General features: G+C 44.8%; 79 protein-coding genes, 2 tRNA genes, 2 rRNA genes, 3 pseudogenes and 2 riboswitches (1 of these 88 running past the window's edge). Of the genes and pseudogenes, 68 read left to right on the forward strand and 18 right to left on the reverse strand.

What is annotated here, in order from left to right; genetic code table 11:
- From LJF29_RS11820 to tsaD, 9 genes are all read left to right on the forward strand, one after another.
- Nucleotides 1–109, forward strand: a 23S ribosomal RNA gene (locus LJF29_RS11820); the annotation flags it as partial.
- Nucleotides 110–162: 53 nt separating this feature from the next.
- Nucleotides 163–278: ribosomal RNA gene (gene rrf / locus LJF29_RS11825) — 5S ribosomal RNA — on the forward strand.
- Between the two features lie 22 nt (nucleotides 279–300).
- Nucleotides 301–377: transfer RNA gene (locus LJF29_RS11830), tRNA-Met, on the forward strand.
- A 55-nt stretch (nucleotides 378–432) separates the two neighbouring features.
- Nucleotides 433–509, forward strand: a tRNA-Asp gene (locus LJF29_RS11835).
- Nucleotides 510–689: 180 nt separating this feature from the next.
- Complete coding sequence (gene thiL, locus LJF29_RS11840; RefSeq protein ID WP_168747075.1) at nucleotides 690–1,667, forward strand: thiamine-phosphate kinase; 978 nt, start codon at nucleotides 690–692, stop codon at nucleotides 1,665–1,667.
- Nucleotides 1,668–1,681: 14 nt separating this feature from the next.
- Nucleotides 1,682–2,158, forward strand: coding sequence for a tRNA (adenosine(37)-N6)-threonylcarbamoyltransferase complex ATPase subunit type 1 TsaE (tsaE, locus tag LJF29_RS11845; RefSeq protein ID WP_010333203.1), 477 nt, complete (start codon nucleotides 1,682–1,684; stop codon nucleotides 2,156–2,158).
- A complete protein-coding gene (gene tsaB, locus LJF29_RS11850) occupies nucleotides 2,139–2,828 on the forward strand; it encodes a tRNA (adenosine(37)-N6)-threonylcarbamoyltransferase complex dimerization subunit type 1 TsaB (RefSeq protein ID WP_229148704.1) in 690 nt (229 codons plus the stop codon). The genes tsaE and tsaB overlap by 20 nt, the downstream gene beginning before the upstream one ends.
- Before the next feature lie 9 nt (nucleotides 2,829–2,837).
- A complete protein-coding gene (rimI, locus tag LJF29_RS11855; RefSeq protein ID WP_010333205.1) occupies nucleotides 2,838–3,293 on the forward strand; it encodes a ribosomal protein S18-alanine N-acetyltransferase in 456 nt (151 codons plus the stop codon).
- Nucleotides 3,286–4,326, forward strand: a complete 1,041-nt coding sequence (gene tsaD, locus LJF29_RS11860) for a tRNA (adenosine(37)-N6)-threonylcarbamoyltransferase complex transferase subunit TsaD (protein ID WP_229148705.1) — start codon at nucleotides 3,286–3,288, stop codon at nucleotides 4,324–4,326. The genes rimI and tsaD overlap by 8 nt, the downstream gene beginning before the upstream one ends.
- 226 nt (nucleotides 4,327–4,552) lie before the next feature.
- Here the strand turns inward: tsaD and abc-f are convergent, their stop codons facing one another.
- Nucleotides 4,553–6,481, reverse strand: a complete 1,929-nt coding sequence (abc-f, locus tag LJF29_RS11865) for a ribosomal protection-like ABC-F family protein (protein ID WP_229148706.1) — start codon at nucleotides 6,479–6,481, stop codon at nucleotides 4,553–4,555.
- Nucleotides 6,482–6,607: 126 nt separating this feature from the next.
- On the opposite strand from abc-f, the gene moaC reads away from it, so the two are divergent.
- The 4 genes from moaC to tatC are packed head-to-tail and all read left to right on the forward strand — an operon-like array spanning nucleotide 6,608 to nucleotide 8,727.
- On the forward strand, nucleotides 6,608–7,120 hold the full coding sequence (moaC, locus tag LJF29_RS11870) for a cyclic pyranopterin monophosphate synthase MoaC (protein ID WP_010333208.1): 513 nt from the start codon (nucleotides 6,608–6,610) through the stop codon (nucleotides 7,118–7,120).
- Nucleotides 7,117–7,764 carry a redox-sensing transcriptional repressor Rex gene (locus tag LJF29_RS11875; protein WP_010333209.1) on the forward strand — a complete coding sequence of 216 codons (648 nt, stop codon included), beginning with the start codon at nucleotides 7,117–7,119 and terminating at the stop codon, nucleotides 7,762–7,764. Before moaC ends, LJF29_RS11875 begins: the two co-directional genes overlap by 4 nt.
- 21 nt (nucleotides 7,765–7,785) lie before the next feature.
- Nucleotides 7,786–7,959, forward strand: a complete 174-nt coding sequence (tatAY, locus tag LJF29_RS11880) for a sec-independent protein translocase protein TatAY (protein ID WP_010333210.1) — start codon at nucleotides 7,786–7,788, stop codon at nucleotides 7,957–7,959.
- 6 nt (nucleotides 7,960–7,965) lie between these two features.
- Nucleotides 7,966–8,727, forward strand: a complete 762-nt coding sequence (gene tatC, locus LJF29_RS11885) for a twin-arginine translocase subunit TatC (RefSeq protein WP_229148707.1) — start codon at nucleotides 7,966–7,968, stop codon at nucleotides 8,725–8,727.
- Between the two features lie 45 nt (nucleotides 8,728–8,772).
- On the opposite strand, the gene LJF29_RS11890 is transcribed toward tatC, so the two are convergent.
- Nucleotides 8,773–8,964 carry a YdiK family protein gene (locus tag LJF29_RS11890; protein ID WP_010333212.1) on the reverse strand — a complete coding sequence of 64 codons (192 nt, stop codon included), beginning with the start codon at nucleotides 8,962–8,964 and terminating at the stop codon, nucleotides 8,773–8,775.
- A complete protein-coding gene (locus tag LJF29_RS11895) occupies nucleotides 8,961–9,695 on the reverse strand; it encodes a CPBP family intramembrane glutamic endopeptidase (RefSeq protein WP_010333213.1) in 735 nt (244 codons plus the stop codon). The genes LJF29_RS11890 and LJF29_RS11895 overlap by 4 nt, the downstream gene beginning before the upstream one ends.
- 237 nt (nucleotides 9,696–9,932) lie before the next feature.
- Here LJF29_RS11895 and groES point away from each other — a divergent pair, with 237 nt between their 5' ends.
- A complete protein-coding gene (gene groES / locus LJF29_RS11900; protein WP_003155970.1) occupies nucleotides 9,933–10,217 on the forward strand; it encodes a co-chaperone GroES in 285 nt (94 codons plus the stop codon).
- 46 nt (nucleotides 10,218–10,263) lie between these two features.
- Nucleotides 10,264–11,898 (forward strand): chaperonin GroEL, encoded by a 1,635-nt coding sequence (gene groL / locus LJF29_RS11905; protein WP_010333214.1) that lies wholly within the window; start codon nucleotides 10,264–10,266, stop codon nucleotides 11,896–11,898.
- Nucleotides 11,899–11,945: 47 nt separating this feature from the next.
- Here groL and LJF29_RS11910 read toward each other — a convergent pair whose 3' ends face one another.
- Nucleotides 11,946–12,590: a hypothetical protein gene (locus LJF29_RS11910; RefSeq protein ID WP_229148708.1), complete on the reverse strand. Its 645-nt coding sequence runs from the start codon at nucleotides 12,588–12,590 to the stop codon at nucleotides 11,946–11,948.
- Between LJF29_RS11910 and LJF29_RS11915 the strand changes: the two are divergent.
- Together LJF29_RS11915 and LJF29_RS11920 are read left to right on the forward strand one after the other, a co-directional pair.
- Nucleotides 12,558–12,842: pseudogene (locus tag LJF29_RS11915) on the forward strand (abhydrolase domain-containing 18); the annotation flags it as partial. The gene LJF29_RS11910 and the pseudogene LJF29_RS11915 sit on opposite strands and share 33 nt — an antisense overlap.
- Before the next feature lie 144 nt (nucleotides 12,843–12,986).
- Complete coding sequence (locus LJF29_RS11920) at nucleotides 12,987–13,676, forward strand: alpha/beta hydrolase (protein ID WP_267496046.1); 690 nt, start codon at nucleotides 12,987–12,989, stop codon at nucleotides 13,674–13,676.
- 94 nt (nucleotides 13,677–13,770) lie between these two features.
- Here the strand turns inward: LJF29_RS11920 and LJF29_RS11925 are convergent, their stop codons facing one another.
- Nucleotides 13,771–16,272, reverse strand: a complete 2,502-nt coding sequence (locus LJF29_RS11925) for a tetratricopeptide repeat protein (RefSeq protein WP_229148709.1) — start codon at nucleotides 16,270–16,272, stop codon at nucleotides 13,771–13,773.
- Between the two features lie 233 nt (nucleotides 16,273–16,505).
- Between LJF29_RS11925 and gutB the strand changes: the two genes are divergently transcribed.
- From gutB to LJF29_RS11940, 3 genes are all read left to right on the forward strand, one after another.
- Nucleotides 16,506–17,567, forward strand: coding sequence for a sorbitol dehydrogenase (gene gutB, locus LJF29_RS11930; protein WP_229148711.1), 1,062 nt, complete (start codon nucleotides 16,506–16,508; stop codon nucleotides 17,565–17,567).
- A gap of 83 nt (nucleotides 17,568–17,650) precedes the next feature.
- Complete coding sequence (locus tag LJF29_RS11935; RefSeq protein WP_229148712.1) at nucleotides 17,651–19,042, forward strand: glycoside-pentoside-hexuronide (GPH):cation symporter; 1,392 nt, start codon at nucleotides 17,651–17,653, stop codon at nucleotides 19,040–19,042.
- Nucleotides 19,043–19,144: 102 nt separating this feature from the next.
- Entirely contained in the window at nucleotides 19,145–20,107 is a 963-nt protein-coding gene (locus tag LJF29_RS11940) for a carbohydrate kinase family protein (protein WP_229148713.1), read from the forward strand.
- 59 nt (nucleotides 20,108–20,166) lie between these two features.
- Here LJF29_RS11940 and LJF29_RS11945 read toward each other — a convergent pair whose 3' ends face one another.
- Nucleotides 20,167–21,162: a potassium channel family protein gene (locus LJF29_RS11945; protein WP_229148714.1), complete on the reverse strand. Its 996-nt coding sequence runs from the start codon at nucleotides 21,160–21,162 to the stop codon at nucleotides 20,167–20,169.
- Nucleotides 21,163–21,777: 615 nt separating this feature from the next.
- Between LJF29_RS11945 and LJF29_RS11950 the strand changes: the two genes are divergently transcribed.
- Entirely contained in the window at nucleotides 21,778–23,199 is a 1,422-nt protein-coding gene (locus LJF29_RS11950) for a sugar porter family MFS transporter (RefSeq protein ID WP_229148715.1), read from the forward strand.
- A 48-nt stretch (nucleotides 23,200–23,247) separates the two neighbouring features.
- Here the strand turns inward: LJF29_RS11950 and bdhA are convergent, their stop codons facing one another.
- A complete protein-coding gene (gene bdhA, locus LJF29_RS11955; protein ID WP_229148716.1) occupies nucleotides 23,248–24,288 on the reverse strand; it encodes a (R,R)-butanediol dehydrogenase in 1,041 nt (346 codons plus the stop codon).
- 441 nt (nucleotides 24,289–24,729) lie between these two features.
- Here bdhA and walM point away from each other — a divergent pair, with 441 nt between their 5' ends.
- Both walM and LJF29_RS11965 read left to right on the forward strand, forming a co-directional pair.
- Nucleotides 24,730–25,101: a septal ring lytic transglycosylase RlpA family protein gene (gene walM / locus LJF29_RS11960; RefSeq protein WP_229148717.1), complete on the forward strand. Its 372-nt coding sequence runs from the start codon at nucleotides 24,730–24,732 to the stop codon at nucleotides 25,099–25,101.
- Nucleotides 25,102–25,166: 65 nt separating this feature from the next.
- Complete coding sequence (locus tag LJF29_RS11965) at nucleotides 25,167–26,213, forward strand: hypothetical protein (RefSeq protein ID WP_229148718.1); 1,047 nt, start codon at nucleotides 25,167–25,169, stop codon at nucleotides 26,211–26,213.
- 32 nt (nucleotides 26,214–26,245) lie between these two features.
- Here LJF29_RS11965 and LJF29_RS11970 read toward each other — a convergent pair.
- The 6 genes and pseudogenes from LJF29_RS11970 to gabP all read right to left on the reverse strand — a co-directional run bounded on the left by LJF29_RS11970 (nucleotide 26,246) and on the right by gabP (nucleotide 31,825).
- A pseudogene (locus LJF29_RS11970) lies at nucleotides 26,246–26,390 on the reverse strand (hypothetical protein).
- 187 nt (nucleotides 26,391–26,577) lie between these two features.
- On the reverse strand, nucleotides 26,578–26,787 hold the full coding sequence (locus LJF29_RS11975) for a cold-shock protein (RefSeq protein WP_010333227.1): 210 nt from the start codon (nucleotides 26,785–26,787) through the stop codon (nucleotides 26,578–26,580).
- A gap of 81 nt (nucleotides 26,788–26,868) precedes the next feature.
- Nucleotides 26,869–27,684, reverse strand: a complete 816-nt coding sequence (locus LJF29_RS11980) for an alpha/beta fold hydrolase (protein ID WP_229148719.1) — start codon at nucleotides 27,682–27,684, stop codon at nucleotides 26,869–26,871.
- Nucleotides 27,685–27,697: 13 nt separating this feature from the next.
- Nucleotides 27,698–28,684, reverse strand: coding sequence for a DUF4003 family protein (locus tag LJF29_RS11985; RefSeq protein ID WP_229148720.1), 987 nt, complete (start codon nucleotides 28,682–28,684; stop codon nucleotides 27,698–27,700).
- Between the two features lie 103 nt (nucleotides 28,685–28,787).
- Complete coding sequence (gene cotA, locus LJF29_RS11990; RefSeq protein WP_229148721.1) at nucleotides 28,788–30,329, reverse strand: outer spore coat copper-dependent laccase CotA; 1,542 nt, start codon at nucleotides 30,327–30,329, stop codon at nucleotides 28,788–28,790.
- A gap of 86 nt (nucleotides 30,330–30,415) precedes the next feature.
- Nucleotides 30,416–31,825: a GABA permease gene (gabP, locus tag LJF29_RS11995; protein WP_010333231.1), complete on the reverse strand. Its 1,410-nt coding sequence runs from the start codon at nucleotides 31,823–31,825 to the stop codon at nucleotides 30,416–30,418.
- A 413-nt stretch (nucleotides 31,826–32,238) separates the two neighbouring features.
- Between gabP and mneS the strand changes: the two genes are divergently transcribed.
- From mneS to purD, 22 genes are all read left to right on the forward strand, one after another.
- The gene (mneS, locus tag LJF29_RS12000; RefSeq protein ID WP_010333232.1) at nucleotides 32,239–33,111 is read left to right on the forward strand and encodes a manganese transporter MneS; all 873 of its coding nucleotides are present in this window, start codon (nucleotides 32,239–32,241) and stop codon (nucleotides 33,109–33,111) included.
- 156 nt (nucleotides 33,112–33,267) lie between these two features.
- On the forward strand, nucleotides 33,268–34,233 hold the full coding sequence (locus LJF29_RS12005) for an AAA family ATPase (protein ID WP_010333233.1): 966 nt from the start codon (nucleotides 33,268–33,270) through the stop codon (nucleotides 34,231–34,233).
- Nucleotides 34,230–35,426 carry a DUF58 domain-containing protein gene (locus LJF29_RS12010; RefSeq protein WP_229148722.1) on the forward strand — a complete coding sequence of 399 codons (1,197 nt, stop codon included), beginning with the start codon at nucleotides 34,230–34,232 and terminating at the stop codon, nucleotides 35,424–35,426. The genes LJF29_RS12005 and LJF29_RS12010 overlap by 4 nt, the downstream gene beginning before the upstream one ends.
- Nucleotides 35,427–35,446: 20 nt before the next feature.
- Nucleotides 35,447–37,654 (forward strand): DUF4129 domain-containing transglutaminase family protein, encoded by a 2,208-nt coding sequence (locus tag LJF29_RS12015; protein WP_229148723.1) that lies wholly within the window; start codon nucleotides 35,447–35,449, stop codon nucleotides 37,652–37,654.
- A gap of 162 nt (nucleotides 37,655–37,816) precedes the next feature.
- Entirely contained in the window at nucleotides 37,817–39,358 is a 1,542-nt protein-coding gene (gene guaA, locus LJF29_RS12020; protein WP_010333236.1) for a glutamine-hydrolyzing GMP synthase, read from the forward strand.
- 143 nt (nucleotides 39,359–39,501) lie between these two features.
- A riboswitch (purine riboswitch) is annotated at nucleotides 39,502–39,603 on the forward strand.
- Between the two features lie 135 nt (nucleotides 39,604–39,738).
- On the forward strand, nucleotides 39,739–41,061 hold the full coding sequence (gene pbuG / locus LJF29_RS12025) for a hypoxanthine/guanine permease PbuG (protein WP_010333237.1): 1,323 nt from the start codon (nucleotides 39,739–39,741) through the stop codon (nucleotides 41,059–41,061).
- A 215-nt stretch (nucleotides 41,062–41,276) separates the two neighbouring features.
- Entirely contained in the window at nucleotides 41,277–42,071 is a 795-nt protein-coding gene (locus tag LJF29_RS12030) for a hypothetical protein (RefSeq protein WP_229148724.1), read from the forward strand.
- Between the two features lie 128 nt (nucleotides 42,072–42,199).
- Nucleotides 42,200–42,367: a Fur-regulated basic protein FbpA gene (locus LJF29_RS12035; RefSeq protein WP_229148725.1), complete on the forward strand. Its 168-nt coding sequence runs from the start codon at nucleotides 42,200–42,202 to the stop codon at nucleotides 42,365–42,367.
- Nucleotides 42,368–42,581: 214 nt separating this feature from the next.
- Nucleotides 42,582–43,136, forward strand: coding sequence for a DUF2179 domain-containing protein (locus LJF29_RS12040; protein ID WP_010333240.1), 555 nt, complete (start codon nucleotides 42,582–42,584; stop codon nucleotides 43,134–43,136).
- Complete coding sequence (locus tag LJF29_RS12045) at nucleotides 43,136–43,333, forward strand: NETI motif-containing protein (protein WP_010333241.1); 198 nt, start codon at nucleotides 43,136–43,138, stop codon at nucleotides 43,331–43,333. The genes LJF29_RS12040 and LJF29_RS12045 overlap by 1 nt, the downstream gene beginning before the upstream one ends.
- 79 nt (nucleotides 43,334–43,412) lie before the next feature.
- A riboswitch (purine riboswitch) is annotated at nucleotides 43,413–43,514 on the forward strand.
- A gap of 140 nt (nucleotides 43,515–43,654) precedes the next feature.
- The gene (purE, locus tag LJF29_RS12050) at nucleotides 43,655–44,143 is read left to right on the forward strand and encodes a 5-(carboxyamino)imidazole ribonucleotide mutase (protein ID WP_229148726.1); all 489 of its coding nucleotides are present in this window, start codon (nucleotides 43,655–43,657) and stop codon (nucleotides 44,141–44,143) included.
- The gene (gene purK / locus LJF29_RS12055; RefSeq protein WP_229148727.1) at nucleotides 44,136–45,278 is read left to right on the forward strand and encodes a 5-(carboxyamino)imidazole ribonucleotide synthase; all 1,143 of its coding nucleotides are present in this window, start codon (nucleotides 44,136–44,138) and stop codon (nucleotides 45,276–45,278) included. The genes purE and purK overlap by 8 nt, the downstream gene beginning before the upstream one ends.
- Entirely contained in the window at nucleotides 45,275–46,570 is a 1,296-nt protein-coding gene (gene purB, locus LJF29_RS12060) for an adenylosuccinate lyase (RefSeq protein WP_010333244.1), read from the forward strand. The genes purK and purB overlap by 4 nt, the downstream gene beginning before the upstream one ends.
- Before the next feature lie 74 nt (nucleotides 46,571–46,644).
- Entirely contained in the window at nucleotides 46,645–47,370 is a 726-nt protein-coding gene (gene purC, locus LJF29_RS12065) for a phosphoribosylaminoimidazolesuccinocarboxamide synthase (RefSeq protein ID WP_229148729.1), read from the forward strand.
- Nucleotides 47,363–47,617 carry a phosphoribosylformylglycinamidine synthase subunit PurS gene (gene purS, locus LJF29_RS12070; protein ID WP_010333246.1) on the forward strand — a complete coding sequence of 85 codons (255 nt, stop codon included), beginning with the start codon at nucleotides 47,363–47,365 and terminating at the stop codon, nucleotides 47,615–47,617. The genes purC and purS overlap by 8 nt, the downstream gene beginning before the upstream one ends.
- Nucleotides 47,614–48,297: a phosphoribosylformylglycinamidine synthase subunit PurQ gene (gene purQ, locus LJF29_RS12075; RefSeq protein ID WP_168747096.1), complete on the forward strand. Its 684-nt coding sequence runs from the start codon at nucleotides 47,614–47,616 to the stop codon at nucleotides 48,295–48,297. Before purS ends, purQ begins: the two co-directional genes overlap by 4 nt.
- Entirely contained in the window at nucleotides 48,281–50,509 is a 2,229-nt protein-coding gene (purL, locus tag LJF29_RS12080; RefSeq protein WP_229148731.1) for a phosphoribosylformylglycinamidine synthase subunit PurL, read from the forward strand. The genes purQ and purL overlap by 17 nt, the downstream gene beginning before the upstream one ends.
- Entirely contained in the window at nucleotides 50,485–51,915 is a 1,431-nt protein-coding gene (gene purF / locus LJF29_RS12085; protein ID WP_010333249.1) for an amidophosphoribosyltransferase, read from the forward strand. Before purL ends, purF begins: the two co-directional genes overlap by 25 nt.
- A 100-nt stretch (nucleotides 51,916–52,015) precedes the next feature.
- Nucleotides 52,016–53,056 (forward strand): phosphoribosylformylglycinamidine cyclo-ligase, encoded by a 1,041-nt coding sequence (gene purM / locus LJF29_RS12090; protein ID WP_229148732.1) that lies wholly within the window; start codon nucleotides 52,016–52,018, stop codon nucleotides 53,054–53,056.
- Nucleotides 53,053–53,640 (forward strand): phosphoribosylglycinamide formyltransferase, encoded by a 588-nt coding sequence (gene purN / locus LJF29_RS12095; RefSeq protein ID WP_010333252.1) that lies wholly within the window; start codon nucleotides 53,053–53,055, stop codon nucleotides 53,638–53,640. The genes purM and purN overlap by 4 nt, the downstream gene beginning before the upstream one ends.
- On the forward strand, nucleotides 53,637–55,175 hold the full coding sequence (purH, locus tag LJF29_RS12100) for a bifunctional phosphoribosylaminoimidazolecarboxamide formyltransferase/IMP cyclohydrolase (protein ID WP_229148733.1): 1,539 nt from the start codon (nucleotides 53,637–53,639) through the stop codon (nucleotides 55,173–55,175). Before purN ends, purH begins: the two co-directional genes overlap by 4 nt.
- 14 nt (nucleotides 55,176–55,189) lie before the next feature.
- Nucleotides 55,190–56,458 (forward strand): phosphoribosylamine--glycine ligase, encoded by a 1,269-nt coding sequence (purD, locus tag LJF29_RS12105; protein WP_229148734.1) that lies wholly within the window; start codon nucleotides 55,190–55,192, stop codon nucleotides 56,456–56,458.
- A 39-nt stretch (nucleotides 56,459–56,497) separates the two neighbouring features.
- Here purD and LJF29_RS12110 read toward each other — a convergent pair whose 3' ends face one another.
- Nucleotides 56,498–56,920 (reverse strand): Lrp/AsnC family transcriptional regulator, encoded by a 423-nt coding sequence (locus LJF29_RS12110; RefSeq protein WP_229148736.1) that lies wholly within the window; start codon nucleotides 56,918–56,920, stop codon nucleotides 56,498–56,500.
- A gap of 143 nt (nucleotides 56,921–57,063) precedes the next feature.
- Between LJF29_RS12110 and LJF29_RS12115 the strand changes: the two genes are divergently transcribed.
- On the forward strand, nucleotides 57,064–58,338 hold the full coding sequence (locus tag LJF29_RS12115) for an APC family permease (protein ID WP_229149015.1): 1,275 nt from the start codon (nucleotides 57,064–57,066) through the stop codon (nucleotides 58,336–58,338).
- Between the two features lie 13 nt (nucleotides 58,339–58,351).
- On the opposite strand, the gene LJF29_RS12120 is transcribed toward LJF29_RS12115, so the two are convergent.
- Entirely contained in the window at nucleotides 58,352–58,585 is a 234-nt protein-coding gene (locus LJF29_RS12120; protein ID WP_029441181.1) for a YgaP family membrane protein, read from the reverse strand.
- Nucleotides 58,586–58,712: 127 nt separating this feature from the next.
- Between LJF29_RS12120 and LJF29_RS12125 the strand changes: the two genes are divergently transcribed.
- From LJF29_RS12125 to LJF29_RS12135, 3 genes are read left to right on the forward strand one after another with little or no spacing between them, the layout of a single operon-like run.
- Nucleotides 58,713–60,455, forward strand: a complete 1,743-nt coding sequence (locus tag LJF29_RS12125) for an adenine deaminase (protein ID WP_229148737.1) — start codon at nucleotides 58,713–58,715, stop codon at nucleotides 60,453–60,455.
- A gap of 26 nt (nucleotides 60,456–60,481) precedes the next feature.
- A complete protein-coding gene (locus tag LJF29_RS12130) occupies nucleotides 60,482–61,477 on the forward strand; it encodes a DUF3048 domain-containing protein (protein ID WP_229148738.1) in 996 nt (331 codons plus the stop codon).
- A gap of 2 nt (nucleotides 61,478–61,479) precedes the next feature.
- Nucleotides 61,480–61,794, forward strand: a complete 315-nt coding sequence (locus LJF29_RS12135; RefSeq protein WP_229148740.1) for a YerC/YecD family TrpR-related protein — start codon at nucleotides 61,480–61,482, stop codon at nucleotides 61,792–61,794.
- Nucleotides 61,795–61,829: 35 nt separating this feature from the next.
- Here LJF29_RS12135 and LJF29_RS12140 read toward each other — a convergent pair.
- Nucleotides 61,830–63,407 (reverse strand): annotated as a pseudogene (locus LJF29_RS12140) (FMN-binding glutamate synthase family protein).
- A gap of 237 nt (nucleotides 63,408–63,644) precedes the next feature.
- Between LJF29_RS12140 and LJF29_RS12145 the strand changes: the two are divergent.
- The 19 genes from LJF29_RS12145 (at nucleotide 63,645) to LJF29_RS12235 (ending at nucleotide 113,587) form a co-directional block, all read left to right on the forward strand.
- A complete protein-coding gene (locus LJF29_RS12145) occupies nucleotides 63,645–64,331 on the forward strand; it encodes a heptaprenylglyceryl phosphate synthase (RefSeq protein WP_010333260.1) in 687 nt (228 codons plus the stop codon).
- 59 nt (nucleotides 64,332–64,390) lie between these two features.
- The gene (pcrA, locus tag LJF29_RS12150) at nucleotides 64,391–66,610 is read left to right on the forward strand and encodes a DNA helicase PcrA (protein ID WP_127695792.1); all 2,220 of its coding nucleotides are present in this window, start codon (nucleotides 64,391–64,393) and stop codon (nucleotides 66,608–66,610) included.
- 23 nt (nucleotides 66,611–66,633) lie between these two features.
- Nucleotides 66,634–68,640, forward strand: a complete 2,007-nt coding sequence (gene ligA / locus LJF29_RS12155; RefSeq protein WP_229148741.1) for an NAD-dependent DNA ligase LigA — start codon at nucleotides 66,634–66,636, stop codon at nucleotides 68,638–68,640.
- Between the two features lie 15 nt (nucleotides 68,641–68,655).
- Nucleotides 68,656–69,846 (forward strand): CamS family sex pheromone protein, encoded by a 1,191-nt coding sequence (locus tag LJF29_RS12160; RefSeq protein WP_229148743.1) that lies wholly within the window; start codon nucleotides 68,656–68,658, stop codon nucleotides 69,844–69,846.
- Nucleotides 69,847–69,971: 125 nt separating this feature from the next.
- Complete coding sequence (locus LJF29_RS12165; RefSeq protein ID WP_229148745.1) at nucleotides 69,972–71,165, forward strand: MFS transporter; 1,194 nt, start codon at nucleotides 69,972–69,974, stop codon at nucleotides 71,163–71,165.
- An 84-nt stretch (nucleotides 71,166–71,249) separates the two neighbouring features.
- A complete protein-coding gene (locus LJF29_RS12170) occupies nucleotides 71,250–75,740 on the forward strand; it encodes a non-ribosomal peptide synthetase (protein WP_229148747.1) in 4,491 nt (1,496 codons plus the stop codon).
- Entirely contained in the window at nucleotides 75,737–77,242 is a 1,506-nt protein-coding gene (locus LJF29_RS12175; protein WP_229148748.1) for a serine hydrolase domain-containing protein, read from the forward strand. Before LJF29_RS12170 ends, LJF29_RS12175 begins: the two co-directional genes overlap by 4 nt.
- Nucleotides 77,232–78,215 carry a C39 family peptidase gene (locus LJF29_RS12180; protein WP_229148750.1) on the forward strand — a complete coding sequence of 328 codons (984 nt, stop codon included), beginning with the start codon at nucleotides 77,232–77,234 and terminating at the stop codon, nucleotides 78,213–78,215. Before LJF29_RS12175 ends, LJF29_RS12180 begins: the two co-directional genes overlap by 11 nt.
- On the forward strand, nucleotides 78,212–78,913 hold the full coding sequence (locus tag LJF29_RS12185; protein WP_229148751.1) for a thioesterase II family protein: 702 nt from the start codon (nucleotides 78,212–78,214) through the stop codon (nucleotides 78,911–78,913). The genes LJF29_RS12180 and LJF29_RS12185 overlap by 4 nt, the downstream gene beginning before the upstream one ends.
- A gap of 1 nt (nucleotide 78,914) precedes the next feature.
- On the forward strand, nucleotides 78,915–79,769 hold the full coding sequence (locus LJF29_RS12190; RefSeq protein ID WP_229148753.1) for a 3-hydroxyacyl-CoA dehydrogenase family protein: 855 nt from the start codon (nucleotides 78,915–78,917) through the stop codon (nucleotides 79,767–79,769).
- 14 nt (nucleotides 79,770–79,783) lie between these two features.
- A complete protein-coding gene (locus tag LJF29_RS12195; protein WP_229148754.1) occupies nucleotides 79,784–80,845 on the forward strand; it encodes an HAD-IIIC family phosphatase in 1,062 nt (353 codons plus the stop codon).
- Nucleotides 80,846–80,870: 25 nt separating this feature from the next.
- A complete protein-coding gene (locus LJF29_RS12200) occupies nucleotides 80,871–81,140 on the forward strand; it encodes an acyl carrier protein (protein WP_229148756.1) in 270 nt (89 codons plus the stop codon).
- A complete protein-coding gene (locus tag LJF29_RS12205) occupies nucleotides 81,127–82,269 on the forward strand; it encodes an acyl-CoA dehydrogenase family protein (protein WP_229148757.1) in 1,143 nt (380 codons plus the stop codon). The genes LJF29_RS12200 and LJF29_RS12205 overlap by 14 nt, the downstream gene beginning before the upstream one ends.
- Nucleotides 82,270–82,288: 19 nt before the next feature.
- Complete coding sequence (locus LJF29_RS12210) at nucleotides 82,289–91,387, forward strand: non-ribosomal peptide synthetase/type I polyketide synthase (RefSeq protein WP_229148759.1); 9,099 nt, start codon at nucleotides 82,289–82,291, stop codon at nucleotides 91,385–91,387.
- A 20-nt stretch (nucleotides 91,388–91,407) separates the two neighbouring features.
- Nucleotides 91,408–94,080, forward strand: a complete 2,673-nt coding sequence (locus LJF29_RS12215; protein WP_229148760.1) for a non-ribosomal peptide synthetase — start codon at nucleotides 91,408–91,410, stop codon at nucleotides 94,078–94,080.
- Nucleotides 94,073–98,596 carry a type I polyketide synthase gene (locus tag LJF29_RS12220; protein ID WP_229148762.1) on the forward strand — a complete coding sequence of 1,508 codons (4,524 nt, stop codon included), beginning with the start codon at nucleotides 94,073–94,075 and terminating at the stop codon, nucleotides 98,594–98,596. The genes LJF29_RS12215 and LJF29_RS12220 overlap by 8 nt, the downstream gene beginning before the upstream one ends.
- Nucleotides 98,597–98,613: 17 nt before the next feature.
- A complete protein-coding gene (locus tag LJF29_RS12225; RefSeq protein ID WP_229148766.1) occupies nucleotides 98,614–106,173 on the forward strand; it encodes a type I polyketide synthase in 7,560 nt (2,519 codons plus the stop codon).
- A complete protein-coding gene (locus LJF29_RS12230) occupies nucleotides 106,174–112,593 on the forward strand; it encodes a type I polyketide synthase (protein ID WP_229148768.1) in 6,420 nt (2,139 codons plus the stop codon).
- Nucleotides 112,586–113,587 (forward strand): phosphotransferase enzyme family protein, encoded by a 1,002-nt coding sequence (locus tag LJF29_RS12235; RefSeq protein ID WP_229148769.1) that lies wholly within the window; start codon nucleotides 112,586–112,588, stop codon nucleotides 113,585–113,587. The genes LJF29_RS12230 and LJF29_RS12235 overlap by 8 nt, the downstream gene beginning before the upstream one ends.
- 68 nt (nucleotides 113,588–113,655) lie before the next feature.
- Here LJF29_RS12235 and LJF29_RS12240 read toward each other — a convergent pair whose 3' ends face one another.
- Both LJF29_RS12240 and LJF29_RS12245 read right to left on the reverse strand, forming a co-directional pair.
- Entirely contained in the window at nucleotides 113,656–115,035 is a 1,380-nt protein-coding gene (locus LJF29_RS12240) for an alkaline phosphatase (RefSeq protein WP_088116669.1), read from the reverse strand.
- A gap of 111 nt (nucleotides 115,036–115,146) precedes the next feature.
- Nucleotides 115,147–115,343: the end of an MgtC/SapB family protein gene (locus tag LJF29_RS12245; protein ID WP_229148773.1), read on the reverse strand. Its footprint extends 502 nt past the window's final position; 197 of the gene's 699 nt are visible here — the last part of the coding sequence; its start codon lies beyond the right edge, outside the window; the stop codon is at nucleotides 115,147–115,149.

The following is a 115,343-nucleotide window of genomic DNA, read 5'->3' on the forward strand; positions in this document are numbered from 1 at the left end:
TTCCGCAAGGAAGTAAGATCCCTGAAAGATGATCAGGTTGATAGGTCTGAGGTGGAAGTGTGGCGACACATGGAGCTGACAGATACTAATCGATCGAGGACTTAACCTAATTTCTAATGATGTCACACCTGTTATCTAGTTTTGAGAGAACACTCTCAATTGTTTGGTGGCGATAGCGAAGAGGTCACACCCGTTCCCATGCCGAACACGGAAGTTAAGCTCTTCAGCGCCGATGGTAGTCGGGGGTTTCCCCCTGTGAGAGTAGGACGCCGCCAAGCTGTTTTATCTTAATTATATCATCGCGGGGTGGAGCAGTTCGGTAGCTCGTCGGGCTCATAACCCGAAGGTCGCAGGTTCAAATCCTGCCCCCGCAACCAAAAAAATCTATCCTTTTAAATAAGGAGTGCCCAAAGGGTGCAACCAAATTAAAATGGTCCGGTAGTTCAGTTGGTTAGAATGCCTGCCTGTCACGCAGGAGGTCGCGGGTTCGAGTCCCGTCCGGACCGCCATTTATTGTAAACGAAACGATCATGTTTTCGTTTTTTTTGTGTTTTCTTTTATTGCGTCTTTTGCTTGGTATGATAACCAAGCTTTCTTTATATCAGCAACATCTTGGATATTTCAGCATAATCCGATACACTAGATACAGTACATATAAAACATGGTCAGACCAAAAGGAGGTTTGGTTAATGGATGAGTTTGATTTAATTAATAGTATTACTCCTCGGACCATTCACCATTCTTCCGTTGATGTAGGAATTGGAGACGATGCCGCTCTTTACACAGCGAAAAACGGTGTGCAGGAAATTGTATGTGTCGATACAATGGTAGAGGACGTGCATTTTAAATTGAGCTATTCTTCGCCGGAGGACATTGGGTATAAGGCGTTAGCCATAAATATAAGTGATATTGCCGCTATGGGAGGTATTCCTAAGTTTTATTTAGTGTCACTTGCAGTGCCTTTAAAATGGACGGAATCAGAAATCAAAGCAATGTATGAAGGAATGAATGAACTGGCGAAACTATATTGTATGGATCTGATTGGCGGTGATACAGTTTCTACTTCCGATAAACTAGTCGTCACAGTGACTGTGATTGGGGAAGTTGAAAAGGGACGTGCCTGTTTGCGCAGTTTGGCAAAGCCGAATGATATTGTCTTTGTCACTGGTGAAATCGGTTCTTCTGCCGCTGGACTTTCATTGCTGCTAAAAGAGTCTTCCCATCCGGAAACATCATTTGAAACAAATTACTTTATCAATAGGCATAAGCGGCCTCAGCCAAGAGTGAGTGTTGGCAGACTATGCTCGAACGCTCAGCGTGTGGCTCTTAATGATATTAGTGACGGATTGGCAAGTGAACTGCATGAAATTGCAGAATCCAGCTCCGTTTCAATAGAAATTGACGAGAGCCTACTTCCAGTTCATCCAGACTTGCCTAAGCTGAATTCCAAATGGAAGGAATGGGCTTTGTTTGGCGGAGAGGATTTTGAACTGACTGGGACGATCTCAAAGGAAGACTGGGATGTGTTAGAGCAGGAGTGCTGCAGACTTCAACTGCCAATTAAAAAGATTGGATGTGTCCGGGAAAAGACAGAATCCAATGTCATATTAAAGACAGAAGAAGAAACAATGACTTTAGAGAAAAAAGGATATAATCATTTTAAATAAGACGGGTGACTCGTGTGAAGCAATTAAAATGGAGAACTGAAAATCCTGAAGAAACAAAAGCGATTGCGAAGCTGACTGCATCGTTTTCAAAGCCTGGGGACGTCCTGACATTAGAGGGCGATTTAGGAGCTGGAAAAACAACCTTTACAAAAGGTTTTGCTGAAGGGCTCGGAATTACACGTGTTGTAAACAGTCCGACGTTTACAATCATAAAAGAATATAACGATGGTTCACTTCCTCTTTATCATATGGATGTATACAGAATGGAAGACGAGAGTGAAGACTTGGGACTTGATGAATATTTTCACGGACAAGGTGTCTGCTTAGTGGAGTGGGCACATTTAATTGAAGAGCAGCTTCCGCAGGAGCGACTGCAAATTGTCATTAAAAGAGCTGGTGATGATGAAAGAGAGATCACCTTTACAGCGGTGGGGAATCGGTATGAAATGCTTTGTGAGGAGATAAGTAGACATGACAATATTAGCGATTGATACATCGAATTATACTTTAGGCATAGCGCTGCTTCGGGACAACACTGTCATAGCAGAATACATCACTTATTTAAAAAAGAATCATTCTGTAAGGGCGATGCCTGCTGTTCATTCTTTGCTGAATGATTGTGATCTAACCCCGCAGGATCTTTCTAAAATTGTTGTTGCAAAAGGTCCAGGCTCGTACACAGGGGTGAGAATCGGTGTAACAATTGCCAAAACACTTGCATGGTCTTTAAACATTCCGATTTCTGCTGTATCAAGTCTTGAAGCGCTGGCGGCAAATGGACGTCACTTTGATGGTCTAATCAGCCCTATATTTGATGCGAGACGCGGACAGGTGTATACAGGTCTTTATGAATATAAAAGCGGGCTTTTAGAGCAGGCTGTTCAGGATCAAAACGTGATGCTGACAGAGTGGCTGGAGATGCTAAAAGAGAAGGATTGCCCTGTTTTGTTTTTAGGTCATGATACATCCATACACAAGGAGACGATACTGGATGTATTAGGAACAAAAGGAGTCATAGGGCCTGCGGCTCAGCATAATCCCCGCCCTTCAGAATTGGCTTACGCAGGTGCGGATAGGGAAGCTGTTGATATTCACGGGCTTGTGCCGGATTATTTACGGCTTGCAGAAGCAGAAGCGAAATGGATTGAAAGTCAAAAGTAGGGTGATAGGATGAAAACAAAAGCAGCAGTCAGAAAAATGCAGCTTAATGATGTTGATCACGTATACGATATTGAAACATCCTCCTTTACGTCTCCCTGGACGAAGGATTCGTTTTATCATGAATTGCTTGAAAATCCATATGCCCACTATCTCGTGATTGAAAAGGACGATTGTATCGCGGGTTATTGCGGAATTTGGATTGTGATGGATGACGCCCAAATCACAAATATAGCGATTAAACCAGAGTATAGGGGCCAGTCTTTAGGAGAAGCACTTTTTCGTTCAGCTCTCGAGCTTTGTAAAGAAAAAGAGGCGAGGCGGCTTTCGCTTGAAGTGAGGGTTTCCAATCACCCTGCTCAAAGCTTATATAAAAAGTTCGGGATGCAGCCCGGTGGAATAAGGAAGAACTATTATACTGATAACGGGGAAGATGCGTTAATTATGTGGGTGACGATAAATGAATGAGGAAAAAGATTTTTATATATTAGGAATCGAAACGAGCTGCGATGAAACGGCAGCAGCGATTGTAAAAAACGGAACAGAAATCGTCTCGAACGTTGTGGCCTCTCAAATTGAAAGCCATAAACGATTCGGTGGGGTTGTGCCGGAAATTGCATCAAGACATCATGTGGAGCAAATCACTTTAGTGATCGAAGAGGCTTTCCGTAAAGCAGACATGACATATCGTGATATAGATGCGATTGCAGTTACTGAAGGCCCTGGATTGGTGGGAGCACTGCTAATCGGGGTAAACGCCGCTAAAGCATTGAGCTTTGCGCATCATATTCCGTTAGTTGGAGTCCATCATATAGCGGGCCATATATACGCAAACCGCCTGGTAGAAGAGATCGTTTTTCCAGCGCTTGCATTGGTCGTTTCCGGCGGCCATACGGAATTGGTTTATATGAAAGAACACGGTTCATTTGAAGTGATCGGGGAAACACTCGATGACGCAGCAGGGGAAGCTTATGACAAAGTGGCAAGAACGATGGGGCTCCCGTATCCAGGCGGACCGCAGATTGACAAGCTTGCGGAATCAGGGAATGACACTATTCCTCTGCCTCGCGCATGGCTTGAAGAAGGTTCTTATCATTTCAGCTTCAGCGGGCTGAAATCCGCTGTGATCAATACGCTTCATAACGCGGCTCAAAAAGGACAGGTCATTGCGCCGGAAGATCTTTCTGCCAGTTTTCAGAATAGCGTCATTGATGTCTTAGTGACAAAAACGGCACGCGCTGCAAAAGAATATGGTGTCAAACAGGTTCTTTTAGCCGGCGGAGTTGCTGCAAATAGAGGGCTCAGAGCGGCGTTACAGAAGGAATTCTCCCAGCATGAGGGGACAGCGCTCATCATTCCTCCGCTATCCTTATGTACAGATAATGCTGCAATGATTGCTGCGGCCGGTACTATTGCTTTTGAAAAAGGGATTCGCGGATCATATGATATGAATGGCCAGCCTGGTCTTGAACTGACTTCTTATCAAGGTCTCACGACATAATGACGTGAGGCTTTTTTATTGTTATTAACAGATGATTCTCAATTTATCCACATATCTGTGAGTCATTATGGAGATATAAATGGATAAAGGGGTTGAGAGGCTGTTAATAAAGTGGATAAATTCAGAATATTTTGTGGATATTGTGTATAAATCGCTTTCTTCGTTTGCTTATAAGGCTATTTTCTGTGGATAAAAAGCACCTCTAAAAAAGAGGTGCTTGACTTTTTTAATCTTCTTCTGTGGATAGTTCTTCCCATTCTGATAATAGGTTTTCCAATTCTTGATTGAGTTTCTCGTTGTCAGCGTGAATGGCTTGTACCTTTTCGTGGTCCTGATATACTTCCGGATCACAAAGTAATTCATCATTGTGACTGATTTTTTCTTCTATGGTTTGAACTGTCGTTTCAATTTCTTCTATGCGTCTGAGTCGTTGTCGTTCTTTCTTTTTCCATTCTTTTTCTTCCTCATAAGAACGTTTAGAGTCGGATTTCATTGCAGCCGTGGCTTTTTCAGTTTCCTCTTGCTGTTTCATTTTCTCCAATTCCAGCTGCTGTGTTTTTTTCTCTGTATAATAATCGTAATCTCCGAGATATTCTTCAATATGGTTTGGAGAAAGCTCATATACCCTTGTTGCGATTCTGTTAATAAAATATCTGTCATGTGAGACAAATAACAATGTACCCGGATAATCGATCAAGGCGTTCTCGAGAACTTCTTTGCTGTCTAAATCAAGATGGTTGGTCGGCTCATCAAGAATGAGAAAGTTAGCTTTTTGCAGCATCAGCTTGGCCAGGGCCACTCTTGCTTTTTCGCCCCCGCTTAGGGAATGGACGGGTTTAAGCACATCATCCCCGGAGAATAAGAAATTTCCGAGGCACGTTCTGATTTCTTTCTCTTGAAGCTCCGGATACTCGTCCCACAGCTCATCAATGACGCGTTTAGAGGAGGTCAGCTCAGCTTGTTCCTGGTCATAGTAACCGATACTGACATTTGAGCCGTACGCTATTGTTCCCTGATCCGGCTTCAGTGTGTTTATTAATGTTTTCAGCAAGGTTGATTTTCCGATTCCGTTGGGACCTACAAGAGCGGCGCTTTCTCCTCTTGTCAGCCTAAACGAAACATCTGTCAGAAGCGGCGGCTGGTTTTCATAGCTGATGGTCAAATCCTGAACCCGCAGGACCTCGTTCCCGCTCTGTTTTGTAATATCAAAATGAAAATTTGCTGATTTTTCGTCGCCGAGCGGTTTTGACATGACGTCCATCCGTTCAAGCTGTTTCCGCCGGCTTTGTGCTCTTTTTGTCGTTGAGGCTCTCGCCAGATTTCGGTCTACAAAGTCCTGCAGCTTAGCGATTTCATCCTGCTGTTTTTCATACAGCTTAAGATCCTTTTCATATTGGGCAGCTTTCTGATCGAGATAAGCGCTGTAGTTGCCGTGATACTTTTTGCTTTCTGATCTAGATACCTCGTACACCTGATTCACCACTTTATCCAAAAAGTAGCGGTCGTGAGAAACAATCAGAATGGCGCCTGAATAGCCTTGCAAATAATGTTCAAGCCAGGTCAGCGTATTAATGTCCAGATGGTTGGTCGGCTCATCTAGAATGAGAAGGTCAGGCTGTGTTAACAAAAGCTTACCCAAGGCCAGTCTTGTTTTCTGACCACCGCTCAGGCTTTGCACCTGCGTTGAATCGTCAAAATGACTGAAGCCGAGACCGTGCAGCACAGATCTGACATCTGCTTCATATTGATAGCCGCCTTTATCTTTAAATTCCTGCTGAAGGCGGTCGTAGGTTTTCATGATGCTTTCCAGTTCACCTGGGTCAGCTGCCGCCATTTTTTCTTCTATGTTGCGCATTTCTTTTTCCATTGTTTTTAAGTGATCAAAAACAGTCAGCAGCTCTTCTTTTATGGTAAGCTTAGAATCCAAGCCGGTATGCTGGGCTAAGTAGCCCATTGTGATATCTTTCGGCTTGATAACTTCACCCTTTTCATATGAAAGGTGACCTGCGATAATTTTAAGGAGTGTAGATTTCCCCGCGCCGTTTCTTCCGACAATTGCGACGCGATCACGGTTTCTGACTTCCAGCTTTATATTGTTTAAAATAGTATCAGCACCAAATGATTTGGAAAGCTGATTAATTTGTAAGATCATCATATTATTTCACCTCTGCTATAATAAGTTAAGTGTAGCTTATGAACCAGAACTCAGCAAACAATACATTGACCGGATAAGACATAGAGAAGAAAATAGTGTATGATCTGTTTAAGGAGAGTTTTTACTATGAATGGATTTTCTCATTTTAATGAACAGGGCAGAGCCCAGATGGTGGATATCAGCGAAAAATCTTCGACTGTCCGTACTGCGGCGGCTGTATCAAGCGTACACATGAAGAGTGAAGTGTACGAGAAAATAAAAAGCCATGATATCGGCAAAGGAGATGTACTTGCTGTCGCTCAGGTGGCGGGCATTATGGCTGCAAAGCAAACATCAAATATCATTCCGATGTGCCATCCGCTATCCTTGAGCGGGGTCGATATTTCGTTTGACTGGAAAATAAAAGAAACAGAAGTTATACTTCATATAAAAGCACAGGTCAAAACGAAAGGGAGTACAGGTGTGGAAATGGAAGCGCTAACTTCTGCATCGGTGTGTGCCCTTACTGTTTACGATATGTGCAAGGCGCTTGATAAGGGGATGGTCATCGGCCCTACCTGCTTGCTGGAAAAGACAGGCGGGAAAAACGGTGACTTTAAAAGAGAACTATCCGAGTATAATTTGGAGGACCAAAAATGAATAAGGATCAATCAAAAATTCCGCAGGCGACGGCAAAACGGCTGCCGCTTTATTATCGCTTTTTAAAGAATCTGCATGCGTCAGGAAAACAGCGTGTATCATCCGCTGAACTCAGTGATGCCGTAAAGGTTGATTCTGCCACGATTCGCAGGGATTTTTCCTATTTTGGAGCTCTTGGCAAAAAAGGATACGGATATAATGTTGATTATTTGCTGTCATTTTTCCGAAAAACACTTGATCAGGATGAAATGACAGACGTTATCTTGATTGGTGTCGGGAACTTAGGAACAGCATTTCTTCACTATAATTTCACAAAAAATAATAACACGAAAATTTCTATGGCTTTTGATATAAATGAGAGTAAAATAGGAACTGAGGTAGGCGGTGTGCCCGTCTTTAACCTAGATGATCTTGAAAAACATGTAAAAGGCGAATCAGTTGCCATTCTGACAGTGCCCGCAGTTGCGGCCCAATCGATTACCGACAGATTGGTTGCGTTAGGGATTAAGGGTATTCTTAATTTTACGCCGGCCCGTTTGAATGTGCCGGAACACATTCGAATTCATCATATAGATTTAGCTGTAGAGCTTCAGTCACTTGTTTATTTCTTGAAGCATTATTCTGTTTTAGAGGAAATCGAGTAACCGGAAAGGAGGAGCCCAAATATGCCGATCGGTCCTGGAAGCCTTGCTGTTATCGCAATCGTTGCTCTGATTATCTTTGGTCCCAAAAAGCTGCCTGAGTTGGGAAAAGCGGCTGGAGACACACTTCGTGAATTCAAAAACGCTACTAAAGGATTAGCGAGTGATGATGAGGAAAAAAAGAAAGAGAATCAGTAAGTTAGGATGACACAAATGAAAGTGAATCAAATGTCGCTGCTGGAGCATATTGCGGAGCTTCGAAAACGATTGCTGGTTGTGGCGCTGGCGTTTGTCGTTTTCTTTATCGCGGGATTTTTTTTAGCAAAGCCGATTATAGTGTATCTGCAAGAAACGGATGAAGCGAAGGAGCTCACGCTCAATGCGTTTAATCTGACAGACCCGCTTTATGTGTTTATGCAGTTTGCGTTTATCATCGGGATTGTCCTGACTTCGCCGGTTATTCTTTACCAGCTTTGGGCTTTTGTGAGCCCGGGTCTCTATGAAAGGGAACGCAAAGTAACGCTCAGCTACATTCCGATCTCTATTTTGCTGTTTTTAGCGGGTTTATCTTTTTCCTATTATATTTTATTTCCTTTTGTTGTCGATTTTATGAAACGGATCTCTCAGGATTTGAATGTCACTCAGGTAATTGGAATTAATGAATATTTTCATTTTCTTCTGCAGCTGACGATTCCGTTTGGACTGTTGTTTCAAATGCCGGTCATCCTTATGTTTTTGACAAGGCTTGGAATTGTGACACCGATGTTTTTAACGAAAATCAGAAAGTATGCGTACTTTACGCTGCTTGTGATTGCTGCTCTGATTACACCACCTGAGCTTTTGTCTCATATGATGGTGACTGTTCCGCTCTTGATTTTGTATGAAATCAGTATTTTAATATCGAAGGCTGCCTATCGGAAAGCGCAGAAAAGCAGTGCTGCCGATCAGCAGGACGTTTCTTCTTAGCCATCATAAAAAATCCATTTCTCATAGAAGAGAAATGGATTTTCTTTATTTCTGGTTTTTCTTTGTTTTAAATGAAAAGGCGAACATCTTAAAAGAAATGCTGATGTTGTATGCAGCAAACACCATCAGCAGGATGGAGTAAAATGACCACATGCTGCCTGGTGAGCTTGCGGCGAGATAAGTAAAGATGCACCCTACGGCAAAGTAGATCATTCCCCACACTATCGGGTTTCTCATGAAAGTAATCCTCCAATAATCAATTGCATTTGTGTGCTTTGCTGTTCAAGGTATTTCTGAACAGGCTCAAGCTGCATAATGACGACGAATGTATTCATCATTACATGGGCGAAAATCGGCACCCAAATCCGTTTGGTTCTCGCATATAGAAATGCAAAGGTAAAGCCCATTGCTGTATACAGCAGAAGGTGCGTCAAATCGGCATGAACAATTCCGAAAATAATGGAGCTGATCAGTCCGGCAATAAAGAAATTCGTTTTTTCGTACAGCGCGCCGAAAATGATTTTTCTGAAGATGATTTCTTCTAATATTGGCCCGATGATAGAAGAAACGATAATCATAAGCGGGACTGCCTGAATCACATCCAGGATGGCTTTTGTATTTTCTGATTCTCTTCCGATGCCAAATACATAATATTCAATAGAACCGGCTATTCCTTGAGAGAAAAGGGCTATGAAAAAACCGGCTATCGCCCAAAGGATCGATAGTCCGACAGAGTCTTTCTTTTCGTTTCGCAACGTAGTTTTAGGCACAGTTCGGAGAATGAGCAATACAACAATCAGACAGGCAATAAAACTGATGACGGACCATAATCCCTGCGCGTGCAGCAGATTTTCTTTTGTGGGCTGTCCTCCCGCATAACCGAATTTAAATAACAAGGGAATCCCGATTACTGCTGAAAACTGCATGATGATATATGTCAAAATAATAAACCAATACTGTTTTCTCAAATGGTATGTACTCCTTTGTTAAGTGGGTTTCTTTTGTCTACAGCTATTGTAACATAATTGAACGGGGGTGAAAAAACCAAGGGATATCAGAGCTGAAAAGAATGATGTAAGCGTGAAAAATTTTTTATCTTATCACTTGAAATTGGAAGTCAGATTCTTTATTATAAGAGTTGTGTTAGCACTCTTTAGTGCTGAGTGCTAAAATTACATATTCATACTATTGAGGAGGTTATTACATTGTTAAAGCCATTAGGTGATCGCGTTGTCATTGAACTCGTAGAATCTGAAGAAAAAACTGCCAGCGGAATTGTGTTACCGGATTCTGCAAAAGAAAAGCCGCAAGAAGGCAAAATCGTGGCAGCTGGTTCAGGTCGCGTGTTAGAAAGCGGAGAGCGCGTTGCTTTAGAAGTAAAAGAGGGCGACCGCATTATCTTCTCAAAATACGCAGGTACTGAAGTGAAATACGAAGGTACTGAATACTTAATCTTACGTGAAAGCGACATTTTAGCTGTTATCGGCTAATTCTTAAATAAACAACTACTTAAAAATTCGAGGAGGTTTCGTACACATGGCAAAAGATATTAAGTTTAGTGAAGAAGCTCGCCGCGCAATGCTTCGCGGTGTTGATGCACTTGCTGATGCTGTAAAAGTAACTTTAGGACCAAAAGGACGCAACGTGGTTCTAGAGAAAAAATTCGGTTCTCCGTTAATCACAAATGACGGTGTAACAATCGCTAAAGAAATCGAACTTGAAGACGCGTTTGAAAACATGGGTGCTAAGCTTGTAGCTGAAGTAGCCAGCAAAACAAACGACGTTGCCGGTGACGGTACAACAACTGCGACAGTTCTTGCGCAAGCAATGATCCGCGAAGGCCTTAAAAACGTAACAGCAGGCGCTAACCCTGTAGGCGTGCGCAAAGGTATGGAACAAGCTGTAAACGTTGCGATCGAGAACCTGAAAGAAATTTCTAAGCCAATCGAAGGCAAAGAATCTATCGCTCAGGTTGCTGCGATCTCTGCTGCTGATGAGGAAGTCGGAAGCCTTATCGCTGAAGCAATGGAGCGCGTAGGCAACGACGGCGTTATCACAATCGAAGAGTCTAAAGGCTTCACAACTGAGCTTGAAGTTGTTGAAGGTATGCAATTCGACCGCGGATATGCGTCTCCTTACATGGTAACTGATTCTGATAAGATGGAAGCGGTTCTTGACAATCCTTACATCTTAATCACAGACAAAAAGATCACAAACATTCAAGAAATCCTTCCTGTGCTTGAGCAGGTTGTTCAGCAAGGCAAACCATTGCTTCTAATCGCTGAGGATGTTGAAGGTGAAGCTCTTGCAACACTTGTTGTGAACAAACTTCGCGGCACATTCAACGCAGTGGCTGTTAAAGCTCCTGGCTTTGGTGACCGCCGTAAAGCAATGCTTGAAGACATCGCTGTCCTTACTGGCGGAGAAGTCATCACAGAAGATCTTGGCCTTGACCTGAAATCTACTGAAATCGGACAATTGGGACGCGCTTCTAAAGTTGTGGTTACAAAAGAAAACACAACAATCGTTGAAGGCGCTGGCGAAACAGATAAAATTTCTGCACGCGTCACTCAAATCCGCGCACAAGTGGAAGAAACAACTTCTGAGTTCGACAGAGAAAAATTACAAGAGCGTCTTGCTAAACTTGCTGGCGGCGTAGCTGTCATCAAAGTCGGCGCTGCGACTGAAACTGAGCTGAAAGAGCGTAAACTTCGCATCGAAGACGCCCTGAACTCAACTCGCGCAGCTGTTGAAGAAGGCATCGTATCCGGTGGTGGTACAGCGCTTGTCAACGTATATAACAAAGTCGCTGCAGTTGAAGCTGAAGGCGATGCGCAAACAGGTATCAACATCGTGCTTCGCGCGCTTGAAGAGCCAATTCGTCAAATCGCGCACAATGCAGGTCTTGAAGGATCTGTCATCGTTGAGCGCCTGAAAAACGAAGAAATCGGCGTAGGCTTCAACGCTGCAACTGGCGAATGGGTAAACATGATCGAAAAAGGGATCGTTGACCCAACGAAAGTAACACGCTCTGCACTGCAAAACGCAGCTTCTGTAGCAGCAATGCTCTTAACAACTGAAGCTGTTGTCGCTGACAAACCGGAAGAAAATGCCGGCGGCGCAGGAATGCCTGACATGGGCGGCATGGGCGGTATGGGTGGAATGATGTAACACCGACAAAAAACCCTTGATTTACAAGGGTTTGTCGGTAACGGACGTCATTTTTGATGCCCTTTTGATGCAATTTTTAGATTTTCGAGGCTTCTCATGAGTTCACCGAACTTGTGAGAGGCTTCTTTTTTCTGTTTTTTGTGGTTTGATTTTTTCAGCACTGTTTTATATCGATTTTCAATAGTTTTGATAAACGCTAGATAACACCGGTATGGACTATTCAATCGATCAAAATACAAAATTTTATCATACAATCCGTGCTTTATTTGCATCTTGACTTTATTTTGGTTTACTTTGTGCTTTTTAAGGACTCGCAGGACGGACCTCGTCTTCGACTGCTGAAAACCAGAAGTGAGTTGAATTCCATCTTCTCGAAAAATAACACGAGGCATTTTCTTGGGATGTAGCCAGAAACCAACCTTTGGTACCTTTCTCTCTATTGCAGACAGGAGACAATATTGGTATACTCTCATATGACAAAAAAAGACCCAGTTATCTAGATAAATAGTGCCACCAACACTCTTAAACGGTTTCCCCGGGAAAGCACTGTCAAAGAGAAATCCTATTAAAATGTCTATTTTTGCTGCTTTTTTTGCTACTAAAAGACGATGTTTTCCTTGCAATAAGGAACTCGTCTTTTTTGTTAAGTATAAAGAGAAACTGTCGATGGAGATAGATCCTTTCACCAACATCTTGATAAAATCCGTTCCGACTCTATGGAGATAAACAATCCAATTATTAACTCTAATATTCGTTTTTTGATTATCAAGGAGGACTTAATCGTGCATTTCTCAGAAATGATAGATCGCTTGGCATTATATGATTTACACAGAAAAAGAAGCAAAGATAAACATTTTTCTGTTGCTTTTACAGCCAATATAAATGATAGAGAAGAATTTTACAGTGCTAATATAGCTGATGTTTCAATTGATTTGAATGAATCAGGAAAAAATTATAAGATTGGAACCTTTAGCTATGAATCTTTAATTCAATCTGGGAATCCTGTTAATGATACTTTAAAAGGGGAGGTTTTTTTAAATGAAAATGATATAGATCAACCCAATGTTATCTTTGCACATGGCTGGCGCATGGATTCGTACAATAGAATCAAAAACATATTTCATAAACGTATAATGAACGATTTAGGCTGGAACATGTATTATTATTCTCTTCCATACCATTTTGAAAGAGAACCGGAAAATTCATTGTATAGTGGCGAATTGATGATTAGTGCAAATATTGATCGTACAATTGAGTCGTCAAGACAGGCCGTTGTAGATTTACGAGCGTTAATTCACTGGATAAAAGCAAATAAAAAAGGGCCTGTTATCATAATGGGAGTAAGCTTAGGGGGATGGGTTACGAATCTAATTGCTACCCTAGAATCCCAAATTGATGTAGTGGTATCAATCTTTTATGCCAATCGCCTTTCTTATTCAATATGGAACACGATCCCAGGTAAATTCATAAGAGAAGAATTAGAACAAAATGGTGTGACCTATGAAGATTTAGTGAAATATTGGAATATCACAGTTCCTAGTCAAGCCTTACCGAAAGTTAATAAAGATAACATTCTGCTGATTTCTGCTAAACATGATCAGTATATTGACTTAAAAGATGCAGATTCTTTATGGGCAAGTTGGGGGAAACCGAAAAGATATGTCTATAATTGTGGTCATTCCGGCATTGTTCTTTGCCGCAAAAAGCTGGCAAATGATACGCTTTCCTTTATACGAGAAAGAATACACACGGGAAAATCTGGTTCAGTACATTTGTAGACATTAATAAGAAACAAAAGGCCAACTGCGACTTCAGTTGGCCTTCTCTATTTATAATAAAGAAACTGAGTGAGATTCCTGACAGAACTACGTACTAGTCGTTTTCTTTAATCACCATTGCCAGTTGTTCCACCTCACCCCGAATCCCAATCGCAGGCTCCCACGAATCAATCAAACGAATCGCTTTCTGATTAGCTTCCATCGCTTTCGTTTTCTCTCCTTTACGGTTCAACAGCTGCGCCATCCCGTAAAAATAATAGATCAACTCAACCTGATTCGCGTTATGTTTATCATAAAGCATCTGCTCAAAAGCTTCTTCCGCTTTCTCAAACTGACCACACTTCACGTAAGCCACACCCAAATTGAAATAGGCTTCTACCGTTTTTTCGCCCCCATACATGGAGCTGATTTGATTTGCCGCTTCGTATAATTGAATGGCTTCTTCATTATGACCTTTCACAAAGCTCAGATCTCCGCGAACCAATAGAACTCTGTGCTGAATCGCAGGGGAAATCGGTTTATCTTTGATTTCGGTTAAAATCGCTTCCGCTTTTTCATGACTTCCGCCTTTTAAAAACAGCCTCGATTGCAGTGCGAGTCCCCATACCTTTAGATCGTGAACGTCTTGCTCTTCAGTTTCTGATTGTTCCAGCGTTTTCAGGCCGGCTTCAATTTGCTGAAGAGCCCCGTCTAAATCGTTGACTTCCATCAGTGCCCAGCCCGCTGTGTCGATTCTGAAGAAGGCTTCTCGTGTGTTTTGGCCTAATTGATGGGCGGCATCAGCGGCTTTACGTCCGTATTCGATTCGCAGGGGCAGGTTGATTCTGCTTAGAAAATGGCTGATGCGGGTGATGAGTTCGATTAGAATTTCTTTTTGATCGGTTTCGCTTGACCATTTGATCACCTTTAAGATGTTTGGCCATTCTTTTTTGATTTGGTTCAAATCACGTCCCAAGAGATAGCTCCAATAGATAGAGTTTGGCTGTTCCCGTTTTAAGTGGGTTTCTGCATAATGAATATAATAGTGCGCCCAGCGGCTGCGGGCTTCTGTTTCATATTCGTGATGTTCGGATAAGTGCTGTTCTCCGTAAGCGACAACGGTTTGGTGCGCTAAGTACTGTGTACTTCCTTTACTTCGTTCGGGCTGAATCAGAGCAAAAGACCGCATTTGTTCAACTGCGTAATGAAAACGGCGAGCGTCTAATCCGGCCGCTGCCGCCAGGCTTTTTTCATCTGGCGGCTTGCTGAAAAAGCATAGCACCTGCCATAGCTTCCATGTATCTTCATTGCATCTGTGCCATGTGCGCCCAAATAGAAAATCAAACAGATCTAATAGTGAGTAGCCTGCTTTTCCGAGCTCATGAATCAGCTGCTGAGCGGGCATGTCATCGTCTGACATATAGGCGATGCTGAGTGCCATGGCTTTCGGGTTTCGGGCTGTTGCTGAAATGAACCCGCTCTTCAGTTCTGGGGATAGTTCCAGCAGCTGCGCTAGCTTTTCTCGTTTAGTTGGATCGTTGCACATTTGCAGGCAGCGGTTCACTTCTTGATGAAAATATTCCAGGGCATCTGTTTGTTCAAGTCCGCTCAGCTGGATGGTTACCATTTCACCGAAGCCTTGCCGATAGGTTTGCTTCAAGTTTTCACGTGCTGTGAGGAGAACTTTCACGCCTTGAGGCAGGCTGGTGATAAATTCGTGAATGTCTCTTTCGGCAGTGTCTATGCTGTCCACGATCAGCAGGACCGGTTTTTCTCTAGTATAATTAGCAAGTGCATTGCGGACGACAAATCGTTTTTCGTTTATGGATTTATTGATTTGTTCCGTTCGACCGAGCTGATAGGCAATCGTATTTAAAAAATCACTAAAGCTTAATCCCTTCCAATCAGCACTGAGCCAGATGATGCTGTTGAATGCCGGCCAATCTGAGGAATCACCGCCGATACAGGAATAGGCTGCCTCAAGAGCAGTTGTCGTTTTCCCCATGCCTGCCCATCCGGTAATCAAACAGACGGGTGATGGGGAAAGCATCCATTGCCGTATCGCCTCGATGTCAAATCTTCGTCCTATAAAGTGACCCGACCAGCGTGACGGTAAGTTGTGTGTCAAAGGGATCTGTTCTGTAAGCGCATTCGTTTTATGGTCGAGAACATCAGGAAATAAACGCTTGACTGTTTTTTCAATATCTTGATCAAGCGGTGCTCCGAATGAATTGTCCTGCCGTACTATTTTCGCTTTTTTAAGACATGAGGCCGCCCATACAGGCAGTGCAGGTTTGATTACCGGTATAGTGGTGGTCTCAAGCAGGTCGGTAAACCACTGTATATTCATATCGGTTTTTTCAAGAATGATCCAGATCATTCCGAACAGTTTTCCGTCTTCAATTCTTCCGGGAACATAGTTCACACCCATCTGTCCGATCCAGCTTTTAATCGTGTTTGGGGAAACTCCCAGCTGGTGTGAAATGTTGTCTAAATAAGACTGTCCTGTTTTTTCGTTCTTATTTCTTCTGACTTTATAATCTGGATGAAGTTTTAATGACTTTACGCCAGGTGCCAGCAATTCTGCAAATTGTTTTCGATCTTCCAGTTCAGCCATAAAACCTGCACCTCCTATTAGTACTATTTTATCAATCCTGCTTGTTTTGTATATGAAAAATCAAAAAGTACAGTGCGGCTGTCCTTTTATACAGCATGAAAAGCTGTTGAACATGTTGAAAAGCAGATAAAATGAAAACAGTGACAGAAAATGAAAAAATGTATGCACTTACATTTCTTGATGAAGCGGCCATATGCCGTTAATAGTGTTCATAAAGAAAGGAATTTGCCGTAATGACTCACACAGTACCTAAAACCATGAAAGCAGCTATTATGCACAACACAAGAGAGATCAAAATTGAAACATTGCCTGTACCTGACATCAGCCAGGATGAAGTGTTGATTAAGGTGATGGCTGTCGGGATTTGCGGATCGGATTTGCATTACTATACAAACGGCAGAATAGGCAATTATGTAGTGGAAAAGCCATTTATCCTCGGACATGAGTGCGCGGGAGAAATCGCGGCTGTCGGCTCGTCAGTTGATCAATTCAAAGTCGGTGACCGCGTCGCTGTTGAACCTGGTGTTACGTGCGGACGCTGTGAGGCGTGCAAGGAAGGACGTTATAACCTTTGTCCGGATGTACAGTTTTTGGCCACACCGCCGGTAGACGGCGCGTTTGTACAATATATCAAAATCAGACAGGACTTTGTTTTCTCTATTCCAGATTCACTTTCTTATGAGGATGCTGCCTTGATTGAACCGTTTTCTGTCGGTATCCATGCAGCGGCGAGAACGAAGCTTCAGCCCGGATCAACGATTGCGATTATGGGGATGGGCCCTGTTGGGTTAATGGCTGTTGCGGCAGCTAAAGCATTTGGGGCAAGCACAATTATCGTGACCGACTTAGAGCCGCTGCGGTTAGAAGCTGCGAAAAAAATGGGAGCGACTCATATTATTAATATCCGTGAACAGGACGCGCTTGAAGAGATTAAAACGATAACGAATGATAGAGGCGTTGATGTTGCTTGGGAAACAGCGGGGAATCCAGCAGCATTGCAATCCGCACTGGCTTCTGTGCGCCGGGGCGGGAAACTGGCGATTGTTGGTTTGCCTTCGGAGAACGAGATCCCGCTTAATGTGCCGTTTATTGCGGACAATGAGATTGATATTTACGGGATCTTCCGTTATGCCAACACGTATCCGAAGGGAATCGAATTTCTCGCTTCAGGCATTGTCGACACGAAGCATCTTGTAACGGACCAATATTCGCTGGAGCAGACACAAGAGGCGATGGAGCGGGCACTGCAATTTAAGAATGAATGTTTAAAAGTGATGGTTTATCCGAATAGCTGAGTGAACAGGGAGAATCTCGTATTCTCCCTCTTATTTACTGGATTTGTAATCAATAATGAAAACGGATTCTTGGGGTGGGAAAGATGATCGAAACAGAAAAAGCAACGGTAATGAAGGCGAAACATCAAACAAAATCCAGTGCCGGTTTGTCCTGGCTTGAACGAATCGGATACGGCTTTGGTGATATGTCGTATAATATTGTGTTTCAATTTGTAAACGCATACCTGCTGTTTTATTATACGGACATCGGCGGCATACAGCCTGCGGTCATCGCCACATTATTTCTTGTTGTGCGGGTGCTGGATGCTATTTTTGACCCGATTATGGGGGTTATCTTAGATAAAACAAACACAAGGTGGGGAAAGGCAAGGCCTTATCTGCTGTGGGTTGCATTTCCTTTCGCATTATTTACTGTCCTGTGTTTCACCACGCCTCACTTTGGAGCAACGGGAAACATCGTCTATGCGTATATTACCTATATTCTGCTCGGCATGTCCTTTAGTATGCAAACGATTCCGGTGAACAGCTTAACGGGAAGGATGACGAATTCTGTAAAAGAAAGAACGGTATTAACAACGACTCGTATGATCTTGGTTTATGTCGGAATCCTTCTATCCATCTCCTGCGCAACACCGCTTGCAGCAGCTTTGGGAGGAGAGAACCAGGCATTTGGGTTTCAGATGACAGCTCTCGTCTATGCCATTGTTAGCATCGCTTTGAACCTTTTTAGTTTCTTTACTGTGCGTGAGCGGATTGCGCCTAAGAAAACAAAGAAACAGGGAATGAAAAAGAGGTTATCTGTTTTGTTTCAAAACAAACCTTTGCTGATTCTAACGTCATCATTTTTAGCATTTGCAATCGGGTTTAATATTAAAATCAGTACAATGGTGTACTACTTTACGTATAACGTGAATCATAAGGAACTGGTGTTCTTTGGAACCGTTTTATTTTTTGGCGCAGCCCTCATCAGTAACTTGTTTATTCCATACTTTTCTGAGAAGTGGGGCAGGAAAAATGTGATGATCATATCGGCCGCTTTGTCACTGATTTCGTATGCAGGTCTGCATTTTACGGCGTATTCTTCGGTGACGCTCATTTTCATCTGGCTATTTGCTTCAGGGTTCTTTACAACCCCTTTAAATACGCTTGCTTGGGGAATGGTTGCCGATTGTGTTGATTATGCGGAATGGAAGACAGGAGTTCGTGCCGACGGAGTGGTGATTTCCAGCATGAGTTTTATCAATAAGTTAGGTGTTGCACTGGCCGGTTCGTTTTCTGCGATCTATTTAGGAATCGCAGGATATGTGGCGAATACTGATCAAACCGTAACGTCACTGAATGCGATTAAACATATGAATGCTTTAATACCGGGACTGTTTATTTTACTCTCTATCATCATCATAGCCTTTTATCCTTTAACTGAAAAAAGATATAAACAGATCATCACCGAGCTGAGAAGAACTCCAGGTAAGTGAATATATTTAATATTTCCAATATTCGATGTAAAAGGTTGTATTTATGACTGAAAGTAATATACTGAGACTGTAATCTAGAATATGTAAAAAGAGTGTGATAACATGCGAAGTCAGTCTGTTGTTTGTATTGGGGAATTATTGATCGATTTCTTTTGTACCGATGTTGATGTTGATTTAATGGAAGGGCGCCATTTCTTAAAAAGTGCCGGGGGCGCCCCGGCAAATGTGTCAGCCGCTATTGCCAAGCTGGGAGGGAACGCTGCTTTCGCAGGAAAAGTAGGGAAGGATCCCTTTGGGTATTTTCTGAAGCAAACGTTAGATGCTGTTCATGTTGATACCTCTATGCTGGTGATGGATGAGAAAGCACCTACAACGCTTGCTTTTGTTTCATTAAAGAATAACGGAGAGCGTGATTTTGTTTTCAATAGGGGCGCGGATGCTCTGTTTACGATCGAAGATGTCGATCAGGATAAAATGAATCAAGCAAAAATCCTTCATTTTGGCTCAGCGACGGCATTGTTATCTGATCCGTTTTGTACAGCCTATTTACGGCTTATGTCCATTGCGAAGGATAAAGGGCAATTTCTTTCATTTGATCCTAACTATCGAGGGGATTTATGGAAGGGAAGAGTCTCTGAGTTTGTTAGTGCTGCAAAAAGAGCCATTGCTTTAAGTGATTTTGTTAAGGTGAGTGACGAGGAGCTGGAGATCATCACCGGTGCGAAGGATCATGAAGAGGGCGTCAATATCCTCCATGGCATCGGGGCCAAGATGGTTGCTGTGACTCTTGGGAAAAACGGAACACTGCTGTCTAATGGCAAGAAACATGAAATCATTCCGAGTATTCCTGTCACTTCGATTGATTCTACAGGAGCGGGAGACGCTTTTGTCGGTGCAGCCTTATTCAAATTAGCTGGTACAGATAAGATTCAATCGGTAGAAACTGATTTTAAGAAGCTGCGTGATATCGTATCTTTTGCCAATAAGGTGGGAGCGCTTGTCTGCACCAAAATTGGAGCGATAGATGCGCTGCCCAGCGTGAGAGAAATTGAAGTTTCTCTATAAACATCGAGGATGTTTCTTGAAAGTCTTTGGACTTTTGAGGAGGCATCCTCTTTTTTACTTTACTTTTGGACAGGCCACTTACGCGCACCCGCTTGAACAATGCCCAAAAGCAATTGCCGCCGTTCTTTTATAGATTTAATCGCTGTTCGAAAGGTTTGTTCTGATAGGGTTGGTATGCCGCATTCCCTTAGCTTCATAAGGTTGGGCTCCGGCGGTTCTTGTTCAGCCGGATGGATATATGCTGTATGAACGGTGTCTAAGTAGTTTTTAACACTTGAGCGCGCTTCTTTTATGTGCAGCTGATTCGGAAGATACTGCTTTGGAATGCCATATGTCAAAATGGTTAACGCTTCATCCAGTACAGTGACTGCAATCACGGACGATTCCTCACGCTGTGTGCTATGGTAAAAATGAAGAATGGGGAAGGCGTTATGCTGAGCGGTCAGCTTTCCCAGCTCTGAAGAAAATGTAGCGAGAAGCAGATCCATGTCGTGAAAATGTCTCCCGTTCCACGCAGTTTGGACAATCTCTGTTCCGTTATGCCCAAGACTCAGTACACTCTGGGCGAATGAGCGCTTTTGATTAACTGCGCTCAAGACAGAAATTAAATACGTGACAGAAAAAGTAATTGTAAGCAGACCTTCAGCTGTAGCACCGACTGTCACAAGCTTCCAAAGGGCTCCGTTCGGTGTAAGGTCGCCATTTCCTAATGTAAACATCACATATCCAGAAAAATAAGCTCGATCTGACCAGGAGGCTGGTTCTTTACTTTGAGTAACAACAAGAGAATGAGGGTCACTTGAGAAGATAAACGTCCAGCCGCTCCAAAATAAACCGATCCACACCAATAATGTCATGCATAACAGCAGGGGCCCTGCCGTACTGAGAACCTTTGCGTGATCTCCGCTGATCTTACGGAAGCCTTTCCACAGCCATGCAGATAAACATCTTGTGATCGGACCGGCTCCGCTCTCGAGCCATAATGTTGTCCATATAAAATCAATCATCCCCGCTGCCAACAATAAAATTCCTGCAATGATATAAATCTCATTCAATTTTATTGCCTCCTCCTATTCAATTAGAGCCAGCCATTTAGCCATCTTTATGTTTCTTTTCTATTTCCTTTTGTCTTGAATATGAAACAATCATTTGAATGTGTGAGCAGTGAATCATGCAGAGAAGATTTATATAGGAGAAGTTAACCAACACTTACTCATAATGAGGATGACAGAAATGTCGCATAACATACATAATGATTCCACATTCTCGGCAAGAAAAAAGTTCAATTTTCCTATGAAGTGGTCATTTTACCGACTTGAAGTGAAAAAAAATTCAGAAAATGATATTGACTGAAAGCGTTTTTATAATTATGATATTAGCAGAAGTAATAAATATATAACTACAATATTACTATAACAACACTAAAAAGTGACTATAAGATGACAACTCGTTAAGTCAGACACCAAAAATATACCCACTGTTGTTTAGTAATAATGAAATCGTTTCCAAAATAATTGACTTCAACGCATGCTGAAAAGAAGGGAAGGTTATATAGCCAGTGATAAGAGACATTTTGAACTTTTTTCTCGGCATTTGAGAAAGGTTGCAGCCCTAGAATACGTTTTTAAAATACGCAGTGATCGATTTTGAAAAAGACTGGGGGAAACGGTATGAATACAAAAGGCAGTCAAATGTCATTTTTACGCACAATTATTTTAGTTTCGACTTTCGGCGGGCTTCTCTTCGGTTATGATACCGGAGTATTAAATGGGGCTTTACCATATATGGGTGAGCCTGATCAGCTTAATCTCAATGCTATCACAGAGGGGCTCGTAACCAGTTCTCTTCTTTTTGGAGCTGCACTTGGAGCTGTGCTTGGCGGAAGGATGTCTGATTTTAACGGACGCCGCAAAAATATTCTTTTCCTTGCCATTATATTTTTTATCTCAACGATTGGATGTACACTGGCTCCAAACGTAACAATCATGATCATTTCCCGTTTTGTGCTTGGGATAGCCGTCGGGGGCGCATCAGTCACGGTGCCTGCTTATTTAGCTGAAATGTCACCTATGGAAAGCAGGGGACGGATGGTGACCCAGAATGAATTAATGATTGTATCCGGGCAGCTGTTGGCCTTTGTTTTTAATGCCATCCTCGGGACGACAATGGGGGACAGCTCCAATGTATGGAGATTTATGCTCGTGATAGCGTCTCTTCCGGCCGTATTCCTGTTCTTTGGAATGATCAGAATGCCTGAGAGTCCTCGCTGGCTTGTTTCAAAAGGAAGGAATGAAGATGCTTTAGGGGTTTTGAAGAAAATCAGAGACGAAAAACGCGCTGCATCTGAGCTGGCTGAAATTGAATCCGCTTTTAAAAAAGAGGATAAGCTTGAGAAAGCTACGTTTAAAGATCTCGCAGTGCCGTGGGTGCGCCGGATTGTATTCATAGGAATCGGAATTGCGATTGTACAGCAAATTACGGGTGTAAACTCCATCATGTATTACGGCACTGAAATTTTAAGAGATTCCGGGTTCCAAACGGAAGCAGCGCTGATCGGAAATATTGCCAATGGTGTGATCTCCGTTCTGGCTACGTTCGTCGGAATTTGGCTGCTCGGAAAAGTCGGTCGCCGGCCAATGCTGATTACAGGGCTGATCGGAACGACATCGGCATTGCTGCTGATCGGAATATTTTCACTTGTGCTGGAAGGATCGCCTGCACTTCCATATGTGGTTCTGTCGTTAACGGTTTCGTTCCTGGCATTTCAGCAGGGTGCGATTTCACCAGTGACGTGGCTGATGCTTTCAGAAATTTTCCCTCTGCGCCTTCGCGGCCTAGGAATGGGTGTTACGGTATTCTGCTTGTGGATGGTCAATTTCGCAGTCAGTCTGACATTCCCTATTTTGATGGCAGGCATTGGGTTATCAACAACGTTCTTCATCTTCGTTGCGCTGGGAATTTGCTCGATTCTGTTTGTGAACAAGTTTTTACCGGAAACAAAAGGTCTATCGCTTGAGCAGCTTGAGGAAAGCTTCCGTGCTCACGATCGCAGTGAGACTAAAGAAGAGGCCGGTGCTGAAGTGATTGGCTAAGAGGAATAAAAGAATCCGCACTTGAATGCGGATTCTTTATTAGTATGTTTAGTTTGGTCTGACAAGGATTTTCACTTGGTTTTTCTCTTTGATCAGAGATCCGAAGCCCTCTTCGATTAGATCGTCTAACACGATTTTTTTCGTAACGAGTTTATCGGCTGAGAAATAGCCTTCTTTCATTAATGACAATACAGCTGGGAATACGTCACGGTACCCGATGATTCCTTTCACTGTGCGTTCCTTGATTACGATATCATTCGGATGAATTTCAGCGCCTTTTTCCCAGATGCTGACGATCACTGTCTCACCGGCAATTGTTGTAGATTGGATAGCTTGGCGTAAAACGACTGGAACCCCGGTTACTTCAAAGGCTACGTCAACGCCGCCACCTGTAAGGTCTGTGATATGGGCCACTACATCGTCTGTTTTGGAAGGATCCACGATAATGGCGCCAAGCTCCTCAGCTTTTTGCTGGCGCTCAGGTGAGAGCTCAACAGCGTAAATTTCAGTAGCACCGGCAGCTTTCAGCGCTTCAATGACAAGTAGTCCAATCGGGCCGCAGCCGAATACAGCCGCTTTGTCACCGGCTTTGATTTTGCTTGAGCGGACAGCGTATAAAGCGACCGCAGAAGGTTCAACGAGTGCGCCTTGTTCATATGATAATTCCTCAGGAAGTTTGAATAACAGCTCTTCATCTACAGAGACGTATTCGGAGAATCCGCCGCCTCCTCCGGCTAAGCCGAGGAATCCCATTTGTTCATCAAGGTTGTACGCGCCCTGATGTCCGTGTGTTGCAAAAATCGGTTCCACAACGACTCGGTCTCCGATTTTATAGTTTTCAACACCTTCCCCGACTTCAACAACTTCCCCGGAGAATTCATGCCCCATTGTGACAGGTGCTGTTTCTTTTGTTAAAGGATGGGGTTTGTCCACCGGGATAAAAATCGGGCCTCCTAAATACTCGTGTAAATCACTGCCGCAGATGCCGCACCATTTGACTTTGATCTTGACTTTTCCCGGTTCCACTTTTGGCTCTTCAATATTTTCAATACGGATATCCTTTTGGTTATGCCATCTAGCTGCCTTCATGGATTACCACTCCTATATCTTTTGATATGAGTAATTCCGCACCGATCAATATGAACTGTTCACAAAATCGCCATTTTTAAAAACCAAAAAAAGATAAAACTTATATATAATATAGACTACGTTTTTTTGAAAAAAGAAACTTTGAAGAAAAAAGAGTCTCGCACACTCTTTTTTCTTTATAATGAGAGAGTAAGAATCGTTTACATAACTATGAATTTGGCTTGAACAATACGGTAATGGTTCGTTCATATTGAATGCGTCAACTACTCTATCAACAATTATAACGCTAACACTGCAATTATAATAGGATAATCTTCCATGGTTTATTTTAGTAGAGGACATTTTTTTGACTTTGTAACATTACTGTAAGGATATTGAAATAAAAAATCCCCGGTTGATCGTGTATAATTTTTCCTAGATGTTAACAAACAGGGGGACGAAATGTTGAAGAAAGTCATTTTAGCCGCTTTTATCTTAGTAGGAAGTACTTTGGGAGCTTTCAGTTTTTCGGCAGATGCCAATGCGAAACATGTGAACGGAAATATTACTTGGTATAACGGAGTTGGGAAAAAAGGCTCTTCAGGTAAAAAACTTGGACATTGGGACTGTGCGACAAAGATCGGATTTGACGTACCTAGAAATGGGACAAAAATCAGAGCTTATGCAAAAGCGAAACCTAAAAAGGTCATTACGGTTTATAAAAATGATGTTGGCAGAATGCCTAATGCAGTGCTGGATGTAAGCCCTAAAGCGTTTAAAGCGCTGGGATACCCATTAAGCAAAGGAAAAGTATCGGGGCATTACAGCTATTAATACATAGTTTAAATCTGTAAAGCAAGAAGTCGCATTCTTGCTTTTTCTATTGGTGGAGATAAGAGATGAAAAAAGGAATCGTTTTATTGGCTATCGTCGTTGTTTTGGCGGCAGCTGCGGGTTTTATGTTTTATTCTTTTAAAGATAAAGGCAGTGAGAGTGCGGCCGATGTTTCCGTGAGCACGGAGAACAATGAGAAGCTTCTGGTTTCGATTACCGATACCGATCTTCTGACGAAGTATTATGAAAATGATAAGGTGATCCATGAGGAGAAGCTGACCAGCTATCCGGCGTTTGCCTTGGATCAAGAGCAGCAGGCGCTCTATTATACAAGCAATAACGATCAAAATGAGATGAGGCTTTTTAAGCTTGATCTTAAGTCTGATAAGAAAACTATGCTTTATAAAGGTCCGGAAAGCGCGGACAGCTTGTTTTTATCAAAGGATCGCTCAAAAATTTATTTCCGTTTAGGAAAAGCGGACGAAAGCAATTTTCGTATCGCATCCTTTGATTTGAAAACGAAGAAGTACAAAAATCTGTATCCTGCCGCTAATGACCAGGATGACAGCGTCAGCAGCTTCTTTTATAACCAAAAAACAGATTCATTTGCATTGCTTCATTATTCTGTAGAAGAAGACTACAAAAAAACGGATGAAGCCAATGAGAAGGGAATCGATCCTGAGCCGACAAAGATTCGTTTTTCGACCGGTCATGAAAGCGGCCTTCATGAGCTTAAGAGCCTGGAGCAATTTATCAGTGATATTGCTGTTTCTGATGATGATAAACGAATTTTGTTTACGTCATATACACAAAAAGGCACGGAGCAAACAGCTTCTATTCAAATGCTGAATGCAGACACGAAAACCTATGAAAAAATCATTTCAAATCAGAAAACGTATAAGCTGTTAATTGACGCGCAGCCGCAGTTCTCCAAGGACGGAAAGAAAATTTATTTCCTTGCCGAAGCCAAAGGGGCTAAAAAGCTGAAGGACGAAACAGGGCGTGAAGCCAAGGTTCGGACAATATATTCTTATGACCTTGACACGAAGACGTTCAAAAAAGTATGGGAAAATCCGAATGGCATCATCAATAGTTTTTCTGTCATCAACTGAAAAAATCACTCAGCACATGCTGAGTGATTTTTTTAATGGACGAGGTGCAGGGCAAATGATCCGAGCCATTTAAAGAAACGAATAATTGGTATTGACCGCACATAAGTTTATAGCCAAGTTCAACTTTTTGTCTGAAGCTCGTTTCTCCAGGTCAGCCTGCTGTTGGTTTTTGATCACATCATCACCCCTCATATCCATATTATACCATAATCAAAAGTGAAAAAGCCCGAAACGTTTACAGTTTTGGGCTTCATTATCTTGGCCTCTCGTCAAACCGGGAGGCCTTGCTATTGGATATAAGATTTGCTTCTCTGATCGAGGATTGTTCGCTGATAGAGACTGCTTTTTAAAAAAAAGGGAAGAGCTAACTTGTTTTCGTTTGGCTGTTGTTTTGGAGATTCACTAATGAACGAATGCCTTCGACCATTTTACTTCCGCACAAAGGGCACAATGGCGTGTCACTGCTGGCGAAGTTTTTTCTGGTCCAGCCGTTGCAGTCTTCTTTTGTGCATTCCCAAGTACTCACATCTTCCTTTGGCAGCGGTTCTTGATTTCGTTTATTATAGTAAGACATAAAGTCACTTCTTCCCTCATGTATTTTACTGCACATTCTTATTGTCTCATACTTTGCCCTAATCTCCTAATTCCTTTTTCTTTATGACTTTCCAATCCGCTCATCTAAAAAGGACAGGAGCGTTCTGTTGAAAGCATCCGGTTCTTCTAAAAACGGACAATGGCTGCTCTTAGAAAATGTAACGAGCTTTGAGTTTGGAATATGTTCACACAGGTGTTCTCCGGCTTCTATTGAGAAAAATTTGCGGTCTTCTCCGAAGCATAACAATGTCGGCACATGAACGTTTTGAATGGATTCGCGATAATCAGCTGCCGTTTGATTAAATAAAATCGTGCTTGAAATGGCTGCCGGCTGTTTCAACATTTCGGCAAGCATCCATTCTGTTTCTGTTGATGCAGGCGGCTCTGCGAACATATTATTGATGAAGCTTTTGTAGAATGGAAGCGGGTCAGTTTGAATAGCGTGCATTGATGTTTTCAAGCCGTCAAAGTCAAACGGGCCGTGTCCCCAGCCGTCCCATTGGTAGTCGGAAGCCGATTGATCGACGATAACAGCGGCTCGAATGTTATCATTCCCAAATTGATTGATATAATCCCATACCACGAAAGCGCCCATTGACCAGCCGACAAGGACGGCAGGATCAAGCTCCATCGCACACATAAATTCCTTAATATCACGGGCGTATTGGGAAATGGTGTGTCCATGAAGAACTTTGTCGGATTCGCCGTGCCCTCTAAGATCGAGACGAATACATTGATAATTGGCAGATAGCGCTGAAAGTTGTTTGTGGAAAAATTGTCCGCTCATAAGCACGCCGTGTATAAATAGGATTGGTGTCCCGATGCCGTGAGTTTCGTAGTATAGTCGGGTCTGATCTTCTAATGTGATGTATGGCATGTTTTCTCCTCCTTTAGTTTCCGTCATGCGAATGAATGGCTGATGAACTGATGATCACAGCTGTCGCGGCTGCTTGCTGTGCTTGGATGGCTGTTTCAATAGCTGTGTACAGCCCTGATTCCATCAGCAGATTTTTCTCCATATACTCGCTGAGATATAAACTGACAGCAATTTTGAAATTCATATCCTTTTCCCATTTAAATGCTTTTTCTTGGTTCAGTTCATGCGCAATGCCCAAAACGGTTTTGATATCCGGCTCTTCCAAGAATGTGAGGAGGGAGAGATCGGGATAATGAAAATCTTTTGGCTTTTTATGAGATTCAGTAATGGATTGAAAGATATGTTTGCATTGGGATACAAGGAATTCAGGGTCTTTTTCACTTTGCAGAGCAAGAATATGGCTGACGTGTTGTAAGTATTGGCCTTTTTTAAAGCCGTTAGAGGACAGCAGCTGGTAACATGATTCTGCCTTGTTCAGCGCCTGCAACCCTTTTCCGTTTTGGGCAAGCAATACGGCAAGCGGAACATTTTGAGTTGAAGTGAGAAAATAGTGATTTTTCTTCATCTGCTGATAAACAGAGAGCCCCATGTTCATCTGTTCTCTTTGGTTTATCGTTTCGGTCTTGCCGGTGAGCAAGATCAGAGCGGAAATGTACGTGAAAATATCCCGTTTATAACCAAGCCTCACCATTTGGTTGTATACATCGATGAACGTAAGAAACGCTTGTTTCGCCTCATGCTGAAAATGAATATCCAGAATTGATGCGACAGTAAATCGGTGGTGAGAATTGAGTGTTGAAAAGCTGCCGATGTTTGATTTTATATAGCTGCTCAAATCATAAAAGCGCTGAAAATCAAAATCTCTTTTATTCACAATATATGCAGAGGAGATGAGCATTAATATCTGATTATGAGCAACTTTCCATCTTAATTTTGATTTTAATTCGTCATAAATTGAAATGTATTGAGTTGTTTTATCTTTGAGATCGTTTGTCAGCATAGTAAGCAGCTCCTTTTTTCGCTGTTTCTAAGTTATACGATTTATGGAAGAAAAAGTTTCATAGATAAAAAAACCTGCCTGCAGCAGGCAAGTTTTTTGGGTCTTATTTATGGGGGTCAATCACATCCATCGGTCTCATCATGTCATAGTCTTCATGCTCAAGAATGTGGCAATGCCATACGTACCGCCCAGTGTATGGCCCGAATGTTACGGCGATTCTCAGGACTTCACCGGCGTGGGACTGAACCGTGTCTTTCCAGCCTTTTTCACTTGGTGGCGGCGGAACGGCGGGTCCGGTGTAGAACAGTTCTCCGCGCTCTTCAAAGCGGGCTGTATCAAACGGGCGCCGGTCTAATACACGGAAGGAGACCAAATGAAGATGGATGGGATGTGTTCCGCGTGTCGGATTGATGATCGACCATATTTCGGTAGAACCGACTTTCGGTGCTTCAGTGACAGGATCGTGCCAGCGTTTGTTGTTAAGAAGAAGGACGGGTCTGCCGTATTGATCTTGAGTTCCTGCCAGCTTCAATGTTCGGAGGTTTTGTATTCTTTCGTGCTGCACTGAAGGGTAAGATGCCAGGTATTTTGGCTTTCTGCTTTCGTCTTTTTGGGCTAACGGTTTTGTGACCCTGAATTGCATGATGTTTGCGTCTGTTTCCGGATTAACATCGCCTCCGCAGCCCTCGCTGTTTGCTAAAATAATCGATTGTCCTTCAAACGCGGCGAAGTCAATGAGAATATCAAAGCGCTCAGCCGGCGCGATACTGAAAGAGTTTAGCTTGACGGAGCGCGGCAAAAGTCCGCCGTCAGAACCGATCTGGATAAATTCTCCGCCATTATCAAGTGACAGGTTATATGTTCTCGTATTAGAGGCATTGATGACGCGGAAGCGGTATTTTCTCGGTTCGACCTCCATGTATGGCCATGCCTTCCCGTTGACGAGAATTGTATCTCCGCAAAAGGCTGGAACGATTGACGGATTAGGCAGTGACGGTGAAGGGTTTTCCGGTCCGCTCGGATAAAATAAAGAGCCATCTTCATTAATCGTACGGTCCGTGATTAAAAGCGGCACATCGTATTCACCTGATGGAAGCTTTAGGCGTTTTTCCTTTGGATCATGAATGATATAAGCGCCGATGAGCCCGGCATACACATTCAGCCTCGTCAGTGCCATGGCATGATCGTGATACCACAAAATAGCTCCGCGCTGCTGATTTGGATAATGGTAAACCTCACGTTTAAAATAAGGTCCTGTTTGTTCAAAGTCTTTAGAAAACCACGCCTCAGGATAACCGTCACTATCATCAGGAGTGACGCCACCGTGTAAATGAACGACGGTTTTTACCTCGGGTTCGGCATGCTGGCTGTCACTGTGATGAATGGTGTGATCAATCGGTAGGAAATGCTCTGAAGGAAGGTTATTCATCCATTTCACATAAACGTTTTCATTTCTGTTGGCTTCAATGGTAGGGCCGGGAAATAAACCATTATAGCCCCACAGGCGGGTTGGAGGGAGATCGCGGTGAAGCTGATGGTAGCATTCCTCCATGGTTACTTCGTAGTATGTGCTATCTTTTGACTGCTGTACCGGCTTTAGTGTATCTGGGATTGGGAGAGCATCCGCAAATTTTTCAAGTGTCATTTTCATCTGTCCTTATTTAAATTTTCCTAATTGGTACTATAGTTAATGACATTATGGACGTGAAGGTGACAAAAAAAATCCTGCCGTTAAGGCAGGATATCGGGCTGTTGCTGAGTAACCTGTTTGGCTGATGCTTTTTCAGACACCTTGCGTTTTCTGAACACAAGATAAGAAAGCAACACGATGCCTGTGATAAAGCCTGTCAGCAGCAGTTCATCTCTCATTGATTCAATAAATGCCATGGATACTAAAATACCGCAGATGGCAATAATGGTCACGTAGGTTAAGAACGGGAAGAACCACATCTTGATCTTCAATGCTTCCGGGTTTGTTTTTTCGAGACTTTTTCGCATTCTCAGCTGGGAAACAGCGATGACAAGATAGACGAGCAGGGCGATTGCGCCTGATGAGTTAACTAAGAATAAAAAGACGGTGTCAGGTGAGAAGTAGTTCATTACGACCGCAATATAAGAGAAAAATGTTCCGGCAACAATTGCTTGTACGGGAACTCCTTTTTTGCTCAGTTTCATAAAGCGGCGCGGCGCTTCGTTTCTTTCTGCAAGTGAATACAGCATTCTGGATGTGGTGTACAAACCTGAATTCAGGCAAGAAAGTACAGCTGTGAGGACGATAAAGTTCATAATCTGCGCGGCTGCCGGCACTCCAATATGCTCAAGAACAGCGACGAAAGGGCTTTCTAAAATATTAGCTGAGTTCCAAGGCAGAAGTGCCACGACAACGGCGATTGAACCAACGTAAAAGACAATGATGCGCCACACAACGGATCGGGTCGCTTTTGTTACGGATTGAACCGGGTTTGATGTTTCACCGGCAGCAATCGCAACAATCTCCGTTCCCATAAAGGAGAAGATTACGACAACAATTCCGAGCAATACAGAGCCTATGCCTTCAGGGAAAAATCCGCCTTGGCCCGTAATATTTGCGAAACCGACTGGATCACTGCCTGGGGCGAAGCCAAAAATAAATGCAAAACCAACGATTAAGAATGCGATGATTGTAACAACTTTAATGAGGGAGAACCAATATTCAAACTCACCAAACGATTTAACAGAGTAGATGTTTGTCAGAGTGAGTAAAATCGTCAAAATTAGGCTCGTCATCCACAGCGGAATATCGTGGAACCAGTATTGGATAATGCCGGCTCCCGCGATTGCTTCAATAGCGATGACAATAACCCAGAAAAACCAATAGAGCCAGCCGATTGCAAATCCGGCCCACGGTCCGATAGCGTCATGAGCGTATTGGGAAAATGATCCGCTTGTCGGGTTTACGGCCGACATTTCACCAAGCATCCGCATGATAAAGATGACCAGTAATCCGGCTAATGCATAGGAGACAATGGCACCGGGCCCGGTCGAGTGAATCACTGAACCGCTGCCAACAAATAGTCCGGCTCCGATGACGCCGGCGATAGAAATCATCGTCATATGTCGGGTCTTTAATTCTTTTTTTAATCCTGATTGAGACTGGTTCATATGTTACCTCCTTGAAGAATAGAGTTGTTACTGAATATTATGATAATTGAAACTGTAACATAAATATACATTTTGTCGAAAATTTATGTCAGAAAATATAACAGTTTATTTCAAATTTGTCGGGTTTTGTTTGCTGTTTTTGGAGTGCGTATGTTCGAAATAAAAGAAAAAATTTTCCGTCAATTATTCGTTTTTTCGATTTGTTATATTTTTGAAAAAGTGTTGATTGGCTAGAAGTATTGGCATGATTGGGTTTGAAACACTTTTTATAAATGAAAATTTGTTGCGTTAAGTAAAAAGAGTTCTACCGTCACTATTTTTCTGTGGTGAGTGAATCATGTTTCTATAGACCCACTGCTGTTCAGCTTTGTATCATAATGATAGGAAAACGTGAGCGGAAAGGAGGTTTTTTTATGGAGAGATATGATGAATTGAAAAAGGGAGAATCCGGGGCGCTGGTCAGTATTGCCGCGTATCTTGTGCTGTCCGCGATTAAGCTGATCATCGGTTATGTATTCCACTCGGAAGCTCTTACGGCAGACGGGTTAAATAACACAACCGACATTATTGCTTCTGTTGCTGTGCTGATCGGTCTCCGCATCTCTCAAAAGCCTCCTGATGAAGATCATCCTTACGGCCACTTTCGGGCGGAAACAATTGCATCCCTTATCGCATCGTTTATTATGATGGTTGTCGGCCTGCAAGTGCTTTTCAGCGCCGGTGAATCTATTTTTTCTGTGAAAGAAGAGACACCGGACATCATTGCGGCTTGGACGGCTGCAGGCGGGGCAGTCATGATGCTGATTGTCTATCAGTACAACAAAAGGCTTGCTAAAAAGGTGAACAGCCAAGCGCTGCTTGCGGCAGCTGCTGATAATAAGTCGGACGCGTTCGTCAGTGTCGGCACGTTTATCGGTATTTTGGCCGCGCAATTCCATCTGGCATGGATTGATACAGTGACAGCGTTTGTCATTGGCCTTCTCATTTGCAAAACGGCATGGGATATTTTCAAAGAATCATCGCATTCATTGACGGATGGCTTTGACGTAAAGGACATGTCCGATTATAAACAGACGATTGAAAAAATCTCCGGTGTCAGCCGTTTAAAAGACATCAAGGCGAGATATTTAGGCAGCTCTGTTCACGTAGATGTGGTGGTTGAAGTGTCCTCAGAGTTAAATATTACAGAGAGCCATGATATCGCGAATGAAATTGAGCGGAGAATGAAGGAGGAGCATGCGATTGATTATTCGCATGTTCATATGGAGCCTTTGGAAAACAAATAACTGGTAAAGAGCTTCCTGTCATGGGAAGCTTTTTTTGTTTGAATGGCCTGTATGTATTGGTAACAATTTGTAGAATCGTTTTTTTATACAGGTCGTTTTTTGTGGTAAAGTTAGGTTACTATATGATGAATTTTGTAGATGACTAGGAGGAAGAGAATGTCATACCAAGAAGACCTGCATCCTTTGCTGGGGAAAGCAGTTGAACATATCGATAAAGTAATGGTTGGAAAACGAGACATCGCAAAACTCAGCTTAGCAGCTATTCTTGCCAAAGGACATGTGCTGCTTGAAGATGTGCCGGGCGTAGGGAAAACGATGATGGTTCGCGCTCTGGCGAAATCAATCGGCGCAGATTTTAAACGAATTCAATTCACACCGGATTTGCTGCCCTCCGATGTAACGGGTGTTTCTATCTATAATGCGAAATCAATGGAGTTCGAATACCGGCCGGGCCCGATTATGGGGAATATCGTGCTGGCTGACGAAATCAACCGAACATCTCCTAAGACACAGTCTGCCTTGCTTGAAGCGATGGAAGAGGGAAGCGTCACGGTTGATGGCAATACAATGCCGCTTGCCGCTCCATTTTTTGTCATGGCAACACAAAATCCAGTGGAATATGAAGGGACATATCCTTTGCCGGAAGCCCAGCTTGACCGTTTTTTATTTAAACTTCGCATGGGCTATCCGTCCTTTGAAGAGGAATTCGATGTCTTATCTCTTCAGGAAAAAAGCCATCCGATTGAGACACTTGAGCCTGTGATTTCAAAAGAAGAATTCATTCGCCTGCAAAGAGAAGTGCAGGATGTCCGTGCCGATGACAGCATGAAGGAATATATTGTCGAAATCGTGCAGAAGACGAGACAGCATGCTTCAGTTCACTTAGGCGTCAGTCCGCGCGGATCCATCGGACTTATGAAAGCGGCCCAGGCCTTTGCGCTGCTTCATGGCCGCGATTATGTCATTCCGGATGATATTCAATATCTAGCTCCTTATACGCTGCCGCACCGGATGCTTCTGCAGCCGGAAGCAAAATTCGAAGGGGTTCAGGCAGAAACAATCGTACGGGAGATCATGTCAAACGTGAAAGTTCCGGTTCAAAGGTCGTCGGTCCGCCGATGAAAAAGACATTTCAATGGTTGTTGTACGGGTGGAAACTGCTCGCATTAACGTTATTGACGGGTGCTGTTTTCTCTTATGCAATGTTTCAGGGCGGCTTTGTCAGCTGGTTTTTGTTTTATGCATTTCTCCCTTTTGTTGTATACGCCGGGCTGCTGGCGATGTACCCTCTCCGCTCTTTTCAGGTGTTGCGGCATATCGTCAAAACGCAATTGCATGCGGGAGACAGGCTGGAAGCTTCAATTACGCTTAAAAGAAAACTGCCGTTTCCCCTGATGTATATGGTGATTGAAGATTGTCTGCCGTCAGGGTTAGAGCCATTAAACGGAGATGAAGCTTTGGCCAAACAGCTGGTGTTTCCGTGGTTCAAACGGAGCATCACGATGTCATATCAAATAGCGCCAGTACCGCGTGGAGAACATCATTTTCATGCCGTCAGGGTGCGGGCCGGGGATGTTCTCGGCCTGATTGAAAAAACGGCGTTTTATGGAGCTGATGATGCGGTGTTTGTTTATCCGTCCTTTCAGTCTCTTCAGTATCAGCTGAATGAGCGTTATCAGGAAGATGGCGTAAGCGGGGCATCGCCTGTTCATCAGCACCAGTCTTCAGTCGCAGCGAGTGTAAGGAACTATCAGCCGGGAGACCGTTTTGCGGCGTTAGACTGGAAGACTTCGGCCAGAAGGAGCCAGCTGATGACGAAGGAATTCGAACCGTCGAAAAGCAAAAACCTGTTTCTTCTGATGGACCGTTTTAGCTCTGACGGATTCGAAGAGGTTGTTTCCGTGACAGCTTCAATTCTTCATTCTGTTTTAAAAAATAGCGCAGGAGCAGGTCTGGCTTCAATCGGTAAGGAAAGGTCCATTTTTCCGATTCAGGAGGGTGAGCAGCATTTTAAACACATGCTGCATCATTTAGCCGTTTGCGATTGTAATGCTGCTGACCGCGTAAGCCGCTATGCACGTGAGGAGCTTGGGAAGCCGTCTGTTCGCCAGGCTGATAAAGTGATTGTCACGGGACAGATCACTGAGGATTTGATGAAAATGCCAGAAGCAGGGATTAGCCCGGTTACCATTATACTCGCAAAAGAGAAAGACGCCGATCTTTCTCAGGGTGAGTATAGGATGATCGAACGCTTGCTGAAACACCAAATCAGAGTTCAAATCATGAGAGGCGGGCGAGCTTCGCGTGTTGTTTAGAAAGAGAGGTGACGGTGTACATGCCGCTTGATGATCAGAAGGGAAGCCGTTTGAGCTTGCTGTTATTTTATTTTCTGGCTTTTTTATTGCTGTGGGAGTGGCTCAGGCCGCTGGATCATTTTACTGGCACGAAGCATACGGGCTTTTTTATTGTCTTTATCGGCTTGACGTTTCTGCTGACTTTTTTCAGGATGAGGTGGTTTGTCACCGTTCCTTTTTGTGTCTTATTTACGTTCATTTCGATACACATATTGTTTTACGAAGGGTCTATTTTTGACTTGAGCTGGATCAGCTCTTTTTTACAGGACGTCTATTTGAATATCACATTTATTCAGACAGGACAATGGAATGATATGATTCCTTCTTTTCGGACCCTGCTGTTTTTTGTGCTGCTGTGGCTGCTGGTCTATCTCCTCCATTACTGGGTGATTTACCAGAGGAGAATCTTATTTTTCTTTATGATGACAGTGGCATATATTACGATTCTTGATACATTTACGCCTTATGACGCTTCCTACGCCGTTATCCGTATCGTGCTGATTGGTTTCTTTATGATGGGCCTTCTGTATTTGGAACGCATTAAGCTGATGGAACGAATAACACTACCGAAAGCGTCTGTTCTGAAATGGTTTCTCCCCCTGTCTGTGCTGATTTTGGCCGCGGTGGGATTTGGGCTTGCCGCGCCGAAATCAGATCCGAAGTGGCCGGATCCCGTTCCTTTTCTCAAAAAAGTCACCAATCAAGATCGGGTGCCGGCAGGAGAAAGTAAAATCGGATACGGGAATCACGATGAATCGCTTGGCGGTCCGTTTCAGCAGGACGATACCCCTGTTTTCACGTGGCAGGGAAAAGAGCGCACATATTTCCGGGTGGAAACGAAGGATACATATACGGGAAAAGGCTGGATTGAAACAGATACAGGCATGTCGTATCAGCTTAGCGGCGGCAATGTGGAAAATCTGTGGTTTGATCATAAGGTTTCCACAGAGCGAAACACTGTACGCGTAAAGGTCGATGAGCATTATGGATATAACCATGTAATGTATCCGATTGGTGCGCAAAATATTAAGCCTAAGCAGGCCGTCTCACTTGAAATGAACGGGAACACTGAACAAATAACTCCGATCAGTGAGCAGAGCGGTGATATTCGGAACATGGGCAGTTATACAGTGACGTACAATTCCCCGGTCTATAAACAGGATGAGCTGAAAAAAGTGAAAGTAAGACAAAACAGTGAGGAGTACACATTCAGCGATCGCTATATGCAACTGCCTGATACACTTCCTGAGCGGGTGAAAAACCTTGCGATAAAGCTGACTGAGGGCCAGGATAATATGTTTGATAAGGTGAAAGCTATTGAGGACTATTTAGGATCAAATGAGTTCACCTATGAAACAGAAAACGTGACCGTCCCTAAAGATGACGAAGATTATGTGGATCAATTTCTGTTTGAAACAAAGATAGGCTATTGTGATAACTTTTCGTCCTCGATGGTGGTGCTCCTGCGTTCAGCTGGCATTCCGGCACGCTGGGTAAAGGGATATACGTCAGGTGAATATAAAGAAGCGGGGAACAAAAAAGGCAGCATCTATGAAGTGACAAATAACAATGCCCATTCTTGGGTAGAAGTGTATTTTCCAGAGCAGGGCTGGGTCACTTTTGAGCCGACAAAAGGATTCACAAATCCGGCTGAGTTTGCGTCCTCTGATAAAAAGGATTCCGGCAGCGAGAGCAGCAATCCGCCTGAGAAAGCAAAAGAGGAGGACCAGAAAGAAGAGAGAAAACAGCCGGAGAAAGAGGAAAAACAAAAGGAAAAACGTGAGCCTGCTGTTTCTAAAAAAACGCCGTCTGCGCATGCAAGTGTTAGCACAGGCTGGTATGTCGCCATTGCTGCGGTGCTTTTGGCAGCGGTGTTGCTGTATGTATTCCGTTCGTTATGGCTGCCTGTTTTCACAGTGAGAAAATGGAAGCTCCGCAGTGATCAGCATGTGTTTTTTGAGGCATACGGCGCGCTTCTGAAACAGATGAAAAGAAGAGGCCTGCCCAAACGTGACAGCGAAACGCTGCGGGAATATGCAAAACGAATTGACGAAACATATCATTCTGAAGACATGTTAAAGCTGACAGCAAACTATGAGCGGGCGCTGTACAGAAATGATGATGCGGCAAAGCTTTGGAATGATTCCAGAGAGTTATGGGAAAATTTAATTAAAAGAAGATGGTCTTGACCGCTTATCGACGTGTTGTTAGAATTAGTGAATATTATCGGAGTCTGGGAGCGAGTTGCCTGACTCCGGCAAACGGCCTTGCCAAAAGAGGGCGGAGCGTGTTTCATATCTGTCCTCGTTTTTTTCTGTGTCAAAAAACTTAGAGGAGATTAGGTGACAACCATGACAAAGTTAGTGAATGAAATGATTCTTGTCCTTGATTTCGGCAGTCAGTACAATCAGCTGATTACACGCCGCATCCGTGAATTTGGTGTATACAGTGAGCTGCATCCCCATACATTGACGGCTGAAGAAATTAAAGAAATGAATCCAAAAGGAATTATTTTATCCGGCGGTCCGAACAGTGTATATGATGAAGGCTCTTTCCGCTGTGACGAGAAAATCTTCGAATTAGATGTTCCTGTATTGGGAATTTGCTACGGCATGCAGCTGATGACTCATTACCTTGGTGGTAAAGTAGAAGCTGCCAGCCAGCGTGAATACGGTAAAGCGAACATCCACATCGAAGGAACACCTGATTTGTTCAAAGATCTTCCGAATGAACAAGTGGTTTGGATGAGCCACGGTGACCTGGTTGTAGAAGTGCCTGAAGGTTTCACTGTTGATGCGACAAGCCATCACTGCCCGAACTCAGCGATGAGCAAAGCGGATAAAAAATGGTACGGTGTTCAGTTCCATCCGGAAGTGCGCCATTCTGAATACGGCAATGACCTTCTGAAAAACTTTGTATTCGGCGTTTGCGAATGTGAAGGCAAATGGTCAATGGAGAACTTTATCGAAATCGAAATGCAAAAAATCCGTGAAACGGTCGGAGACAAACAGGTTCTTTGTGCGCTTAGCGGCGGCGTTGATTCTTCTGTTGTTGCTGTTTTGATTCATAAAGCGATCGGCGACCAGCTGACTTGTATCTTTGTAGACCATGGCCTGCTCCGTAAAGGCGAGGCTGAAGGTGTTATGAAAACATTCAGCGAAGGCTTTAACATGAACGTGATTAAAGTAGACGCAAAAGACAGATTCTTAAATAAACTGAAAGGCGTTTCTGATCCTGAGCAAAAACGCAAAATCATCGGTAATGAATTTATTTATGTGTTCGACGATGAAGCGGACAAGCTCAAAGGCATCGACTACCTTGCACAAGGAACGCTTTACACTGATATCATCGAGAGCGGTACTGCAACGGCGCAAACGATCAAATCTCACCATAATGTCGGCGGGCTTCCTGAAGACATGCAGTTTGAACTGATCGAGCCGTTAAACACGCTCTTCAAAGACGAAGTGCGCGCGCTTGGCACAGAGCTCGGCATTCCGGATGAAATCGTATGGCGCCAGCCTTTCCCAGGACCGGGCCTCGGCATCCGCGTTCTTGGCGAAGTAACAGAAGAAAAACTGGAAATCGTTCGTGAATCAGATGCGATTTTGCGTGAAGAAGTAGCAAATCACGGGTTAGAGCGTGATATCTGGCAATACTTCACTGTTCTTCCTGACATCCGCAGCGTCGGTGTTATGGGTGACGCGAGAACATATGATTACACAATCGGAATTCGCGCCGTTACTTCAATTGACGGCATGACTTCTGACTGGGCGCGTATCCCATGGGATGTGCTTGAAGTGATTTCTACACGTATCGTAAACGAAGTGAAGCACATTAACCGCGTGGTGTACGATATTACAAGTAAGCCGCCTGCGACGATTGAGTGGGAATAAGTAAAATTAGCGAAAACCATTTTCTTTGGCAATTATGCCGAGAAGATGGTTTTTTTGTTTATTACGAACAAAATCAATTTTTAACCGACTATTGTTCGTTTTTTTATATTGTTTTTTCAAATCGAACTTGGTACAATAGACACAGAAATCAAATAAGATGAATTCGTATAATCGCGGGGATATGGCTCGCAAGTTTCTACCAAGCTACCGTAAATGGCTTGACTACGTAAACATTTCTTTCGTTTGATATAAATAAAACACGTTTATTTATTCAAACTGGAATCCGTCTGTAGTCAAGCGTCCCAAAATATATTGGGGCGTTTTTTATTTGGCGATTTCAGGGCAGGATAAATAGCAAAGAGTGAAGGGAGTCAAATAGCTTGAAAAAGTTTTTTCAGTTTGATGAGCTGGGCACCAGCTATCGCAACGAAATCATCGGCGGATTAACGACCTTTTTATCCATGGCGTATATCCTGTTCGTCAATCCGATTACGCTAGCTTTGGAAAGTGTAAAAGATTTTCCGGAAGCATTGAGAATAGATCAAGGTGCGGTCTTTACGGCGACAGCTTTGGCGTCAGCAGCAGGCTGTATTTTAATGGGCTTAATTGCGAGATATCCGATTGCCATTGCGCCCGGTATGGGGCTGAACGCGTTTTTTGCGTTTTCTGTTGTTCTCGGTATGGGGATTTCCTGGCAGGCCGCTTTGTCTGGTGTTTTCATTTCAGGACTGATCTTTGTTGCTCTTTCTTTAACAGGTTTTCGTGAAAAAATCATTAACGCTATTCCGCCTGAGCTGAAATTGGCAGTCGGAGCGGGGATTGGCCTATTTATTACATTTGTCGGCTTACAGGGCTCAGGGATCATTGCATCGAATCCTTCAACCCTTGTCACAATCGGAAACATTCACAGCGGTCCTGTGCTGTTAACGATTTTCGGTGTCATTGTAACGGTTATTTTAATGGTGCTTCGCGTGAACGCAGGCGTGTTTATCGGGATGCTGTTAACGGCGATTGCCGGTATGATTTTCGGTTTGGTTCCGGTTCCGTCTCAAATCGTCGGAAGTGTGCCAAGCCTTGAATCGACGTTTGGACAAGCTTGGATTCACTTGCCGGATATTTTCTCTGTGCAAATGCTGATCGTCATTTTAACATTCTTGTTTGTCGGATTTTTTGATACGGCTGGTACACTGGTTGCTGTGGCAACACAGGCTGGTTTAATGAAGGAAAACAAATTGCCGCGTGCAGGCCGTGCACTTTTAGCTGACTCAACTTCAATCGTTATCGGCTCCGTGCTTGGGACGTCTACAACAACGTCTTATGTGGAATCAAGCTCGGGTGTTGCTGCGGGGGCCCGTTCCGGTTTTGCGGCAATTGTAACTGGAATTCTCTTTTTGCTCGCTATGTTTTTCTCACCGCTTCTATCAGTCGTTACGTCAAATGTAACAGCTCCGGCACTGATCATAGTGGGTGCATTAATGGTAGCGCCGCTTGGCAAAATCGCTTGGGATAAGTTTGAAGTGGCGGTTCCCGCTTTCCTTACAATGATCATGATGCCGCTAACGTACAGCATTGCGACTGGAATTGCGATCGGATTTATTTTCTACCCGATTACAATGGTGTGCAAAGGGAAAGCCAAAGAGGTTCATCCGATCATGTACGGACTGTTTGTTGTATTTATTCTTTACTTTATTTTCTTGAAATAATGATTGAAAACCAGCTGCGATGTTGCGGCTGGTTTTTTATTTTGTTGCGAAAGGCAAAACCATTTCATATCATATACCGTCATGTAGATGTGCCGCCATTGTTTACTGAAATGGAAATGACTTGACTGTTCAGGAAGGCTTCGGTACCTTATATAAGTGTTTTATTTTCTTGCTGAATGGTATTCCGCCGTATATTTTTGATAGGAGTTGCTAACATGACGGAAGAAAGAAAAGAAACGTTGGAAGAAGAAGTTAACCAGAATGAAGGAATAGATGAAGAGCCGCTTTCGCGGATGTCGAGAAAGGCCAGCCGCCAAAGCAAGCAGAAGCAGAAAAAGCAGAAACAACATAAGGAACGCGTAGAATCGTCTGCGAAAGAAAAGCTAGCCTCTGTTTGGGCAGCCATTAACAGATATTGCGGCTTTGCTTTTTCAATATTGAAATCTCCGGCGAAAACGGTCGTGGCAGATGGTTTTTCTCATTATAAATATGGTCTTATTTCAATGCTCATATTCAGTATCGTTTTTTCAATCGGGAACTGGTTTCAGTTAAAGGCGAGCTGGAACAGGCCGCTCGGTTTTGGAGAACGCCATCACGCGTTTTATGACGGATTTTTTGTCGTTCTTGTGTATATGCTCGTCTTTTTTGCTGTTATGGTCTTCTCAATATGGGCCGTGTCTCGGTATATGATGAAGCAAAAGGTATCAATCAAGGAAGCTGCGGCTGGTTTTGGCTCATTGCTTGTACCGGTGATCGCCGTTTCAATCATTTGGATGATATTTGCGATCGTGAATGTACCGATGCTGACTGTCCTTTTCACAGTCTTAATCCTGTTTTCGCTTTTCTTTATGATGGCGCTGTATGTACAGCGTCTGTATCAGACGGCAAGTGAGGCACCGATTGACTACATCTATTGTGTGTTTGCTGTTTTAGCTGTTGCGCTGCTGTTTGCGGCAGTGACATGGCCGTTTATTTCTGAATATTTTACGGCGTCGCTTATCCCGCTTTAATGTAAAAAAACCGGCTGAAAAGGCCGGTTTTTTGATGTCACAGTTTTTACAAATATATCTAAAAAACACAGTTGAATTGTAGGATTAATCCGTGTATGATGAGGAAAATGCTGTGGAGGATGATGGACATGGCCCATTTACTTCGTCAGGCGATTTATCAAAAGAAGGAATTTTTAAAAACCAAATTAATGCTCTCAGAATTTTATCGCGGAAGAGGGGAACAGCTCGCTGATTATACGCTGAGTGAACTTGAGAAAGAATATGAGTCCCTTCGGAAAATGAAAAAAGAGATATGACAATAAATAAAGAAATGTGAGTCTGCTGAAAAGCAGGCTTTTTTGTTTGGATTTTGAAAAGGATAGAAAGAGGGTAAACTATTGCTGAGTGATGAAGAGAGTGTGTCGAAAAATTTTGTCTGCGATAACGGCCATAGCTGATTGTAAAGGGTTCATTTCTCTAGTAGAATATGAATGCTTTACGTAAGTTGAATGAGTAAGGGGGTTTTATAAAATGATGCAAACCTTATTATCAAACGGATTAGCAATGGTTCTCATTATTCTGATTATCAATGTTGTTTATGTATCATTTTTTACGATAAGAATGATTTTAACACTGAAAGGCCAGCGGTATTTAGCGGCCGGAATCAGCACGATTGAAATTTTGGTTTATGTGACCGGGCTGAGCCTCGTGCTCGATAACTTAGACCAGATTCAAAACGTGATTGCGTACGCACTCGGCTATGGTCTGGGCGTGATTGTCGGAATGAAAATCGAAGAAAAACTGGCGCTTGGCTATATTATGGTCAATGTGATTACAAAAGAGCTTGACCTCGATCTTCCGAAGCAGCTTCGTGAAAAAGGCTATGGCGTGACGAACTGGGTGGCAGGCGGACTTGAAGGCGACCGCACGGCTCTGCAGATTTTGACGCCGAGAAGATATGAGCTGCAGCTGTACGAGACGATTAAAACGCTTGATTCAAAAGCTTTTATTATTGCGTATGAACCAAAAACGATCCACGGCGGCTTCTGGGTCAAAGCGGTGAAGAAGAGGAGAATTAAAGAATAATGGCAAAACCGAAGAAGAAAAAGTTTGAAGTGACAGAACAGCAAACGATCGAAGCAGTGCTTCAGCAAATGAAAGAAGAAGGGTATATGCCTGTACGTCGAATGGAAGAGCCGATCTTCAAGGAAAAGATGGAAGATGGGTCAATTCAGATCGTTCCGTGCGGAAAAAAAATCGTATTTGAAGGGAAATTGATCTAAAACACGAACATTAGCAGAATGAATTTTTATATCGTTCGATAATGTCGTTGACATTATTCATGTCCGTTGTTAAGATAAACATGAAATCAAAACACGACCTCATATAATCTTGGGAATATGGCCCATAAGTTTCTACCCGGCAACCGTAAATTGCCGGACTATGCAGGAAAGTGATCGATAAAACTGACATGGATATATCGCAGAAGCGAACGACTGCCGATACATGCACCATGCCCGGTTTGTATTGCTTCCTCATAATGCAATACAAAGCCGGGTATTTTTTATTTTCTGAAAACTAAAGCATTAGAAGGTGGGAACAGAATGCAGCCGCTAGTAGGAATCATCATGGGAAGCACTTCCGATTGGGAGACAATGAAAAACGCATGCGACATACTTGAAGAACTTGAAGTGCCGTACGAAAAGAAGGTGGTTTCCGCTCACCGGACGCCTGATTTCATGTTTGAGTACGCTGAAACAGCCAGAGAAAGAGGCATTAAGGTCATTATCGCAGGTGCCGGTGGAGCCGCGCACTTGCCGGGGATGACAGCTGCTAAAACGACGCTGCCGGTTATCGGCGTTCCGGTTCAGTCTAAGGCGTTGAACGGACTCGATTCACTTCTTTCCATCGTGCAAATGCCTGGAGGCGTTCCGGTTGCCACAACAGCCATCGGAAAAGCGGGCGCTGTGAACGCTGGTCTGTTAGCGGCGCAAATTTTGTCAGCTTTTGACGAGGATCTAGCCAGAATGTTAGATGAAAGAAGAGAAAATACAAAACAAACAGTGTTAGAAAGCAGTGATCAGCTTGTCTAATCAAATCATCTATCCAGGAGCCGTCATCGGCATAATCGGCGGCGGACAGCTTGGGAAAATGATGGCTGTCTCCGCAAAACAAATGGGGTATAAAGTCGCGGTCGTTGATCCGGTGAAAGATTCGCCGTGCGGGCAGGTCGCGGATATCGAAATCACCGCTTCATACAACGACCGCGAAGCGATTCGGAAATTGGCTGACATCAGCGATATTATCACGTATGAGTTTGAAAACATCGATTATGATGCGCTGCATTGGCTGAAAGATCATGCGTATCTCCCGCAAGGAAGTGAGCTGCTGCTCATTACCCAAAACCGTGAAACAGAGAAAAAAGCGATTCAATCCGCGGGCTGTGAAGTTGCCCCTTACAGCATCGTCAAAACAAAGGATGAGCTGAAAGAGGCGGTTCAGTCGCTGGGGCTTCCCGCAGTGCTGAAAACATGCCGCGGCGGATATGACGGCAAAGGCCAATTTGTCATCAAGGAAGCGTCACAAATAGAAGAGGCTTCAGCTCTTTTAAAGCAAGGAACTTGCATTCTCGAAAGCTGGGTTTCTTTTAAAATGGAACTGTCGGTCATCGTTGTCAGATCGGTAAACGGAGAAATTTCGACGTTCCCGGCAGCGGAAAACATTCACCACAATAATATTCTGTTCCAAAGCATCGTGCCTGCACGGGTTGAAGAAAGGATTCAGGCAAAGGCTGCTGAGCTGGCCGTTAAGCTCGCAGATGAGCTGAATCTTGTCGGACCGCTTGCTGTTGAAATGTTCCTGACAGAGGGCGATGAGCTTTTGGTTAATGAACTGGCGCCTAGACCGCACAATTCAGGACATTACACGCTGGATCTTTGCGAGACGAGCCAGTTTGAACAGCATATCAGAGCGGTTTGCGGCCTTCCGCTTGGAAAAACGGAGCTGCTGAAGCCTGGCATGATGGTGAATCTTCTCGGCGATGAAGTGAAGATCCCAGAGGAAGAGCCGGAGCTTTTAAGAGAAGCAAAGCTTTATGTATACGGAAAACATGAAATCAAAAAAGGCCGCAAAATGGGGCATATTACTTTTATGAAGCAGCCTGAAGACGAATGGATTCAGGAGATCACAAATAAATGGAGAAATAGAGACGGAGGACAAGCAGAATGATCGAACGTTATTCAAGACCTGAAATGTCCGCGATTTGGACGGATGAAAACAGATTTCAAGCATGGTTAGAGGTTGAAATTCTTGCCTGTGAAGCGTGGGCGGAGCTTGGCGTTATTCCAAAAGAAGACGTAAAGCTGATGCGCGAAAACGCGTCATTTGACATCAACCGCATATTAGAAATCGAACAGGACACGCGCCATGACGTAGTTGCTTTTACGCGCGCTGTATCCGAATCACTGGGCGAAGAAAGAAAATGGGTGCATTACGGCTTAACGTCAACTGACGTCGTAGATACCGCTCTTTCTTACTTATTAAAACAGGCTAATGACATTCTGCTCAAGGACCTTGAGAGATTTGTTGACATCATAAAAGAAAAAGCGAAAGAACATAAATACACAGTCATGATGGGCCGTACACACGGCGTACACGCAGAGCCTACAACATTTGGTTTAAAACTTGCGCTTTGGCACGAAGAAATGAAACGCAACCTTGAACGCTTTAAACAAGCGAAGGAAGGCATTGAGGTTGGGAAGATTTCCGGTGCTGTCGGCACATATGCGAACATTGATCCGTTTGTTGAGCAATATGTTTGTGAGAAACTCGGCCTGAAAGCCGCACCGATTTCAACACAAACGCTTCAGCGTGACCGCCATGCTGATTATATGGCGACACTTGCTTTGATCGCGACAAGCATTGAGAAATTCGCAGTTGAAATTCGCGGACTGCAAAAGAGTGAAACACGTGAGGTCGAGGAATTTTTTGCGAAAGGGCAAAAAGGGTCATCCGCAATGCCGCATAAACGGAATCCGATCGGTTCTGAAAACATGACAGGTATAGCGCGTGTCATTCGCGGCTACATGATGACAGCTTACGAAAATGTTCCGTTATGGCATGAGCGCGATATTTCTCATTCTTCAGCGGAACGGATTATTCTTCCGGATGCGACAACCGCGCTGAATTACATGCTGAACCGCTTCTCCAACATCGTGAAGAACTTAACGGTCTTCCCGGAAAACATGAAGCGCAACATGGACCGCACATTGGGGCTGATCTACTCTCAGCGCGTGCTGCTGGCATTGATTGACACAGGCCTGACTCGTGAAGAAGCTTATGACACAGTGCAGCCGAAAGCAATGGAGGCATGGGAAAAGCAAGTACCGTTCCGTGAGCTTGTGGAAGCGGAAGAGAAAATCACTTCCCGTCTTTCTCCGGAAAAAATTGCTGACTGCTTTGATTATCATTACCATCTGAAAAATGTGGATCTGATCTTTGAACGTTTAGGTTTAGCATAGAAGAAGCTTTTAGGCGGCTTCTTCCCTGCTGCCTTAGTTTGAAAATTCCCAACATTCGGGTTAGGAGGCCTTCCGTGAATATTGTGAAGAATGAACTTTTATATGAAGGAAAAGCGAAAAAGATTTACAAAACCGACGACGAAAACACGCTGTATGTGGTGTATAAAGATTCTGCCACTGCCTTTAACGGAGAAAAAAAGGCGGAAATTAGCGGCAAAGGGCGCTTAAACAATGAGATTTCAAGCCTGATTTTCAAACACCTCCATAAAAAAGGAGTTAATAACCACTTTATCGAGCGGATGTCGGAAACAGAGCAGCTCATTAAAAAGGTAACGATTGTGCCGCTGGAAGTCGTCGTCAGAAATGTTGTGGCAGGAAGCATGTCCAAACGTCTCGGCATTCCAGAAGGCACGGAGCTTGAACAGCCGATTATCGAGTTTTACTACAAGGATGACGCGCTGGGTGATCCGCTCATCACAGAAGATCATATTTGGCTTTTGAAAGCGGCGACTCCTGAGCAGGTAGATGCCATTAAGTCCATTACAAAAACAGTAAATGAAGAGCTTCAAAGCATTTTTGACGATTGTCATGTCAGATTAATAGATTTCAAGCTTGAATTCGGTTTAGATGCAGACGGGCAAGTGCTTTTGGCGGATGAAATTTCACCTGATACATGCCGTCTGTGGGATAAAGACACGAACGAAAAGCTGGACAAAGATTTATTCAGACGCAATCTGGGAAGCTTAACCGACGCATACGAAGAGATTTTCAAAAGACTGGGAGGCATTCATCATGTATAAAGTAAAAGTTTATGTCAGCTTAAAAGAAAGTGTACTGGATCCACAAGGGAGCGCTGTCCAGCATGCCTTGCACAGTATGTCTTACAAGGAAGTCGCCGACGTGCGCATCGGGAAATACATGGAGCTAACAATTGAAAAGTCGGACCGTGATCTTGACGTGCTAGTGAAAGAAATGTGCGAAAAACTTCTTGCGAATACAGTGATTGAAGATTACAGATATGAGGTTGAGGAGGTAGTCGCACAGTGAAATTTGCGGTGATAGTGTTACCCGGCTCTAACTGTGATATCGATATGTATCACGCTGTAAAGGATGAACTCGGCCATGATGTGGAATACGTCTGGCACGAGGAAACAAGCCTTGACGGCTTCGACGGCGTGTTAATTCCGGGAGGTTTTTCTTACGGAGATTACTTGAGATGCGGCGCCATCGCCCGATTTGCGAATATTATGCCTGCTGTAAAACAGGCAGCGGCTGAAGGAAAACCTGTCCTCGGCGTCTGCAACGGATTTCAGATTTTACAGGAGCTTGGCCTTTTGCCAGGTGCAATGAGACGCAACAAAGATTTGAAGTTCATTTGCCGTCCGGTTGAATTAATCGTGCAGAACGACGAAACTTTATTCACCTCTTCCTATGAAAAAGGCCAATCGATTACAATTCCGGTTGCCCACGGTGAAGGGAATTTCTACTGTGATGACGAAACGCTTGCTTCATTAAAAGAAAACAATCAAATTGCTTTCACATACGGTTCCGATATTAACGGAAGTGTCAGCGATATTGCCGGTGTTGTAAATGAAAAAGGAAATGTGTTAGGCATGATGCCTCATCCAGAGCGCGCGGTCGATGAACTGCTTGGAAGCGCCGACGGTCTTAAATTGTTTCAGTCTATCGTGAAAAATTGGAGGGAAACTCATGTCACTACTGCTTGAACCAAGTAAAGAACAAATAAAAGAAGAGAAAATATATCAGCAAATGGGTGTCAGTGATGATGAGTATGCATTGATTGAATCCATTCTTGGAAGATTGCCGAACTACACAGAAATTGGAATTTTTTCTGTCATGTGGTCAGAGCATTGCAGCTACAAGAACTCAAAGCCGATTTTGCGTAAATTCCCGACGAGCGGCGAACGCGTGCTGCAAGGTCCGGGGGAAGGCGCCGGAATCGTTGATATCGGTGATAACCAAGCGGTTGTGTTCAAAATTGAATCGCATAACCATCCATCAGCCATCGAACCGTACCAAGGCGCTGCGACTGGCGTAGGCGGCATAATCCGTGATGTCTTTTCAATGGGTGCGCGTCCTATCGCTGTATTAAACTCTCTTCGATTTGGTGAACTGACTTCACCGCGCGTGAAGTACTTGTTTGAAGAAGTAGTAGCAGGTATCGCCGGATATGGGAACTGCATCGGAATCCCGACAGTCGGCGGCGAAGTGCAATTTGACAGCAGCTATGAAGGGAATCCGCTTGTCAACGCAATGTGCGTCGGATTAATCAATCACGAAGACATCAAAAAAGGCCAGGCAAAGGGTGTCGGCAACACGGTCATGTATGTCGGCGCAAAAACAGGGCGAGATGGAATTCACGGCGCTACGTTTGCGTCTGAAGAAATGTCTGATGCTTCTGAAGAAAAGCGCTCCGCGGTTCAAGTCGGCGATCCATTTATGGAGAAGCTTTTGCTTGAAGCGTGCCTGGAAGTCATTCAATGTGACGCCTTAGTCGGCATTCAGGACATGGGAGCTGCCGGCCTGACCAGCTCAAGCGCGGAAATGGCAAGTAAAGCGGGTTCTGGCATTGAAATGAACCTTGACTTGATCCCTCAGCGTGAAACAGGCATGACCGCTTATGAAATGATGCTTTCTGAATCACAGGAACGGATGCTGCTTGTTATTGAGCGCGGACGTGAACAGGAAATTATCGATATTTTTGACAAGTATGATCTTGAAGCAGTTTCTGTCGGACGTGTAACAGATGATAAAATGCTGCGCCTGACACATAAAGGTGAGGTTGTATGCGAGCTCCCTGTTGATGCCTTGGCAGAAGAAGCGCCGGTTTACCACAAGGCTTCTCAAGAGCCTGCCTACTACCGTGAATTTTTAGAGACGGATGTTCCGGCTCCTCAAATTGACGATGCGAATAAAACACTGAAGGCGCTCCTGCAACAGCCGACGATCGCAAGCAAAGAGTGGGTTTACGACCAGTATGACTACATGGTGCGGACGAATACAGTTGTGGCTCCTGGGTCTGACGCGGGTGTTCTCAGAATCCGCGGAACGAAAAAGGCGCTGGCGATGACAACTGACTGTAACGCCCGTTATCTCTACCTTGATCCAGAGGTCGGCGGAAAAATCGCTGTCGCAGAAGCGGCGCGCAACATCGTTTGCTCCGGTGCAGAACCACTTGCGGTTACAGATAACCTGAACTTCGGAAACCCGGAAAAACCGGAAATTTTTTGGCAGATTGAAAAGGCGGCTGACGGCATCAGTGAGGCGTGCAACGTTCTCAGCACACCTGTAATCGGCGGAAACGTATCGCTTTATAACGAATCAAACGGAACGGCGATCTACCCGACACCTGTAATCGGCATGGTCGGTTTAATTGAAGATACAGATCACATTACAACGCAGCATTTCAAACAAGCGGGCGACCTTGTGTACGTCATCGGCGAAACAAAACCTGAGTTTGCCGGAAGCGAGCTGCAAAAAATGACAGAAGGCCGCATTTACGGCAAAGCGCCGCAAATCGATCTTGATGTAGAACAGGCACGCCAAAAGGCACTGCTTGACGCGATTAAACAAGGCTATATTCAATCAGCGCACGATGTATCCGAAGGCGGCATAGGCGTAGCAATTGCGGAAAGTGTCATGACGACGGAAAACCTTGGCGCTAGCGTGACTGTTGAAGGGGAAGCAGCATTATTATTCTCTGAATCTCAATCCCGCTTCGTTGTTTCTGTGAAAAAAGAACATCAAGCAGCGTTTGAAGAAGCTGTACAAGATGCGGTTCATATCGGTGAGGTAACAGCTGATGGACTTCTGAGCATTCAAAATCAAGACGGACAACAATTGATTCACGCGCAGACGAAAGAGCTTGAACGCGCGTGGAAAGGAGCTATCCCATGCTTGCTGAAATCAAAGGCTTAAATGAAGAATGCGGCGTTTTTGGGATTTGGGGACATGAAGAAGCCCCGCAAATTACGTATTACGGCCTCCACAGCCTCCAACACAGAGGACAGGAGGGCGCGGGCATTGTGGCGACTGACGGTGAACAGCTGACGGCGCATAAAGGCCAAGGGCTGATCACTGAGGTATTTCAAAACGGTGAGCTCAGCAAAGTAAAGGGGAAAGGCGCAATTGGGCACGTTCGGTATGCAACAGCCGGCGGCGGCGGATATGAAAATGTTCAGCCGCTCCTCTTCCGCTCCCAAAACAACGGCAGCCTGGCGCTTGCCCATAACGGGAACTTGGTGAATGCCACTCAGCTGAAGCAGCAGCTTGAAAATCAAGGAAGCATCTTCCAGACCTCTTCGGACACTGAGGTTTTGGCTCACCTGATCAAAAGAAGCGGCCACTTCACGCTGAAGGATCAAATTAAAAACTCGCTTTCCATGCTGAAAGGCGCCTACGCGTTCCTGATCATGACTGAAACAGAAATGATTGTCGCGCTTGACCCGAACGGACTTAGACCGCTGTCAATCGGCATGATGGGAGACGCTTATGTTGTCGCTTCTGAAACATGTGCATTTGATGTCGTCGGCGCGACGTATCTTCGCGAGGTGGAGCCGGGCGAAATGCTGATTATCAATGATGATGGCATGAAATCAGAGCGCTTCTCCATGAATATCAACCGTTCCATCTGCAGCATGGAATACATTTATTTCTCACGCCCTGACAGCAATATTGAGGGCATTAACGTGCACAGCGCGCGTAAAAACCTTGGAAAAATGCTTGCTCAGGAATCAGCGGTTGAAGCTGATGTCGTGACAGGCGTTCCGGATTCCAGTATTTCAGCGGCTATCGGCTACGCGGAAGCAACAGGCATCCCGTACGAGCTTGGGTTAATCAAAAACCGTTATGTGGGCAGAACGTTTATTCAGCCGTCACAGGCTCTGCGTGAGCAGGGCGTCAGAATGAAGCTTTCTGCGGTGCGCGGTGTTGTAGAAGGAAAACGCGTCGTCATGGTGGATGACTCTATCGTGCGCGGAACGACAAGCCGCCGGATCGTAACGATGCTCAGAGAAGCGGGTGCGACAGAAGTGCATGTGAAAATCAGTTCGCCGCCGATCGCTCATCCGTGCTTCTACGGTATTGATACGTCTACACATGAAGAACTGATCGCGTCTTCTCACTCGGTTGAAGAAATCCGTCAGGAAATCGGAGCCGACACTCTCTCATTTTTGAGTGTCGAAGGGCTGCTGAAAGGAATCGGCAGAAAATACGAAGACGCTAATTGCGGGCAATGTCTTGCTTGCTTTACAGGGAAATATCCGACTGAAATTTATCAGGACACTGTGCTTCCTCATGTAAAAGAAGCGGTGTTAACCAAATAAAACTTGAAAATGACATAAAGGCAGCGCAGTTCGGCTGCCTTTCTCTTTCTGCCCTTGATCGGAGAAATATTTTGAAAAGCGCCTTAAAGGAGTGAATAGGATGTCTGAAGCATATAAAAACGCAGGAGTTGACATCGAAGCCGGATATGAAGCTGTAAAACGGATGAAAAAACATGTGGAGCGCACGAAAAGGCTTGGCGTTATGGGCAGCCTTGGCGGCTTTGGCGGCATGTTTGATCTGTCGGAGCTTTCTTATCAGAAACCCGTTTTAATTTCGGGAACAGACGGTGTCGGCACAAAATTAAAGCTGGCTTTTTCCATGGATAAACATGACACGATTGGTGTAGACGCTGTCGCAATGTGTGTCAATGACGTGCTTGCGCAAGGTGCGGAGCCGCTCTTTTTCCTCGACTATTTAGCGGTCGGCAAAGCAGATCCCATGAAAATTGAGCAGATCGTACAAGGCGTTGCGGATGGCTGTGAGCAGTCAGGTTCAGCCTTGGTCGGCGGAGAAACCGCTGAAATGCCTGGATTATATACAGCTGATGAATACGATATCGCAGGTTTCTCAGTTGGTGTAGCGGAAAAGGATGAAATCGTGACCGGCGAAAACATCAAGGAAGGCCACCTTTTAATCGGACTAAGCTCCAGCGGTCTTCACAGCAACGGATTTTCCCTTGTGAGAAAGGTGCTTCTGGACGATGCAGAGCTTGATCTCGACGAGACATATGAGCCGTTTGAACGCCCGCTCGGCGAAGAACTGCTTGAGCCGACAAGAATTTACGTGAAGCCTGTGCTTGCGGCTGTGAAAAGCGGACTCATTGATGGTATGGCGCATGTAACAGGCGGCGGATTTATTGAAAATCTTCCGCGTATGCTTCCTGAAGGCTTAAGTGCGGAAATCGATCACGGCTCTTGGCCGATCCCGCCGATCTTCTCTTTCTTGCAGGAGCATGGCAAGCTGAAAGAAGGAGACATGTTTAACGTCTTTAATATGGGCATTGGATTTGTTCTCGCGGTAAAAGAAGAACATCTCACCAAAGTCATCGGAACGCTTGAAAGCCACGGCGAAAAAGCCTATTTAATCGGGCGAGTGAAACAAGGTGAAGGCGTTACATTCGGCGGTGCTGCACTTTCATGAAAAAGTTTGCGGTATTTGCATCCGGAAATGGCTCAAACTTCGAAGCCATCGTCACACGCTTGAAAGAGGAGAACTGGGATGCGTCCGTATCACTCCTCGTTTGCGACAAACCGCAGGCGAAAGTCATCGAGCGGGCGGAAAGATTCCAGATTCCATCCTTTGCTTTTGAGCCGAAGTCTTATGAAAACAAGGCCGCATTTGAACGGGCCATTATTGAACAGCTTCATCTTCATGAAGTAGAATTGATCGTTCTCGCCGGCTATATGAGACTGATCGGTGATACGCTGCTCCAGGCATACGGAGGAAAAATCATCAACATCCATCCGTCCCTTCTTCCCGCTTTTCCTGGAATAGACGCAGTCGGACAGGCATACCGGGCGGGTGTGAAGGTGGCCGGGATTACCGTTCATTACGTCGATGAAGGAATGGATACAGGTCCGATCATCGCTCAAAAGGCAATTGACATTAATCAACATGATACATTGGAAACAATCGAACAGCGGATTCACAAGCTTGAGCATAAATGGTATCCAAGTGTGATTAAACAGCTATTAGGATTAAATAACAGAGGTGAAAAGGCATGACCATTAAACGCGCACTAATCAGTGTTTCAGATAAAACAAATCTTGTTCCTTTCGTAAAAGAACTGACAGAGCTTGGAGTTGAGGTTATTTCAACCGGCGGCACAAAAAAGCTTCTTCAAGAAAACGGTGTTGAAGTTATCGGAATTTCTGAAGTGACAGGTTTTCCGGAAATTATGGACGGTCGCTTAAAAACGCTTCATCCGAATATTCACGGCGGTCTTCTTGCAGTTCGCGGCAACGAAGAGCATATGGCGCAGATCAATGAACACGGCATTGCGCCAATTGACCTGGTTGTCGTCAACCTCTATCCATTTAAAGAGACGATTTCTAAAGAGAATGTGACGTACGAAGAGGCTATTGAAAACATTGATATCGGCGGACCTGGCATGCTGCGTGCGGCATCGAAAAACCATCAGGATGTGACGGTTATCGTTGATCCAGCGGATTACAGCCCTGTTCTGAATCAAATCAAAGAAGAAGGCGATGTTTCGCTTCAGAAAAAACGCGAGCTGGCGGCAAAAGTATTCCGTCACACTGCGGCATATGACGCGCTGATCGCTGACTATCTGACACATGTTGTCGGTGAAAAAGAACCAGAACAATTCACCGTTACATTTGAGAAAAAACAATCGCTTCGCTACGGAGAAAACCCGCATCAGGAAGCAACATTCTATCAAAGCGCGCTTCCTGTCAAAGGTTCTATTGCACAAGCAGAACAGCTGCACGGCAAAGAGCTTTCTTACAACAACATTAAAGATGCGGACGCAGCTGTTCAAATTGTTCGTGAATTCACGGAGCCTGCTGCGGTTGCTGTGAAGCATATGAATCCATGCGGCGTGGGAACTGGCGAAACGATCGCAGAAGCGTTTGACAGAGCGTTCGAAGCAGATAAAACATCGATTTTCGGCGGCATTATCGCGTTGAACCGTGAAGTGGACAAGCCAACAGCCGAAGCGCTTCATAACATTTTCTTAGAAATCATCATTGCGCCTTCATTCAGCCAGGAAGCGCTTGATATCCTGACAGCGAAGAAAAATCTTCGTCTGCTGACACTTGATGTGACAGCTGCCGTTCAAAAAGAAAAACAGCTGACATCTGTACAAGGCGGATTGCTGATTCAAGATTTAGATATGCACGGCTTTGATGATGCTGAGATCAGCATTCCGACAAAAAGAGAGCCGAACGAGCAAGAGTGGGAAGATTTGAAGCTTGCTTGGAAAGTCGTGAAACATGTGAAATCCAATGCGATCGTTCTCGCGAAGGACAACATGACAGTCGGCGTGGGAGCCGGACAAATGAACCGCGTCGGATCAGCGAAAATCGCAATCGAGCAAGCAGGAGAAAAAGCGAAAGGCAGCGCGCTCGGATCTGATGCATTTTTCCCAATGCCGGATACTGTTGAAGAAGCCGCAAAGGCGGGCGTTACGGCTATCATTCAGCCGGGTGGATCTGTGCGTGACGAGGATTCCATCAAAAAAGCGGACGAGTACGGCATTGCCATGGTGTTCACCGGCATTAGACACTTCAAACATTAAGGGGATGAAAACGCGTGAATGTATTAATTATCGGTAAAGGCGGAAGAGAACATACGCTGGCATGGAAGGTGGCGCAAAGCAGCCTCGTTGATAAAGTATTTGCCGCTCCGGGAAATGACGGCATGGCAGCTTCTGCACAGCTTGTAAACATTGAGGAAAGCGACCACGCCGGGCTTGTCTCATTTGCAAAAAAAAATCAGGTCGGGCTGACCATTGTCGGGCCTGAGGTTCCTTTAATTGAAGGCCTTGTTGACGAGTTCGAAAAAGCCGGTCTTCGTGTGTTCGGTCCGTCAAAAGCCGCTGCGATCATCGAAGGAAGCAAACAGTTTGCAAAGGATTTAATGAAGAAATACGACATACCGACCGCAGAATACGACACGTTTACATCCTTTGAAAAAGCGAAGGCTTATGTGCAGGAAAAAGGCGCTCCGATTGTCATTAAAGCGGACGGACTTGCGGCTGGAAAAGGCGTAACCGTTGCGATGACGGAAGAAGAAGCCATCGCGTGTCTGCACGATTTTCTTGAAGATGAAAAATTCGGTGATGCGAGCGCATCTGTCGTGATTGAAGAATTTCTTTCTGGCGAAGAGTTTTCCCTCATGGCATTTGTCAAAGGAGAAAAGGTATATCCGATGGTCATTGCCCAGGATCATAAACGCGCGTTTGATGGAGACAAAGGGCCGAATACAGGAGGTATGGGCGCTTACTCTCCTGTTCCGCAAATTTCGGAAGATACCGTATGTCATGCTGTAGAAACGATCGTCAAGCCAGCCGCAAAAGCAATGGTTCAAGAAGGGCGTTCTTTCACAGGCGTTTTGTACGCGGGACTGATGCTCACTGCGAATGGATCGAAGGTCATTGAATTTAATGCACGATTCGGCGACCCGGAAACACAGGTCGTGCTTCCGCGCATGGAATCTGATCTGGTACAGGTGCTTCTTGATCTTTTAGATGATAAGGACGTTGACTTGAGATGGAAGGATACGGCGGCAGTCAGTGTCGTGCTTGCTTCAGAAGGCTATCCTGAAAGCTATGCAAAAGGCACGCCGATTGGCAGCCTGACAGCACATGCTGATCAAGTTGTCGTCTTCCATGCCGGAACGAAAGCAGAAGGTGAAGAGTTCGTCACAAACGGCGGACGCGTCGCCAATGTGACCGCCTTTGACGAAACGTTTGAAGCGGCACGAAACCGAGTGTACAAGGCCGTTGATGAGATCATCAAACCTGGACTGTTTTTCAGAAAAGATATCGGGGCACGCGCTCTGAAGGCTGCTCAAAAATAAAGAGATGAAAAACCCGCAGATTGTGCTGCGGGTTTTTTGTTATACCAAAGCGTGCCGGAAAGCGGAAGAAGAAAGCACAACAAGCGTGGTCGGTTTTCCATGGGCCATTGAAGCGTCTATAAAATCTTCTAGGGTATGCACAGATTCCGTCACCACTTTTGTCACATAGCTGTACATACCTGTAATCCGGTGGTTCTCTGCCACATCGGGGTGGGCTTCGGCAAAGGCGGCGTAGTGCTTGCAGCTTTTCGGCTCCATCAGGATAAAAGCCGTAACATGTTTGTTTAGCTTTTCAAAACAGATATCAGCGCTGTACCCGGTAATGACCCCTTTGTCCTCAAGCTTTCTGACACGTTCCGCCGCACTCGGAGAGCTGAGTCCGACAAGCTTTCCTAATTCAACCATCGATAATCTCGCATTTTGCTGTAAATGCGAAAGAATTTGAAGGTCTGTATCATCCATTCGTATGGCTCCTTTACATATTTAGGTGAATTGATAAAAATACCTTTTATGATTAGGTGATGTTGGTGATTTAGCTTAATTGTAGCATATAAATGTCGTCATCTTTTTTCTATAATTAAGCCATCAACATGGGAGGAGGCATCATTTTGCCGGAATTGCAGCGTTCGATTACTTGGGTTCAAGGAGCGGCATTAACGATCGGGGCCGTATTGGGCTGCGGGATCTTAATTCTTCCGTCTGTCACGGCTGACACCGCTGGTCCCGCTTCTTTATTGGTTTGGGGATTTATGTCTTTCTTATCTTTTCTGCTCGTCGGCACACTGGCGCGCCTTGTCAGAATGGCGCCAAGCGCAGGGGGAATCACGGCTTATGTACAGCTTGCTTTTCGGCCAAAAGCCGGAGCTATTTTGGGCTGGATTATGCTGGGATCGGTTCCGATCGGTGTGCCAGTGATCGCTTTGACTGGCGCATATTATGTCAGCTACGTCACAAAGGCTTCGGATTGGCAGATTGCTTTCATTGCAGCAAGTATGCTGGCGATCTCTATTTTGCTTCATATCAGGGGCATTCAATTATCAGCAAACATCAGCATACTCGTCATCTGTGTCATTTTGTTGCTGCTCGTCATTTCTGTTGCTGTTTCACTGCCTCACGTAAAAGCAGCTGAATTTAAGCCTTTTCTGCCTCATGGCTGGTTTGCCGCGGGTTCTGTTTCTGTCATCATCTTTTTTTCTTTTGTAGGCTGGGAAATGATTACTCCATTAGCTGAAGAGTTTACACATCCCGAAAAGGATGTACCAATCAGTTTATTCCTAGCGGCAGCTTGTGTGGCGGTGCTGTATATTATGCTGTCGTTTGTCACTGTGGGCACCCATGCATATGGAGAAAAGGGAGAAATCGCATCTCTGACGATGCTCATATCAAAAGGAGCGGGGGATATTGGGGTATATGTAACGACTTGTTTAGCTCTTTTTATTACATTCGCCACCATTCATGCCAACATCGCAGGGTTTTCAAGAATGGTCTATGCGTTGGCGAGAGAAGGTCATATTCCGGGGTACTTCGGGAAACTCAGTCATACAAAACACACACCTGTCCGTGTATTAACAGCGCTGGCTATCGTGTTTGGTTTCGTTCTAATGGCAAACGGCATATTTCAAATTGATCTGACAACGCTGCTGAAAGGACCAAGCTCGGCATTTATTGCATCTTACATATGTACAATGGCGGCAGCGCTGAAACTGCTGAACTGGAAGGATTCAGGCTGGTGGATGGCTTTGGGGGCGCTTCTTCTTTGTGCAGTGATCTACTTATTTAGCGGCTGGGCGCTCTTGTATCCGGCTGCGTTTGTGGCTGTTGGTTTTTTCTATATGAAGACAAAGGGATATTCTGAAAAAAAGCTTGATCACATTTTATGATCAAGCTTTTTTCTTACGATTCTTGATGATCCTGTCCATGGTTTTCATCAATGGTGTTTTGAAACATATAGGTTACAGGACAGAAACGCAGTATGCCTGAACCTGCCTTCATGGCGCCTATAAAGATGCAGAACAGATGCATTTTGCACCAAGGTTTTTTCGTATACTTGGCACTCGCAGCTGACATAATTGTCAGTCCGCAGGCGATACGGAAGACGGCATTGATGAGACTGATGTTAGGTTTCATGAAATCCGCTCCTTTTACTTTAAAAAGTTTTTTAACCGAACCTTCAAAAATTTGTAACGTTTTTATCGTGCGTGATGGAGAAGGATGTGATACCATGAGTCTAATACATGTAAAGGAGAGTATGTGAATGTCCGAACGCACCTTTAACTGGAAAAATAAAGACATCAGGGCACAGGTTGATGTTGTAGACTCTAAGCTGCTTCCAACGCTCCTTTTACGGAATGCTCTCGTCTTAAATCCATATGTAAAACAATGGCTGAAAAAAAACATTTGGATTTATCAGGACCGTATTGTTTATGTTGGTCATGAACTTCCGGATAGAACCGAAGAAATTCATACGATTGATTGTGAAGGAAAATACATTGTGCCTGGCTATATCGAACCGCACGCACATCCTTTTCAAATATATAATCCCCAAACGCTGGCGGAATATGTGTCTCAGTACGGTACAACGACATTCGTAAATGATAACTTATTTTTGCTTTTGCAAAGCGGAAAAAAGAAAGCGCTTACTATTTTGAACGAACTCAAAAAGCTTCCGGTTCAGTATTTTTGGTGGTCACGGTATGACCTGCAGACCGAGGTTCTGAACGAGGATCACGTTCTTCCATTTGACGTCAGAAAGCAGTGGATTGAACATCCGGATGTCATACAAGGCGGAGAAATGACCGGCTGGCCGCGTCTTGTAGATGGCGATGATTTAATGCTTCATTGTATGCAGGCCACAAAAAAACAACGGAAACGCATAGAAGGGCATTTTCCCGGCGCTTCAGATAAAACGCTTACAAAAATGAAGCTGTTCGGAGCGGATTGTGATCATGAAGCCATGACAGGTGAGGAAGTGATGAGAAGGCTGGAGCTGGGCTATTATGTATCACTTCGCAATTCGTCCATTCGCCCTGATTTAAGAAACATATTGCAGGAGCTTCATGAAAGGGGCTTCCGCTACTATGACCACTTTTTTTACACAACAGACGGCGCTACGCCTAATTTTTATAAAGGCGGCATGACAAACGAGCTCATCCGGATTGCCCTGGAAGAAGGGGTTCCGGCAATCGATGCGTACAATATGGCATCATTTAATATCGCGAAGTATTATCAAATGGATGATTATTTAGGCATTGTCGGGCCGGGAAGACTTGCATCACTGAATATCCTTGAGGACCCGTTGCAGCCGAATCCGGTAACCGTTCTGTCAAAAGGCAAGATTCTGCGTGAAGACGGCCGTGATGTGAATGCGTTTCCACATACGAACTGGAACAAAGGCGGTCTTGTCCCGCTTGAGCTTTCATATGATATGACGATGGATGATTTGCAGTTTTCCATGCCGATGGGCGTAAAAATGCGGAATGCGGTGATTATGGAGCCGTATATGATTGAGATCGACAACTCGGTCGAACAGCTTTCATTTGACCATGATGAAAGTTATTTAACGATGCTTGACAGACATGGGAAATGGCGCGTGAATACGATGATAAAAGGATTTGCCTCTAGTGTGCAGGGATTTGTGAGCTCCTTTACGACGACGGGTGATATTGTCGCGATCGGAAAAAACAAAGCGGATATGCTACTTGCTTTCTCCCGCATGAAAGAAATCGGTGGGGGAATTGTGCTTGCGGAAAACGGAAAAATCCTTCACGAAATTCCGCTTTCACTGTGCGGATGCGCTTCTTCGGAATCGTATGACATCGTGCTGGAAAAGGAACAGAAGCTGAGAGATCTATTGACTGAAAGAGGCTATGAGTATTGTGATCCGGTTTATACGCTGCTCTTTTTGCAAAGCACGCACCTCCCGTATATACGCATTACGCCAAGAGGAATCTTCGACGTGATGAAAAAAACTGTACTCTTTCCATCGATAATGCGTTAAAATATAAAAGAGCGGGGAGCCGACATATGAAAAAATGGATGACAGTTTGCGTGCTGTGTTTCGCGTTTTTCATGCTAGTATCTTGCCAGCAGAAGGACGCTGTCCCTGATCACACAAAGAAGCTGAAAGCCCCTTTGACGGGATTGGAGACTGAGCAGAAGGCAGCTGAACGCAGGCCTGTTGCTGTCGTGGTGAACAATCACCCGAAGGCGCGGCCGCAATCAGGACTGTCTAAAGCCGACATTGTCATAGAAGCGCTTGCCGAAGGCCAAATTACAAGGTTTCTGGCCATTTTTCAAAGCCAGATGCCTGAAACTGTCGGACCTGTGCGGAGTGCGCGGGAATATTTCGTCACTCTCAGCAACGGTTTTGACAGCATATTTGTCCATCACGGCTGGAGTCCCGGCGCCAAGGAGCAGCTGGAATCCGGAGCTGCCGATTATATTAACGGATTGGATTTTGACGGAAGCTTATTTTGGAGAGCTGATTTCAGCGAACCGCCCCACAATTCCTACACGTCTTATGAGTACATAAAAAAGGCGGCGGAACAAAAGGGATATGAGCTGAAGCAGGAAACAGATCCAATGCTGTTTCAAACATCAGATGCAAAACCTGTAAATGAATCTTATAATGTTCGGGTAGATTATGGAACAAAAAACGTTACAAATCTTGTCGAATACAACTATGATAAAAAAGCTGAAGCTTATACGAGAAGCTCTGATGGTGTCATGACGACAGACCGGGAGACCGGAAAGCCGGTTGCAATGCAAAATATTTTCATTGTTGAAGCCAGCCATCATACTATTGACCAAGATGGAAGGCGTGACATCGACATAGAATCAGGGGGTAAAGGTCTGCTGTTTCAGCACGGAAACGTCATTGAAGCAGACTGGAAATATGTAAACGGGAGAATTGTGCCGGTGAAAGAAGGCAAATGGCTGCCGTTTGTGCCAGGAAAGACATGGATAAATATCGTGCCTGATCTCGATGCGGCTTCCATTAGTAAAGGAGAAGGTGTGTAACGATGCAAATCGATAAATTACGCGGCAAAGAGCTGGACCAGCTATTTAACTCTATCTTATCGCTGAAAGACCTGGATGAATGTTACCGGTTCTTCGATGATCTTTGCACAATTAATGAAATTCAATCGCTGGCTCAGCGCCTTGAAGTGGCGCGCATGCTCCGCGAAGGAAACACGTATCATAAAATTGAAACAGAAACAGGCGCATCTACTGCGACAATTTCCCGTGTGAAGCGCTGCTTGAATTATGGAAATGATGCCTATGAGATGGCGCTTGACCGTGTGAAGGAGACTGAAACAGAGTCTTCTTCCAAATAAAAAACCGCCCTGCCGTTTGGCAAGGGGCGGTTTTTTTATGAAACAATTTTCTCAATCAGTTTGTTGATGTCAATTGTGCTGCCATCCTCTTTACGATAGACAACATGCTTCTGGGAAAAATGAATCGGCGAATCGATCCCGGCTGCTGCCGCCAGATTAAACAGCCCCTCACGCAGCGAAATGACGTAGTTGCAGACACGGTGCTGCTTTTCCTCAACGCTCAGCGCTTTTTGCAGCTTCGGATCTGTTGTCGCAACGCCTGCCGGGCATGTGTTGGTGTGGCATACGAGGGCGCGGATGCATCCGACTGAAAACATCATGCCGCGTGCAATGTTGACAAAGTCAGCGCCCAGAGCTAAAGCGACCGCGATTTTGTCAGGGGTCAGCAGCTTTCCGGAAGCAAAAAGTTTCATCCGGTCACGCAAGCCGTATTGTCTGAGCAGCGTATCAACAATAGGGAGCGCGGTCATAATCGGGAGGCCGACTGTGTCGGCAAGCTCATAAAAGGAAGCACCTGTACCGCCTTCACTCCCGTCTATTGTCATAAAATCAGGATGTTTTCCGCTTTTCTGCATATAAGAAAAAAGCTCATGCAAGTCATCAGGCTGGCCTGCAACAATTTTAATGCCGACCGGCTTTTGACCGACGTCTCGCAGCTTTTCAATAAAATCCAGCATTTCAGGTGTGCTTGAAAATTCATGAAAGCGGTTTGGGCTGTCGATTGATTTTCCGGGTTCGACATTCCGGATTTCCGCCACTTCCTCTGACACTTTAGCGCCATCCACATGTCCGCCGCGGGTTTTTGCTCCTTGTGCGAGCTTCAGCTCAAACGCTTTAATTTGGTCAAGCCGGCTTTTCTTTTTGAATTCCTCCCAAGAAAATTCCCCTTTTCTATTGCGCACACCAAAAAGACCGGGACCGATTTGGCAGATGATATCAGCACCTCCCTTTAAGTGATACTCAGACAATCCGCCTTCACCGGTATTCATCCAAGTGCCGCCCGCCTGGTACAGCCCTTTTGACAGCGCTGTAATGGCGCGCTCCCCAAGTGAACCGTAGCTCATGGCGGATTGCCCGACTAATCCCTTCACATAGAAAGGCTTTTCACATGTACTCCCGCCTATGACTTGAACATCATCTGGATGGAGATAATACGGATCAGCCTTAATACGTTCGGCATGTTCGCTGCGTCTGAACAGATTGTCCGAATCGATTTTATAGATGTGGGTTTCGATTTTCGGAGACTGGCTCACACGCAATTCTTCTTTTTGTTTTGGGAAAAGGGCGTTTCGGATATAATAGCCCGGTTGATCAAAATCTCTTACCGAGCCGAAACCCATCATTCTGCTTTTATATTTTCCGGAAATGACAGTTTGCTCATATTCTTTTCATGAAAAAGGCTGTTCCTCATTGTCATTGCTGAATAAATACTGCCGCAGCTCCGGTCCGATTTTTTCAAAAATATAGCGAAATCTTCCAATGACAGGATAATTGCGGAGGATCGAATGCTCCTGCTGTTTTTCGTCCTTTATGTAGATCCAGACAAACAATGCGATGGGGATAACGATAATCCCGATGATAAATGCAATAAGTGCAATGATCATGTATTCCATCTGTTAGCCTCCCTTTTTATGTAACCATTTCCACTGTTGGAGCGTTTCCAAACAATAGAAAATATTACTGTCTGTTTCTATAAAAAGAGAGCGGAACAGCCGCTTTTTTTCTGCGGAAATAGAATCAAAACACCTTTTTCAGTGAATAACGAGAATGACGGCTTTTTCCGTTTTTCCGCGCTATGTGAATTTGTTATAATGTTTAAATGGTAAGAAACGAATGGAGGAACGGATGACGTGTACGATGTAACGGAGTGGAAGCATGTCTTTAAACTCGATCCAAATAAAGATTTGCCTGATGAACAGCTGGAGATTCTTTGTGAGTCAGGGACTGATGCGGTCATTATCGGAGGAAGCGATGGTGTAACGGAGGATAATGTCCTGCGGATGCTGTCTCAGGTGAGACGGTTTTTGGTGCCGTGTGTCCTTGAGGTGTCAGCGATTGAAGCGATTGTCCCCGGCTTTGACTTATATTTTATTCCGAGTGTATTAAACAGCAAAAATCCGGATTGGATTGTCGGAATGCATCAGAAGGCCATGAAGGAATATGGAGAACTAATGTCGATGGAAGAAATTGTGGCGGAAGGCTATTGTATCGTAAATCCTGATTGCAAAGCCGCGGCTTTAACGGAGGCGGACACCAATCTGAATCATGACGATATCATCGCCTATGCGCGCGTGTCTGAGCTGCTGCAGCTTCCGATTTTCTATCTGGAATACAGCGGCGCTCTTGGGGACATAGAAGCCGTGAAGAAAACGAAGGCTGTATTGCAATCGTCCACCATGTTTTACGGAGGCGGCATCAAAGATGCGGAGACGGCGAAACAGTATGCCGAGCACGCGGATGTCATTGTGGTGGGCAACGCTGTATATGAGGATTTTGATGAAGCGCTGAAGACAGTAGCAGCTGTCAAAGGCGAGTAGCGAAATGTACGGATTTGGTTTATGATAGAACATATGTTTGTATAGGCGGGTGACGAATTTTGAATTACATTAGCAATCAACTATTAAGCGGTTTAAACCCCGTTCAGCAGGAAGCTGTCAAAACAACGGACGGGCCTCTCTTGCTGATGGCGGGAGCGGGAAGCGGAAAGACGCGTGTCCTGACGCACAGAATCGCTTACTTAATGGCGGAAAAGCATGTGGCGCCGTGGAATATTCTGGCGATCACATTTACAAATAAAGCGGCCAGAGAAATGAAAGAACGTGTGGAGAGCATTCTCGGGCCTGGCGCGGACGATATCTGGATTTCAACATTCCACAGCATGTGTGTGCGGATTTTGCGCCGAGATATCGACCGCATCGGGATTAACCGCAATTTCTCAATCCTTGATACGGCTGACCAGCTTTCAGTCATCAAAGGGATATTGAAAGAACGCAACCTTGATCCGAAAAAATTTGATCCGAGAAGTATCCTCGGCACGATCAGCAGTGCGAAAAACGAATTGACCGAACCGGAGGAATTTTCTAAGGTTGCCGGCGGCTACTATGATCAGGTCGTCAGCGATGTATACACTGATTATCAAAAGAAACTGCTGAAAAACCAGTCTCTTGATTTCGACGACTTAATTATGACGACCATTAAACTGTTTGACCGTATTCCGGAAGTGCTTGAATTTTATCAGCGCAAATTCCAATACATCCACGTCGATGAGTATCAGGATACGAACAGAGCGCAATACATGCTCGTGAAGCAGCTGGCGGAGCGTTTCCAGAACCTTTGCGTTGTCGGCGACTCCGACCAGTCCATTTACAGATGGCGCGGGGCGGACATCGCCAACATTCTTTCCTTTGAAAAGGATTATCCGAATGCCAGCGTCATTTTGCTTGAACAAAACTACCGTTCGACAAAACGGATTTTGCGCGCGGCCAACGAAGTGATCCAAAACAACACAAACCGCAAGCCGAAAAATCTATGGACGGAAAACGATGAAGGAATTAAAATTTCCTATTACCGCGGAGACAATGAATTCGGTGAAGGACAATTTGTTGCCGGGAAGATTTATGAGCTTCATAACTCCGGCAAACGGAAGCTGTCGGATATCGCCATCTTGTACCGGACAAACGCCCAGTCCCGTGTGATTGAGGAAACGCTTCTCAAAGCGGGCCTGAACTATAACATTGTCGGCGGCACAAAGTTCTATGACAGAAAAGAAATCAAAGACATCCTCGCGTACCTGCGTCTCGTATCCAATCCGGATGATGACATCAGCTTCACGCGTATTGTCAATGTGCCGAAGCGCGGAGTAGGCGCCACATCGCTTGAAAAAATCGCTTCATATGCAGCGATGAACGGCTTGTCACTATTCCAAGCGATTCAGCAGGTTGATTTCATTGGCGTCAGCGCCAAGGCAGCAAACGCGCTCGACAGCTTCAGACAGATGATTGAGAACCTGACAAACATGCAGGACTATTTATCAATTACCGAGCTGACCGAAGAAATTCTCGATAAAACCGAATACAGAGAAATGCTGAAGGCTGAAAAATCAATTGAAGCCCAAAGCCGTTTAGAAAACATCGACGAGTTCCTGTCTGTAACGAAAAACTTTGAACAGAAAAGCGAAGACAAAACACTCGTTGCGTTCCTGACTGATTTGGCACTGATCGCTGATATCGACCAGCTCGACCAGAAAGAGGAAGAATCCGGCGGCACGGATGCGATCACGCTGATGACGCTGCACGCCGCAAAAGGACTGGAATTCCCGGTTGTTTTCCTTATGGGGCTTGAGGAAGGCGTCTTCCCGCACAGCCGTTCACTGATGGAAGAAGCAGAGATGGAAGAAGAACGCCGTCTCGCTTACGTGGGCATTACAAGAGCGGAGCAGGAGCTTTATCTGACCAACGCAAAAATGCGCACGTTGTTTGGCAGAACAAACATGAACCCGGAATCACGCTTTATCGGTGAAATTCCAGATGATTTATTGGAAAACCTAAATGAGAAAAAAGAAACGAGAGCGCCGTCTGCGAGAAAAATGCAGCCGAGACGCGGCCCTGTTTCCCGTCCGGTGTCCTACGCAAGCAAAACAGGCGGCGATACCCTAAGCTGGGCTGTCGGAGATAAAGCCGGGCATAAAAAATGGGGCACAGGAACCGTTGTCAGCGTGAAAGGCGAAGGAGAAGGGACCGAACTCGATATTGCCTTCCCGAGCCCGATCGGTGTGAAACGCCTGTTAGCGGCATTTGCGCCAATAGAAAAGCAGTAATTGAAGAGGAAAGGAAGAAGCAGATGGACAAAGAAACAGCGAAGCAGCGGGCAGAAGAACTGCGCCGCACCATCAACAAGTATAGCTATGAATATTACACCTTAGATGAACCGAGCGTCCCGGATGCCGAATACGACAGATTGATGCAGGAGCTGATTGCGATTGAGGAGGAGCATCCAGACCTCAGAACGCCTGATTCTCCTACACAGCGTGTCGGCGGCGCTGTGCTTGATGCGTTTCAAAAAGTCACTCACGGCACGCCGATGCTCAGTCTGGGCAACGCGTTTAATGCTGACGATCTCCGCGACTTTGACCGCCGTGTGCGACAGGCCGTGGGTGATGATGTGGCGTATAATGTGGAGCTGAAAATAGACGGTCTTGCTGTTTCTCTCCGTTATGAAGACGGCTATTTTGTCAGAGGCGCGACAAGAGGCGACGGGACGACGGGAGAGGATATTACGGAAAATCTGAAGACGATCCGCACTATTCCGCTCAAAATGAAACGCAGCCTTTCGATTGAAGTGCGAGGAGAGGCGTATATGCCGAAGCGTTCGTTTGAAGCGCTCAATGAAGAACGGATCAAAAACGAGGAAGAACCGTTCGCAAATCCGCGCAATGCCGCTGCGGGATCACTCAGACAGCTTGATCCTAAAATTGCGGCGAAACGAAATCTTGATATCTTCGTCTACAGTATAGCGGAGCTTGACGAAATGGGTGTGGAGACACAAAGCCAAGGGCTTGATTTTCTCGACGACATCGGCTTTAAAACGAACCAGGAACGGAAAAAATGCGGCAGCATAGAAGAAGTCATTGCGATGATCGATGACATTCAGGCGAAACGAGCCGATCTTCCGTATGAAATTGACGGCATCGTCATCAAAGTGGATTCCCTTGATCAGCAGGAGGAGCTTGGTTTTACGGCGAAAAGCCCGCGCTGGGCCATCGCGTACAAGTTTCCAGCAGAAGAGGTCGTGACAAAGCTTCTCGATATCGAATTAAATGTCGGAAGAACGGGTGTGATTACGCCGACCGCGATTCTTGAGCCGGTAAAAGTTGCCGGGACAACGGTCTCAAGAGCATCCCTTCATAACGAAGATTTAATTAAAGAGAAGGATATCCGGATTTTGGATAAGGTAGTCGTCAAAAAAGCGGGCGATATTATACCTGAAGTCGTGAACGTTCTCGTTGAACAGCGCACGGGGGAAGAAAAGGAATTCAGCATGCCGACAGAATGCCCTGAATGCGGCAGTGAACTCGTCCGCATTGAAGGTGAAGTGGCGCTTCGCTGCATCAATCCTGAATGCCCTGCACAAATCAGAGAAGGGCTGATTCATTTTGTCTCCCGCAATGCCATGAACATTGACGGGCTTGGCGAACGAGTGATCACACAGCTGTTTCAGGAGAATCTCGTCCGTAATGTGGCAGATCTGTATAAGCTGACGAAGGAACAGGTGATTCAGCTCGAACGCATGGGCGAAAAATCAACTGAAAACCTAATCAGCTCTATACAAAAATCAAAGGAAAACTCATTAGAGCGCCTGTTATTCGGCCTCGGCATCCGCTTTATCGGCTCGAAGGCTGCAAAGACGCTCGCCATGCACTTTGAAAGCTTGGACAATCTAAAAAAAGCTACCATAGAGGAACTTCTCGCAATAGATGAAATCGGTGAAAAAATGGCTGACGCAGTCATCACCTATTTCCATAAAGAAGAAATGCTCGAGCTTTTGGCCGAACTTGAGGAGCTTGGCGTAAACACACTTTATAAAGGTCCGAAAAAAGTAAAAGCAGAGGACAGCGATTCCTATTTTGCAGGCAAAACCATCGTTCTGACTGGAAAACTGGAAGAGCTGTCAAGAAACGAAGCGAAAGCGCAAATTGAAGCGCTCGGCGGGAAGATGACTGGAAGCGTCAGTAAAAACACAGACTTGGTTATCGCTGGAGAAGCGGCGGGAAGCAAGCTGACAAAAGCGCAAGAGCTGAACATTGAAGTGTGGAATGAACAACAGTTAATGGGAGAGCTAAAGAAATAAGAGGAGTGTTTTCTATTGAAAAAGACGTTGGTAATGGCGGCAACGGCGGCAGTGTTGATGCTGTCTGCCTGTTCGTCAGGTTTTGGGGGGAAGAAGGAGGAAGAGATTACGCAAAAAACGGCGAAATCGTCAGAAAAAGCGATTATCCCGAAATACAATATCTCTGACTCTTATTACAAAATGGTGCTTCCGTTTAAAGCGGGGAAAGCACGAGGCCTGACAACGGAACAGCTGAATACAAGACTTGATATTGATGAGTTTGAAACGGGACTGATGCGCCTTGCCCAAGACTCTTTCTCGACAGACGATTATCTGTTCCAAGAAGGACAATACTTAGATGAAGATACAGTATTAAGCTGGCTGGCTCGGAAAAAAACAGGCTCTGATCTGAAAAAAGCCCAAAAAGAAGATAAAAACTTTAAAAACGAAGGTCTGAACCCAGCGCTCCCTAGCTCTGGCTCAACAGAAGAGAAAAACGAAAGCAGTCCGGTTTATTTAGCTTCTATGCTGGAACATGATTACTTAGTCAGAAAAGACAAGAATTCCATCCAGCTTGGCGGCGTTATGATCGGCTTGGCGTTAAATTCAGTGTATTACTACCGCGAGAAAACAGGCGACCCTCAAAAAGAAGTGGAAATTGATAACAGCACACTCCGTAAACAGGGAGAAAAAATCGCGCAGGAGGTCATTAACCGCCTTCGAAAAAAAGACAACCTGAAGAATGTGCCGATTACGATTGCGCTTTACAAACAGGCGTCTAAAACATCCATCGTTCCCGGCAATTTTATCGCCAAAACAGAAGTCAAAGCAGGCTCCTCTGATATTTCAAACTGGGACGATGTAAATGAAAAATACGTCTTCTATCCGGCCGATACGAGCACTGCAGAGAAATATCCGGATGATTCTGAAGTCTTTAAACGATTCAAAAACTCAATTGACAACTACTTCCCGAACTACACAGGTGTTGTCGGAACGGCCCTGTATGAAAACGATGAAATGAAGAAAATGAAAATCGAAATTCCGATGCAATTCTACGGAAAGAGTGAAGTCGTCGCGTTTACCCAGTTCTTAACGGGTGAGGTCATGGACTATTACTCAAAGAGCTCACTAGATCTCGAAGTGGATATTACATCCTCAGACGGCCAGGAAGCGGTCATTCTCCGTGATGCTGGCGATAAAGAGCCGACTGTTCACATTTATGACTAAAATAAGTTAACCCCTTGCGCCGCAGCGGCGCTGGGGTTATTTTGCGTTTATATTGAATTTGGGGATCGTTGGATAGGGTATGCATTTATGTTATGATGTTCTAAAAATAGAAAAGGGTTGAAAATATGAAAAATAAATCCTTTTATTTCATATGGGCGGGGCAGTCGATTGCCAATTTAGGAGATTCTCTATATGTGCTGGTTCTGACCCTGTTTACCTATCAAGTCACAGACTCGGCTTTTTTGGCATCGCTTGTGGCCATGATGCAATTTGTCGGCCAATCATTAAGCGCTGTTTTTATACCTGTTTTTATCAATAAATACAGGCTCAAGCAGATTTTGATCTTTTTACAGCTGACGCAAACCATACTTTTATCTTTGCTGCTCCTCATATTTATTATAGATTTTAAATCTATTGTAATCTTTTTCTTGATTGTATTTTTCATGTCACTGTTAGATGGAGGAACCATCCCGGTCAGAAATTCTATGATTCCCCGTTTTGTTCCAAAACCCATGCTATTGAAAGCAAACAGTCTTGTGCTGACCTCTGATCAGATCGTGCTCTTGCTCGGTTGGCTGCTCGGCGGCCTTTTGATCAAATGGCTCGGGCCCCAATTGCTATTAATGCTGACTTTTGTGCTTTATGGCACTTCAACAGTGTCTTTATTTTTTGTCAAGGATGCGGGTAAAGGAGATGGCGAACAGGAAGAAAACGAATCTTTTATTGATAAAATCGCAGCTGGCTGGAAAGCGATTTATCAGATGCCTGTTATCAGAATGCTGACTGTTCTTGAGCTTTTATCCATGTTCGGCAGAAGCATTTGGACGGGGGCTATCATTCTTGTATATGTCGATGAAGTGCTTCATAAAAACGAAACATGGTGGGGGTTTATTAATGCCAGCTATTTCGCGGGTACCATTACAGGCGGTTTAATCGTATGGAAATTTTCGAAAAGCATCAACGGAAAGCTGTTCTCAATGATTTTATGGACTTCAATTGCTATCGGCGCTTCTACATTATGTCTTGCGCTAAACAAGTATGCGTTGGCATCCTTGCTTCTTGTCTTTATTCTGGGGCCCTCATTTCAGCTCAGGGGGATTGCGATCAGAACTTATGTGCAGGAGAACATAAACGAAACATTGCTTCCAAAAATCCTGTCTGCTCAGCATACAATAAGCACATTTGTATACGGAGCTTCTATCTTGATTATGAGCAGTCTAACTGATTGGCTTGGTGTGCAATATGTCTTTTTCTTGAATTTTATCATTTTTACTGTTTCAGCGCTTCTATCATTAAAACTAAAAAATGAACAAATATAGACAATATATTATAAATATTTACAAAAATATTTTTGTGTGTTTAAATTGGTGTTATTAAATACTTTTTGTAAAGAGGTGGAATTTTTGGACGGTCACTTTAACTTATTTCCTCTTTCTCATCACCAAAAAAGAATTTTAAATATTGAAAATTTATATCCTGATACAGCTATTAATCATATTGGCGGACTTGTACAAATCAATGGAAAACTTCATCTTGAGACATTACAAAAAGCCATTCAGCTTTGTATCAGTCAGACAGAATCCCTTAGAATAAGGCTCGTGAAGCAGGAAGAATCAGTTCTTCAATACATAGAAAAAAAAGCCCATGTCCATGTGCCGTCTGCCGATTTTACTCAAACCGATCGTCCTTTTGAAAGAATGCTAGATTGGGCGGAAAGGGAATTTAAAATACCATTCTCTTTATATGATAGCGCGCTTGCTCAATTTTATGTATTTCAAACAGATGAAGCGACATGCGGATATTTAATCAAATGCCATCATATTGTTGCTGATGGCTGGTCTATGAAAATTATCATTGATAAGATTAAAAATCTGTACATGCAGCTCACAGCCGGTGAATTGCTTACAGAAGGCGCTGACAATTATTCGATACTCATAGAAAAAGAGAAAAAATACCTTTCTTCATCCCGATATCATAAAGATGCCGCGTTTTGGAAAGATGAATTTTCTCATTTGCCGGACAGCTTCCTCTCAAAAAGTTCTGCACACATTGCCGGAAAACGCAAACGGTTTAAGATGGAGCAGGAGCATTCGAGCGCAGTTTATGAATTTATTCAACAGCAAGGCTCTTCGTTAAACGCTTTGTTTACTGCATCCTTGTTTTGGTATTTAAGCAAAATAACCGGAGAGAATGATTTCATTATAGGGACGCCAGTATTAAACAGATCAGGTAAGAAGGAAAAAAGCACTGCAGGAATGACTGTCAGTACGATGCCGTTCAGAAAGAAAACAGAGCATGAAATATGTTTTTCAGACTTTTTGCAAGAAGTCAATTCCGATTATATGAAATATTTTCTCCATCAACGATATCCCTATGACGAACTGGTGAAGGAACTGCAGCTTTCAAAACAGGGATACGACCAGCTTTTCCAAATTTATATTAATTCATATAACACTGACCTAGCTTCTGATATAAGCGGATGTCATGTCGAATATGATGAATTATATAACGGGTCGCAGCCTTATTCCCTGCAGATCGCCGTTAAAGAATGGGATGAAGGCGGAGCGATCGAATTGCAGTTCGACTACAAGGTATCCGATTACAGCGAATTGGACATTCAGCTATTGAATGACCGTTTACAGCGCTTGATTTTATTAGTTATCGAGAATCCAGAAATGAAATTAAGAAATTTGTCTCTATTAACTGAACAAGAAAAAAGAGACGAAATCGTGAAGTGGAATCAGACACGGGCCGATTATCCGAAAGATCAGACAATCGATCAATTATTTCAAGTGAAAGCCGCACAGCATCCGTTCCATACAGCGATTGAGGATGGAAGCAAACAGGTTTCCTATCAAGAATTGGATAAACGCTCCAACCAGATTGCCCGTTACCTTATACATAAAGGAATAAGCCGCGGTCATTTTGCTGCCGTGAGCATGAAACATTCACCGGATTTGATCGCTGTGTTGCTGGGGATTTTAAAAGCAGGCGGCGCCTATGTGCCGATTGATCCCGAGTATCCAGCCGAACGCATTCAATATATTTTAGAAAACAGTGAAGCGGCGTTTTTTATCACAGATCCGCTTTTTGAGACAGACTGCCGTTTGCCAAGCCGCGTGAAAAAAATCAGCTTTGACTGCGCCATGTTTCATGATTTAGACACGGGACAGTTAGACATCAAGAACGATCCTTCCGACATCGCATATATGATTTATACTTCAGGATCAACAGGGCAGCCGAAAGGCGTGATGATTGAACATCAAAGCCTTGTAAACTACATCATATCAGCCTCTCAGAATTATACTTCTTCCCAAGATGATAGCTTTGCGCTCTACTCATCCATAGCTTTTGATTTAACCGTTACATCCATTTATACCCCATTAGTGACAGGAAATAAAATCATCATTTACAGACAAGAAGATATATCGGAGTTTATACTTCATCGAATCGTAAAGGAAAAGAAAACGGCTGTTATCAAGCTGACGCCAGCGCATTTAGCGTTATTGAAAGATGAAAATTTGTCAGACTCCTCTATAAAAAGAATGATCGTCGGCGGGGAGCAGCTGCCTGTTTCATTAGCACGTCAGGTAACAGAATTATCAGATCACTGCATTGAGATTTTTAATGAATACGGACCGACAGAAGCGACAGTGGGATGTATGATCCACAAATATAATCCAAAACAGGATAAGCAAGCTTCGGTCCCAATCGGGATTCCGCTGCAGAACACTGAACTTTATTTATTAGATGAACAGCTGCAGCCGGTTCTGCCTGGATCCCAAGGCGAACTGTACATATCAGGCGATAATGTCGCCAGGGGCTATTGGAAGCGCCCAAATCTCCAAAAAGAACGTTTTCTGGATAACCCTTTTATAAAGGGCAGAAAAATGTACAAGACAGGCGATCTGGCGAAAAGATCCAGCAGCGGATTGCTTGAATATGCAGGGCGGAAAGATCATCAAATCAAATTAAAAGGCTACCGTATTGAACTGGGAGAAATTGAGTTAGCCCTGCTTTCGCTAGAAGACATAGATGAGGCCGTTGTCATTGATTTTGCTGATTCACAGGGCAGAAAACAACTGGCGGCATATGTTGTCAGCTCAACCAAAACGACAGCGCTGGAGCTCCGGAAAAAGCTTTCTGACAAACTGCCCGTTTTTATGGTTCCGGCCTACTTTATTCATATGGATCGGATTCCGCTTACGCAAAATGGAAAAACAGACAGAGAAGCGCTCCCTGACCCTTTACTGTCTCAAGAGCAAACGTACTGCAGTTTAGACGAAAAGCAGAAAGCCGCAGAGGCGGTTCTTCTGGAAACCGCGAAAGAGATTCTCGGCCAGACTGATATTCGCCCGGAAGATCATTTTTATCAACTTGGCGGAGATTCCATTAAGGCCATTCAATTTGTTTCAAAAATGAAAGAAAAAGGGCTTTTTATAAGGACCCAGGATATTTTGACATATCCCGTATTCAGAGAGCTTGTCAGTGTCGTGACGAGTAAACAAGCTCCCTCCATTCCGCAGCAAAAAGCTGAAGGCAGGGTCATGGACACACCGATAACAAAATGGTTTTGGTCCTTGAATTTAAAGTGCGAGCATTTCTGGCATCAATCGGTCATGCTCACTGCTAAAAAAGAGATCAGCCTGGAAAATGTAAAGGCGATTCTGTCTGTTTTGATCAGCCATCACGATGCTTTAAGAATGACTGTTGAAAAAGAATCAATGACCTTGGTTTATCACAATGAAGATATTGAGCCTCATATCGAATATGGGGATGTATCGAGTCTTCCTGAGGGGGAGCAAACCAAGCAAATAGCAGTGATCGGACAGAAAATGAGAGAAAAGACGGACTTATACAACGATGTGCTTTTTAAAACAGGTGTAATCAAAGCGAAAGAAAAAACGCATCTGTTATTTACAGCGCACCACCTGATTGCGGACGGAGTATCATGGCAAATTTTGATTGATGATTTTCTTTCTCTTTTACATTCAATGAACAAGCAGGAAGGGAAGGGACTGCCTTTAAAGACACATTCTTACCAGGAATTCTCAGCTTCGATAAATGAGTATGCCGATTCCCATGAGGCGGAAGAAGAATACAGCTACTGGGCAGAAAAAGTGAGGAAGATTGAGCCGCTCTACGGGCTCCATGCTGAGGGTTCGAAAGTAAAAGACAGCAAAAAACTGAAACGGGTTTTGAGCCGTCAATTGACTCAAAAACTGCTGAGTGAAGCAAATGAGGCGTATCAAACACAAACGAATGATTTGCTGCTCACTGCGTTAATCCGTGCTTGCCGTCAATGTACTGGCAAAGACGTTATTTCTTTAGAATTAGAAGGCCACGGAAGAGAGCCGCTGAAGGAACACTTAGACTTTTCGAGAACGTTCGGGTGGTTTACAGCCATGTATCCTGCCGTGTTTCAGACTGAGGCCGATCTGCCGGCCCAAATCCGTTCGGTGAAAGAAAACATACGGAGCATCCCTAATAAAGGTATCGGCTACGGCGCCCTCACCTACTTGAGTAAGCGAATGCCGGACCATATAAAACCCGAGCTGCGCTTTAATTATTTAGGGGAAGTTGACCGTTTTTTAGCGGATAAACCTGAATACAGCATGACTTATTTAAATTCAGGAGCCGAGTCATCACCTGAAAATGATCTGACAGCCAGCCTAGATTTAACAGCGGGAATTTATGACAGACAGCTTACGGTGGATTTAAGCTGCAGCGGCCTTTATCAAACAGAAGACATGGAACAGCTTCTAGATGAATTTTCTGTACAGCTGACGGAGCTAGCTGAACATTGTTGTAAGCAAGAGTCTGTCGAATATACGCCATCAGATTTTGAGACTGCCTCATTATCTATGGAAGAATTGGATTCCTTGTTCAAATGATGAGAAATGTATGGCTGGTTTTATGTCTTTGTATTCTGTCAGTTCAAACGTTGAATGGGGGACAGGCAAGCGCTCAGACGCCAGTTGATAAGCGTATTGACGTCCTGATAGAAAAGCAGATGAAGGAAAGCGGAATACCTGGGATTTCAGTGATTGCTGTAAAAGGTAATGAGGTGGTGTACAAAAAGGGATTCGGTTATGCCGATGAGGAGCATAACCGCCCTGTGACCAGCTCGACATTGTTTGAGATGGGCTCAACCTCTAAGGCGTTTACTGCTCTCGGCGTGCTTAGGCTTGCCCGCTTGGGGACAATCAGTCTGAATGATCCTGTCATCCGGTATGTCAGCGGATTTTATGCAGTTTACAAAGGAAAGAGAGAAGATATCACGATCAGTCAGCTGCTGCATCATACAAGCGGAATCCCATTTTTGTCGATAGCGGATATTAAAGCTGATTCAAGAAAAGACGCCTTGGAGCAAACAGCAAAAGGGTTACAGGGAGTTGAACTTAGTCATAAGCCGGGAACTGCATTTGAATATGCCACAATTAATTATGATGTGCTGGGATATATCATCGAACAGGCATCAGGACAGCCATATGAGCGATATATGGCTGAGCATGTTTTTAAGCAATTAGATATGTCAAACACGTATGCCGGGAGGACCGCTGGTCATGCAGGTGATGTATCAGCAGGTTTTAAAATTGGATTTGTAAAGGCCAGAGCCTATAAGGCGCCTGAGTATAGGGGGAACACGCCTGCCGGATATATTTTCACAAACGGAGAGGATTTATCCAAATGGCTTCAATTTCAACTGAAACACAGTGACGCTGATATAGACCGGCTGATTGAACAGAGTCACCTGCCGGATAAAAGTGTAAAAGCAGACGAGCCGGGCGTATATTACGGTGCGGGATGGTCAGTTTTTGAAAAAAAGGGCAGGGTCAAGGAAGTGTTTCATGCCGGCTCCAATCCTAATTTTTCTTCGTTTATTATCGTCAGCTCCGACGATAATGCGGCTGTAGGTGTTCTGGCCAATATGAACAGTGCGTACCCTGAGAAAATTGCCCGTTCTGTTTTACAAGCGATTTCCGGCCAGAACCAAATAGAGGACGATGCTGTAACTGATCCCTTTCAATTTATTGATAAAGCAGCTGCCAGCATGCTGGGTTTATTCAGTATATTATTTATCGTTCTTCTGTGCCGTATCTATATTTGGCTGAGAAGAGCAAAAGCGAAAAGCCTTCCCGTTCAACAGCGGACAAGGATAAAGGCATTGCTTTGGGGGCTATTACTGGCAGTAGGCATGCTGGTGCCGAAGCTTATTTCTGTTTTTGCCTTTAATGGTTTGCCATGGAGCATGATATTCATCTGGGGCCCTGTTTCTCTTCTATATTTGGCAGCGGTTTACTATATGCTACTATTTGCCTCCTGTATATACGGTTTAACCGCATGCTTATTCAATCAACGTGCCGCAAGAAGGAGTGAAACGCATGAAATGTGAAGCATATATCCCTGGTATTCAGCCGTTTAACGAACTATTTTATCGCAGCTGTTTTTTTAACTGTTATTTTTCCGTCGTTCGCTCGTTTCAGCAAGAGATGTATCCTTATCTTTTAAATGATATTTATTCTTATCAAATGGATGAAGAAGGTTATCCGATAATTGAACGGACAGAAGTCCATGATCCCGAGCATGTCATGAATTTGCAGGGAATTAACGCGGATAAGCAATCAATGAGCGGCAATCTCATAACTGATATAAAACAGGACATTCTTGAAAACAAACCCGTCATCATATGGCTGGACACATACGCCCAGCCTTACAGGCAGGAATATATGTCTAAACATAACCGCAACTGCATGTTGATTTACGGCTTTCATGACGCTGAACAGACCGTTCTTGCCATTGAAAACCGTTATCCGGATAACTTGTCATATGAGACCAGAAACATCTCAAATCATCATCTGGTCAAAGCCTATCAAGCTTATCATGACTATTTTCAGCCGCCTGCCGCTTTTCATTCGTATGCCTCTTTTTCTTATGATCCAGATAAGGACTGCTCAGGGCATAGCATCTTCAAGGATGCTAGTGCCTATTTTGTTCAAAATGTCACCAAGTATCTAGAACGAATGTTATCCGGTTTGACGAGTTTCAGCCGGTTTATCGATCAATTTCATAGCATAAGAGACAGCGAAAAGCTCCTTCACTCATTTAATGAGATTTTAAATATAAAAAAAATTGAGCAATACCGCCTCTCCCTTCTTCCGGCGTTTGACCAGCTTACAGCTGTGACAGCCGGCATTATTAAGGAATGGGAAACGGCGCGGCATCTTGCGGCAAAGCTTTATTTTTCGGGAGGATCATCTTCCGGTTATGAAGACCGGATTAAAGATTCACTGAAAAAAGTGCTGGAGCTTGAAGCAGCACATATTGAATGTTTGAAGGATATTGGTAAAGAGGAGAGGGTCAAATGATCAAATTATTCTGTCTGCCATATGCCGGGAGTTCGAGCACCATCTTTAGCGGATGGAAAAGGTTTCTTGATGCGTCAGTTGAACTGGTGGCCTTGGAGCTTCCCGGACATGGAACAAGAATGTCTGAGCCCTTGCTGAATCATGCAGAATCTGTGGCAGAAGACCTTTTTGAGCAAGCAACATCCCATTTGGGCGATTCCGATTATGCCATTTTTGGACACAGCATGGGATCGTTGCTTGCATATGAGCTACAAAAGAAATTAACCGCTGAAAATAAACAGCCGATCCATATGTTTTTTTCTGGGCGGTTTCCTCCTCATATCCCGGAAAAGAAAGTGCTTCATCAGCTTTCAGATTCCGCTTTAAAACAAGCGATCATTGATATGGGAGGTGTGCCCGAAGAGTTCAACAAAAATGAGCAGGTGCTTGATTTTTTCCTTCCTATTTTAAGAGCTGATTTTCAGCTCCTGGAGACCTACAGGAATACAAGCGTTCAACCTCTCTCCTGCGATATCTCGATTTTTTACGGAAAACGTGATCTGCCGTCTGTGCTGTTTGATTTATCGGAATGGAATCAGTACACCGATCAGACATGCAGTTTTTACGAATTTGAGGGCGACCACTTTTTTATTAATCAAAGGACAGAAGAAGTGACAGCAAAAATCAATCATATTTTGAATCAGACAGGAGTGGTGTGAAATGGATTTCAGAAACGCCGGTGTTATCGGAGGGGGCGTCATGGGGGCCGATATGGCTCTTGATTTGTCTGCGAATGGGTATCATGTGATTTTACTGGATGTCAGCGACGAGAAACTGAAAGCCGCTGAAGAAAATATAAGAAAGACGTTCCGGCTTGTTCAGCTTATGCGAAAAGATAAATTCAGCATGTCACTGGATGATGTGCTTGAGAACATTCAGTTTACGACTGAGCCGAGCAATTTGAAACCTGCTGATATCATCATCGAAAATGTAACGGAAGATTGGAATATCAAACGGCAGGTATATACGCAATTACGTGATATCTGCCATACAGAAACCATCTACCTTGTAAATACAAGCTGCATCTCAATTACGAAGGTAGGTTCACTGATGCATCGCCCGGAAAAGGTGATTGGAGCGCATTTTATGAACCCTGTTCCTTTGAAAGAACTCGTAGAAGTGATTCGGGGTGATGCCACTTCTGATGAGACCGTCGATGCAACCGTACAGTTTTTGAAATCTTTTGACAAAAAACCTGTTGTCGTGAACGATTTTCCTGGGTTTGTATCAAATCGCGTGTTAATGCTGACCATTAATGAAAGCATTTGGACAGTTCAAGATCAGGTGGCGACACCGGCAAATGTTGATAAAATTTTCCGCGGCGGATTCGGGCATAAAATGGGACCGCTTGCGACTGCGGATTTAATTGGTCTTGATACGATCCTTAACTCCCTGCTGGTTCTGTATGAAAGCTACAAAGATTCAAAATTCAGGCCATGTCCGCTGCTTGTGAAAATGGTGGATGCAGGAAAGCTGGGAAGAAAGTCAGGCCAGGGATTTTTCCAATACAGTTAAAGGAGGAACGCCCATTGAAAAAGGGAGTTAAGTGTGTTGTCTGGGATTTAGATCATACCTTATGGGATGGGATTCTGCTTGAATCCGATGATGTAAAGCTGAAGGACGGTATAAAAGAAATTTTGACCGAGCTTGATGAACGCGGCATACTGCTGTCTATTGCAAGCAGAAATGACGAAGCGTCTGTTATGGAGAAATTAAAGGAATTCGGAATAGACCATTTCTTTTTATATCCGGAAATCGGCTGGAATGCAAAGTCGTCTTCTTTGGAAAAGATTAGCCAAAATCTCAATATCCATAAGGATACGCTGCTTTTTATTGACGACCAAGTGTTTGAAAGAGAGGAAGTGCAAAATGCCCATCCGGACATTTCGTGCTGGGATGCTGCCCACTATAAGGATCTCATCAACGATCCTCTCCTGAAGCCGGCATTTATAACAGAGGATGCAAAAAGGCGCCGACAGATGTATGTGGAGGATGATCACAGAAGAGAGGCAGAAGAGCAGTTTGAAGGACCATCCGAGCAATTTCTTGCCAGTCTGAATATGAAGTTTACAATCAGCTATGCGCAAGAAAGCGACCTGCAGCGGGCTGAAGAGCTTACGGTGCGTACGAATCAGCTGAATGCAAGCGGAAAAACATACGATTATGAGGAATTGGATTATTTTCGAAAGTCGAATTCTCATATGCTTTTAGTCTGCGAGCTTGAGGATAAGTACGGCTCGTATGGCAAAATCGGACTCTCTTTAATCGAAAATAAAGAGGATGAATGGCACATTAAACTTCTTTTAATGTCATGCCGGGTCATGTCTCGCGGCGTCGGTACGATTTTGCTCACAGCCATCTTAAATGAAGCGAAAGAGCAAAGCAAAAAACTGTTTGCAGATTTTAAACAAACAGATCGGAACAGAGTGATGTATATCACATATAAGTTTGCCAATTTCAAAGAGCATACAAAGGGTCCAGACGGCTTCATCTTATTTGAAAATGACCTGAGCCAGATTCAGCCATATCCTGCATATGTTGAGGTCAAAACTGAATTCAGCCAATCGCCTGTTGCGGAAAGCAGCAATTAATCTAAATAGCGGGGAGAGCAAATTAATGAATCTTCATGAACAAATAAGAGAATATATTGAACAAAATCTGGTAGTTTTTGATGATGAAATCGAGTTATCAAATGATGACCACATCTTTGAAATGGGGTTTGTGAATTCTTTATTTGCGATGAAGCTTGTGACATTTCTGGAGCAAAATTTTAGATTTCAGCTTGATAACGAAGATTTAGATATTGCGAACTTCAGCACTGTAAATCGGATCGTCAGTCTGATTGAAAAGAAACAGTCGGGAGCAGTAGCAAATGAAAACAGCTGAGAAAAAAGCCGACATCATTCAAGAATTCCGGGTTTACTGTAACGAAAAAATCAGACCGTTTGCGGGAGAATTTGATGAGAAGGAGTGCATCCCGGAAGAATTGATAAAAGATTTAGGGAGCAAATCTTATTTTGCCGCGGGTATTCCGGAAACCTATCACGGTTTGGGATTGAACCCAATTGAGTACGGTTTGTTTACTGAACAAGCAGGTAAAGCGTGCTGTAATATTCGAACCCTGCTGACTGTGAATTCGTTAGTCGGTGAATCTCTGCTGCGGTACGGCACAGAACGCCAAAAAGAAGAATGGCTTGTCCCAATCGGAAAAGGAGAGAAGATCGGAGCGTTTGCATTGTCTGAACCGAACATTGGTTCAGACGCGAACCACATTGAAACATCGTATACAAAAAGCGGCAGCCGCTATATCATCCACGGCAGAAAAAAATGGATTTCCTTTGGTGCCATTGCTGACTTTTTTCTCGTTATCGCCCGTGATGGAGAAGAAGTGACCGCCTTTATTGTAGACAGCCGTCAGAGCGGAGTAACGGTAAAAAAAATGGAAGGCATGATGGCCAATAGAGCTTCTTATCTTGCAGAAATAGAGTTTGACGGCGTCGAGGTTTCTGATGAACAAATATTAGGACCAGCCGGAGGCGGTTTTAATTATATCGTTAACTTGGCTTTGGATCACGGGAGATACAGTGTTGCATGGGCCGGCTTGGCGATTGCACAGGAAGCCGTTGATTCGTTAGTCACGTACTCGCGAAAGAGAAGCCAATTCGGAGAGAAGCTCTACAAACATCAAATGATTAAAGGCATGATCGGTGATGCTGTAACGCAGTTGCATGCAGCACGCGCTTTATGTATGAAAGCCGGCGAAATGAGGATGAAACAAGATCCAGAGGCCGTGACGGAAACGTCTATCGCAAAATATTTCACTTCAAAGATCGCTGTTGACGTTACCAACTCGAACGTGCAGATCCACGGGGGAAGAGGCTTCAGCAAAGACCATTCAGCCGCCCGGCTGTACAGAGAAGCCAAAGTATTGGAGATCATTGAAGGAACATCTCAAATTCAACAGCAGGTGATCGCGAATTATGGATTGAGACGATATTTTGTTAAACATATATAGGCGGGATGGAGAGGATTCTGTGAGTGAGCAAATGAAAAAAATAGATAAAAAAAATATAGCCAACATACTCGGGCTGACAGCCATTCAGGAAGGGATGCTTTTTCACCATTTAATGGAGCCGGAAGGAAACGCCTATTTTGAACAAATGCTCATAAAAATGGAAAGCGAACCGGAGCATACTCTTTTTGAAAAGGCATGGCAGCAAACGGTTCAGCAAAATGAAATGCTTCGGACGGTGTTCAGATGGAAGGAAACATCGAAGCCGATTCAAATTGTATTAAAGCATCATAAAATAGATATTCGGTACCAGAACCTCCTATTCAAGCAAGGTATTTCCCAAGAGAAGCTGAAGGAGGAGCTTGCGGCGCATGACCGAAAAGAGCCGTTTCAGCTTCAAGAAGTGCCATTCCGCGTCACGCTGTATCAAACAGGAGAGGATTCCAGTTGGATGATGATCAGCTTTCATCATATCTTGATGGATGGCTGGAGCATGGGAATTGTCCTCAAAGAGTGGCTGGAAGCATATCAAGCGTTATCAAAGGGACAGTCACCTGTTATTTCGCAAAAACCATCCTATCAAGCTTTTGTGAAATGGCAGCAGGCACAGCAGCATAAAACGAAAGACAGCCAGGCAGCATTTTGGAAAGAATTATTGAAAGGCTGGGAGCCCGTGCAACTGTTGCCGAATACAGAAAGGCCGGGCAACCGAAACGCCATGTTTTCCAAACACGAGATCAAGCTCCCGGCTTCAGAAGGAAAGGCTCTGCGGGCATTTGCTTCTGAACAGCAAGTTACGCTTGCTTCAATTATATACACTGTATGGGGATTGCTTCTGATGAAGTATTCTAATCAAGAAGAAGTGGTCTTCGGGACAACTGTTTCAGGAAGAAATGCTGATGTGCCGGGGATTCAACAGATGACAGGACTGTTTATCAACACGCTCCCGCTGCGTCTTCGCTTTATGCCTCAATCCACACCTTTAGATGTGATTCAGCTGGCACATGAACAGACTGCTAGGAGAAGTGAATATGAGCATACGCCACTGTCTGATTTAAAAACATATGCGGGGCTGACTGCTGAACAATCATTGTTCGACTCGATTGTTGTAATTGAAAACTATCCGCTTGATCAAATGCTTAAGTCACGCGACCATCCTCTGACAATCGAACAATATGATATGTTCGAACAGACTGAGTTTGATTTGGCATTGAGTGTACAGGCTTTTGATGAACATATTCATTTCTCATTTATATATCATCCCGATGTCATGTCGGCTGCTCAAATGAATAGGCTGGGGCAGCATTTTATCAATCTGTTATGGGAAGTCATTGAGCACCCGGCAGAAAGATCCATCCATCGCCTCAATATGCTTTCAAAAGATGAAATACATTATCAGCTAGAAGAATTTTGTAACTATAAAGGCATGACCGAAAACGACCAACCAACTGTTATAGATTTGTTTGAGCAGCAGGCGGAAAAGACGCCCGACGCTCTGGCTGTGACGTTTCGCTCAGAAGGCCTGACTTATGATCAATTGAATAAAAAAGTGAATCAGCTCGCCCGCTTTTTAGAAAAGCAGGGTGTCAAACCTGCACAAAGAGTCGGTATTATAACAGAACATTCAATTGAAATGGTGATCGCTTGTCTATCTGTTTTAAAAGCAGGCGGCGCTTATGTTCCGATTGATCCCGATTATCCTGCGGAAAGAATTGAATATCTTCTTCAGGACAGCGGAGTAAAACTGCTGTTAACACAAGATATTGAGGGCCTGGTTTACTCGTACGATGGTCTAAAAGTAGATATTACCGACCAAAAGCTTTATCAGGGGAACGACAGCAATCTGGTGAAGCATTACAGCTCGAAGGACATTGCGTATTGTATATATACCTCTGGAACAACAGGCAGGCCAAAAGGGGTGCTTGTTAAGCATCTAGGTCTTGAAAATTATATTTCCTGGGCCGCCGAACAATATGTAAGAGGGGAAAAAAGAGATTTCGCCCTTTATACATCTTTGTCGTTTGATTTAACGGTGACCTCTATCTTTACTCCGCTTGCGACCGGAAACGCAATTATTGTGTATCAGGATAAAAACAAGCAGCTTCTTGTGGAACAGATTTTGAAGGATAATCGCGCCCACGTCATGAAATTGACTCCTTCCCATCTGCATTTCATTTCCGAGCTGCCGTTTCAAAACAGTGTGATGAAATGCCTGATACTGGGGGGAGAGCAATTAGAAACGTCCTTGGCTGCAAAAATTGAAGAAAACTTCAATGGACAAATTGAGATCTTTAATGAATACGGTCCAACGGAAACGGTGGTGGGCTGCATGATTCACCGTTACACCTCTGTTCGGGATAAAGATCTATATGTGCCGATTGGACGTCCTGCCGCACACACCGATATATACATTCTTGATTCAAACTTGAATCTGCTGCCGCAAGGGGCGGAAGGCGAATTATATATCGGTGGAAAAGGAGTAGCAGCAGGCTACTTGGGGCGGGAGGAACTGACCGCTGAGCGCTTTGTGGTACATCCCTTTAAACCGGGTGAAACCTTATATAAAACAGGAGATGCCGCCCGTTTTTTGCCGGATGGAACGATTCAGTTCTTAGGCAGAAACGATGACCAGATCAAGCTTAGGGGGTATCGGATTGAGAGCGGTGAAATTGAGCACTGGCTTTGCCGGTACGGACGGGTAAAAGCGGCATCGGCCGTTGTAAAAAAGGACGCGTCCCAGACACCGTGCCTGGCTGCCTATCTTTTTACTGACGAGACGATTGATGAAAAACAGCTGCGCGCTTTCTTACGCCAGCATTTACCTGAATATATGATTCCATCTCACTTTATTGTGATGAGTGAGATGCCGCTTACAGCAAACGGAAAACTGGATAAAAAAGCATTGCCTGAACTTACAAAAGAGACAGAACGGAAGGCGATTGCGCCATCATCTGCTTCTGAAACAGAAAAGATGGTACTGGAGATTTGGCGGCATGTGCTTGGTAAAGACAGTATCAATATACAGGACAAGTTTTTTGAAATTGGCGGCACTTCTCTGCATCTGATTCAGGTCAATCAGCAGCTTTCTAAGAAAACGGGAAGAAGTATTCCGATGGTTGAGATGTTCCGGCGTCCTACAGTTCAGTCTCTTGCAGATTTTTTGTCAGCTCCTGATGAAAAGCAGCGAGAAAACAAAACACCAATAATATCAAAGAAAAGTGCTCCATCAGATGAAAGCATCGCCATCATCGGCATGGCCGGCCGTTTTCCTGGAGCCGAAAACATAGATGAGTTTTGGCGCAACCTGCAAAACGGCAAGGAATCCATCTCCTTTTTCAGTGATGAAGAACTGCTTGCGGCAGGCATTGATGAACAAACATTTACCAGAACTGATTATGTAAGAGCGAAAGGAATCATTGAAGGCCCCGATTTATTTGATGCATCTTTCTTCGGCTATTCACCGGGACAGGCGGAGGTTATGGACCCGCAAATCCGCCTTCTTCATGAATACGCGTGGAAGACGCTGGAGGATGCAGGCTGTGTTTCTGCTGATTATGAAGGGAAAATTGGTTTGTTTACAGGGACAACTTCAAATTTTCAATGGCTTCAGCATTTCGCAGATTCACTGGATGGCCAGATGTCAGAGCTGTTTGAAATTGGTTCTTTAAATGATACCTATACGATCAGCACAAGGGTTGCTCATAAGCTCAATTTAAAAGGTCCTGCTATCACGCTTCAGACAGCATGCTCAACTTCCTTGGTTGCGCTGCATTTGGCCTGCAAGTCTGTGCTGAATGGAGAATCAGATGTTGCGCTGGCAGGAGGTGTGTCTATTCTTCATCCGGTTACTTCCGGATATATCTACCAAGAGAATATGGTGAAATCGCCGGATGGCCATTGTCGCGCGTTTGATAAAGACGCCAAAGGCACCGTAGGCGGCGATGGCGTCGGATTTGTCGCAGTGAAATCATTGAGCCGCGCTTTAGCCGAGGGGGACCGCATTTATGCGGTGGTAAAAGGATCTGCGGTCAACAATGACGGTGATCAAAAGGTAGGATTCAATGCACCGAGTGTGGAAGGCCAGACACAGGTGATAAGAGATGCGATTGCTGACGCTGGCATTGAGCCGGAAACGATCAGTTATATAGAAACCCACGGGACGGGAACAGCTCTCGGAGACCCAATTGAAATTGAAGCTTTGACTAAAGCATTTCAAACGAATAAGACAGCCTTTTGCCGGATTGGATCGGTAAAAACAAATATAGGCCATCTTGATGCGGCAGCCGGTGCAGCGGGTCTCATCAAAACAGTTCTGTCTCTAAAGCATCATCAACTTGTTCCGAGCCTTCATTTTAAAGAGGCCAATCCGAATATTAATTTTAAAAACAGTCCTTTCCTGGTGAATGACAAGCTCCAAATGTGGGAGAAGGCAAATACCCCAAGACGCGCCGGAGTGAGTTCGTTTGGTATGGGAGGCACCAACGCCCATGTGATTTTGGAAGAAGCGCCTGTCAGTGAACGTGAAGAACATCCGCGTGCATATCAGCTGTTTCCTCTTTCGGCCAAAACGATGAATGCTCTTGAAAAAACAAAAGACCATCTGCTCGAGCAGATGGAAAGGAATCCGGAGCTTAATGCCGCTGACGCCGCTTATACGCTGCAGGCCGGAAGACAGCACTTTGATTATCGGCAAATGTTTGTGGCAAAGGACAGACATGATGTCATCCGTTTGCTTTCTGAGAAGAAGGACAGGGGACTCAGCCGAATGTCACGGATTCAGGAAAAGCAGGATAAAAAATTAATCTTTATGTTTACAGGGCAGGGCAGTCAATATGTCAACATGGGCCGGGATCTGTACAGGGAGGAGCCGTTTTTCAAAGAAACGATGGATCGCTGTTTTCATGAATTTTATGAAACGACCGGAGAAAGGCTTGAAGATTTTCTTTATCCCGATCAGGAGCATGAAGACTCTGCCGTGAAAAAACTTCAAGAGACGAAGTATGCCCAGCCGGCTATTTTTGCGCTGGAATATGCGCTGTCACTTCTGCTTATGAAGTGGGGACTCCGTCCATGGGCAATGATTGGCTACAGCTTCGGTGAACTAACTGCTGCCGCAGTATCCGGAGTATTTACACTAAGTGATGCCATCAAGCTGATCAGCTTACGGGGACATGTGATGCAAGAGGCGCCTGCAGGCACAATGCTGAGTGTGCCACTGCCGGAGGAAGAACTGAAGGCCATTCTGCCTGATCATATTTCATTGGCTGTTGTGAATGACGCTTCCTGCATTGTGTCGGGGCTTGAGCAAGACATTGCTGTATTTGAAGAACAATTGAAAGCCAAAAAAGTGCTTTGCATGAGAGTAAAAGGATCAATAGCTGCTCATTCGCAGGTTATGAAATCCGCTGCTGAACGATTTGGGCAAACGGCTAAGCACATTGCTTACGAAAAGACTGGTATACCTTTCTTTTCGAACTTAACCGGGGATTGGATTGCGGATGAGGAAGCAGCGGATTATGAATATTGGAAGAGGCACATGACTGAGACCGTGCGCTTTGCCGAAGGAATTGCCGTGTTATCGAAGCAGGAAAATGCCATCTTTATCGAAATCGGCCCGGGGCAGGATTTAAGTGTGCTGGTAAAAAGATCGATTAAGGATGAGCTCCGTCAGCATGCTTGCAATGTGCTGAAGAACAGCAAGCAGAGTATGTCGGATGTTCAGTTTTTACTCAGCAGAATCGGAACGATGTGGATGTATGGCGCGGACATTGAGTGGCACAGTCTTCACGAGGGCCGAAATCCTCGGAAGATCTCTATGCCTCACTATCCTTTTGAAAAGGAATCGTATTGGTATAAACGGAGTCATATCGCCGCCCAGAAAGGCAAACAGCATTCAGGGGGCAAGCTTCCGCTTCAGGAGTGGTTCTATCTGCCGCAATGGAAGAAAGAAATCCTGGCAATTTCTCCCGAGATCGAAGCGGTGGAAGAAACTTTGCTAGTTTTTATGGAGGACAGTGATTTTTGCCATAAGCTTATTCGCGATCTCCAATCATCCTATGACTCTTGTGTCATCATTCAAAAAGGGCATCAATACCAGCAGGTTGAAAAAGGCGTTTACACGCTTCGCCCTGATTCAGCGGAAGATTACAGCCGTCTCTTTGAAGCGTTTGAGAAGGATAACATCCGATACAGCCGGATTTTGCATCTCTGGGGGCTTGCGGAGAAGGATGAATCCGCAGACACTTCCGAGTGGATTGAGCAAATGCAAACTTATTCCTATTATTCCCTGCTTTACTTGGGCCAGGCATTGAAAAAGAAAGGAACAGAGCAGGAAATTTCAATCTTTGCACTATCATCTCTTACGTATCAGCTTGGCGGAGAAGATACGCTGTATCCAGAGAAAGCCATACATCTAGGGCCTAGTATGGTCATATCTCAGGAAACACCGTTCCTTCGCTATAGAGTGATTGATATAGACAGTCAGAAAGAGGGATCCTGGAAACAAGACAAGCTGCTCGAGCTCATCAAATCAGAGCTGATGACAGAGTCTGGGAATCTCTTAACGGTTTACAGAAATAACAAGAGATACACCCGGAATTTTATTCGAACAGCCGTGCCTTCTGAATCATCAGGGGGACACCTTCGTCCCGGCGGCGTATACCTGCTGATTGGCGGGCTGGGTTTTATCGGTTTAAATGCAGCAAAAACGATTGCTGAGAAAACCCAAGGAAAACTCATTTTGACGAGCCGTTCAGGCCTTCCGCCACGGAGTGAATGGGAGTCCTTGATTAGCACGTATGCTGAGGATGATCCAACGGTTAAAAAAATAAAGTCGGTATATGAGATAGAAGAAGCAGGTGCAGAAGTGACCGTGGCTGCTGTGGATGCAAGCTGTGAAGCCGATATGACTGAATTGGTTCAAATGGCCGAGCGTAAGTATGGTTCGATCCATGGTGTCATCTATGCGGCTGGTGTAACGGGCGAACGGTCATTCAGGATGATGGAACAAACGGATAAAAGTTTCTCAAATGCTCATTTTCAAGCAAAAATGACGGGTGTTGCAGTTTTGGAAAAAGCTCTGGCACATCGTCCGCTTGATTTCTGTTTTTTGATTTCATCTTTATCGCCGATATTGGGAGGACTTGGATTTACCGCCTATACTGCAGTGAACCAGTTTGTCGATGCCTTTGTATATGATCATAATTCACGGCATCCGGTTCAGTGGACAGCTCTAAATTTGGACGGCTGGGAATTTGAAGACGGCAAAAAGCCGGATATACCTATTGGAGGGGATTTAGAGAATACGCTGATCCGCGCACAAGAAGGTCGAGAGGTCTTCGAAAGAATTTTCACGTTTGAGCACACGGATCAGATTGTGGTGTCTGCCACGGATCTGCAGGAAAGGATACGAAAATATGTAAATCGTCTGCAGCAGCCTAACGGTGAAGAGCAAGAGGACGTTTCGCTGTACGGCCGGCCAGAACTTACCGCTGAATATGCTGAGCCGGTGACTGATATCGAGAAAAAACTTCTTGTTCATTGGCAGTCGTTTTTCAAGATTGATCAAATCGGCATAGACGATGATTTCTTTGAAATGGGCGGGGATTCGTTAAAAGCGATTACTTTCATTTCTGTTATTCATCAAGCGTTTCATGTGGAAATTGCACTGCCGGATTTCTTTAAGATTCCGACGATTAGGCAAATGGCCGATTTTATCAGCCGAGCCGAAAAGAAAATGTACAAAAAGATAGAAAAAGCTGCAAAACGGGGTTATTATTCCCTGTCCTCAGCGCAAAAGCGGCTTTATCTAGTTCAGCAGTTTGATAAAACAAGTACTGGCTACAATGAGTTCACAGCGGGCCGGATTGCAGGAAAGCTTGAGATGAAAAAGCTTGAGCATGCATTCAGGCAATTGATCTTGCGGCACGAGAGTTTAAGAACATCCTTTGAAGCGGTAGACGGCGTTCCAATGCAGTGCATAGCTGAGCATGCGGAATTCCATGCAGACTTTTTTGACTTATCACATACGGCAGATGAGGAAGTGCGGAAGCAAAAAGAACAAGAAGTCATCAGCGGCTTCTTAAAGCCGTTCCAGCTTGATCAGGCTCCGCTTATGAGAGCGGGGGTTATTAAGAATAACGATAATGAATATATTCTGATGCTTGATATGCACCATATTATTTCTGACGGTTTATCTCAGGATATCTTAGTCAGCGAGTTTATGGATCTGTATGACGGTAAGGAGCTTGCGCCGCTGGAGCTGCAGTATAAAGATTTCTCAGAATGGCAGAATCAGATGCTTCAGTCTGATGATTTGAATGAAGTGAAAACATATTGGCTGAAGCGGCTTGACGGTTTTCGTGAGCTTCAGCTGCCGGCTGATTATCAAAGACCTGATGTTAAAAGCTTTGCAGGCGCCCATTACCGATTTCATATCAGCGGAGAAGAGCTTGAGGCGTTTAAAGCGATAATGGCTGATGAAGACGCCACGCTGTTTATGGGACTTTTAGCAATCTATCAAGTCCTGCTGCACAAGCTCACCGGACAGTCTGACATTGTGGTAGGAGTTCCTGTTGCAGGGAGAAGGCAGGAGGAACTGCAGCGGATCATCGGTATATTTGTAAATATGCTCCCGCTTCGGTTTTATCCCGAAAAAGAAATGACGTTCACTCAATTCCTGCAACATGTCAAGCAGCTGGTCATTGATGATTTTGACCATCAGGATTATCAGTATGAACATATGGTTCAAGACTTGAAGTTAGATAGGAAGCTAAACCGGAATCACATTTTTGATACCGTTTTTGCCCTCCAGAATTTAAGTCAGCCTGCTTTAGAGGTAGATGGGATCACATTGACCGATTATGAGTATGAAACAGCGGTCTCTCGCTTTGACTTGCTGTGGATCGCATCAGAAGACAAAAACGGTTTATCTTCTGTCATTGAATACAGCACCGAACTGTTTACAAGAGAAACCATCGAAAGCATTGCGAAAGGGATTAAAGAGGTGCTGTCAGCCGTAAGCGCGTGTAAGCAAACCGCTCTCAGAGATATAGAACTGGCTTCAGGCATCAATGATTTAGAAGAAGTATCGTTGCTGGAACTAGACGATCTGAAAATCTAGCAGAAATAGGTGAATATAGAATGAATCAAACCGATGTCTTTCAATTGAAAACTGCAGCTCTTGAAAAAGTGAAGGAGCGGCAATATTGGACGGCTGCATTATCTCATATCCCGACGGACTGCCGTTTTCCTTATCATTCACAGCACCTTGACCAAAAAGATGAAGAAGCTTCATTAACTTTCACATTTCCGCCTCAGCTGGAAAAGGCCATCTTAAAGGCAGCCGGAGCATCGGATTTGCGTCTGTTTATCATTTTTATGACTACAGCGGTCACACTGCTGCATCGGTACACCGGAAGGACGGATATCATAACGGCGGCTCCTGTACTGAAGCAGCGGGAAACGCAGCCGATAATCAATGATCTTCTTCCGCTGCTGGTGAAAACAGATCCTTCTATGAGTTTCAGAGACTGCCTTGAGCGGGTGAAACAGGCTTTTCAACAAGCGCATGCCCATCAAAATTATCCTGTGAAAATCCTGTTGGATGAGCTTCATCCTTTGCATAAAAAGGGGGAGCCCCGCTTCGGGATTTCCCTTGCAGTGGCTGGCCTTCAGCAGCCTGCGTCATTGAAAGAGATGGACACCGATTTATTGATTTCTATCCAGCGTGATGAAGGGATATTGACTGGTAAGGTGAGCTGGAATTTGAAGCATTACACATTTGAAACTGCTGAACGGATAGCGGGACATTTTTGCACGCTGACAGAGCAGGCAATGTCAGCACCAGAGACACTCATCTCTGAGCTGCAATTTCTTTCTCAAGAAGAGAGAGAGCAAATCACCACCGCTTTTAATCAAACAGATCAGCCATATCCGAAAAATAAATCCATTGTCGACCTTTTCAAAGAACAGGCCGATCGCAAGCCGGATCAGCCTGCGATTGTTTATGAAGATGTCAGCTTCACATACCGTGAGGCAGATGAATTGTCAGACCGAATCGCGGCTTTTTTGATAAAAGAAGGTGTTCGCCATGAGGAGCCTGTGGGGCTGATGGTCGATCGCTCGGCTGAAATGGTGATTGGCATATTGGGCATTTTGAAAGCTGGCTGTCCCTATCTGCCTCTAGATGTGAATCTTCCGTCTGAGCGGATGGAATATATGCTGAAAAACAGCGGTTCGCTTTTAGTGATCACGAATGAAGACACTGCCAATTCTGCTGACCGGCAAAACAGATTGTTTATAGAGGAGATGCTGAAATTCGATCAGGCAGCGGAGCAGGAGCGTCAGCCGTCTCCTGAAGACCTCGCTTACGTGCTGTATACATCCGGGACAACTGGCAAACCGAAAGGCGTGATGGTTGAGCACCGTCAAGTCGTCAATTTGGTGTCTGGCCTGGACGGCATTCATTTTCAGCCGCTTTCACAAGTGCACCTCCGCATAGGAATGCTTGCGTCACATATTTTTGATGCTTCGGTGCAAACGCTGTTTCCCGCGCTGCTTCTCGGGCACACCTTATATATTGCACCGGATCATGCGAGGATGGATGGAAAAGGGCTGTGGTCATTTTATGAAGAGAATCGCATTCATATTTCAGACGCAACGCCATCCCATTTACGCCTTATGATCAAAGCGGCTGATGAGAATGAGCCGCATCACGTTGAAGAGCTGAAGTTAATATTGGCTGGTGGCGAAGTCCTACCGCCCCAATTGGTTCAGCAATTTTTACAAACGTTTCGAGCTGACAAGCCAGTGATGACAAATAATTACGGACCGACGGAATGCGCGGTACAGTCAGCCGCTTTTATCATTCCCGAGTCTTGGAAGGAAGCAGCTGTGCCGATCGGCAGGCCGATGCCGAATGAGCAGATTTTTATTTTAGATCACTGCGGCCAGCCTGTGCCGATCGGCGTGTACGGAGAATTATGCATTGCAGGCGACGGGGTGGCTAGAGGATATATCAACCAGCCTGAGCTGACGGCTAAAAAGTTTACAGTACCGCAATATATTCCTGCCAGCAAGCTTTATCGTACCGGTGACTTAGCGAGATGGCGTTCTGACGGATTGATCGAATTTTTCGGCAGATACGATGATCAAGTGAAAATCAGAGGATTCAGAGTGGAACTTGATGAGATTAGGCAGACACTGCTAGATTACCGCGAGTCCGGACAAATCATTCATGATGCTGTGGTCATTCCAGTTCGGAAGGAATCAAATGATCAGTTTCTTGTGGCGTATCTGATTTCCGATCAAAAGCTGAAAACTCGAAAAATGAGAGGGTTTTTAGCATCAAAGCTGCCCGGTTATATGATCCCGAGACGGTTCATTCGGGTGGAATCATTTCCGATGAACCTGTCGGGAAAGCTCGATCTTCAGGCGCTCCCTGATCCAACGGAAGAGCCTGAATCGCTCGAGAAAGTCATAAAACCGCACAATGAAACCGAGAAAAAATTAGTTTCAATTTTTGCCGAGATTTTGAATATCCCTGAATCTGATATCAGCATGGAGGATAACTTTTTTGATATCGGCGGAAACTCATTTCATATCGTTGAACTATCGAACAAAATGAAAGAGCAGTTCGGGCAGGAGTTATCAGTTATTCAACTGTTCCAATACACTTCCGTATCGGCAATAGCAGCCCAGCTCAGCCGGCAAGTGGAGCCTGAGAATTCTGCAGCAGATGCTGAGGGGGCGGAAGAGGCAGCGGAAGATTTAGAAAATGTCGTACAACTGTTAGGCGGGAACTCTGATGAGTAAAACAACAGGCTTAGAAATAGCTATTATTGGAATGGCGTGCCGTTTCCCAGGTGCCAGAAATATTGAGGAGTTTTGGGAGAACCTCAAAACAGGCACGGAGTCGATTACGTTTTTCTCAAAAGAAGAACTGATGGAAGCTGGTGTTCCTGAAGAACAACTGGATCATAAGGATTACGTCAGAGCCAAAGGAAAAGTGGACAGGCATGACCATTTCGATGCGGCGTTTTTCGGCTACTCGCAGCGGGAGGCTGAGGTGATGGACCCGCAAGTGCGAATGTTTCATGAAGTCGCATGGGAATCGCTTGAAAACGCGGGCTACAATCCGGAAAACTATTCGCAGCCTATCGGCTTATTCGGCGCGGCTTCTGCAAATTTGTACTGGCAGGCAAGCTCAATGCTGTTGAGAAGCAGCAGTTCTTCTGAGCAGTTTGCAGCAGTCCAGTTGACGGATAAGGATTTTATGAATACGCAAGTTTCCTACAAATTAAATTTAAAAGGACCGAGCATCGCAGTGGATACAGCCTGTTCTTCCTCTCTCACCGCTGTGCATCTCGCATCCAGGGCTTTGCTTACTGGCGACTGTAAAATGGCGCTCGCCGGCGGAGTGACGGTGACTTGTCCCCACAAAAAAGGCTATATGTATCAAGAAGGGATGATTATGTCGCCGGACGGCCACTGCCGTACCTTTGACGCAGAAGCAAAAGGGACGGTCGGCGGTGAAGGCTGCGGTGTCGTCGTGTTGAAAACCTTAAAGCAGGCGCTGAAGGATCAAGATCATATTTACGCTGTCATTAAAGGATCAGCCTATAATAATGACGGCAGCCGGAAAGTTGGCTTTACCGCCCCGAGTATCGAAGGGCAGGCGGATGTCATTAAAAAAGCGCTGAATATCAGCCGAGTAGAGCCTGAAAGCATTTCTTATATCGAAGCACACGGCACGGGCACCTCTCTTGGGGACCCTGTTGAAATAGAGGCGCTCAAACAAGCGTTTCAAACCGATAAAAAACAGTACTGCGCAATAGGGTCAGTTAAAACAAATATCGGTCACTTGGATTCAGCCGCTGGAATTGCGGGGTTGATTAAAACGGCGCTTAGTCTCAAAGCGAGAACCCTGCCGCCAAGCCTTCATTATCAAAAGCCAAATCCGAAAATTGATTTTGAAAACAGCCCTTTTTATGTCAGCGCATCAGCAAAAAAATGGACAACATCTGCCCAGGTACTCCGGGCGGGGGTCAGTTCCTTCGGTATCGGCGGCACGAATGTTCATGTCGTTATGGAGGAGCCGCCGCTAAAGGAACGATGTTATAAAGATCAGGAAGAGTCACTCATGCTTGTATCTGCCCGATCTCAAAAAGCCGCGGTGAAGGCTGTCGATCAGGTGAAGCAATTTATAAAAGAGAACAAAGAGGTGCCCCTTCAGGACATTTCGTACACACTGCAGGAGGGCCGCCAGCATTTTCAGTACCGCCAGGCTTTTACGGCAGGTCCTTTAGGGATAACAAGCGGAATGTCAAAGCCTTCTCTGGCGCTGGAGAAGCCGGCTGTCGTTTTTATGTTTTCCGGACAAGGCTCCCAATATGTCAATATGGGGAAACAGCTGTTTGATACGGAGCTTATATTTCATGAGGAGTTGCAACGCTGTTTTACCATTCTCCAATCAGAGGAAGGAATCAATATAAGCAGCGTGATGTTTCCAGCTGATGAAGCAGAAAGCGCAGAAGCTGAAAGGCTTATCCATCAAACATCGTATACGCAGCCGATTCTGTTTTCTTTTGAATATGCGCTGGCGTCCCTCTTAATCAAAAAGGGGCTTAAGCCGCAGTACATGATCGGCCACAGTATAGGGGAAATAGCGGCAGCCTGCCTGTCCGGCGTTTGTTCATTAGAAGACGCCCTCCATATGGTGGCGGTGAGAGGCCGGCTGATGCAGGATATGCCCGAGGGAGAAATGCTAAGTGTCGCCCTGCCTTGCAGAGAGACAGAGATGGAATTGACGGCGGGAGTTGAGCTGTCGGCTTCAAACAGCTCGGGTTTATCGGTTGTATCGGGGCAAAGAGAGCCGATTAATGCCCTTGCCGCCAGCCTGCAGAAAAAAGGAGTGGCGATTCAGCATTTAAAAACGTCTCATGCGTTCCATTCAAGCATGATGGAGCCGGCGGCATCCCGTTTTGTTGATTGTCTTCAAGATATGGAATTACAAGCAAACGGCATCCCCTTTATTTCGAATGTGACAGGTGATTGGATAAAAGGGGAGCAGGCGGCAGATCCGCATTATTGGGCCTCTCATATTATGAAAAAGGTTGACTTTGATTCAGGGCTGAATACACTGCTGCGAATGGACAACGTTGTATTTGTCGAAATCGGACCGGGGAATACATTAACGCAATTTGTAAGAAAGCATAAGAGCTTCACTGATCGGCATGCCGCTGTAAACATCATCAGGCATCCGAAAGAAGCATCGTCTGACCGGACATATCTGTTAAATAGCATCGGTAAGATTTGGGCGCATGGTACAAGCTTCAGCTGGGAGCATTTTCGCCAAGATGACTCATACGAAAGAGTTCCGCTTCCGACGTATCCTTTTGAGCATCAAATATTTCCCGATCCGCAACCGTCTCAAGGCAGTATGGAGGAGAAGATCAAAAAAGAATTAAAACTAAGTGCTACATCGGATGAACAGCAGCTTCCTTTTGATAAATGGTTTTCCATCCCAATCTGGGAAAGAACAGAACCGGCTATCAAGACAAGAACCCACAAAGGAAAGCAGATACTCATTTTTGAACAAAACAGTAATGTCAGCCAATATCTCTTAAAACAGCAAGCGGAAGCAGTGTCTGTCCTGCCGGGTGATCGCTTTGCAGAAATAGACAGAAACACGTTTACAGTAAATCATCGTGAAACCTCTCATCTGCAAAAACTTCTGGATGAGCTGAAAATAAGGGGATTTGTCCCTGATGAAATCCTCTGCATGTGGATGCAGGATTCTAATCACTGTGATGCGGACATTGCGGAACACACATTAGCCGGTTATCTTCCTCTTCTTGATCTTGTCCGGTTGCTGGCAGAGAGTAATAAAAGAATGAACATCACCGCTGTGACAAATCAGGCGCATGATGTGACGGGAATGGAAGACCTTCAGCCCCACCAGGCCGCACTCACAGGAGTCTGTCTGACCATTCCTCAAGAGTATAAGCAAATCAGCTGCAAAACCGTCGATCTTTGTCCGCATCCGCGGCACGGTCAATCAGGCTGGGCTGAAATCATTTCTTATGAACTGACTAAAGAAGATGATCAGCCAGTGGTGGCTTATCGAGGAAACAGCAGGTGGATTCGGCGGGCGAAGCAGGCGGTCAAACAAGATGAGATGGATATGACGGACACTCTCAGGTACAAAGGTGTTTATTTCATTACAGGAGGCCTCGGCGGGATCGGATTATCGCTTGCATCTTATTTAGCCGAAAAGGTTCAAGCAAAACTGGTGCTGCTAAGCCGAACAAGCCTGCAAGATATGGAAGAAGCCGAAAACGGCACGGCTGAATCCAGAAAACTCAAAGCGGTGGCTGAGCTTGAGAAGCTGGGATCTGAGGTGCTGGTATTGCAGGCGGACGTTTCAGACGAGGCAGAGCTTCAAAACGCTTTGCAAAAGGCAGAATACCGGTTCGGACAAGACATTCATGGCGTTATTCATGCAGCGGGCGTTCCCGATGGTAAAGTGATTCAAGCAAGGACACCAGACGATGAGTGGCATATGGCAAAAGCCAAAATCGCAGGAACTGCTCTGTTAAGAAAAGCATTTAGAGACAAACATCCGGACTTCTTTCTGCTTTGTTCCTCTTTGGTTTCGTTTTTAGGAGCAGGAGGCCAGGTCGGCTACGCAGCAGCAAATGCATTTTTGGACAGTTTTGCACATGCATGCAGAAAAGAAGGCGAAAACATGATAGCGGTCAACTGGGACCGCTGGGAACAAGTAGGGATGTCGCATGAATCGGAAACGGCAGCCATCCTTTCGAAAATAGTGAACACAGATGAGCAAAACAAAGGAATCCTGCCGGCTCTAGGCGCAAATGCGTTTAGGAAAGCTTTGCAGCTGAACTATCCGCAAGTGCTGATTTCACTGCAGGACGTACACAAACGAATAGAAGACAGCTATGTGAAAAAGGATGGACAAAACGCAGAGCCTGTACTGACGAAAGAGCGCTTGGACACTCTTGAAGAAAGGCTGATGGATATCTTCAAAGATTATTTTCATTCCGAGACTGATGTAAATATAAATTTCTTTGAATTAGGGGCTTCTTCACTTGATCTTCTTCAAGTAAGCGGCAGGATCAAAGCTGAACTTGGCGTGGATATCCCGGTTGTGATGATGTACAGCCACCCGACGGTTGCAGCGCTAACCCAAGCCGTCAAATCTCAGCAAAGCGGTGATGAATTGCACAAAAAAGGAATAGAGCCAGATCGCCAAAAAGTCATAAATGAAGGGAAAAACCGGCGAAAACAGCGAATGAGACGAAAATAGATGGGAGGCTGATTTCCATGGCTGACGATAAACAATGGACAGAAACAGGATTGGAAATAGCGGTAGTCGGTATGGCAGGCAAGTTTCCAGGCGCGGCAAATATTGATGAGTATTGGAGCAACATTTTAAAAGGAACAGAATCGGTCACTCAATTTACCGATGAAGAATTAAAAGAAGCCGGAGTGGATGAGTCGCTGCTTCATCAAGAGGAGTATGTAAAAGCAAAGCCGATCATTGATCAAGTTTCTGACTTTGATGCAGAGTTTTTCGGCTACTCACCCAGAGAAGCTGCTTTGATGGATCCTCAAATCAGACTCATGCATGAATGTACCTGGGAAGCGCTGGAGCATGCGGGCTGTGATGCTGAACGATTTAACGGGCTGATCGGGCTGTATGCTGGTGCTTCCAGCAATTTGTCCTGGATGGGCCGACATATGTCTTCTCTTCATAAGAATGAAGACGCTTTTCAAATCATGCACTTAAATGATTCGTCGTTCGCGTCACGAATCGCTTATAAACTTAATTTGAAAGGTCCGAGTGTATCCGTTCAAACCGCTTGCTCGACTTCTCTTGTCGCGATTCATATGGCATGCCAGGGCTTGATTGGAGGAGAATGTGACCTTGCATTAGCTGGAGGTGTGACCCTGAGCCTGCCGCATATATCTGGGTACCTTTATCAGGAAGGAATGATCTATTCATCAGACGGTCATTGCCGACCATTTGATGAAAAGGCGAACGGAACCATTTTTGGTGAAGGAGCCGGAGTGGTTGCATTAAAGCGATTGAAAGATGCCCAAGCTGACGGCGATGTGATTTATGCGGTTATCAAGGGCTCTGCAATTAATAATGATGGAAATAATAAAGCCGGGTATACGGCTCCAAGTGTGGAAGGCCAGGCAAATGTCATTGCCACAGCTATGGAAATGGCGGAAACGGACCCGGAAACCATTGGTTATGTTGAGGCCCACGGGACAGGAACGCCAGTCGGAGATCCGATCGAAATAGAGGCGCTTATCCGTGCTTTCAATACAGATAAAAAAGCATATTGCCGCATTGGTTCTGTTAAAGCGAACATCGGGCATCTGGACGCCGCATCTGGGATAGCAGGATTTATCAAAACCGTTATGATGCTACATTATAAAAAGTTACCGCCCGCTTTTCACTATCAAAAATCGAACCCGCGCATCAAGTTTGAGAACACGCCGTTTTTCGTCAATACAGAACTGACCGAGTGGGAATCTCTGCAAGGACCGAGAAGAGCCGGAGTGAGCGCCTTTGGAATCGGCGGGGCTAATGCGCACGTTGTCCTTGAAGAGCCTCCATTTCTTACTGATGAAATGCCAGCCGGCAGTCCTGAGCTTGTTGTTCTTTCTGCGAGAACAAGGCAAGAGCTTGACCGCTCTATGGATCAAATGGCTGATTTTCTTCGCCGGAATCCCGAAGCGCCGTTGCCAGCCATAGCTCGTACATTACAGCTTGGCAGAAAACAATTTCAGTACAGAATCTCATTTGTTGCTTCACATCAAAAGGATTTGCTTGATCAGCTTTCTGATCATCGGCGTGAGAAACGAATCAGCGAATCGACAGCTGTTCCAAGCAGTACCATGTTTGTATTTGCGGGAGACGTTCAAGAGGGCTTTGGCCGATATGCGCACCTGTACTGCACAGAGAACCTGTTCAAAAAAGAAGTTGATGTTTGTCTTGAACAGTTGCAAAACGTTTTTCAGCAGGATGTCCTCAGCTTCTTAAAAGCGTGCATTTCTGCCCCAAAAACATACCGAGAAGAGAAAGAGCTGGGATTGGTCCATGCGTTGTCGTTCATCATGGAATTCGCCGCAGCCCGTTTTTTACAGCACATCGGCATTACGCCAGACCGCTTTATCGGGCGGGGATTCGGAGAGTTTACGGCGGCCTGTGCGGCAGGGATGTTTTCCTTTGAAGAAGGTGCCATTGCTGCATATAAACGTGGAGAGTTAATCAGCGTGTCCCCAGCAGGAAAAATGTTCGGTGTCAGTCTATCAGAATCGGATATCATTCAATACTTAGAAAAATCATTATCTCTTGCACTGATTGATGAGCGGTATTGTGCTGTCTCCGGTTTGCCAGAGGATGTGTATCAGCTGAAGGCACGGCTTGAACAAGAAGGAATAGCTGCTGAGTTATTTGATGGAAATACCGCGTATCAATCGGATCTGCTGGCTGACGCAGCGGAAGAATTCATGCGCTTCCTTGGTACGATGGAAATAAGATCACCAGACATTCCAGTCGTTTCATCCGTCACTGGAAAAGTTCTTACAAATGACGAAGCAGCAGATGCCAGCTATTGGGCCGGCCAAATTTGCAAGCCGATTCGATTCTTTGAACACATCTCGTCTTGCTTGCGGGAGGAACCTGCTGTTTGCATAGATCTACGTTTGACTCAGGGTGCATCAGTATTTACAGAGCGCCGATCAGTTGGCTTGACGGGTGAACTTGGCACGCGAGGATACACAGACGTTTTAAAGTTACATATATACGGAGCGTTGTGGAGTCTTGGCGTCGAGATTGATTTCAGCGCCCTGCATGAACCTCAGTATAATAAAAGATTAGCACTGCCGACTTACCCTTTTACAAAGCAGCATTTCCCGCTGCCTGACAGCTTAGCACAGGATAGGGAGGAAGGTGCGCCTCAGCAACAGGCGGATCCGCATCCCGAATTATCGGTCTTGACGTTATCAGCTGTTGAAAAGGCAATCAGTGAAATTGTCATAAAGCATTTTGGATACCATGAACTGGACGATGAGATGCCGTTTTTTGAGCTAGGGGCTACGTCACTTGATATCTCTCAATTGGCGGCAAAATTCACGGATTATCTGAAATGGAAAGTGGATCCGGTTATGCTTTATCAATTTGCCACAGTTCGCAGCTTGGCGAAGCATCTTCATCAACAGGTTCAAACGATGACCGGGCAGCCGCAAAAGACGCAGCATCAAAAGGTGCCGCAAAGCCTTCCGAACGGCCGGGGATCTGATATTGCGATCATCGGCATGGCAGGACGTTTTCCGGGAGCCGGCAATTTGGATGAGTTTTGGAATAATCTCGTAAACGCCAAAGAATCTGTCAGTTTCTTTACGGATGAAGAATTAAAAGCGTCAGGCATTGATGATCAGCTCTTGCAGCATCCCGGTTATGTAAAAGCGAAGGGTATCATCGAGGATTCCGATATGTTTGATGCTGACTTTTTCCAATATTCCTCAAGAGAAGCAGAACTGATGGACCCGCAATTCAGGCTTTTGCATGAATGCGCATGGGAAGCGTTAGAGGATGCGGGCTGCGATCCGGAACGAACAACAGGTAAAATTGGCGTGTATGCCGGGACGAGTCCGAACCTTGAATGGATTACCCGTTTTGCGGGGAAGCTGGATGGGGCCGAACAGTTCAGTTCCATGCTGTTAAATGACAGAGAATTCTTCAGTACCCAGCTTGCTTATAAATTAAACCTGCACGGACCAAGCATCACGATGCAAACAGCCTGCTCCACTTCTTTAGTGAATATCGGAGCGGCATGTCAGGCGCTGCAAAGCGGGGCATGTGACGCGGCGCTTGCGGGAGGCGTAACCGTCAGCACGCCTTTGCGATCAGGGTATGTGTATCAGGACGGTATGATTCAGTCACCGGACGGGCATTGCCGACCTTTTGATCATGATGCAGGCGGTACAGTCTTTGGTGATGGTGCCGGAATCATTGTTTTAAAAAGGTATGAGGACGCTGTTAAGGAAGGACATACCATTCACGCGGTCATAAAAGGGGTAGGGATGAATAATGATGGAAGCCGAAAAGTCGGTTTTACCGCTCCGAGTGTAGAAGGTCAGGCAGAAGTATTAAAGAATGCGTACGAGAATGCCGGTGTCGATCCGGAAACAGTGGGGTATATCGAAGCTCACGGAACCGGTACAAAAATGGGCGACCCAATCGAAATAGAAGCGCTGAGCCAGGTCTTTAAAAGTGATAAAACGATGACAGTTCCAATCGGGTCAGTTAAAAGCAATGTCGGGCATTTAAACAGTGCTGCAGGTATTGCCGGCCTCTTTAAGGCCGTCTTATCGCTAAAATATAAAACAATTCTGCCAAGTTTGAACTATAAATCGCCTAATCCGCATATTCAATTTGACCGGACGCCGTTTTATGTCAATGCTGAGGCAAAATACTGGAAGGAATCCAGTTATCCTAGGCGGGCCGGTGTCAGCTCCTTCGGAATCGGCGGGACAAACGCACATGTCGTACTGGAAGAAGAGCCGCTGTCAGGCAAAGAAGCTTCTGAAAGACAAAGACATCTGCTTGTTTTGTCAGCTAAAACTGACACAGCTTTAGACCGGATGACCAATCGTTTGAAGGAATTTCTCCAGACGCATCCGGACGTTCCGTTAGAGGATGTGGCATATACCTTACAAACCGGCAGAAAACAATTTCCATACAGGAAATCTGTCGTGCTGTCAAAATCAGCGGAATGGGATAGCGGCGCAGAACTCACAGGCTTTCAAAGAAACAGCGGGCGCCCGGCTGCCTTTATGTTTTCAGGCCAAGGCTCTCAGTATATTGATATGATGAAAGATTTATATGAAGCAGAACCAGTGTTTCAGAAAGAAGCAAACCGCTGCTTTGCCTTGGCTGAAAAAACACATCAGATGGATTTGAAGGCGACCGTCTTTCCAGATTCAAAAGACGGGGTGCGACTGACGGATACTGCTGTTGTGCAGCCGTTGCTGTTTATCTTTGAATACGCGCTCGCAAAGCTGCTGCAAAGCGCAGGCATTTCACCGGATTATATGATCGGGCACAGTATTGGCGAGTATACCGCAGCGTGCCTGTCAGGCGTGTTTTCGTTAGACACAGCCTTAATGCTGGTCATGGAGCGGGGACGATTGATGCAGAAATTGGAGTCCGGGGCGATGATGAGTGTCCAGCTATCCGAGGATGAGCTGCAGCCGCTGCTTGCCAACGGTCTATCGCTTGCGGCTGTCAATGCTCATGATTTATGCGTAGTATCCGGAAAAAGTGAGGAGATTGAGGCGTTAGCGGTTCTCCTTGAAGAGAAGGGCATTGCCGGGCGGCAGCTGCATACTTCTCATGCTTTTCATTCCTATATGATGGAGCCGATTCTTGCGGAATTTGAAGCGCTTGTAAAGCAAATGGATATTCATCCCCCAAGTATTCCTTTTGTCTCCAACGTAACAGGAACATGGATACTGCCGGAACAAGCAGCAGATCCGACTTATTGGTCTCAGCACTTGAGAGGCACAGTGCGTTTCCAAGAAGGATTAGAGCAAATTCTAAGTGATGAAAACGTGCTGTTGATCGAAGTCGGTCCCGGCAGCACACTCAGTACATTTGCCAAAAGGCATAAGAAGCGAACAAGCCGGCATGACATCGTTCATACAGTCCGGCATGCTCAAGAAACGGCTAATGACCATGCTTATTTCTTGAAGAAATTAGGCCAGATTTGGGTATGCGGATATGAGATTGACTGGAACCAGTATTGCGGTGATAAGTCTAAGCGTCTCATATCACTGCCGCCTTATCCTTTTGAGAAAAAACGCTATTGGATAGATGCGGCTGATAATACGGCTGCTTTCGCCGCAGCTGATGAGCCAAATCGAAAGAAGACGATGGATCAATGGTTCTACCTTCCATCATGGGAAAGAAAGATTCAGTCCGTAAACAGTCGAAAGCAAGAGCAGCCAGCTGAAAGCGGGAAAACGCTTGTCTTTCATGAAGGAACAGCCTTTGGAGACCGGCTGGTGCAAACGATACGCCGTCATGAGCATGAAGCGGCAGTTGTTACAAGGGGCCGGCAATTTGAAAAGGTGAACAGCAGATTATATGTCATTAATCCGGCCGACAGCACGCATTATGAGCGTTTGTTTTCGTCACTTGCTTCAGACGGACTTCTTCCAAACCGCATAATGCATCTATGGAGCGTTTCTGAACAAGGAGAAGCTCAGCAATCATTCAGTGTTTACAGTGAAAGCGGCTATTACAGTTTGATTTTTACTGCACAGGCAGCAGCCAATCAAAAACAAATGAATCAATGTGACATGTTTGTGCTGACAAGCGGCATTCATGAGGTGACGGGAGAAGAACAAATCGATGCAGAAAAGTCCCCGATTTTAGGGCCGGTGAAAGTTATACCGCAAGAATACAACCATATGAAGTGCTGGAACATTGATATCCCTCCTTTACCGGACATTTTGACATGGAAAGAAGAGGAGCTGATTGACCAGATCATGGAGGAAGCCGAAGCCCCGGATCTAGATCAGATTATCGCATATCGAAGCCGCCGCAGATGGGTGCAGACGTATCAGCCTATTCAGTTAAATAAAACATCCGGCTTGCCAGAGATGATCCGCCCGAGTGGCGTATATCTTATCACTGGAGGACTTGGCGGAATCGGTTTTGTTTTATCTAAGATGCTTGCGCAAGAAGGGAATGTCCGTCTGGTTCTGACAGGAAGAAGCGAACTTCCGCCGCGAAGCCAGTGGGAAAGCTGGTGCAAAGAACATCAGGAAGATGATCCGATAGCGGTGAAAATCGGAAAAATAAAAGAATTGGAACGGCTGGGCGCAAAGGTGACAGCCTTTCAGGCGGATGCAGGAAGCCTGTTAGATATGCAGTCTGTTATGAGAGAAATCCATGCTGAATTCGGGCAGCTGAACGGCGTCTTTCACGCCGCTGGTCTCCCGGGCAGTTCATCATTCCGGGCCATTAAGGATATACCTGCAGCAATTGAAGGCGGAGAAGATCAATTCAAGTCTAAAGTAAGAGGCCTGGAAGTGCTTGAATCGTTATTGAAAAACGAAAAAATAGATTTCTGCTTCTTGTTTTCATCGATCAGTGCTTTACTCGGCGGTCTCGGTTTTTCCGCTTACTCCGCAGCGAATATTTATATGGATGCCTTTTCCGTGAAGATGAATCAGCGCAGCGAGACTCCTTGGATATGCGTCAATTGGGATGCCTGGAACTTTTGGGGACAGCTTGAATCTACAATTGGAGAATCAATTGCTGATCTTGCGATTTTGCCCGAAGAAGGGGGCGAGCTTTTTCAATATGTGCTGTCTGATGTCCGTAATCGCCATTTATTGGTCTCAACAGGTGATTTGGATCACAGAATCAGGCAATGGGTATCCATGAATACAGAAAGCAGAGCGGGTGAGAAGAAAAAGGCAGCCGCCGTAAACACCAGACCTGAATTGAATAATCCATATGTCGCCCCGCGCAACAAAACAGAACAGATCATTTGCGGCATCTGGCAGGATTTTATGGGTTTGGAGCAGGTCGGCATACATGATAACTTTTTTGATCTTGGGGCCAGCTCTTTAGATATTGTACAAGTGACAAACCGTCTAAATAAAGAACTGGGAACAAATGAGGCGGTGGTGACTTTATTCACATACCCATCTGTGGCTGCTTTAGCGCAATTTATTAGTCCTGATCAAGAAGAAAGTGATGAGGAGAAAGAGGAATTGGCGGCTGTGTCCAGCGGACGGAGAAAAACGCGGATGCGCAATCAGCGAGATAAAAGATTGAGAGGCGGCGAATAGATGAGTAATTCTAACAATTCGAATCACGGAGCTGAAATTGCTGTTATCGGAATGGCAGGACGATTTCCGGGAGCGAAAAACATGCAGGAGTTTTGGAGCAATTTGATAAATGCGAAAGAGACAATTTCTTTTTTCACTGATGAGGAACTGAAAGAAGAGGGCGTCGATGAAGAGCTGCTGAATGATTCGCGATTTGTAAAAGCAAAAGGAATTGTGGAGGACGTAGACTTGTTTGACGCCGGCTTCTTTGACTATACGCCGAAGGAAGCGGCCATGATGGATCCGCAGTTTCGCATCTTTCATGAATGCGTGTGGACTGCGTTGGAAGATGCCGGTTATGATCCTTTCACTTATAAAGGGCAGATCGGTCTTTATACCGGAGCCGGCCTCAATGCAGAATGGGTTCTGAGGGCTCTTCAGGGTGCTAAATCGGGAGAAGACTCGAAGACGCTTGAAACAGCTGTTTTGAATATGAGGGATTACATGGCGACACTTATTTCCTATAAGCTCAATCTAAAAGGGCCGAGCATGATGGTGCAAACTGCTTGCTCGACCTCGATGGTCTCTATTCACCTTGCCGTTCAGGCTTTATTAAATGGTGACTGCCATATGGCGGTCGCAGGTGGTGTCTCCATTCGCCTTCCGCAAAAATCTGGATATCTCTATCAAGAAGGCATGATTCATTCTCCAGACGGACATTGCCGCGTCTTTGACAATGAGGCGGCAGGTACAGTTTTTGGAGATGGGGCCGGAGCTGTAATTTTAAAAACGCTTGAGGATGCGGAAGCAGACGGAGACCATATTTACGCTGTGATAAAAGGAACGGCGGTCAATAATGACGGCAGCCGTAAGGTGGGATATACGGCGCCAAGCACAAAAGGTCAGGTAACAGCCATCAAAACAGCCTTGCACATAGCCGAGGTTGATCCTGAAACCATTACGTATGTTGAGGCTCACGGCACGGGCACGACACTCGGTGATCCCATAGAGATTGAGGCTTTAAAGCAAGCCTATCAAACAGACCGCCGCGGTTACTGCAGAATAGGGTCTGTCAAGTCCAACATCGGTCATTTAAATGATGCGTCAGGTGTGGCTGGATTTATGAAGGCTGTACTCAGCTTAAAGCATAAGGTGATCCCGCCGACTCTGAATTTTAAAAAACCAAACGCCAAAATCGATTTTGCACAATCACCATTTGTCGTCAATACGGGACTCACTCCTTGGGAAGAAAATGAATTTCCGCGCAGGGCGGGTGTTAGCTCATTCGGCATAGGGGGAACAAACGCCCATGTTATATTGGAAGAAGCGCCGGCAGAGCACGGGACAGGTCAAAGACATGATGCGGAACTCTTCGTGCTGTCAGCCAAAACGCCGGCAGCGTTAGATAACATGACAGATCGGCTATCAGACTATTTTATGAAAAATCAGCAGGTCAATCTGGCTGATGCAGCATACACGCTTAAAACGGGGAGACATTCGTTCCCTTATAAAAGAGCTATTGTGGCCTCGGATGTGTCTGAGCTTCTTCAAGCTATTCATGAAAACCGCCATGAGTCTGTTAAAACCGGAAGCTCCCAAACTGCAAGCCGGCCTGTCGTCTTTCTTTTCCCAGGACAGGGAGCGCAGTATGTTGATATGGCTAAAGGGCTCTACGATACCGTACCGGTTTTCAGGGCAGAGCTCGATGACTGTTTTGACATATTAAAAAATCACATGGATACAGATCCGCGCACGGTGCTTTTCTCAAATGATAATCAGCATGATGCAGGATTGATTAATCAAACTGAATATACGCAGCCTCTTCTATTCTGTATCGAATATTCACTTGCAAAAATGCTGATCCACTGGGGAATTAAGCCAAAAGCAATGGCAGGACACAGTATTGGGGAGTATACAGCTGCAGCAATTTCAGGTGTGCTCTCTTTGGAAGATGCTCTTGAAATCGTGAGTTTTCGAGGAGCTGCACTGCAAAAACTGCCGTCCGGTTCCATGCTCAGCGTTTCTATAAGCGAAGCTGAAATCAAACGGTATACAGACGGAACGGTTTCAATCGCTGCTGTGAATGCACCGGATTCATGTGTTGTATCAGGGGAATCAGACGCGATTGAGGCATTGGAAAGGAAGTTGAGCGCCGAGGGGCACAGCTGCAGAAAGCTCCATACATCTCATGCTTTCCATTCACATATGATGGAATCGGTTTTAGAGGACATGAAACATAAACTCTCAGCCTATCAATTTAAAAATCAAAAGATCCCGTTTGTCTCAAATGTAACAGGGGACTGGATCACAGACGAAGAAGCCGGAGACCCGACATATTGGGCTCATCATTTGCGGGGGACCGTCAGATTTATGGACTGCGCAAAACGTTTAAAAGAAGAATTGAATCCGATTTTTATAGAGGTCGGTCCAGGAAATGCTTTACGTTCGTTTGTCAGCAAGCTGTATCAGGCGGAGGATCAGTCGCAAATCGCAATCCAGCTGTTGAGGCATCCGAAGGAGTCAGCCACCGATTACCGTTATTTGCTGAGCAGGCTGGGAGATGTGTGGTTGCACGGGGTTCCAATCGATTGGAAAGCTTTTTATGATCAGGAACAATGCCGCCTTATTCCGCTTCCGACGTATCCTTTTGAAAGAGAGCGCTACTGGATTGATCGGGTAAAAGAACAGCCGGGAGCACGCTCAGCGGAAGACTTTCAGCTTTTGGTGCCAGAGCAAACAAATGACGGACAGACTGATGATACAGGATCTGATGTTCCATTTACTGAGACAGAAGCGGCTTTGGCCGTCATGTGGAAGGACATACTTGGAGTCCAACGTGTCACCTTGGATGCTCACTTTTTTGAAACAGGCGGGCATTCATTAAATGCCACCGGTCTCATTTCCCGCATACACAAGGAATTTGGGGCGGACCTTACGTTAAGCGACGTGTTTCAGCATCCGACAATCCGTACGCTTGCCGCGCTTATCGAGCGCTCTGACCGAAATCAATATACAGCTATTCAGCCTGCGGAGAAAAAAGATGTCTACAGGCTGTCAGCGGCACAGCGGAGAACGTATTTAATTCATCAAAGAATCGGGCAGGTTACCACGTATAACATGCCGATGGCTCTTTTATGCCTTGGGAAAATTGATGCCGCCCGTTTCGAGGATACGTTTAAACGACTGATAGAAAGACATGAAACACTTCGTACGACGTTTGAAATAAAGGATGGAGAGCCTGTTCAAAGAATCCATCAGCAATTTGATTTTTCGATTGAACAAACACAGGCGAACATGGACGAGCTTGATGACGAAATCCGTTCATTTATCCGGCCGTTTGATCTCAAGGTCTCCCCATTAATTCGGGTAAAATTCGTTAAAATTGAGGAAGAAAAGCACGCGCTGCTGGTTGATATGCATAATATTGTGGCAGACGGCGCCTCGATGAATATTTTTATCAAAGAATTTACCCAATTATACAGAGGAGAACAGCTTCCCGGTAGCATGGTCCAGTACAAGGATTACGCGGAGTGGCAGCAGTCATTTTTCAAAAGCGAAATGTTTAAACGCCAAAAAGAGTATTGGCTGAAACAGCTTGAGGGCGAAGTGCCTGTGCTGGATATGCCGCTTGATTACGAGCGTAAAGAACAAAGCTTTTTAGGCAGGGCAATCAAGTTTACAATTCCTCCGCACGTTTTAGAAAAGCTTGAGAAAATCGGAGAGGCGCAGCAGCTGACGAACAACGTCATGCTGTTCCAGCTTTATGCCATGCTCCTGTCCCGCTATACAGACCAGCAGGAGCTGATGATTGGCTCATTGGTGGCAGGCCGGCGTCATGCGGATATTGAGCATACAATCGGTATGTTTACGAACTTCCTTCCGATTAAAGTTCATTTAAGTCCAGAAGAATCGTTTGCTGATAACCTTCAATACACGAAGAAAACATTGCTTGAAGCATATGACCATCAGGATTATCCATATGATCAAATGGCGGAAGCACTCCAGCCGGTGATTAAGCCGAATCATAATCCTTTCTTTGACACCATGCTGATTTATCACAATGAGTATGACCCGAATATAAAAATAGAGGCTGATGGACTGACATTTGAAACATATGAATTTGCAAAGGGCATTTCAAAGCTTGATATGAAAATGGATGTTGTGAAAGAAGTGACGGGAGAGCTTAAATGTGTGCTTCAATACAACCGTTCTCTTTTCACTCATGAATCTATGCAGGCGTTTGTTTCTCATTTTATCTCTCTAGCCGAAAGAGCTGCAGAAGATCCCGAAAAAATCATAAAGGACATTCCGGTGCTCAGCCAAAAAGAACAGGAAGAGGCAAAGCGAAAAAGGGAGAGCGAAGCAAACCGAACAATTGAGTGTCCATTAGCTGTTTGTTCCAATTTCACAGCTGATCCGATTGTGCCTTATCTAAAATGGTGGGGTGAACAGTTTGATATTCATTTTGACGTAAAGCTGTCTCCTTACGGGCAGGTGTTTCAAGAATTACTTAATGAAGAAAGCCTGCTGTCACGCCAAAAAAACGGTGCTAATCTGCTCCTGATCCGTCTTGAGGACATGGCGGGAGATGCTGGGCTCTCTTTGGAAGAAAGAATTTCTCACCTTCAATATAATTCAGACGAACTGCTTGCCATCATCAAGCGAAAGAAAAAGGAAGTGCCTTATTTCATCGGATTGCTGCCACTGGAAAACATGGGAGAAGGGCGGCTCTGGGACATCATCATGCAGGCACAGCAAAATTGGGTATCGCAGCTAGCTGACGAAAAGGATATCCATCTGGTTGATCTCCGCACTCTCCAACAAACGTACCAGCTTGATGATATTTTTGACCCGCAAAGTGAACGAGCGGCACGAATACCGTTCACTGAAGAGTTTTATGCGGCGATGGGTACACGGGTGGCGCGCGAGCTTACGGCATGGCTGAAACCTCCATTTAAAGCGGCTGCCATCGATTGTGACGGCACGTTGTGGAGCGGTACAGTGTCTGAAGCTGGGGCGGATGGGATCACCGTTACTCCTGCTCATCAAGCGCTGCAGCGATTCTTAAAGAAAAAACAAGAAGAGGGTCTGCTTCTTGTGCTGACAAGCAGAAACAACGAAGAAGACGTCTGGGATGTATTTGAACGTCATCCGGATATGATTTTGCAAAAGGAAGACTTTGTCCTATCTCGCGTTAATTGGAATGAAAAAGCGAGAAATATTAAAGAAATGGCGGATGAGCTGAACATCTCTGCGGATCGGTTTATATTCTTAGATGATGATCCTGCTCAATGCCTTGAGATGAACGAACGCCTGCCTGAGGTTCTAACCTTGCTTCTGCCGTCTGATACGGAATCCATCCCAATGTTTTTAGAACACATCTGGGCATTTGACAGGTTCAGAGTGACAGAAGCTGATCATAAACGCACGGAACGGTACTTGGCCGCGCAAGAAAGAAAAATAGATCTCAAAACGGCCCGTTCACTTGAAGAATTTCTCTCCGGCTTAGGGCTGCGTGTCGCTTTGACTGAAATGACAGAAGAGCATTTGCCGCGTGTTGCTCAAATGAGTGCGAGAATCAATCAGTTCAATTTGAATCCGTCGGTTTACCGAGAGGAGAAGCTTGCCCAGCGGCTTGATACGGACGGACACATCGGCTGGATTGTTGAAGCGGCGGACAGATTTAGTGATGAAGGCATTGTTGGTGCGATCATGGGAGTCCTAATGGAAGACTCATTAAAGATCGATACATTTTTGCTCAGCTGCCGCGCATTAGGCAAAGGAATAGAACATAAAGTGCTGTCAGGGCTGGCTTCATATGCACGGGAAAAACAGCTTGCGACGCTATCCTTGGAGTTTAAGGATTCAGGCAGAAACCGGGCCTTTTCTGAATTCTTGGCTGTGCATCGTTTTAAAGAAGAAGCGGATCGGGTTTATCACATCTCTGTGTATGATGTAGAGGATCGAAGCGGGCATATCGAATGGGCATCCTCTCGGCAGCCTGCGCCAGATGGAACGGAGAAAACGGCTGCAAGTGATGTATTGCCGCAAGCTTTCATTGAAAACACAAATGCTCATTGGGAAGTGCTGCATGCTGAACAATCCCTGCATTCTCCATATTTAGTGGCCTTAGATACAAACCGGCCGGAGCATTTGCGAGCTCTATTAGTGAAGGAACATATAGGAGCTGGAGCAGAAGAAAGCGGGCCGGAAACAGAACAGCAAAAAATACTTGCGGACATTTGGAAAGATATTCTCCACTTGGATTATGTAGGAATTGACAACGATTTCTTTGATTTAGGAGGAAATTCGCTTCTCGCTGTCAAAATGGAAGTAGAGATGGAAAAGAAGGGCTGGTATGTTAATGATTTGAATTTTGCAAAAAAACACACGATAAGAGAATTATCTAAATATATGAAGAGGGAGAATCAGCATGCATAAAGATATTAAAGCAATATTCAATGAAGAAAAGGTTCTGGCAGAAGCTGCCGTTATATATGGATTTACAAGAGAGCAGGTGCAATTCTTAGCCGATGCGGAAAACTATGTGTATGAGTTTGCCAAAGACAATGAGTCTTATATTTTAAAGATTACACACACAATTCGCAGGTCGCCTAATTACATTATGGGAGAAATGGAGTGGCTCCATCACCTTGCTGAAGGAGGACTCTCAGTAGCCAAACCGATCCCGTCGCTAAATGGAAAAGATGTTGAGGAAGTGCCAGATGGAAATGGCGGAGCGTTTTTACTCAGAGTATATGAGAAAGCGCCTGGGCATAAAGTAGACGAATCTGACTGGAATGAAAAACTATTTTTCGAGCTTGGCAGATATACAGGGAAAATGCACAGTCTGACAAAAAGCTACAAGCTGAGCAATCCTGCTTTTAAAAGACAGGAGTGGGATGAAGAGGAACAGCTGAAGCTCAGAAAGTATGTTCCTGAAGATCAGACGAAGGTTTTTCAGCAGGCAGATGCTTTAATGGAAGAGCTGCGTCAGTTGCCAAAGGGTCGGGATAGTTACGGCTTGGTTCACGCTGATCTGCACCATGGAAATTTTAATTGGGATCATGGGAAAATCACTACGTTTGATTTTGACGATATCGGCTATAACTGGTTCGTCAATGATATAAGCATCCTTCTCTACAATGTGCTGTGGTATCCGGTTATTCCATATGAAAATAAAACTGCTTTTACAGAAGAATTTATGACGAATTTTATGAAAGGCTACAGGGAGGAAAATGAAATTGATGCCGTATGGCTCAAGAAAATCCCGGATTTTCTCCGTCTGCGCCATATGCTGATTTATGGATTGCTGCATCAAATGTTTGACCTTGATTCAATAGGAGAAGAAGAAAAAGAAATGCTAAAGGGATTCAGAAACGATATCGAAAATCAAACGCCGATAACCGAATTTGACTTTTCGGCTTTGGCTTAAGAAATATGCGCCGACCCTGTTCGGGACCGGCGCTCCTAAAAAAAACTCCGGCTGTGCGCCGGAGTTTTTTATTTTTGTTCTAAAATAGCAAAAATGTTTTTTGCCTGCTGCGTATTGTCGATGAGTCCCTTCCATTTTTCCTTTCCCGGCCCATAAGCATAAACTGGTACGTCTTCCCCGGTGTGGGCTAATGTCGTCCAGCCTGAAAAAGACCGTTTATCAAAAATCAGTTGAATACTTTTTTGAACAGCTGCTGTATCCGATTGTGAGGCTGCGTTTTTCACCTGATTTATCTCACTTTCCGTCAGTTCCAAATCAATATAAGTGCTCAGTACCTTTTCGGCATCTTGCCCTTCAGCGATCTTTTCCGCCATATAGCCCGGCGTTTTTTTTGCGGCGATGATCGAAGCAGGGTCCCATTTATAGCCGGTCTCGCGCGTCATGCCTTCAGCGCCGTAGGAGAACCCGCCTGTAGAGTGATCAGCGGTGATGATAACCAATGTTTCTTTATCTCTTTTTGCGAAATCAAGCGCCGATTGAACGGCCTTCTCGAAGTCCTCCATTTCGCTCAAAGCGCCTACCACATCATTTTCATGGGCTGCATTGTCAATATTGCTTCCTTCCAGAAGCATAAAAAAACCGTTTTTGTTCTTTTGTAACTGTCTGAGTGCGGCTTCTGTCATGTCTTTTAGAGAAGGTGTACTGTTCTCTCTGTCAATCGCTTTATCCAATTCAACCTCTCCAAACAGCCCAAGCAGCTTACCGTGCTGATTATTTTTCAGGTCTTGCTTTGTTGTCACATAATGATAGCCGTCTTTTTGGAATTCCTCAGCAAGGTTTCGATCCTTACGAATGAAATATTTTGCTCCGCCTCCCAGTAAAATATCAGCTTTATGGGAGCCGTTAACGCGATCATCATAGAATTGATCGGCGATTTCAGTGTAATTTTTCCGTGAGACGTTATGAACGCCAAAAGCAGCGGGAGTGGCGTCGGTTAAGTCCGAAGTCACGACGAAGCCGACGGACATCTTTTTCTCTTTGGCAGCTTCTGTTACGCTCTTGAGCTGCTGATGTTTGTTGTCTACAGCAATGGCGTCATTATATGTTTTCGTTCCGGTGGCCATCGCGGTTGCAGCAGCAGATGAATCAGTGATGTTGTCTCTAGGATCATTTGGGTGTGTCATCTGCATTCCAGTTAAATAAGAATCCCATGCTGTCTGTACGGGAGTGTTCAGCTTTTCGCTTTTTAATGTTCTATAGCTGTTAATCATAGGCATACCCATTCCGTCTCCGACGATAAAGATAATATTTTTGGGACTCTTGCTCTGGCTGCTATTAGATGATTGAGAAGTAGAAGGGGAGGTGAATGCTGTTACAGCAAAAATACATAAGAAAGCAGTTAAAATGAGGGTGACAGTTACTGTGAACCGGGTTGAAATAAGAAACATCTCCTTTTATTATATTATTTCACTAATATGTATTTTATTTGAATATAATAGAGACTTCAACGTTTTTTTTACCACACAAAAAGCCAATGGGACATAATGCCCCATTGGCTTTTATAATGTATCGCACTTCACGCCGACGACACCTTCAATGTCTTTTATATCATAGTAGACATCGGTCGTGTATCTGTTTTTATGGACACGGACCTTGACTTCCATGATCGGAAATTCTTTTTCATGTAGGTCATCGATTCGGACGGAGTGTGTCTTAATGTTTTTTCTTTTCATTTCTTTTAAAATCTCTGTCATTT

This window comes from Bacillus sp. LBG-1-113 (genome assembly GCF_020708615.1).
Lineage (GTDB): Bacteria > Bacillota > Bacilli > Bacillales > Bacillaceae > Bacillus > Bacillus mojavensis.

Excerpts from the sequence above, each read along its gene's own strand:
- LJF29_RS12005 (WP_010333233.1), top strand. The coding sequence starts at position 33,268 with ATGTCATACCAAGAAGACCTGCATCCTTTGCTGGGGAAAGCAGTTGAA.
- LJF29_RS11975 (WP_010333227.1), bottom strand. The coding sequence starts at position 26,787 with ATGTCTTACTATAATAAACGAAATCAAGAACCGCTGCCAAAGGAAGAT.
- LJF29_RS12015 (WP_229148723.1), top strand. The coding sequence starts at position 35,447 with ATGCCGCTTGATGATCAGAAGGGAAGCCGTTTGAGCTTGCTGTTATTT.
- LJF29_RS11890 (WP_010333212.1), bottom strand. The coding sequence starts at position 8,964 with ATGAGAAACCCGATAGTGTGGGGAATGATCTACTTTGCCGTAGGGTGC.
- LJF29_RS11875 (WP_010333209.1), top strand. The coding sequence starts at position 7,117 with ATGAATAAGGATCAATCAAAAATTCCGCAGGCGACGGCAAAACGGCTG.
- LJF29_RS12120 (WP_029441181.1), bottom strand. The coding sequence starts at position 58,585 with ATGAAACCTAACATCAGTCTCATCAATGCCGTCTTCCGTATCGCCTGC.
- purS (WP_010333246.1), top strand. The coding sequence starts at position 47,363 with ATGTATAAAGTAAAAGTTTATGTCAGCTTAAAAGAAAGTGTACTGGAT.
- cotA (WP_229148721.1), bottom strand. The coding sequence starts at position 30,329 with ATGACACTTGAAAAATTTGCGGATGCTCTCCCAATCCCAGATACACTA.
- moaC (WP_010333208.1), top strand. The coding sequence starts at position 6,608 with ATGAATGGATTTTCTCATTTTAATGAACAGGGCAGAGCCCAGATGGTG.
- LJF29_RS12190 (WP_229148753.1), top strand. The coding sequence starts at position 78,915 with ATGGATTTCAGAAACGCCGGTGTTATCGGAGGGGGCGTCATGGGGGCC.
- gabP (WP_010333231.1), bottom strand. The coding sequence starts at position 31,825 with ATGAACCAGTCTCAATCAGGATTAAAAAAAGAATTAAAGACCCGACAT.
- purM (WP_229148732.1), top strand. The coding sequence starts at position 52,016 with ATGTCTGAAGCATATAAAAACGCAGGAGTTGACATCGAAGCCGGATAT.
- LJF29_RS12175 (WP_229148748.1), top strand. The coding sequence starts at position 75,737 with ATGATGAGAAATGTATGGCTGGTTTTATGTCTTTGTATTCTGTCAGTT.
- LJF29_RS11940 (WP_229148713.1), top strand. The coding sequence starts at position 19,145 with ATGCGAAGTCAGTCTGTTGTTTGTATTGGGGAATTATTGATCGATTTC.
- LJF29_RS12110 (WP_229148736.1), bottom strand. The coding sequence starts at position 56,920 with ATGGATGATACAGACCTTCAAATTCTTTCGCATTTACAGCAAAATGCG.
- LJF29_RS11910 (WP_229148708.1), bottom strand. The coding sequence starts at position 12,590 with ATGTTGGTGAAAGGATCTATCTCCATCGACAGTTTCTCTTTATACTTA.
- LJF29_RS12040 (WP_010333240.1), top strand. The coding sequence starts at position 42,582 with ATGATGCAAACCTTATTATCAAACGGATTAGCAATGGTTCTCATTATT.
- purH (WP_229148733.1), top strand. The coding sequence starts at position 53,637 with ATGACCATTAAACGCGCACTAATCAGTGTTTCAGATAAAACAAATCTT.
- LJF29_RS11925 (WP_229148709.1), bottom strand. The coding sequence starts at position 16,272 with ATGGCTGAACTGGAAGATCGAAAACAATTTGCAGAATTGCTGGCACCT.
- LJF29_RS11950 (WP_229148715.1), top strand. The coding sequence starts at position 21,778 with ATGAATACAAAAGGCAGTCAAATGTCATTTTTACGCACAATTATTTTA.
- LJF29_RS12215 (WP_229148760.1), top strand. The coding sequence starts at position 91,408 with ATGAATCAAACCGATGTCTTTCAATTGAAAACTGCAGCTCTTGAAAAA.
- thiL (WP_168747075.1), top strand. The coding sequence starts at position 690 with ATGGATGAGTTTGATTTAATTAATAGTATTACTCCTCGGACCATTCAC.
- mneS (WP_010333232.1), top strand. The coding sequence starts at position 32,239 with ATGGAGAGATATGATGAATTGAAAAAGGGAGAATCCGGGGCGCTGGTC.
- ligA (WP_229148741.1), top strand. The coding sequence starts at position 66,634 with ATGGACAAAGAAACAGCGAAGCAGCGGGCAGAAGAACTGCGCCGCACC.
- LJF29_RS11920 (WP_267496046.1), top strand. The coding sequence starts at position 12,987 with ATGGATTCGTACAATAGAATCAAAAACATATTTCATAAACGTATAATG.
- tsaB (WP_229148704.1), top strand. The coding sequence starts at position 2,139 with ATGACAATATTAGCGATTGATACATCGAATTATACTTTAGGCATAGCG.
- LJF29_RS11980 (WP_229148719.1), bottom strand. The coding sequence starts at position 27,684 with ATGCCATACATCACATTAGAAGATCAGACCCGACTATACTACGAAACT.
- purE (WP_229148726.1), top strand. The coding sequence starts at position 43,655 with ATGCAGCCGCTAGTAGGAATCATCATGGGAAGCACTTCCGATTGGGAG.
- walM (WP_229148717.1), top strand. The coding sequence starts at position 24,730 with ATGTTGAAGAAAGTCATTTTAGCCGCTTTTATCTTAGTAGGAAGTACT.
- LJF29_RS12240 (WP_088116669.1), bottom strand. The coding sequence starts at position 115,035 with ATGTTTCTTATTTCAACCCGGTTCACAGTAACTGTCACCCTCATTTTA.
- LJF29_RS12030 (WP_229148724.1), top strand. The coding sequence starts at position 41,277 with ATGACGGAAGAAAGAAAAGAAACGTTGGAAGAAGAAGTTAACCAGAAT.
- LJF29_RS12130 (WP_229148738.1), top strand. The coding sequence starts at position 60,482 with ATGAAAAAATGGATGACAGTTTGCGTGCTGTGTTTCGCGTTTTTCATG.
- purL (WP_229148731.1), top strand. The coding sequence starts at position 48,281 with ATGTCACTACTGCTTGAACCAAGTAAAGAACAAATAAAAGAAGAGAAA.
- tatC (WP_229148707.1), top strand. The coding sequence starts at position 7,966 with ATGACACAAATGAAAGTGAATCAAATGTCGCTGCTGGAGCATATTGCG.
- purF (WP_010333249.1), top strand. The coding sequence starts at position 50,485 with ATGCTTGCTGAAATCAAAGGCTTAAATGAAGAATGCGGCGTTTTTGGG.
- LJF29_RS12180 (WP_229148750.1), top strand. The coding sequence starts at position 77,232 with ATGAAATGTGAAGCATATATCCCTGGTATTCAGCCGTTTAACGAACTA.
- LJF29_RS12230 (WP_229148768.1), top strand. The coding sequence starts at position 106,174 with ATGAGTAATTCTAACAATTCGAATCACGGAGCTGAAATTGCTGTTATC.
- LJF29_RS12010 (WP_229148722.1), top strand. The coding sequence starts at position 34,230 with ATGAAAAAGACATTTCAATGGTTGTTGTACGGGTGGAAACTGCTCGCA.
- LJF29_RS12165 (WP_229148745.1), top strand. The coding sequence starts at position 69,972 with ATGAAAAATAAATCCTTTTATTTCATATGGGCGGGGCAGTCGATTGCC.
- LJF29_RS12185 (WP_229148751.1), top strand. The coding sequence starts at position 78,212 with ATGATCAAATTATTCTGTCTGCCATATGCCGGGAGTTCGAGCACCATC.
- gutB (WP_229148711.1), top strand. The coding sequence starts at position 16,506 with ATGACTCACACAGTACCTAAAACCATGAAAGCAGCTATTATGCACAAC.
- LJF29_RS12045 (WP_010333241.1), top strand. The coding sequence starts at position 43,136 with ATGGCAAAACCGAAGAAGAAAAAGTTTGAAGTGACAGAACAGCAAACG.
- groL (WP_010333214.1), top strand. The coding sequence starts at position 10,264 with ATGGCAAAAGATATTAAGTTTAGTGAAGAAGCTCGCCGCGCAATGCTT.
- bdhA (WP_229148716.1), bottom strand. The coding sequence starts at position 24,288 with ATGAAGGCAGCTAGATGGCATAACCAAAAGGATATCCGTATTGAAAAT.
- LJF29_RS11985 (WP_229148720.1), bottom strand. The coding sequence starts at position 28,684 with ATGCTGACAAACGATCTCAAAGATAAAACAACTCAATACATTTCAATT.
- LJF29_RS11935 (WP_229148712.1), top strand. The coding sequence starts at position 17,651 with ATGATCGAAACAGAAAAAGCAACGGTAATGAAGGCGAAACATCAAACA.
- guaA (WP_010333236.1), top strand. The coding sequence starts at position 37,817 with ATGACAAAGTTAGTGAATGAAATGATTCTTGTCCTTGATTTCGGCAGT.
- LJF29_RS12225 (WP_229148766.1), top strand. The coding sequence starts at position 98,614 with ATGGCTGACGATAAACAATGGACAGAAACAGGATTGGAAATAGCGGTA.
- LJF29_RS12235 (WP_229148769.1), top strand. The coding sequence starts at position 112,586 with ATGCATAAAGATATTAAAGCAATATTCAATGAAGAAAAGGTTCTGGCA.
- LJF29_RS12125 (WP_229148737.1), top strand. The coding sequence starts at position 58,713 with ATGTCCGAACGCACCTTTAACTGGAAAAATAAAGACATCAGGGCACAG.
- LJF29_RS12220 (WP_229148762.1), top strand. The coding sequence starts at position 94,073 with ATGAGTAAAACAACAGGCTTAGAAATAGCTATTATTGGAATGGCGTGC.
- LJF29_RS12035 (WP_229148725.1), top strand. The coding sequence starts at position 42,200 with ATGGCCCATTTACTTCGTCAGGCGATTTATCAAAAGAAGGAATTTTTA.
- purB (WP_010333244.1), top strand. The coding sequence starts at position 45,275 with ATGATCGAACGTTATTCAAGACCTGAAATGTCCGCGATTTGGACGGAT.
- tsaD (WP_229148705.1), top strand. The coding sequence starts at position 3,286 with ATGAATGAGGAAAAAGATTTTTATATATTAGGAATCGAAACGAGCTGC.
- LJF29_RS12200 (WP_229148756.1), top strand. The coding sequence starts at position 80,871 with ATGAATCTTCATGAACAAATAAGAGAATATATTGAACAAAATCTGGTA.
- LJF29_RS12205 (WP_229148757.1), top strand. The coding sequence starts at position 81,127 with ATGAAAACAGCTGAGAAAAAAGCCGACATCATTCAAGAATTCCGGGTT.
- abc-f (WP_229148706.1), bottom strand. The coding sequence starts at position 6,481 with ATGATGATCTTACAAATTAATCAGCTTTCCAAATCATTTGGTGCTGAT.
- purN (WP_010333252.1), top strand. The coding sequence starts at position 53,053 with ATGAAAAAGTTTGCGGTATTTGCATCCGGAAATGGCTCAAACTTCGAA.
- rimI (WP_010333205.1), top strand. The coding sequence starts at position 2,838 with ATGAAAACAAAAGCAGCAGTCAGAAAAATGCAGCTTAATGATGTTGAT.
- tatAY (WP_010333210.1), top strand. The coding sequence starts at position 7,786 with ATGCCGATCGGTCCTGGAAGCCTTGCTGTTATCGCAATCGTTGCTCTG.
- LJF29_RS11965 (WP_229148718.1), top strand. The coding sequence starts at position 25,167 with ATGAAAAAAGGAATCGTTTTATTGGCTATCGTCGTTGTTTTGGCGGCA.
- LJF29_RS12135 (WP_229148740.1), top strand. The coding sequence starts at position 61,480 with ATGCAAATCGATAAATTACGCGGCAAAGAGCTGGACCAGCTATTTAAC.